Source organism: Pseudomonas karstica (genome assembly GCF_009707515.1).
Lineage (GTDB): Bacteria > Pseudomonadota > Gammaproteobacteria > Pseudomonadales > Pseudomonadaceae > Aquipseudomonas > Aquipseudomonas karstica.
In genome coordinates, this window is sequence record NZ_WLYI01000014.1 from 1 (window position 1) to 113,557 (window position 113,557).

Here is a 113,557-nt window from a genome sequence, read left to right on the forward strand (position 1 = left end):
GATCTTAGGCGCCCCGTTAAACCACGATGGCCGGAGTCCGGCATTGATTCGGGGGGTAAACCGGCAGGACGCCGGTTTAGCCGCACTGGGCCAGGGATGGCCCATTGCGGCGGCCCCCCGAAGCAATGTCGGACTGCGGGCATGCCGAGCCACAGCGAGGCACCAAGTGGTGGGGCAAGAGCCCTTTTGGTTACTTTTGGGGCTCTTTTCCAAAAGTGACTCGCTGTAAAAGCGAAACCATACGCAGCCATGACCGCAGCAACGGATATACACCCCAAACACCCTGCAACCTGGTCGGCTACCAGGCCGCCACGGTCACAGCCAAACACTCAGACCAACGCCTGGCGAACCTGCTTCTCAAGCTCAACCTTCAACCCCGGCTCCAACTTGAGCTGGCGAGCCAACTCGTCAAGGTAGGACTTCTCCATGAAGCTCTCCTCATCCACCAACATCACGCTGGCGATATACATCTCAGCCGCCATTTCCGGCGTACTGGCAGCACGCGCAACGTCGGCCGGATCCAAAGGTTTGTTGAGTTCGGCATGGAGCCAATGTTGCAACTCCTGATCGTTATCCAACTTGGTGAACTCACCTTCGATCAACGCCCTCTCGCGCTCATCCACATGCCCATCGGCCTTGGCCGCTGCCACCAACGCCTTGAGAATCGCCTGGCTATGTTGCTCAACCTGGGCCGGCGGCAGACGATCAAGGGTTTGCGGCTCGCCTTGTGGCGCATTGGCCTGCTGCGCCTGCCAGTTGCCATAAGCCTTGTAGGCAATTACCCCCAACGCTGCCAGACCGCCATAGGTGAGGGCCTTGCCGCCAAAGTTGCGGGCTTTCTTGTTGCCCAGCAACAAGCCCATCGCGCCGGCCGCCAAGGCACCACCGCCAGCACCACCCAGCAAGCTGCCCAGCCCACCACTGCCGAGCAAACCGCCCAGGGCACCTTTGTCCTCGCTTTTACGCTGACCACCAGCTTTGTTTTGCAACATGCCCTGGCCGGACTTGAGCAACTGATCAAGCAATCCACGGGTATTCATCGCAGCCTCCAGAGACTTGGGTCACAGAACCTATAAGGCCTCCAGCGTAAAACTAAGTGCCAAAAATCCCGCAGCCTAGAGTACTTCCAGATGTAACACCGCGTTTGTAGCTTGTAGCCTGTTTTGCGCCGACACATCTTGTCTTACATGCAAGCTATTACTCTGCTATCAAGCATTTTTCCTACATCACCGAACTGCTTAAGCTATTGGGCATCTGTTTAATGTCCGTTGCGTTTGGCCGAAGGCATGTCCGAACCGTTATCTCTGATCCAGCACGTGCCAGGAACGGCGCGGGATTGCTCATGACAGGTTGTACTTATGCACCGCAGGAATTTACTCAAAGCATCCATGGCCATTGCGGCTTATACCGGCTTGTCGGCCAGCGGCCTGCTGGCCGCCCAGGCCTGGGCGGGCAATCGTGCAGCAGATGGCGACGCCCAGGCCTTCGATTTCGAAACGCTGAAAACCCAGGCCAAACAATTGGCCGGCAAACTGTACCAAGACACCAGGCAGGTACTGCCACCGACCCTGGCGAGCATGACGCCGCAGAATTTCAATGCCATTGGCTACGACGGCAATCATTCACTATGGAAAGAATTGAACGGCCAACTGGACGTGCAGTTTTTCCATGTCGGCATGGGTTTCAAGACGCCGGTACGCATGCACAGCGTCAACCCGAAGACCCGGATGTCCCGCGAAGTACATTTCCGTCCGTCGCTGTTCAACTACGAAAAAACCACGGTCGACACTAAACAGCTCCAGGGTGACCTGGGCTTCTCCGGGTTCAAGCTGTTCAAGGCACCGGAGCTGGATCGGCACGATGTGCTGTCCTTCCTCGGTGCCAGCTATTTCCGTGCTGTGGACTCTACCGGCCAGTACGGGCTTTCCGCCCGCGGCCTGGCCATCGACACCTATGCGAAAAAGCGCGAGGAATTCCCCGACTTCACCCAGTTCTGGTTCGAAACCCCGGACAAGGACAGCACTCGCTTCGTGGTCTACGCCCTGCTGGACTCGCCAAGTGCCACCGGTGCCTATCGCTTCGATATCGACTGCCAGGCCAATCAGGTGGTCATGGCCATCGATGCCCACATCAACGCCCGCTCCACCATCGAGCAACTGGGCATCGCGCCGATGACCAGCATGTTCAGTTGCGGCACCCATGAACGCCGAATGTGCGACACCATCCACCCGCAGATTCACGACTCGGATCGCCTGGCAATGTGGCGTGGCAACGGCGAGTGGATCTGTCGCCCGCTGAACAACCCGGCCACCCTGCAATTCAACACGTTCGCCGACAACGACCCGAAAGGTTTCGGCCTGGTGCAGACCGATCATGAGTTCGCCAGCTATCAGGACACCGTCGACTGGTACAGCAAGCGCCCGAGCCTATGGGTCGAACCGACAACAGCGTGGGGCGAAGGCTCTATCGACCTGTTGGAAATTCCTACCACTGGCGAAACCCTGGATAACATCGTCGCCTTCTGGACCCCGAAAAAGCCCGTGGCCGCCGGCGACTCCCTGAATTACGGTTATAAGCTGTACTGGAGTGCCCTGCCGCCGGTCAGCACCCCGTTGGCGCAGGTCAACGCCACCCGTTCGGGCATGGGCGGTTTCACTGAAGGCTGGGCACCGGGGGAGCATTACCCTGAGGTGTGGGCGCGGCGTTTTGCCGTGGACTTCAACGGCGGGGGCCTGGACCGTTTGCCCGAAGGCACCGGGATCGAGCCGGTGGTCACCTGCTCCCATGGCGAGGTCAAGGACTTCAGCGTGCTTGTGCTTGATGCCATCAAGGGCTATCGAATTCTCTTCGACTGGTACCCAACCAGCGACAGCGTAGAGCCGGTTGAACTGCGACTGTTCATCCGCACCCATGATCGAACCTTGAGTGAAACCTGGTTGTACCAGTACTTCCCTCCGGCGCCAGACAAGCGCAAATACACCTGATGTAAACCGTTCCCACGCTCTGGCCCGCGTGGGAACCCTCCCAAGGTTCTCAGAAGCGCGACATGCTCTTCATTGCGCCAATCAGGTACCGCATTGCGACTTGGTCACTCTCGGTCAGGGCACGGTATTGCTCCAGCAGCTCAGCTTCATCCGTACTCAGTCTTCGTCCCCGCGAGCGCATTTTGCGGGCCAGGAAAGACGACAAAACACCCGACAGACCACTGGACTTGACCATGAACTGCTTCTCCTCGTAGCAATCAACCCTTCCCCAGGAAGCGCAATGCTTCATGGACGAACAGGCTGACATCCTGAACCCGACATCAGGCTTACCATAAGCGTAGAAACTATCTCGCCCCGTGTGAGATTTTTTTAGAGCATTCACTTAAAAAAAATGATTAAGGAACCGCATCCTACAGGCTTCTCCCACAACGCTTATGCAAGTATCCGGTACAAGGCTTGATAGGGTTTCCAGCGATTCCTCCTGACAACAGGCAAGAAAAAACCCACCGCTGCCAGGGGTGGGCCTTGGTCAAACAAACAGCCCATCAGTCCCGCAAGTCGGACTCATGAATCGGCTGGTCCCGGTGCGTTGCCCGTTGGTACTGCGCCGGCCAGATCGCCTTGCGCCCACCCAGGTCGTCGTCGGCGTGCAGCGGCCAGTAAGGATCACGCAGCAGTTCACGGGCGAGAAAGATGATATCGGCCTGACAGGTACGCAAGATATGCTCGGCCTGGGCAGGTTCGGTGATCATGCCCACGGTGCCGGTGGCCATCCCCGACTCTTTGCGCACACGCTCGGCGAAACGGGTTTGGTAACCTGGGCCGGTGGGGATTTCCGCATTGGCGGCGGTGCCACCGGACGACACGTCGATCAGGTCTACACCCGCGTCTTTCAGGCGGCGCGCCAACTCCACGGTTTCATCCGGGTTCCAGCCGTCTTCCACCCAGTCGGTGGCCGACACCCGCACAAACAGCGGCAGTTCTTGCGGCCAGACCTTGCGCACCGCCTCGGTTACTTGCAGCACCAGCCGAATGCGGTTTTCGAACGAGCCGCCGTATTGGTCCTGGCGCTGATTGCTCAGGGGCGAGAGAAATTGATGCAACAGGTAACCATGGGCGGCGTGGATTTCCACTACTTTGAAACCGGCGGCCAATGCACGTTTGGCGGCGCTGACAAAGGCTTCAATCACGGCCTGTATTTGCCCTTCATCCAGTTGCGTCGGTGAGGTGTGTTGCGGGTCGAAGGCAATCGCTGATGGACCGACCGGGACCCAGCCACCGTCTTCAGGCTTGACGCTGCCATGCTTGCCAATCCACGGCCGGTGGGTGCTGGCCTTACGCCCGGCATGGGCCAGTTGAATCCCAGCTACCGCGCCCTGGGCACTGATAAAGCGGGTGATGCGCTGCAAGGGTTCGATCTGTTCGTCGCTCCATAGCCCCAGATCCTGGGCAGTGATACGACCATCGGCGGTGACAGCGGTGGCTTCGGTAAAGATTAACCCGGCACCGCCAACGGCACGGCTGCCGAGGTGCACCAGGTGCCAGTCATTGGCCAGGCCATCGGTGCTGGAATACTGGCACATTGGCGACACCGCAATGCGGTTGAGCAGGGTCAGTTGGCGCAAGGTATAGGGTTCAAGCAGCAGACTCATGGGGCACCTCTTCTCGTATCCGGTGGGCTGGCTCCAGGGTTCTGTTTGAAAGGTCGACGAAAATACCCATCCCCCGATGGGCTGAAACAAGACAAGGTCACAAGACCAATCACACAGTGCTTAGAGACTAGTCGACAACGGGGGGTCTTGGAGGGTTCAGCGCGGTTCGATATGCGCGATCATCAACTGCACGGTTTCCTGGCCACGGAACTCATTCACATCGAGCTTATAGGCCAGTTCCACCCAGCCAATGGTCGGGTTGGGCCAGATTTCCCGGTCGATGCCAAAGGCGATGCCATCAAGCTTCACCGAGCCACATTCGCTCTTGAGCACGACTTTGAGGTGCCGCTCACCGACCACCCGCTGTTCCACCAACTGGAACACGCCGTGGAACAACGGCTCCGGGAAGTGTTGGCCCCACGGTCCAGCGTTGCGCAGGGCGCGGGCCAATTCCAGATGAAACTCCTCAACCGCCAGGGTGCCATCGGACAACAAGCGCCCGGTGAGGTCTTCCTCGCGTAACTGTCGGCGCACTTCAGCGTCGAACGCTTCGGCGAACAGCGCAAAGTTGGCCTCGGGCAAGGTCAGCCCCGCCGCCATGGCGTGGCCGCCGTACTTGGCAATCAGGTTGGGGTGCTGGCTCGCCACCACCGCCAAAGCATCACGAATATGAAAGCCTGGTACCGAACGCCCCGACCCCTTGAGCAGGCCATCACCCGCATCGGCAAAGGCGATGGTCGGGCGGAAATAACGCTCTTTCATCCGCGAGGCCAGAATCCCGATAACGCCCTGATGCCATTCCGGATCGAACAAACACAAGCCATAGGGCATCGACTCCACTGGCAAGTCCTTGAGCTGGGCCAGAGCTTCGCGCTGCATGCCTTGCTCGATGGACTTGCGATCCTGGTTCATGCCGTCCAACTGTGCAGCCATGTCCTTTGCTGCGGCCACATCACGGGTGAGCAGGCATTCGATGCCCAGGCTCATGTCGTCCAGGCGCCCGGCAGCGTTCAGCCGTGGCCCGAGGATAAAACCCAGGTCTGTGGAGGTGATGCGGGCATGGTCACGCTTGGCCACTTCGAGAATCGCCTTGATCCCCGGCCGAGCGCGACCGGCACGAATACGCTCCAGGCCTTGATGGACCAGGATGCGGTTGTTGGCATCCAGCGGTACCACGTCGGCGACACTGCCCAAGGCCACCAGGTCCAGCAGTTCGCCGATGTTCGGTTGCGGTTGGCTGTCGTACCAGCCCAGGCTACGCAAGCGGGCGCGCAAAGCCATCAACACGTAAAAAATCACCCCGACGCCCGCCAGGGCCTTGCTGGGAAACTCACAGCCGGGCTGGTTCGGGTTGACGATCGCATCGGCTGCCGGCAATTCGTCGCCAGGCAAGTGATGGTCGGTGACCAGCACCTTGAGCCCCGCCGCTTTCGCCGCCGCCACGCCTTCGACGCTGGAGATGCCGTTGTCCACAGTGATAAGCAACTGCGGCTCGCGCTGCAAGGCCACGGCGACAATTTCCGGAGTCAGGCCGTAGCCGTATTCGAAGCGGTTGGGCACCAGATAGTCGACGTGGGCCGCACCCAGCAAACGCAGGCCCAGCATGCCCACGGTGCTGGCGGTAGCGCCGTCGGCATCAAAGTCGCCGACAATGAGGATCCGCTGGCGTTGCTCCAGGGCCGTCACCAACAAGTCCACGGCGGCATCAATGCCCTTGAGCTGCTGATACGGAATCAACCGCGCCAGGCTTTTATCCAGCTCGGCTTCCGACTGCACACCGCGTGCGGCATAAAGACGGGTCAACAGCGGTGGCAATTCACCAAGAAATGGCAGGACGGCAGGCAACGGGCGAGGATCGATACGCATGGGATGATGGGGGGCTCTGTAGGAGGGGTTGTTGTTAGCTACAAGCTCTAAGCTTCAAGCCGCAAGTTTAAAGCGAGTGATGCCTTATGGCTTGTAGCTTGCAGCTCAACGCTCACCGACCAACCACTGCAGCTGGACTTCATGCTGGCCACGATCATCAGTCACAAAAATCGTGCCTTCACTGATCATCACGTCCCACTTGATCACCCGTGGCATGTCCTTGGCCAGGGTTTCCAGGATTTCCTGGGGCACCGCCGCAATGTGGACATTTTTCAGATTATTCGCCACAGGCAGCACTTTGCCTTCCCACACCCGCAGGCTGCCATAGGCCAGCAGACTGGTGCGTTCTGTGCGGCGCGAGCACCAGGTCAGGCGATCCGCATCGGGCTGGCCGACTTCGATCCAATGCAACACGCGATCATCCAGGCTTTTTTCCCACAACGCTGGTTCGTCTACATCTGACAGGCCACGACCAAACGATAACTGCTCGTTGTACCAAAGGGCGTAGGCCAGCAGACGCACGGTCATGCGCTCTTCGGTTTCCGAAGGGTGGCGAGCGATGGTCTGCTTGACGCTCTCGTACACCGAGCGGTCAAGATCGGTAAGGTTGAGTTCAAATTTGTAGGTCGTGGACGGCTGGGCCATGAACGGACTTCTAAAGACAGGGAAAGGCGGCAAGTCTAACCGATGGCGAGCTCATTCAACGAATCCTGCGGTGCATCATCCTTAACCCTGTGCTATTGCCTATGTTAAAAGGCATCACGAATCCGCCTTGCGTCTTGAAAGGATCCCCATGTCGTTTACTGCCAAACCGCTTGCTGGCCTGAAAGTCATCGAACTCGGCACCCTGATTGCCGGCCCTTTTGCCTCGCGTATCTGTGCCGAGTTCGGCGCCGAGGTGATCAAGGTCGAATCCCCGGACGGCGGCGACCCGCTGCGCAAGTGGCGCAAGCTCTATGAGGGCACGTCACTATGGTGGTTTGTCCAGGCGCGTAACAAAAAGTCCCTGACCCTGAACCTGAAACACCCCGATGGCTTGGCGATCCTCAAGCAACTGCTGGCAGACGCAGATATCCTGATCGAAAATTTTCGCCCTGGCGTCCTGGAGAAACTCGGCCTGAGCTGGGAAACCCTGCACGCCCTGAACCCGAAACTGGTAATGGTGCGCCTTTCAGGCTTTGGCCAAACGGGGCCGATGAAGGATCAACCGGGCTTTGGTGCGGTGGGCGAGTCCATGGGGGGCCTGCGCTATATCACCGGTTTCGAGGACCGTCCGCCGGTGCGCACCGGGATTTCCATCGGCGACTCCATTGCCGCATTGTGGGCCGTGATTGGTGCGCTGATGGCTCTGCGTCATCGCGAGGTCAATGGCGGCCTGGGCCAGATGGTGGATGTGGCGCTGTATGAAGCCATCTTCGCCATGATGGAAAGCATGATCCCCGAATTCGATGTGTTCGGGTTTATCCGCGAACGCACCGGCAACATCATGCCCGGGATTACACCGTCATCGATCCATACCACCCTGGATGGCAAGCATGTGCAGATTGGCGCCAATGGGGATGCGATCTTCAAGCGCTTCATGTCAGCCATCGGCCGCGAGGACCTGGCCAACGATCCTGCACTGGCCAGCAATGACGGCCGGGACAGCCGCCGCGACGAGCTATACGGGGTGATCGATCGCTGGGTCAACTCCCTGCCGCTGGAACAGGTGGTCGAGCAACTGAATAAAGCCCAAGTGCCCGCCAGCAGGATCTACAGTGCCGAAGACATGCTCGGCGACCCACAGTTTCTCGCCCGGGAGATGTTCCTCAAGGCCCAACTGCCCGGAGGCAAGGATTTCAAGATGCCGGGCATTGTGCCCAAGCTTTCGGATACCCCCGGCAGCTGCGAGTGGGTGGGCCCGCAACTGGGGGAACATAACAGCGCAGTGCTCAGTGAACTGGGCTACGACGCCGCCGCCATTACCCACCTGCGTGAAAATGGCGCGATTTGATGGGACTTTCAGGAGAACACTCAAGCTAATGGCTGGCTGTTTCAAGCCCCGGTTCATTCGGCTGTGTTTAATGACCTCGCTGCTGGGAGGCCTGCCGCTATCGGGCCACGCCGAAGAACCCCTGACCTGGCTGGTCCGTGACCTGCCACCGATGACTATTTTCAACGGTCCGCAAAAGGGCCTGGGCGCCGTGGACCAATTGCTGCCCCTGTTGATCGAGCGGCTACCGGAGTACCGTCACCAGATCCTGCACGTCAACCGCGCTCGCGGCATGCAGATGCTACTGGCGCCCTCCTTCACTTGCGATCCGTCCTTGGTGTGGACCCCGGCGCGGGCGAAATCGATTGTCTTTTCCATCCCGGCGTTCGCAGTAGTGGCCAATGGGGTGACGATCCGTCAGAGCCAACGGCAGGTACTGGCACCGTTCATCGTCGACGGGCAGTTTGATCTGAAGGCGTTTCTGGAGACCCGGAAGGCGCGATTGGGGGTCATTGCCGAACGCAGCTACGGCCCCGTCATTGATGAACGGCTGCAGCATGCCGATCCGCAGAACCTGGCCGCGCACTATGGTAATGACGCCCTCGGCAGCCTGTTACAAATGCAGCGGCGGGGGCGGCTGGAGGGGGTATTGGGTTACTGGCCGGAAGTGCGTTACCAAGCGCTGCAACAGGGCATCGATCCACAGGATCTGATTTTCTACCCAGTCATCGGGAGCGCGCCTTACCAGCGACTCCGTATCGGTTGCACAGACACCAGCCAAGGTCGCAAAGCCATGACGCGCATCAACCAAGTGCTGCGCCGCATCCCCCAGGACAGCTTGTTGCAGTCCTATGCCTCATGGCTCGACCCGGTACTGAGGGAGCGCTACTTGAAAGACAACGCGCAGTTTTTCCAGGACGCCCCTGATCAATGACAAATCGCGGACAAAAAGAAACCCCGAGCAGTGGGGAAACAGCTCGGGGTTAAACATGGCCTACAAAGACCAGTAACAACAAGCTACAAGCACCGGAGCACAATGCTTGATCTCGCTGTTACAAATTCTGACTCGCCGTGACGTAGGAAGGTTCCCAACAAAAATAAATGTTCATGCGCAGACGTCGGCCCGCGTCAGGGCGACATTGCGCAAGGCCGTAATCATCGAAGGTTCCAGTCGTCCTTCGGCAATCATCAGGTCGCGATGCAGACAGTCCACCACATCCACCAGCGTGCGTTTATCGTTCAGTTGGGCCTGATCGACTTCACGCTCGACAAGAATGGCTCCGCTTGGGCTTTTCACCGTCACCAGCCATTCGCCCTGCACACCTGAGGAGGTCAACGTAACCTGATTAGGGCTCAACGCTTCACCGAGCATTAGGCTGATACTTTCCATCTCGATCACCACTCAATCATTCGAAAAAGGTTCGAAAACAAAAATGCCGCCAGGAAGCAGACATACAAATGACCTTCGCTCAAGGCCGAAAGTTCGACCGGTAACGGGACGCCAGCCTGAGTCAACCGAGCATGCACGGCAAATATGACAGAAAGAAAACAACCGCTGACAAGCTAGAACCCGAAAGGCCAGCTTGAGAACAGCGCATCGTTAGTGAAGCCCGTCACGAGGACGCAATACTGTTCAATCAAGGTTTTTTGTAGGAGCGAGCTTGCTCGCGAAGAACTCATAGGCAACGCGTTTATCCAGGATGCACGCGTTATCGTTGACGTTTTTCGCGAGCACGCTCGCTCCTACAATGGTCGATATTCACTTAACTGAACCAAAAGCCCTGAATCAGAGCGGCTTGCCGCGATTGCCGTGCTGGCTGACGAAGGCCTGTACGGTTTTCAGGTCATTGGCCAGGACGGTGCAACGCTCTTCACGCTCGAACAGGTCTGCCAGGTGCGGCGGCAGCTCCAGGGCCTTGCCGACACCAGCCTTCTCCACCGCTTCCGGGAATTTGACCGGATGGGCGGTGCCCAGAATCACCATTGGGATGTCCAGGCTACGGCGACATTCCCGTGCAGCCTTGACGCCAATGGCGGTGTGCGGGTCCAGCAACTCACCGGTCTGGGCGTAGACTTCGGCAATGGTTTCACAGGTCTGGGCATCGTCCACTGCCAGGGAGTCGAACAACTTGCGGGTTTCTGTCCAGCGCTCTTGTTCAACGCTGAAACCGCCACCTTGCTTGAAGTTGTCCATCAAGTCGGCCAACGCCGCGCCATTACGACCGTGCATGTCGAACAGCAGGCGTTCGAAGTTCGACGAAACCATAATGTCCATCGACGGCGACAGGGTGGCGTGCAGGGTTTCCTTGACGTACTGGTTACCGCTCATGAAGCGGTGCAGGATGTCGTTGCGGTTGGTGGCGACGATCAGTTGGTTGATCGGCAGGCCCATGTTGCGTGCCAGGTAACCGGCGAAGATGTCACCGAAGTTGCCGGTCGGTACCGAGAACGACACCGAACGAGCCGGGCCGCCGAGCTGCAGGGCTGCGTGAAAGTAGTAGACGATCTGGGCCATGATCCGCGCCCAGTTGATCGAATTTACCGCCACCAGGCGGGTGCCCTTGAGGAAGCTCTGGTCGGCAAAGCTGGCCTTGACCATTTCCTGGCAGTCGTCGAAATTGCCTTCGATGGCGATGTTGTGGATATTGTCGCCAAAAAGAGTGGTCATCTGCCGACGCTGTACTTCCGACACACGGTTGTGCGGGTGCAGGATGAAGATGTCGACGTTTTCGCAATGCTTGCAACCTTCAATGGCCGCCGAGCCGGTATCACCGGAGGTGGCACCGATGATCACCACGCGCTCTCCGCGTTTTTCCAGCACGTAGTCCAGCAGGCGACCCAACAGTTGCAGGGCAAAATCCTTGAACGCCAGGGTCGGGCCGTGGAACAGTTCCAGAACCCATTCGTTACCGTTCAGTTGACGCAAAGGCGCGATGGCGCTGTGGGAAAACACGCCGTACGTTTCTTCCAGGATCTTCTTGAAGTCGGCATCCGGAATACTGCCGGTGACAAACGGGCGCATGACCCGAAAGGCCAGCTCGTGATACGGCAGGCCGGCCCAGGAGGCGATCTCTTCCTGGGTAAAGCGTGGCAGGTTTTCCGGCACGTACAGGCCGCCGTCGGTGGCAAGGCCCGCCAGCAGGACGTCTTCGAAATTCAGGGCCGGTGCCTGGCCGCGGGTGCTGATGTAGCGCATAGGGGCAAACCTTTGGTTTGGGCTTCAAGCCACAAGCCACAAGCGGCAAGTGAAAAGCGGCGTTGCTTTTACTTGCCGTGTGCGGTTTGAAGCTTGCCGCTGAGTTAATTCAAATGTTCGACGCGAATCCGGACTACCGGCCCAACCACACCCTGGAGAGCTTCCAGTGCATGGATGGCATCGTTCATGTGCTGCTCCAGCACTCGGTGGGTCAGCAAGATCATTGGCACCAGACCATCGTGCTCCTCGACTTCCTTCTGCATGATCGACTCGATGTTGATACCGCGTTCCGAAAGGATGCTGGCCACCTGAGCCAGAACGCCCGGGTGATCCTTGGCCTGGATGCGCAGATAGTAAGAGCTTTCGCAGGCCTCGATCGGCAGGATCGGGTGAGCCGACAGCGAGTCCGGTTGGAACGCCAGGTGCGGCACGCGGTTTTCCGGATCGCTGGTCATGGCGCGAACCACGTCCACCAGATCGGCGATCACCGACGAAGCGGTCGGTTCCATGCCGGCGCCAGCACCGTAGAACAGGGTCGAACCGGCAGCGTCACCGTTGACCATCACCGCGTTCATCACGCCATTCACATTGGCGATCAGGCGGTCGGCCGGGATCAGCGTCGGGTGTACGCGCAGTTCGATACCGGCGGCGGTGCTACGGGCCATGCCCAAATGCTTGATGCGGTAGCCCAGGGCTTCGGCGTAGTCCACGTCAGCGGTGGTCAGCTTGGTGATGCCTTCGGTGTAGGCCTTATCGAACTGCAGCGGAATACCAAAGGCAATGGACGCCAGGATGGTCAGCTTGTGTGCGGCGTCGATGCCTTCGACGTCGAACGTCGGATCAGCTTCGGCGTAGCCCAGGGCCTGGGCTTCGACCAGCACGTCTTCGAAGGTACGGCCCTTCTCGCGCATCTCGGTGAGGATAAAGTTGCCGGTGCCGTTGATGATCCCGGCGACCCAGTTGATGCGGTTGGCCGACAGGCCTTCGCGAATGGCCTTGATCACAGGAATACCACCGGCCACGGCCGCTTCGAAGGCGACGATAACGCCCTTCTCCCGGGCCTTGGCGAAGATTTCATTGCCATGTACAGCAATCAGCGCCTTGTTGGCAGTGACTACGTGCTTGCCGTTTTCGATGGCCTTGAGTACCAGCTCACGGGCAACGGTGTAGCCGCCCATCAATTCGATGACGATATCGATTTCAGGGTTGGTAGCAATGTCGAAGACATCCTGGGTAATCGCAATACCGGTCGTTTGAAACTGAGGCTTTGGCGTACGCATGGCAATTTGTGCCACTTCTATCCCACGTCCCGCACGGCGTGAAATTTCCTCGGCGTTACGCTGAAGCACGTTGAAGGTGCCGCCACCAACGGTCCCTAACCCACAGATGCCTACTTTGACCGGTTTCACTGAAGAACTCCCATGAAACGGCCGACTCGAGGGTCGGCCGTGGAAAACAACCGCACACTGCGGTTCTCTATTAATGACCCGGCCACGACTGTCGTCGGGTCATGATCGCCAAAGGCTCGACGATACTGTTTATTTGGCGCCCAGTGCCAGTTTGGCGACTTGTGGCGCAGGCTGGTAGCCCGGGATGACCTGACCGTCCGCCAGAACAATGGCCGGCGTACCGTTCACACCGATCGACTGGCCAAGGGCATACTGCCTGGACACCGGGTTTGCGCACTTGGCGGCCTTGATCTCCTTACCGTCAACCATCTTGTCCATCGCCGCTTTCTTGTCAGCCGAACACCAGACCGCTTGCAACTGCTCATCACCCGGCGAGCCCAGGCCCTGGCGCGGGAACGCGACATAACGGACTTCAACGCCCATCTTGTTCAGCTCGGGCACTTCGGCGTGCAGCTTGTGGCAATACGGGCAAGTGGTGTCGGTAAATACGGTGATGTGGGTCTTGGTCTCGCCAATCGCCGGGTAGACCACGGTTTCGGCTACCGGGATACCGTTGATCAACTTGGACACGCCCAGGCGCTCGGCTTTCTCGGTCAGGTTGACCGGTTTGCCGTCTTTCAACTGGAACAGGTAGCCCTGGACAATGTACTGGCCATCGGCACTGGCATATAGCACACGACTGCCCTTGAGTTTGACTTCATACAGGCCGGCCATGGGGCTGGCGCTGATGCTTTCCACCGGAGTATCAAGCTTGAGATTTTGCAGGCTCTGGCGGATTGCCTTCTCGGCGGCATCATCGGCAATGGCAAAGGTTGAGACCAACGCAATAGCTGCGGCGGCAAAAATCCGGGTCAAGCGCATGGGAACTCCTGAAGGCAGATACAGGGACGGGAGCAGGTACACCGAACTGAAAATACGGGTTTTGGCCGTCCCCTTTGTAAACCGGCAAAGCCTACCACAGTTGGGTGCAAGGGCAGACTGTGGCAGGTAAATTGGAGCGTCTCAGCCCCGTGGGTGATGCTTGGCATGCATATCCTGCAATCGCGCCCGGGCCACATGGGTATAGATTTGGGTAGTGGACAGATCGCTGTGCCCCAGCAGCATCTGCACCACCCGCAAATCCGCGCCATGATTGAGCAGATGCGTGGCAAAGGCATGGCGCAAGGTATGAGGCGAGAGCGACTTGCCTATCCCGGCGACCTTTGCCTGGTGCTTGATACGATGCCAGAAGGTCTGGCGGGTCATCTGCTCGCCACGCTGGCTGGGAAACAGCACGTCACTGGGCCGCCCGCCCAGCAGTTCGCTGCGGGCATCGCGCATGTAGCGCTCGACCCAGACAATCGCTTCCTCTCCCATTGGCACCAGCCGCTCCTTGCTGCCCTTCCCCATCACCCGCAACACGCCCTGGCGCAGGTTGACCTGTTCCAGGGTCAGGCTGATCAGCTCAGTCACCCGCAAGCCACAGGCATATAACACTTCGAGCATGGCACGGTCGCGCTGGCCGATGGCTTCGCTCAAGTCGGGCGCTGCCAGCAAGGCCTCGACGTCGGCCTCTGACAAGGATTTGGGCAATGGCCTACCTAACTGCGGCATGTCGACTTGTAGAGTGGGGTCTAAGGCAATCAGTTTTTCACGCAGCAAATAGCGATAAAAGCCACGTACACCAGAGAGAAAACGCGCCGTGGAACGGGGCTTGTAGTTCTGTTCCAGGCGCCAGGACAGGTGATCCAGGATCAGCTCGCGACCGGCGTTGATCAGCTCCAGGTTTTTCTCCTGCAGCCAGCCATTGAACAGGGCCAGGTCACTGCGATAGGCCTGGCGAGTGTTGTCCGACAGGCCTTTTTCCAGCCAGAGGGCATCGAGGAAGCGGTCAATCAGCGGGTCGTCAATAGCGGGCATGGGCAGTTCGAACTCGCCGAATAGAAGAATGAGTTTAATTAAGAAGGCTAGGCTGGGGCACGGTCATTTTTTCAAATCTCTCCTTAGGCGCGCTGCAACGTATTGGAACCATATCGAGACTTCGGACGACGTAGTTAGCAGACACACCATTCAATAACCAGCAATCACTTGAAGCCTCGGAGGCCTCATGGACATTAACACTCAGCTCAAAACTGCACCTGCGCAATATCCCTCGACCGATAATCCTTACGCGAACTACAGCGACAGCGCGCTCATCAAACATCTGGAGAACAACTTCGAACACTTTGCTGACCCAAGGCACAACAATCAGTTTGTCACGAAACACTCTCTTACAGACGTCGCAGAGCGTGACAAGAACAGTCCAGACTACAACAAAGAAAACTCTGATTTCGCGCGCAAACTTTTGGCCTCAAAGCAACTGCTAACCGACATCACCGACTACAAACGCCCAGCCGAGAATGACGATGGTGTATTCATCAGCAAGTCAGATTCCAGGCTGTTCAACTCATATAAAGACCAGACCTCAGTTTCGTATTAAATGGTTGAGTTTTGCATGACGCCGAACGGTCGGTGGAAACGGTTACCAGTGGCAACCGGCAAAAACGAGTGGCGGCGATGACGAGACCTCATCCATCCACGTCAGGGCAGTGCCGCCGAACAGGGTGTTGTGATGATTCGTGGTCGACGGGAATACAGCCCAGGTCACATGCGTGACGGACAAGTCGGTACGGCGCTGGATTTCTTCGAGGCGGGTGGTCTGGACACACATCGAAAAACAGACAAATTACAGGCAACAAAAAAGCAGCCCGTAGGCTGCTTTTTTCTGCATCGGGAAGCTGGACTTAAGCCAGTTTTTCCTTAATGCGAGCTGCTTTACCGGACAGGTCACGCAGGTAGTACAGCTTGGCTTTACGTACGTCACCGCGACGCTTAACGGCCATGCTGTCGATTTGCGGGCTGTAGGTCTGGAAAGTACGCTCTACGCCAACACCGTTGGAGATTTTACGAACGGTGAAAGCACTGTTTACGCCGCGGTTACGCTTGGCGATAACAACACCTTCGAACGCTTGCAGACGCGAACGGTCGCCTTCCTTCACTTTCACCTGAACGACAATGGTGTCGCCCGGGGCAAAGGTAGGGATCTCTTTGGTCATCTGCTCTGCTTCGAGTGCAAGGATGATTTTGTTAGTCATGCTGTGCTCCTAAGGTAAGTCGTCGGACCTACCATCGATACGTTGTTAACTATCGTCCCGCTCGTGGATATATTCCTCGAGCAGCTTCTTCTCTTCTCCAGAAAGCGAGCGGCTTTCCAGAAGATCGGCGCGTCGTTCATAGGTCCGACCAAGGGACTGCTGTAAACGCCAACGCCGGATGTGTGCGTGATTGCCACTTAGCAATACGTCGGGAACACGCTGATCCGCATACACCTCCGGTCGGGTGTAGTGCGGGCAATCCAGCAAACCATCCGTGAAGGAATCTTCCTCCGCGGAGTCCGCATGCCCTAAAGCTCCAGGCAGCAGTCGTGTAACCGCATCTATCAGGACCATCGCCGGCAGCTCGCCGCCAGACAGGACATAGTCCCCAATCGACCACTCTTCATCGACATGAGCGTCAATAAAACGCTCGTCAATGCCTTCATAGCGACCGGCAATCAGGATTAAACTTTCCTCATTCGCCAACCCGCGTACCGCCGACTGATTCAGTTGACGGCCTTGAGGGGACAGGTAAATTACCTTCGCCTTCTCCCCGGCTGCTGCCTTGGCCTGAACCAGAGCATCTTCCAGGGGCTTGATCTTCATCACCATGCCCGGGCCACCGCCAAATGGGCGATCGTCCACAGTGTGATGTCGATCCGTCGTGTAGTCTCGCGGATTCCAACAGGTGAGCTGCAAGAGCCCCTGTTTCACCGCCCGACTGGTGATGCCGTACTCGCTGATGGCGGAAAACATCTCGGGAAACAAACTGATCACTTCTACGCGCAAATTAGCCACGCTTAGAAGTCCGCGTCCCATTCCACCTTCATCTCGCCCGCGGCCAGGTCGACGGCCAACACGCATTGCTCGGTATACGGCAACAGGCGTTCGCGATCATCCAGGCTGCCAGCGCAAGGCTTGACCACCATTACATCATTGGCGCCGGTTTCCAGAAGATGATCGATTTTCCCGAGCAATTGCCCAAGTTGATCAATGACCTTCAGACCTTCCAGCTGGTACCAGTAGTACTCGCCGTCGGTCAATTCAGGGAACAGGTTGCGTGGCACGCAGATCTCATAACCGGCCAGAAGGCGTGCTTCTTCACGATCATCAAGACCCTTGAGCTTTGCGACCAGGAACTTGTCGTTCCCGCGTCCACTGACCAGCTCGACCTGTTTCACATTACCTTCGCGCTTGAGCGTCCAGGTTTTGTACTGCAACAGGTTTTCAGTCGGATCAGTAAAGGAATACACCTTCACTTCGCCGCGAACGCCATGAACAGAATAAATCTTGCCGATAACGATCAAATCATCAGCAACAGCTGGCGTCGCGTTCATATTGCTCAGGCCGCGGCCTTAGCCGAATCCTTCAGCAACTGAGCAACACGCTCAGAAGGCTGTGCACCAACGCTCAGCCAGTAGGCTACGCGCTCTTGGTTCACGGACAGACGGACTTCTTGACCACGAGCAACAGGGTTGAAGAAACCAACCTGTTCCTTGTGCGAACCGTCGCGCGGGTTGCGGCTGTCGGTTACGGTCAAGTGGTAAAACGGGCGCTTTTTGGAGCCGCCAAGGGCAAGACGGATTGTTAGCATGTGAACATCGTTCCTGTAGTCGGTGCTGCAAATCTAAATGCACAGCGGGCATAGGTGCCCGAAAGGCCGCATATTCTAAGGAATATCCGGACTTTTGCAAATGTCTTTTTCTGGCGCCTATCAGCGTGCCATTCAGATCTGCTATAGAGCCGTCGGTTAAAACGGCGAGTCAGCTCCCGCCAACCGCGGGTTTGCTGGAGATCCCACGTCCCCGTGGGAGACGTCGACATGACTGCCGACGTGGATTCTTTACATCTTAGGCATGCCGCCGCCGGGCAACATTCCGCCCATGCCGCGCATCATTTTCGCCATTCCGCCTTTTGCGGAGAATTTCTTCATCATCTTCTGCATCTGCTTGTGCTGCTTGATCAAGCGGCCGATGTCCTGCACCTGGGTGCCGGAACCCATGGCGATCCGGCGCTTGCGCGAACCACTGATCAGTTCAGGGTCGCGGCGCTCGGCCGGGGTCATGGAGTTGATGATGGCTTCCATCTGCTTGAATTGTTTCTCTGCCGCACCTTGGGCATTGCCCATTTGCGCCAGGTTCACACCGCCCATGTTCGGCAGCTTGTCCATGAGGCCGCCCAGACCGCCCATGCTCTTCATCTGTTGCAACTGGTCGCGGAAGTCTTCGAGGTCGAAGCCCTTGCCCTTCTTTAGTTTCTTCGCAAGCTTGTCGGCCTTGTCCTTGTCGAGCGTGGCTTCAGCCTGCTCGATCAGGCTGAGCACATCGCCCATGCCGAGGATTCGCGAGGCGATCCGCTCAGGGTGGAACGGCTCAAGCGCTTCGCTCTTCTCGCCCATACCGATGAACTTGATCGGCTTGCCGGTAATGGCTCGCACCGACAAGGCGGCACCGCCACGGGCATCACCGTCGACCTTGGTCAGGATTACACCGGTCAGTGGTAGCGCATCACCAAAGGCCTTGGCGGTATTGGCCGCGTCCTGACCGGTCATGGCATCGACCACGAACAGGGTTTCCACCGGGTTGATCGCGGCATGCAGCGCCTTGATCTCGCCCATCATCTCTTCATCGATGTGCAGGCGACCGGCGGTATCGACGATGACCACGTCGATGAATTTCAGCGTGGCTTCTTTAATAGCCGCCTGGGCGATGTCAACCGGCTTCTGGCTTAGGTCGGACGGGAAGAAGGTCACGCCGACTTCGCCTGCGAGCATCTCCAACTGCTTGATGGCCGCCGGGCGATAAACGTCGGCCGACACCACCATCACGGATTTTTTCTTGCGCTCTTTAAGGAAGCGCGCGAGCTTGCCGGCGGTGGTGGTTTTACCCGCACCTTGCAAACCAGCCATCAGCACCACGGCCGGAGGCACGGCACTGAGGTTCAAGTCTTCGTTGGCCGCGCCCATCAGGCTTTCGAGTTCGGCCTGGACGATCTTCACGAAGGCCTGGCCCGGGGTCAGGCTGCGGGACACTTCGGTGCCGACCGCACGCTCCTTGACCGCGTTGACGAAGTCCTTGACCACAGGCAAGGCGACGTCGGCTTCCAGCAACGCCATGCGCACTTCACGCAGGGTGTCTTTAATATTGTCCTCGGTCAGCTTGGCCTTGCCGGTAACATGGCGCAGCGTCTGCGAGAGACGGTCAGTCAAGTTTTCAAACATGCGCGATCCTTTCAGGCCCTATTCATCGAAATGCATTGGTAGACCGAGGTAATGGCGGCCCAGGCTGTGGTAAATCGCTATTAAAAACAGCGCTCGGCGAGCCTGCGGCGTGGGCAGGTCGCGGATTATAGCGAAGACTGCCGCTATGCACACCCGCTGTCTGGCCCGGTGGTCTTTCGTGGAACGCAGGTGTATGCCAAACTCAGCGGCTTTCGGGCTTGCCTAACAGGATTTATGCTCCCTTTGTCACCCAGTTTGCTCACCAGCCTCGCCGCCGCCGTGCTGTATGCCGCTGCGACTCTCTACCAGGGCACTCGCCTGGCCCAATGCGCCAAGGCGGACAAGCGCCTGCTGGCAGGCCTTGGCGCCCTCGCCGTGCTGGCCCACGCTGCCAGCCTGTTTACCCACCTGATGACACCGGTGGGCCTGGGCCTGGACTTTTTCAGCGCTGCCAGCCTCATTGCCGCGGCAGTCATCACCCTGACGCTACTGGCCTGTTCGCGGATTCCGGTGGAAAACCTGCTGGTGCTGCTATTCCCGCTGGGCATGCTAACGGTGCTGCTGGCGCAATTCGCGCCGTCGGGCACCGTACAGGTAATAGATGAAGAACCGGGCATCCTGGCGCACATTCTACTGTCGATCCTCGCCTACGGCATGTTCACCATTGCGGTGTTCCAGGCCTTGCTGCTGCTGGTGCAGGATCACCAGCTCAAGCACAAGCACCCGTCCGGGCTGATCAAGAATTTTCCGCCGCTGCAAACCATGGAAAGCCTGCTGTTCGGCTTCCTTTGGGCCGGCTGGACCCTGCTGTCGCTGTCGCTGATCTCCGGCTGGCTGTTTGTCGAAAACCTGTTCGCCCAACACCTGGTGCACAAAACCCTGCTGGCGTGCCTGGCCTGGGTGGTGTTCAGCGTGCTGCTGTGGGGGCGTAATCGCCTCGGTTGGCGCGGGCATAAGGCAATCCGCTGGACCCTGGCCGGCTTCTGCCTGCTGATGCTGGCGTATTTTGGCAGCAAGCTGGTTCGCGAATTCATCCTGCATATCTGACGGGCAGCGATCATGGACAACTTGCCCTTGGGGCCGATGCTCGCGGTAGTGGCCTTGCTGATTTTATGGTCGGGGCTGTTTACCGCTATCGAAGCCGCCCAACACCATTTGCTGGCCCTGCGCCCTGGCACCCGCCAGGGAGACAAGGCCGCCGCCCGCCTGAACTTCCCGCGTAACAGCCTGATCCTTTGCAATACCTTGTGCCGCGCCGTGGTCGTGATTCTCTGCACCTTGCTGGCGATCTACGCCTGGGCCGAGAACGGCCCCTGGCTCGGCTGGCTGATCTCTTGCGCCGTGCTGCTCGTGCTGGCCGACTACCTACCCCGTATCCTGGCTACCCGTCACCCCCACGCCGTGCTGGGCTTTGGCAATACGCTCCTGGGTGTACCGCTGAAAATCCTTTATCCCCTGGCCTGGCTGCTCAATGGCATCAGCCTGTTGCTACTGCGCCCATTTGCCCGCAAGGCCGGCGTCGTCAAGAAAAACGACGAGCCACAACCCGACTACAACGATGAGCCGCACCCCGAAACGCCCAATGGCCGGGAGCCAGGCATCCATGCTTTGGACAACATCACGGTCAATGACATCCTGCTGCCCCGCAGCGAAGTGGACGGCATCAATCTGGATGACTCCATCGAAGAAATCATCGAGCAACTGCGCACTTCCCAGCGTACCCGACTGCCCGTCTTCCACAGCGACATAAACCAGGTCGAAGCCGTACTCAACACCCGCCAGGTCCAGCACCTGCTGCCGGATGCCCGCCTGACCAAGGACACATTGCTTGCGGCCTGCCACGAACCTTACTTCGTCCCGGAAAGCACGCCCCTGCAACTGCAGCTGCTGAACTTCCACAAGCAGCAGCGGCGCCTGGGCATGGTGGTAGACGAATACGGCGAAGTGCTGGGCATCGTGACCCTGGAAGACATCCTCGAAGAAATCGTCGGCGAATTCGAAAGCGAGCACAGTGTGGATAACCCGCACATTCATCTGCAATCGGACGGCCGCTACGTGATCGACGGCGCCGCTTCCATTCGCGAGTTGAACAAGAGCCTGGGCTGGCACTTGCCCAGCGACGGCCCCAAGACTCTCAACGGCTTGGTAACCGAAGCCCTGGAGACCATTCCGGATTGCGCGGTGTGCCTGAAAATTGGCCGCTATCGCCTGCAAACTCTCGAGACCGAGGATAATCGGGTGAGCAAGGTGCTGGTCTGGCATACCAACACCGTGCCGATAGCTGTTTAGATCCCTCCTTGAATACACTCGGTCAATGTGGGAGCGGGCTCCCCCCAAAGATCCGTGCTCGCCCACTTGTCTGATCCCTAAGCCCCTTCCTATAATCCCCACGGCTTACAGCCCCGCCCGACCGTGTGCTACCCGCACTGAACGCGTCCAGGCACCGCTTTATCGTGTCTGACCGGTACGCGCTCCTATCCCGAGCCGGCCCGCGCACTACCCTGATCAATGGGTGTTCGACCAATAATAATCCGCGTCCAAACGCGCAATGACCGTCAGGGATACCTCAATGAGCACCACCTATAACGAGGCCGCGAGCGCCGCGCCGACCAACTCGACAGCCCGGGTTGCCACCGCGAGCATCGTCGGCACCGCCATCGAGTTCTACGACTTCTATATCTACGCCACGGCCGCCGCATTGGTGATCGGCCCGGTGTTCTTCCCCCAGACCTCAGGCACGGCGCAGATGCTGGCGTCGTTCCTGACCTTCGGCATTGCCTTTATCGCCCGGCCTTTGGGTTCGGCGCTGTTTGGCCACTTCGGTGACCGGATTGGCCGCAAGTCGACCCTGGTGGCGTCCTTGCTGCTGATGGGTATCTGTACCACGCTGATCGGCTTGCTGCCCGGTTACGACACCATCGGCGCCTGGGCGCCGATCCTGCTCTGCGTGCTGCGCTTCGGCCAGGGCCTAGGTCTTGGCGGGGAATGGGGCGGCGCGGCGCTGTTGGCCACCGAAAACGCGCCAAAGGGCAAGCGCGCCTGGTTCGGCATGTTTCCGCAGTTGGGCCCATCGATTGGCTTCCTCGCGGCCAACGGTTTGTTCCTGATCCTGGCGATGAGCCTGAACGACGAGCAGTTCCGCAGTTGGGGCTGGCGCATCCCGTTCATCCTCAGCGCAGCGCTGGTGATGGTTGGTTTATATGCGCGGCTGAAGCTGCATGAAACCCCGGTGTTCGCGAATGCCGTGGCCAAAGAAGCGCCAGTGAAGGTGCCGCTGGTGGAACTGTTCAGCCAGCACTGGTTGCCGGTGTTGCTCGGCGCAGCTTCGATGGTGGTGTGCTACGCACTGTTCTACATCACCACGGCGTTTTCCCTGAGTTACGGCGTTTCCACCCTGGGCTACAGCCGCGAAACTTTCCTCGGGCTGCTGTGTTTTGCCGTGCTGTTCATGGGCGCCGCGACCCCCTTGGCCGCTTGGGCCAGCGACCGTTATGGGCGCAGGCCGGTGCTGATTGTGGGCGCGATCCTGACCATCCTGTCGGGCTTCACCATGGAGCCGTTGCTGACTCACGGTTCAACCTGGGCCGTAGCACTGTTCCTGTGCCTGGAACTGTTCCTGATGGGCGTGACCTTCGCACCGATGGGGGCGATGTTGCCAGAGTTGTTCCCGACCCGCGTGCGTTATACCGGCGCTTCGGCGGCGTATAACCTGGGTGGGATCGTGGGCGCGTCGGCGGCACCCTTCTTCGCGACCAAGTTGGTGGCGATGGGTGGCTTGAGCTATGTCGGCGGGTATGTGTCAGCGGCAGCAGTGATCAGCCTGATAGCTGTGCTGTGCCTGAAAGAGACGCGGGACAATGATTTGAATCGGATCGGCTGATACATGATCGTTCCCACGCGGAGCATGGGAACGATCAAATGTTCAAGAGCGCGTTTAGAGCTCTACGACAACCGCCTGAGAAGCACGGGTCGCCTTGGCCCGCGCCGCTTCAATCGACTCATCCCGTGCCAACGCCACGCCCATGCGGCGCTGGCCATTGATTTCTGGCTTACCAAATAGACGCAACGCGGTATCCGGCTCACTCAGTGCAGCCCCCAGGTTGGCGAACGCGGCCTGGGTCGACTGCCCTTCCACCAGGATCACCGCCGAAGCCGATGGACCGAACTGACGGATCAATGGGATCGGCAGGCCCAGAATTGCCCGCGCATGCAGGGCAAACTGCGACAAGTCTTGGGAAATCAGGGTCACCAGGCCGGTATCATGCGGCCGTGGCGATACCTCGCTGAACCACACCTGATCACCCTTGATGAACAATTCGACACCAAACATGCCACGGCCGCCCAGCGCTTCAGTCACAGCCTTGGCAACACGCTCGGATTCGGCCAGGGCAACCGGGCTCATGGCCTGAGGCTGCCAGGACTCCTGATAGTCGCCCTTCTCCTGACGATGCCCAACCGGTGCACAGAAGGTGGTGCCACCGACGTGGCGCACGGTCAGTAGGGTGATCTCGTAATCGAAGTCGATAAAGCCTTCGATGATTACCCTGCCCTTGCCAGCGCGACCGCCTTCCTGAGCGTAGTCCCAGGCTTTGTGCACGTCATCGGCACTGCGCAGCAGGCTTTGGCCCTTGCCCGAGGAGCTCATCACCGGCTTGACCACGCAGGGGAAACCCAAATCGTCGATAGCCTTGCGGTAGTCTTCGAAGGTGTCGGCGAAGTGGTACGGCGAGGTCGGCAAATCCAGCTCTTCAGCGGCCAGGCGGCGAATACCTTCGCGGTTCATGGTCAACTGCGCAGCGCGGGCGGTAGGGATCACGGTGAAGCCTTCGGCCTCCAGCTCCACCAGGGTGGCAGTGGCGATGGCTTCGATTTCCGGGACAATGTAGTGCGGCTTCTCCGCCTCGATCACCGCGCGCAGGGCCGCGCCGTCGAGCATGTTGATCACGTGGCTGCGATGGGCAACCTGCATGGCCGGCGCGTTGGCGTAACGATCCACGGCAATCACTTCAACGCCCAGGCGTTGCAGTTCGATTACCACTTCCTTGCCCAGCTCACCGCAGCCACACAGCAAAACGCGGGTCGCGGTTGGCGACAATGGAGTTCCGATTCGGGTCATCTCAGGTCCTCAGGGGAGCGGGTCGTAGGGAGAAAGGCCGGCATTTTACATGAACTGTAAGAATTGGCCTCAGTTGGCGACACGCTGCTTGCGTAAACGCCAGGCCATGGCCAGCCAGACCACGGTCACTCCGGCAAATTTCGAGGCCAGCGCGGTGCCCACCACTGCCGGTGTGAGCGCGCCGATCAGGCCGAAGAAGATGAAGGTATCCAGAGGAATACTCAGCGCCGAACTGATCCACAACCGATCATGGAGCGGGCGCTTGGTGATGCTGAACACCAACCAGTCGATGCACTCGGAAACCGCGAAAGCCGTGGCGCTGGCCAGGGCGATGGATGGGTCGGAGGTCACATAGGACAGTACCAGCGCCGCCAGCATGGCGATGATCGCACCGTGACCGAAGCGGATTTGCACCATGTCGCGCAATATGAACACCAATCCACCCCAGGCAGACCAGATGACATCCAGGTGCGGGGCCGTGGAAAAGGCGAAGTTGATCAGCACGACACTGCTGATATAGGCAATCAGGAAGAGCATAAGAACGAAGAAACCTGTACCTGTAGGAGCGAGCTTGCTCGCGAAAAACATCAACGATTATGCGGGGTTCCAGACTATACGCGGTGTTCTTGCGTTTTTCGCCGGAACGCCGCCCGCAGACAAGCTCGCGCCTACAGGGGTAACGATCATTTTGCAGGCGTCATCCATATCATCCCACTCGCCACCGCCCGCTCATGGCACAAGCCCAGCACTGCCCGGCGCTCGGCATTGTCCATGCGGCCCCAACGGGTGATTTCAGCGGCGGTGCGCTGGCATCCAGTACAAATATCATCGTCATCCAGCGCACAAATACTCACGCAAGGTGAGCCGACTGGACGTTCCGCAACAGTCATTCTTCCTGCTCGACCAGATCTCGCGCATAGCGCTGTGAGTTATGCACATAGTGCGCGGCACTGGCCTCCAGCATGTTCTTCTGGGCCTCGGTCAGTTCCCGCACGACCTTGCCCGGCGACCCCACCACCAGCGAACCATCGGGTATTACCTTGCCTTCGCCAATCAGCGAGTTGGCGCCGATGATGCAATGCTTACCGATCTTCGCGCCGTTGAGGACTACCGCATTGATGCCGATCAGGCTGTAGTCATCAACCGTACAGCCATGCAACATGGCGTTATGGCCGATGGTTACGCCGGTGCCCAGGGTCAGCGGGAAGCCCATGTCGGTGTGCATCACGCTGCCGTCCTGCACGTTGCTGTTCTTGCCAATCAGGATCAGTTCGTTATCGCCACGCAATACCGCATTGAACCAGACGCTGGCGCCCTCCTCCAGTTTGACCTTGCCCACCAGCGTGGCATTGGGTGCCACCCAGCTTTGTGGATGGGTCTCGACTTGGGCGTCGCCCAGGCGGTATTTCATGGTGTGGTCCTCACGGCTTGCCATACGACACGATGGCTCAAGTGTTGATAAAACCTTTCGGCGGACGATGCAGGCTGATATTGGCATCGTCATAGAGCAGGTTGATCAGTTCGACAATCATGATCGCCGTCAGGCCCCAGATCTTGTACTCGCCAAACCGATAGCTGGGCACGTACCAACTGTGGCCCTGATAATCGATTCGGTGGGTGTGTTCGCGGGGATCCTGGCGAAAAAAATCCAGGGGCACACTGAAGACGGCGGCGATTTCGGCGTCATTGGCCAGGTATTCAACGTAATCGGGAATAATGCCGACATAAGGAGTGACCCGAATGCCATGCAGGGAGATCAAGGGACTCAAGGGGCCGATCACTTCCACCAGCCCCGGCGGCAGGCCGATTTCCTCTTCGGCCTCACGCAAGGCGGTGAACACCAGGTCTGGGTCTCCCGGGTCGCGCCGGCCGCCAGGAAACGCCACTTCGCCCCCATGGGTCGACAGGCCGCTGGCGCGCAGGGTCAGGATCATCTCAGGTTCGTCACTGCGGGTAATCGGTACCAGAACAGCGGCTTCAGGGAAACGGGCGTCAGTTTCCAGCGTGCGTGGTGTGTGATTGCTTACCCGGCGAAGTAGCTCGTCCAGCATGAGTCATCTCGATCTGTTGGCTACCTTGCATCATGCACCAAAGCGGGCGGGCGCCCAACCCCAAAACCCGGACGTGGCACTAAACGACAACTTGCAGGGCTAACCCTGCCACGCCAAGATAGGCGCACTCGTCAGGAACTCCAGCATGAACTTCTGCAGCCAGTGCGGTAAATCGGTCACCCAGCGTATTCCCGAAGGCGACGCTCGCCTGCGTTTTGTCTGCGATCACTGTCAGACCATTCACTATCAGAACCCCAATATCGTCGCCGGTACCGTGCCAGTCTGGGGCAACCAAGTGCTGCTGTGCCGCCGCGCCATCGAGCCACGCCTGGGTTTCTGGACACTGCCCGCAGGTTTCATGGAAAACGGCGAGACCGTGGAACAGGCCGCCATGCGTGAAACCATGGAGGAAGCCTGTGCCCGGGTGCGCAACCTGAGCATCTATACCCTGATCAATGTGCCGCACATCAGCCAGGTGCATATTTTCTACCGCGCCGAGCTGATTGATCTGGATTTTTCCGCAGGTATAGAGAGCCTGGAAGTCCGGTTGTTTGATGAAGCCGACATCCCTTGGTCCGAGCTGGCTTTCCGCACGGTCGGGCGTACCTTAGAATGCTTTTTCGCTGATCGTCGGCAGCAGTCATACCCGGTGCGCAGCGAATCGGTACCACCATTGACTGCATTGGCAACCTAACAATCCAGGCAATACGTAGTCTTTCAAGGGATATCGTTTGATGCGTTGGTTGCTTGCTCTGATCTGTCTGTCGTTCGCTACACTGTCGCCAGCCTCCATCCTGGAAACCCTGGGCGGTAAACCTGTCGAAAAGATCCTGGTCCTCAAGTCCGCCCATCAGTTGCAACTGATCAACGACGGCAAGCCCCTCAAGACCTACCGTATTTCCCTGGGCAAGAATCCCAAGGGACCCAAGCTCCTGGAAGGCGACCGCAAAACCCCTGAAGGCCTCTACTGGATCGACTGGCGCAAGACCAGTGACCGCTTCAACCTGTCCATGCACATTTCCTACCCCAATATCAGCGATGCAGCCCGCGCGCGCCGCGAAGGCGTCAGGCCGGGCGGCATGATCATGATTCACGGCACCCCTGACGCCGAGGACTACCCGGAGGCATGGTTCCACACCCTGGACTGGACCGACGGCTGCATTGGCATGCGCAATGTCGACATGCGTGAAGTCTGGAACCTGGTCAAGGACGGCACGATGATCGAGATTCGGCCGTAACCCTCTACCGTTGGTAAAAAACTTAAAAAAAATCCCAGCCTTCGGCATTGCCTGCCGGTGAATACCAGTTCACCTGGCATGCACCGCCCAAGGCGGCGCGCCCCTGTCGTAAAAAATACCTCTCTAATACCACTTTCGCCCGCCCCCCATAAAACCATCAGTAAATGCGCACCTGATCAATTTGAGTGGCATTGACATGGTATTTAAGTGGTATTAATTTTCGATCACCACCGGGCGACAACACTCCAATAACCGCATCGGAACCCTACAGATGAACCCGATCCAGGCCTTGCGCCCCGACGACAAACAATCCACGCCGCTGTACCTGCAACTGGCCCGTAACCTGGAAGCCGCGATTCATGCTGGCCAATGGAAGTCCGAGCAGGCCCTGCCATCGGAACGAACCCTCAGTGAGCAGTTGAGTATTTCGCGAGTCACCGCCCGCAAGGCGCTGGAAGTGTTGTTCGGCCAAGGCCTGATCCGTCGCAGCCAGGGTTCCGGCACGTTTATAACGCCGCGCCTGGAACAACCGCTGTCGCGCCTCTCGGGTTTCAGCGAGATGCTGCGGCTCAAGGGGTTTGTGCCCAGTTCCCAATGGCTGGAACGGGACATCACCGCGCCGACCCATGAAGAACTGATCCGCCTGTGCCTGTCGCCCACCGACAAAGTGGCGCGGCTCAAACGCCTGCGCAAGGCCGATGACACGGTCATGGCCATCGAAATGACCGCCATGCCAGCCTCGGTCCTCCCACACCCGCAAGCCATCGGCAGTTCGCTCTACGAATATCTGGAAGGCGTCGGCAAACCCATCGTACGCGCCTTGCAGCACATCCAGGCGATCAACGCTTCGGATGAATTCGCAGCGCTCGTCGGTATCGCGCCAGGCACCGCCATGCTGTTGATGACCCGGGTGGGTTATACCGCCGACAACATGCCCATAGAAATCACCGACACCTACTGCCGCAACGACTACTACGACTTCGTCGCAGAGCTTCGACGTTAGAAAACCGCGCTGTCATGACTTTGCCGCCCCATTGCGAGACTTAGAGAACTGCCCATGTCCGAAGACAACATCCTCACGCCTCAAGGCTGGATTCGCGGCCGCCTGGTGCACCTGCACGGCAAGGTCACTGCCATTGAAGGCAGCCCTTGCGAGCCGTCCGACAATGAACTGCCCTACCTGCTACCGGGTTTTATCGACCTGCACGTTCACGGCGGTGGCGGCAAAGACATCATGGAGGGCGCACAAGCCTTCGAAACCATCACCCGCACTCACGTGCGGTTTGGTACCACCTCGCTGCTAGCCACCACCATGACCGCGCCGGCAGACGAAATTTCCAGCGTACTGGACGCCCTCGGCCGCTTCTGCGAAAACCGCCCGACAGGCAGCGCCCGTGTACTAGGTGTGCACCTGGAGGGCCCCTACATCAACCCAGGTAAACTTGGCGCACAGCCGAATTTCGCCCACACCGCGTTGATGGCCGAAGTTGAAGAATACCTGCGCCTGGCACCGATCAGGGTGATCACCATCGCCCCGGAAATCGCCGGCCATGACGCGTTGATCCGCGCCCTCAGCGAACGGGGCGTACGTATGCAGATCGGCCACACCCTGGGCAGCTACGAAGAAGGCGTTGCCGCTCTTGCAGCCGGCGCCACCAGCTTCACCCACTTGTACAACGCCATGAGCCCGCTGCATCACCGCGAGCCGGGCATCGTCGGCGCGGCGCTAGCCCACGCGCAGTACGCCGAGCTGATCCCGGATTTGTTGCACGTTCACCCAGGTGCCATGCGCGTGGCCCTGCGCTCGATTCCGTGCCTGTACTGCGTCACCGATTCCACCGCCGCCGCCGGCATGCCCGACGGTGAGTACAAGTTGGGCAGCCACACCGTGACCAAGTGCCTGGGCGGCGTGCGCCTGGCCGACGGCACCCTGGCCGGCAGCACCCTGACCATGGATCAGGCCCTGCGCAATCTGGTGAAGATCGGCCTGCCCATCAGCGAAGCCTCACAACGACTGTCGCAATTTCCCGCCGACTATCTGGGCCTGACAGAGCGCGGCCGCCTGCAACCCGGCAGTTTTGCCGACTGCGTGCGCCTGGACCGCTCCCTGAACCTCACCGACGTAATGGTCGAAGGAGAAACCATTGACTTCAAAAATGCTTGAAGAGGCCCTGTCCTCCTGTGAAGCCGTCGAGGCCCAATTGCAACACCTGTCCCCGCTGCTGGAGGAGGTCGCCGGCCGCCTGCGCCGCCAGCCGCCGCAGGTGGCAATGACCATCGCCCGCGGCAGTTCGGACCACGCGGCCAGTTACTTTGCCTACCTGACCATGCAGCACTTGGGCATTCCGGTGGCGTCGTTGCCGATGTCGGTGGTGACCATGCTGCAATCGCCGCTCAAGGTCAGCGGCCAGGTGGCCTTCGGTTTTTCCCAGTCGGGGCAAAGCCCGGACCTGGTCAACAGCCTGCGCCTGTTGCGCAAGCGTGGAGCCTTGAGCATTTCCATGGTCAACGCCGAGGATTCGCCGCTGCAAGCCGCGTGCGAGTTCCATATGCCGCTGTGCGCCGGGCCAGAAAAAAGCGTCGCGGCCACCAAGAGTTTTATCGCTACCCTGAGCGCCAGCGCCCAACTGATCGGGCACTGGAATCAGGAAGATGAGCTGCTGCAAGCCTGCCAAGCCCTACCCGATGGTTTACGCGAGGCCGCCAAACAAGATTGGCACATGGCTATCGACGCCCTGCGGGACTGCCAGCGCCTGATGGTCATTGGTCGTGGCGCCGGCTTTGCGATTGCCCAGGAAGCTGCGCTCAAACTCAAGGAAACTTCGGCGATCCAGGCCGAAGCCTTCAGCAGCGCCGAAGTACGCCATGGGCCGATGGCCTTGATTGACGAGAACTACCCACTTCTGGTGTTCGCTCCCCGAGGTGCCGAACAGGCCGGGCTATTGAGCCTGGCGTTGGAAATGCGCCAACGCGGCGCTCGCGTGCTACTTGCGGCACCGGACGATATCGCCGAACGCGACCTGACCCTGAGCCGCGCCGAACATCCGGCCCTTGATCCAATCCTGGCTATCCAGAGCTTCTACGTGATGGCCGCTGGCCTGGCCGAGGCCCGGGGCATGGACCCGGACCAACCCCGACACCTGAGCAAAGTCACCCGTACCCACTGAGTTGATTTCTGCGTTTTCCTGATGAGTACCGTGCCCATGTCCTACAACAATAATGACCTCACCCTCAGCGCCCCCCTTAGCGGGCCGGTACTGACCCTGGGCAACGTTCCCGACGAAGTGTTCGCCAGTGGCGCCATGGGCGATGGCATTGCCATCGACCCGCTCAACGATTGCCTGCATGCGCCGTGCGACGGCGTGGTGGCTCATGTCGCCCGTACCGGCCACGCCCTGACAATTCGGGCCGACAACGGTGCCGAAGTGCTGCTGCACGTGGGCATCGACACCGTCGAACTGAAAGGCGAAGGTTTTACCATGCTAGTGAAGGAAGGCGCGCGGGTCAGTAATGGCCAGGCGTTGGTGCGCTTCGACCTGGACCGTATCGCCCGTCAGTGTAAAAGCCTGGTCAGCCTGATCATCCTCACCAATGGCGAACAGTTTGAGTTACGGCCCGTCGCCTTGAACACGGTCAAGGTCGGCGAAGCACTGTTGCGGGTGGTTTCGCGCCAGGCATCCACGGCACAGGTTTTGGCGAGCGAGGAGACCCTCGCCGAAGCCAGCGCCAGCATCCGTGTCACCCACCGAGGCGGACTGCATGCGCGCCCTGCCGCGCTGATCCGCAAGACAGCCCAGGGCTTCAGCAGCCAGGCACAGCTGCATTTCGCCGGCAAATCGGCGTCGTGCGACAGTTTGATTGGCTTGATGGGCCTGGGCATCGGTGAACGGGATGAAGTGCAGGTCACATGCCGAGGCCTGGATTGCGAAGCGGCGGTGCAGGCGCTGATCGCCGCTTTGTCGGTAGCGGTCAGCGAAGCGCCTCACACCCCTGAGGCTGTCATCCCGCGCCTGGCCAATACCGAAGCCGGAGTATTGCAAGGCGTGTGTGCCGCGCCCGGACTCGTCTGTGGTCCGCTGTTTCGGCTGAATGGGGTCGAGTTGCCGCAAGACCCGGGCAACCACTCGGCCCATGAGCAATTGCAGCACCTCGAGAGCGCCCTGGAACAGATCCGCAGTGAAATCCACAACACCCTGAATCACGCCCGTCAGCGTAAGGCCGTGGAGGAAGAAGACATCTTCGCCGCCCACCTGGCGCTGCTGGAAGACCCAGCCCTGTTGGAAGCCGCCACCAACACCATCAAGCAGGGCAGCGCCGCCGCCCATGCCTGGCGCGATGCGATCCAGGCCCAGTGCGCAGTATTACTGGCCTTGGGCAAACCCTTGTTCGCCGAACGTGCCAACGACCTGCGGGACTTGCAGCAACGAGTGCTGCGGGCGTTGCTGGGCGAGGCTTGGCATTTCGACTTGCCCGCTGGCGCCATTGTCGTCGCCCATGAATTGACCCCCTCGGACCTGCTGCAACTGAGCGAGCAAAACGCCGCCGGCATCTGCATGGCTGAAGGTGGCGCAACCTCCCACGTAGCGATTCTGGCCCGGGGCAAAGGCTTGCCCTGTGTGGTCGCACTGGGCGCGCAAGTACTTGATGTACCGCAAGGCCAGCGCGTCGTGCTGGACGCCTGCAATGGCCGCCTGGAACTGACACCGGACGAAGCCCGCCACGTCCAGGTGCACCAGATCCGCGACGCGCAGAAACTACGGTGCCAGCAGCAACAAGCCGAGGCTCAAGCGCCGGCCAACACCCTCGACGGCGTGACCATTGAAGTGGCCGCCAATGTGGCCTCCAGCACCGAAGCCCAGGTGGCTCATGAAAACGGCGCCGACGGTGTCGGCCTGCTGCGCACCGAGTTCCTGTTCGTCGACCGCCGCACCGCTCCCGACGAGCAGGAACAGCGCCAGGCCTACCAGGCAGTGATGGATGCCATGGGCGACAAGTCCGTGATCATCCGCACCATCGATGTCGGCGGTGACAAACAACTCGACTACCTGCCGCTGCCCTTTGAGACCAACCCGGTGCTCGGCCTGCGCGGCATTCGCATGGCCCAGGTGCGCCCGCAGTTGCTCGACCAGCAACTGCGCGCCCTGCTCCAGGTCAGCCCGCTGCAACGCTGCCGAATCCTGCTGCCGATGGTCAGCGAAGTCGACGAGTTACTGCATATCCGCCAGCGCCTAAATGAACTGTGCGCCGAACTGGGAGTGACCCAACGCCCGGAACTGGGAGTGATGATCGAAGTGCCGGCTGCCGCGCTGATGGCCGAACAACTGGCCGAACATGCCGACTTCTTGTCCATCGGCACCAACGACCTGTCCCAGTACACCCTGGCCATGGACCGTGACCACGCGGGCCTTGCCGCACGGGTCGATGCGTTGCACCCGGCACTGTTGCGGCTGATCGCCCAGACCTGTATCGGCGCGGCCAGGCATGGGCGTTGGGTCGGTGTGTGCGGCGCCCTGGCGTCTGACCCGTTGGCCACGCCGGTGCTGGTTGGCCTGGGGGTCAGCGAGCTGTCTGTCAGCCCGCCGCAAATTGCCGAAATCAAGGACCGCGTCCGCCACCTGGACGCGGCGCAATGCCGGCAACTGAGTCAAGGCCTGCTCAACCTGAGCAGCGCCAAGGCCGTTCGCCAAGCCTGTCAACACCACTGGCCGCTGAGCTGACAACAACAAGAAAAAGGAGATCCGCCATGTACCAATACTTTATCGAAGGGCTACAACGCCTGGGTCGCGCACTGATGCTGCCCATCGCCATCCTGCCGATTGCCGGCCTGCTGTTGCGCCTGGGCGACACCGACCTGCTGAACATCGCGGTGATGCACGACGCAGGCCAGGCGATCTTCGCCAACCTGGCGCTGATCTTCGCCATCGGTATCGCGGTCGGTTTCGCCCGGGACAATAACGGCACCGCAGGGTTAGCGGGCGCCATCGGTTACCTGGTGATGGTCTCCACCCTCAAGGTGATGGACGCCAGCATCAACATGGGCATGCTCGCCGGTATCGTCAGCGGCCTGATGGCTGGCGCGCTGTATAACCGCTTCAAGGACATCAAGCTGCCGGAGTATCTGGCATTCTTTGGTGGGCGGCGATTTGTACCGATTGTCACCGGGTTTACCGCAGTCGGCCTGGGGGTGATCTTTGGCTTGATCTGGCCACCGATCCAACACGGCATCAACAGCTTTGGCGCATTGCTGATGGAAAGCGGCAGCTTGGGCGCGTTCGTGTTTGGCGTGTTCAACCGCCTGCTGATCGTCACAGGCCTGCACCATATCCTCAATAACATGGCGTGGTTTGTGTTCGGCAGCTTCACCGACCCGGTGACCGGGGCAGTGGTGACAGGCGACCTGACCCGTTACTTTGCTGGCGACCCGAAAGGTGGCCAGTTCATGACCGGAATGTTCCCGGTGATGCTGTTCGGCCTGCCCGCAGCTTGCCTGGCGATGTACCGTAACGCCCTGCCGGAGCGGCGCAAGATCATGGGCGGGATTTTCCTGTCGATGGCCCTGACCTCATTCCTTACGGGGGTGACCGAGCCTATCGAATTCGCCTTCATGTTCCTCGCGCCGCTCCTGTACTTGCTGCATGCATTGCTGACCGGCTTGTCGATGGCCATTACCAACCTGCTGAACATCCACTTGGGCTTTACCTTCTCCGGTGGTTTCATCGACATGATCCTCGGCTGGGGCAAGTCTACCAATGGTTGGCTGGTGGTACCGGTAGGCTTGGCTTACGCGGTGGTCTACTACACCGTGTTTGATTTCTGTATCCGCCGGTTCAACTTGAAGACGCCGGGGCGCGAAGACATCCAGGTGGTACAAACTGAAGTCATGACCGACAACCAACGCGCCTCTGCCTATATTCGTGCGCTGGGCGGTGCGGACAATCTACTGAGTGTCGGCGCCTGCACCACACGTCTGCGGCTGGACATGGTGGATCGCAACAAAGCGGTGGATGCCGAGCTGAAAGCGCTGGGCGCCATGGCAGTGGTTCGGCCGGGCAATGGCGGGAGCCTGCAGGTGGTGGTTGGACCGCTGGCGGACAGTATTGCCGACGAGATTCGCTTGGCAATGCCGTCGTTTGTTGCGGCGGCTGCGGCGACAGTTGCGCCTGTGGATAAGCCGGTTTTGGTCAATGAACAGGACGCGCAAAAATGGCTGGATGCCTTGGGCGGCCGAGGTAATGTGCGCCAGTTGGAAGCGCTGGCGATGACCCGATTGCGGGTGGAACTGGGGGATGGTTCAGTGCTGTCCGAGGCGCGACTGACGGCGCTCGGTTGCCAGGGTGTCAGCCAGCTCGACAGTGGCGCTTGGCACTTGCTGATTGGTGACAAGGCCGCGGGATTGGGTGAGGCATTGGAGCGGTTGATTACCCGCCCGATCAACGCCTGACTGATCGTTCCCACGCTCTGCGTCCCGCCGCTGCGCATGACTCAAGCCCTGCGCGATGGCGACGCGGAGCGTCACGGGATGCATTCCCACACGGAGCGTGGGAACGATCTTCACGTGGTGGCCGCTGGCACCTCGTGAAGATCCAATACCCGAGCAAGGTTTCGCTGTTAAAATTGGGTAATACGGTGACCAGCATCACTTGCAGATGATGGGTGGCAGCTGTGCGCGGGCCTGCAAGACCGAGTCACCAGAAAACCTCGGTAGACCCGAAGGTCTCCCGCACACAACCACCATAAATGGCGACCATGAAAAAGCACTGCCATGATAAAGGCGCTTATCTATCACTGGTGAGGTTTCGGCGGGCTTGCAGTCCCGGTCGCTGAATTGGCAACGACTGGCGAAGGTTAGTGGCACGAGTTCCGAGGGACAACCTGAAAGATTTGTCGGAAATCTCCGAGAACTGAAGATATCGCAGACAACAAAAAACCCGCTGACCATCCAGGCCCAGCGGGTTTCTTGCTTTCACAGTTGCCGAATCAAATATCCGCCAACTGCCACACCTCATAAGCCGGTGTCTCGTAGGGGTGGCTCAGCTTCAACGCAGCCACTACGGCGACGATCAACTCATCCGCCACCACCAACTCAACCTTCCACTCTTCAACCACTTCAACTTGGCCCACCTGCCCGATAAACGGCTGGCTGCCGTCCAACGCGCGGAATTGGCCCTGGCCCAGCACTTGCCAGGCGCAGCTGTCGTAGTCGCCGATGCGCCCGCCGCCGGCTTCGAAGACAGCGGCTTTCACTGTCTCTACATGGCTGTCGGGCACAAAGAAGGCAAGCTTGTACACCACCGCCTTAGTTCACCCAAACGCGAGCATTACGGAACATGCGCATCCACGCGCCATCTTCGTTCCACTCTTCCGGGCGCCAGGAGTTCTGCACGGCACGGAATACCCGCTCAGGGTGCGGCATCATGATGGTGACGCGACCGTCACGGCTGGTCAGCCCCGTGATCCCCCGCGGCGAACCGTTCGGGTTGGCCGGGTAGCTCTCGGTAACCTTGCCGTGGTTGTCGACGAAACGCAGGGCCACGGTGCCGGACAGGTCGGCTTCCAACAGCGCTTCTTCGTTGGCGAACTCGGCATGGCCTTCACCGTGGGCGATGGCGATCGGCATGCGCGAACCCGCCATGCCTTGCAGGAAGATCGAGTTGGATTCCTGCACTTGAACCATCGCAACGCGGGCTTCGAACTGCTCGGAACGGTTGCGCACAAAGTGCGGCCAGAACTCGCTGCCCGGGATCAGTTCGCTGAGGTTGGACATCATCTGGCAACCGTTGCACACACCGAGGGTGAAGCTGTCGTTGCGCTCGAAGAAGCCCTGGAATGCGTCACGGGCACGGCTGTTGAACAGGGCCGACTTGGCCCAGCCTTCACCGGCACCCAGCACGTCACCATAGGAGAAGCCGCCGCAAGCTACCAGGCCCTTGAACTCGTTGAGGTCGACGCGACCGGCGAGGATGTCGCTCATGTGCACGTCGATCGCATTGAAGCCGGCGCGGTCAAAGGCGGCCGCCATTTCCACCTGGCCGTTGACGCCCTGCTCACGCAGTACGGCAACCTGTGGGCGGATACCTTTCTTGATGTAGGGCGCAGTAATGTCCTGGTTGACGTCAAAGCTGAGCTTGGTGCTCAGGCCCGGATTGTCTTCTTCCAGGATTACGTCGAACTCCTGCTCGGCGCAGTCGACGTTGTCCCGCAGGCGCTGGATCTGGTAGCTGGTTTCAGCCCACTGGCGCTGCAGCAGACGGCGTTGACCTTCAAACACGGTTTCGCCGTTGAAGACGATGTTGATCTGGCCGTTGTTGATCGGCTGGCCGACCACCGCTACGCAGTCGCCCAGGCCCGCGGCGCTGAACTGTGCCAGCACGTCCGGGGTTGCGTCCTGGCGAACCTGGATCACTGCACCCAACTCTTCGTTGAACAGAATGGCGGCGATATCCGCAGATGTTTCCGCCAAACCGTCGAGGTTCAGGTTCAGGCCACAGTGACCGGCGAAGGCCATCTCGACCACGCTGGTCAGCAGACCACCGTCGGAACGGTCGTGGTAAGCCAGCAGGTGACCGTCGGCGTTAAGGCCTTGGATCACGGCGAAGAACGCCTTGAGGTCTTCGGCGTCATCGACGTCCGGTGCCTGCTTGCCGAGCTTGCCATGCACCTGGGCGAGAATCGATGCACCCATGCGGTTCTGGCCACGACCGAGGTCGATCAGGATCAGGTCGGTGGTGCCCTTGTCCATGCGCAGTTGTGGAGTCAGGGTCTGGCGGATGTCGGTGACCGGTGCGAAACCGGTGACGATCAGCGACAGCGGCGAAGTGACGCTCTTGTCCACGCCTTCATCGTTCCAGCGGGTGGCCATGGACATGGAGTCCTTGCCCACCGGAATGGTGATACCCAACTCAGGGCACAGCTCCATGCCGACCGCTTTTACGGTGTCGTACAGGCGCGCATCTTCGCCCGGGTGACCGGCAGCGGACATCCAGTTGGCCGACAGCTTGATGTCGGAGATCTTGCCGATCCGCGAAGCCGCGATGTTGGTCAGGGTTTCACCAATAGCCATGCGGCCCGACGCCGGGGCGTCCAGCAGGGCCAGCGGCGTACGCTCGCCCATGGCCATGGCTTCACCGGTATAGACGTCGAAGCTGGTGGCGGTAACGGCAACGTCAGCCACCGGAACCTGCCACGGGCCAACCATCTGGTCACGGGCAACCAGGCCAGTGATGGTGCGGTCGCCGATGGTGATCAAAAAGCTTTTGCTGGCAACGGCCGGGTGGTGCAGGACGCGCTCCACACTATCGGCAATGGCCAGGGTAGAGGGGTCGAAATCGTCGCCCAGTTCGTTTTCACGGACCGCCGAACGGTGCATGCGCGGGGCCTTGCCCAGCAGCACTTCCAGCGGCATGTCCACCGGGCTGTTGCCGAAGTGGCTATCCGTAACAGTGAGCTGCGGTTCGGCTGTGGCTTCGCCGACAACGGCAAACGGGCAGCGCTCGCGCTCGCAGATCGCCTGGAAGCGTTCGAAGTCCGCAGGACCGACCGCCATCACGTAGCGTTCCTGGGATTCGTTGCTCCAGATTTCGTGCGGGGCCATGCCCGGCTCGTCGTTTGGAATGTTGCGCAGTTCGAAGCGGCCGCCACGGTCGCCATCGTTGACCAGTTCCGGGAAGGCATTGGACAAACCGCCGGCGCCGACGTCGTGGATGAAGCTGATTGGGTTTTTGTCACCCAACTGCCAGCAACGGTCGATCACTTCCTGGCAGCGGCGTTCCATCTCAGGGTTTTCGCGCTGTACGGAAGCAAAGTCCAGGTCTGCCGAGCTGGTGCCGGTGGCCATGGAGGAAGCGGCGCCGCCACCCAGGCCAATCAGCATGGCCGGGCCGCCGAGGACGATCAGCTTGGAACCAACGAGGATTTCGCCTTTCTGCACGTGTTCGGCGCGGATGTTGCCCATGCCACCGGCCAGCATGATCGGCTTGTGGTAACCACGCACTTCATCACCGCGCGGGGTGGTGATGGACTGTTCGAAAGTACGGAAATAGCCGGTCAGGGCCGGACGGCCGAACTCGTTGTTGAACGCGGCGCCGCCCAGCGGGCCTTCGATCATGATGTCCAGCGCAGTGACGATGCGCTCAGGCTTGCCGTACGGCACTTCCCACGGCTGTTCGAAACCCGGGATCTGCAGGTTGGACACGGTAAAACCGGTCAGGCCGGCTTTCGGCTTGGCGCCGCGACCGGTGGCACCTTCGTCGCGGATCTCACCGCCGGAACCGGTGGCTGCGCCCGGGAATGGGGCAATCGCGGTCGGGTGGTTGTGCGTCTCGACTTTCATCAGGATGTGCACCGGCTCCTGCACCGCGCCGTACTGGCGGGTTTCTGGGTCCGGGAAGAAACGGCCGGCAACGCTGCCGACGATTACCGAGGCGTTGTCCTTGTAAGCCGACAGAACGCCTTCGCTGTGCATCACGTAGGTGTTCTTGATCATGCCGAACAGGCTTTTTTCCTGGCTCTGGCCATCGATGTCCCAACTGGCGTTGAAGATCTTGTGACGGCAGTGCTCGGAGTTGGCCTGGGCGAACATCATCAGTTCGATGTCGTGGGGGTTACGCGCAAGACCGATGAAAGCGTTGACCAGGTAGTCAATCTCATCTTCGGCCAGGGCCAGGCCCAGTTCGGTATTGGCTGTCTCCAGGGCGGCGCGACCGCCACCGAGCACGTCAATGGCCGTCAACGGCTTGGGCTCGGCGTGGCTGAACAGACCGGCGGCCTGCTCCAACTGGCTGACGATGATCTGGGTCATGCGGTCATGCAGGCTGCTGGCAATCAGCTCGGCCTCGGCCTCGCTGAACTGGCCCGCAACGTAGAAGGCAATTCCGCGTTCCAGGCGCTGGATTTTTTCCAGGCCGCAGTTACGGGCGATATCGCTGGCCTTGCTCGACCAGGGCGAGATGGTGCCGAACCGTGGCAGGACCAGGAACAAGCGGCCGGCAGGCTCTTGGACTGGAACGCTGGGACCGTACTTCAGAAGGCGCGCCAGCACTTGCTGTTCGTCGGCGGACAAAACGCCGTTAACGTCGGCGAAGTGAGCAAATTCGGCATATAAGCCACTGACAGCCGGGACTTTCTGGCTCAGTTGCTCAAGGAGTTTGCTGTGGCGAAAGGCAGAAAGGGCAGGAGCGCCGCGCAGGATCAACATCTTCGGGACAGCCTCGGGAAGGGGTGTGCTTTGAGGCCGTGCATTCTAGCGTAAACCGCCGCCAACGGCACCCGAAACGGCACCGGTGGCCGCTGCCAGACGTCAGGTGGCATAAATTGCATGGTGTCAGAGGGCCATGCAGGGCATTCCCGGCAGTTATTTTAACCGTCACAATAGCTCGCCAGGCCCCGTTTTTGCGGCCTGCAGCACAGTTTCAAGGGCACTAGCAGACAAGACCCGTGCTGTCGAGATATGGCGCCGAGGGCCGTTTGCGTATACTGCGCAGATGTTTTCCCCAACTGCTTTGCGCCCGCGATGCGCCAAATGGCTCATCGCCACCGGACTTTTCCTGATGCTCAGCGCCTGTGTTGATAAACCCAGCACGCTCGAGCGAATCAAGGAGGATGGCGTATTGCGGGTGATTACCCGAAACAGTCCGGCCACCTATTTCCAGGACCGCAACGGTGAAACCGGTTTCGAATACGAACTGGTCAAGCGCTTTGCCGAAGACCTGGGGGTTACGCTTAAAATCGAGACCGCCGATAACCTCGACGACCTGTTCACCCGGCTGGGCAAACCCAATGGCCCGGTACTGGCCGCCGCGGGCCTGGTCAGCAGCGAGCAGCGTCGCCAGCAGGTGCGTTTCTCCCACCCGTATCTGGAAGTCACTCCGCAGATCATCTACCGCAACGGCCAGTCCCGCCCCACCACGGCGGCGAACCTGGCAGGCAAGTCGATCATGGTGCTCAAGGGCAGCACCCACGCCGAACAGCTGGCGGCACTGAAAAAGCAATTTCCCGCCATTGAATACGAAGAGTCCGACGCAATTGAGGTGGTCGACCTGCTGCGCATGGTCGACGAAGGGCAAATCGACCTGACCCTGGTGGACTCCAACGAAGTGGCGATGAACCAGGTCTACTTCCCCAACGTGCGGGTCGCCTTTGACCTGGGAGATGCCAGCAACCAGAGCTGGGCCGTGGCGCCAGGTGAAGACAATAGCCTGCTCAACGAGGTCAACAGCTACCTGGACAAGGTAGAAAAGAACGGCACCTTGCAGCGCCTGAAAGATCGCTATTACGGACACGTCGATGTACTCGGCTATGTTGGCGCCTATACCTTCGCCCAGCACTTGCAACAACGCCTGCCCAAGTACGAAAAGCACTTCAAGGCCTACGCCAAGATAGAAAAAGTCGATTGGCGATTGTTGGCGGCCATTGGTTATCAGGAGTCTCTGTGGCAACCGACGGTCACCTCCAAGACCGGCGTGCGCGGCCTGATGATGCTGACCCAGAACACCGCCCAGGCTATGGGTGTGTCAAACCGCCTGGATGCCAGGCAAAGCATCATGGGCGGCGCCAAATACCTGGCCATGATCAAGAGCGAATTGGACGACAAGATTCAGGAACCCGACCGTACCTGGTTTGCCCTCGCCGCCTATAACGTGGGCGGCGGTCACCTGGATGACGCACGCAAACTCGCCAGCAAAGAAGGCCTGAACCCAAACAAGTGGCTGGATGTGAAAAAGATGCTGCCGCGCCTGTCGCAGAAACAGTGGTACAGCAAGACCCGCTACGGTTATGCCCGGGGCGGTGAGCCCGTGCATTTCGTGGCGAACATCCGGCGCTATTACGACATCCTGACGTGGGTGACACAGCCGCAACTGGAGGGTAACCAGGTGGTGGAAGGTAACCTGCATGTGCCGGGAGTGGACAAGACCAAACCGGCACAAGAGACTCCACAACCCTGATCGTTCCCACGCTCTGCGTGGAAATGATCGATTATAGGCCGGTGATCAGGTGTACGATCCCACCCGCCAATACCATCACCGCCGGCACACCCGCCGCCTTCAGCGCCACCTCATCCAACCGCCCCGCATCCTGCAGTTGCACCCGCACTCGGGTCAGCGCCACGCGCTGTTGCGATTTGAGATTGTCTGCGCCACCCAATGCATTCAGCACACCTGGCGCCAACGGCGCTTCACCCACGGCGGCCGTCAGCGTTGTTTCAACAACCAGGTCCGGGGTCAGGGCTTTCCAGAACGCCTGCTGCAATTTCTCGAACATGCTCAGTTCTCCACAACCAAAGAGGTTTCGACAGTAGCCGCGTGATACAGGCGCAGGGCTTCACGTACCTGTGTGGCCTCTTCCAGGCCCAATACCTGATGGGCGATCAACCGGCAGTCCGCCCAGTCCAGTTCACGCACCGTGGCCTTGATGGTCGGAATCAACGGCACGCTGACCGACAACTCATCCACCCCCAGCCCGATCAACATCGGCACCGCCAGCACCTCAGAGGCCAGTGCGCCGCAGACACCCACCCACTTGCCATGAGCATGGGCTGCCTTGACGGTGCTGGCGATCAGGCGCAACACGGCCGGGTGAAAGCTGTCGGCCTGGCCGGCCAGGCGCGGGTGATCACGGTCCATGGCCAGGGTGTATTGGGTCAGGTCGTTGGTACCGATGGAGAAGAAGTCCACCTCTGGTGCAAACAGATCCGCCATCAATGCGGCAGATGGCACCTCAATCATGATCCCAAGTTTCGGCATTTGCGTAAGCCCCAGGGCTTGCACTTCCTCTTCGAGCATCTTGCGCGCCAGGCGCAACTCCGACAGCCGGCTGACCATCGGCAACATGATATGCAGCCGCGCCAGGCCGGCGCTGGCGAGGATCGCCCGGAACTGCTCACGCAACAACTCGGGACGCTCCAGGCATAGGCGAATCCCGCGCAGCCCGAGGAATGGGTTGGTCTCGCTGTCCATCGGCACATAGGCCAATGGTTTGTCGCCACCAACGTCCAGGGTGCGCACCACCAGGTTGCGCTCAGGTCCCAATGCGCGGGCGATGGCATTGTAGGTACCGGCCTGCTCTTCGGGGCTTGGCGCACGGTTACGGCCCAGGTAGAGAAATTCCGAACGCAACAGACCAACGCCCTCGCCGCCCATAGACAGTGACTGTTCGACCTCTTGCAGCGAGGCAACGTTGGCGGTCACATCCACGTGATGACCGTCGCGCGTGGTGGCGGACAATGAGGCCTGCTCCATTTCTCGCTGACGGCGCAACATCTGCTGTTGACGGGTAGCTTGCAGTTGCTGGACCTCGGCCGGGTTCGGGTCCAGATGCAACTCGCCCTTGTCGGCATCCAACAGCACCTGGCTGCCGTTGGCCAGGCTCAAGACTTGCGCCGGCGCACCGCAAATCGCAGGCAGGCCCAAGGCGCGAGCGAGAATCGCCACATGGCTGGTTGCACCGCCACCCACCGTGACAAAACCCAGCACTTTGCAGGCATCGAGGCTGGCAGTTTGCGAGGGGGTAAGTTGTTCGGCAATCAGGATCGCCTGTTCCGGCAAATCCCAGGCACTGTCCGCGATCCCGAGGATCAGTTTCAGTACCCGTTGGCCGACATCCGTCAGGTCTGCAGCGCGCTCGGCCAGCAGCGCATTGCCCAACCCCTGGAACAGCGTGGCGGTGGCAACCGTGGCGCTGTTCCAGGCGAACGCAGCGCTTTTGCCTTGGGCCAGCAACGCGTAGGCCTGCTCCAGCAACGTAGGGTCTTCAAGCAACTCTTGATGGGCACGGAAGATCTCCACCTGAGCGCTGTTGCCGGCCTTGGCCTGCAAGGCTTGCAGGGCTTCGGCTGCCTGCAACAGGCCACGATCCAGCACGAGGCGTTCGATGGTTTCACCAGCGCCCGACTCAGTGATGTTCCATTGCGGCTCAGCCACCTGGGCCACTTGGCCAAATGCCGAACCGGGCGAAGCACACACGCCTCGCAACAAGGTCGTCGATGAAACCGGTACGACCGGCTCGACGAGTTCGACCGGCTTGGCCACCGTTTCCCCGCAACCTTCTGCCAGCAACGCCACCAACGCCTTGATGGCCGCTTCAGCATCGCTTCCCGCCGCACTCACTTGCAAGACATCGCCCTGCACCGTCTGCAACGCCATGATCGCCACCAGCGACTTGGCGTTGGCGCTATGGGTCTGCTTGTGCAAACAAATGCTCGCCTTGAAGCCTTTCGCCGCCTGGGCAAAGACCGCCGCCGGGCGAGCATGCAGGCCGTTGACGTTAGGCAGCGTCAAGGGCTTGGAAAACACTGCATCGCCTTCTTCTTGCACCACCTCATTTGCAGCGGCCCCAGGCATCACCTGCAACAGCGCTTGCCCCACGTCGATCAATCCAGTCGCCGGTGCCAGCAGTACAAACGGCTCGCCGCTGACCACCAGCATCAGGGTCAACAAGCTACGGGCATTCAGGGCGACGAAATCGGCATCGAATTCGATCAGCGGCTGGCCGGCCTCCACCCGCTGGCCTTCCTCGACCAACCGAGTGAAACCCTTGCCGGCCAGGTTCACGGTGTCCAGGCCAATATGCATCAGCACCTGGATGCCATTATCGCCAGTGACACTCACCGCATGGCCGCTGTCCTGAATATTGCTGATCACCCCGGCCAGGGGCGCGCAGAGGGTCTGTGAAGTCGGATCGATGCACAGGCCATCGCCAATCAGGCGGCTTGAGAATACCGGGTCCGGCACCTGTTCCAGGGGTAGCAGCACCCCAGCCAGGGGCGCCAGCAGTTCCAGGGGTTGAGTTGTGGTCATGACTTCACCTGCTGTTTTGTTCTTCAAGAATCATTGAACGGAGGTACATTACGGCCTGACGAAGCACTCATGTAGGAGCTTGCTTGCGAAAAGCTCAAGAGCGCTGCGTTCACCAACAGACCCGCTTTATCGTTGACGATCTTCGCGAGCAAGCTCGCTCCTACAGGGAGCGATTACTTCCACCAATATTCGACTTGTACCCCGAAATTGGAGCCATGCCGTGCGCTGCCGTAGGAACCTGCGTCGGACAAAGCCGAGCCCGCCGCCAACAAATTCGCCGCACGCTTGGCTGCTTCGTTCCAGGTCGCATAGGTGTAGTACAAACGTACTTCCGGTCGCGCCCAGAAATCCGGGCCTTTAGGCGACCAGGTCGGGGCGAAGGTAAACTTGCTCAGCTTGCGCGTTCCGCCAGTGGCGTCGACCTGATCGTGGCCAAGCTCGGCGACCAGTTTGAACTGCTCGGTGAGGGCATAAGCTGGACGTACACCGATGGACATCCAGGTCTGGTCCTGGCTGCCGGGGCGAATGTCCTTCTGGTACACCGCTTCGACCTGGCCGCCAAAACGCGGCGTCACTTGCCAGTCGAAAAACTCTACGGCGCGGTAGCTTTTGCTGCTGTTGTCCAGCGCGGTATTACCGGTGTAGCCGAGGCCCGTGCCCGGTCCTTCACCGTACTGCAGGGCGAACTTGTTCTTGCCGCCAAGGAAAGGCGTCTGCACGTGTTGAGCGGTGAGCGCCCAGCCGCTGTTGGCTTCGCGACCGCCAGCTTTTTCGATATAGCTCAAGCCCAACTCCAACTCGCCGCCAGGGTTGGTCTTGAAGCCGGCCACGTTAAAGTCGTGACGGGTGGCGTATTCCTTCTGGTACAGGTTGTCTTTGCGGGAAAGGGCGTAGCTGTATTTCAGGCCACCAATCAGCACATCTTCGATACCGCCGCCCGTGGCGCTCTGATTCCAGTAGTAGAAGTCGGAAATATGGATGTCATTACGTTTGTAGTAACGCCGGCCGGCCCACAGCGAGCCTCCGTTGAGGCTGGGCAGGTTCGACCACTGGGCGTACATCTGCGGCATGCGCGCCGTACCGTTGTTCTCCCCCTGGAACTTCAACTCGCGGTCGTACTTGTTGTACAGCGATGCCATGGCATCGACGCTGAGCACCGAACCGTCATCGAAGGTCAACAGGTCTTGGCGCAACTCCAGCTCGGCGTATTGTTCGCATTCATTACCCAGGCGGTATTTCGATTGCGCCCCCGGCAGTTGGAAACACTGTTGCGGACCGTTGCCCGTCGAAGTCCCCGCGCCGCTACGCAAGTAACCGCCAAACTCCAAGGCCTGGGACGCAAACGGCCAACCTAGACAAGACGCAACGAGGCCCAACTTTATTGTTGTTTTCATGAAACGCTCCGATATTTTTATTATGTTTTTTGCTCATCTTTTTGTACCGCTGTAGCCGCTGCCGAGGCGCAGCCGGCTACAGGTTTTTCTTCAGTCCTTGAGGTGCAGCACGAACGATTCATAAGGGCGCAGAGAAACCGTGCCCGTACGCATCGGGCAGTCGGGGTAGTTACTGATCAGCAGGCGTTGTTCGGTCGCCTCGCCGATCACCTCGCGGGGCAGTTGGACCTGGCACGGCGCGGCGTAGAAATTGTTCAGCACCAACAGACGCTCGCCCTGCCCTTCGCGCAGGTACGCCCAGACCTGGGTGTGATCAGCCAGCAATGGGCGGTACACACCTTCCTGGATCAGCGGCTCATGCCGGCGCAAGGCGATCAAGGCACGGTAGTGATGCAGTACCGATTCAGGGTCATCGAGTTGGCGTTCGACGTTGATCTGCGCCGCATTCGCCGGGATGCCGATCCACGGTTCGCCACGACTGAAACCAGCGTTAGCGTCGGTATTCCATTGCATCGGTGTGCGGCCGTTGTCCCGGGACTTCTGCATGATCGCGGCCATGCTTTGGGCCTCGGACTCGCCGGCATCGCGCTTGAGGCGATAGATGTTCAAGGTCTCGACATCACGGTACTGCTCGATTCTGTCGAAGCCCGGATTGGTCATGCCCAGCTCTTCGCCCTGATAGACAAAAGGCGTGCCTTGCAGGAAGTGCAGCGCCGTGGCGAGCATCTTGGCCGAGGCCACGCGGTGCTCACCGTCGTCGCCAAAACGCGAGACCACCCGCGGCTGATCGTGGTTACACCAGAACAACGCGTTCCAGCCACCACCGGCCTGCATGCCCAGTTGCCAGTCGGAAAAAATCTGCTTGAGTTGCAAGAAGTCGAAGTCCGCCCGAATCCACTTTTGCAGGTTCGGGTAATCGACTTTCAGATGATGAAAGTTGAAGGTCATCGACAGTTCTTTCGACTCAGGCCGCGAGTAGCGAATGCAATGTTCCAGGCTGGTGGACGACATCTCGCCGACGTTGATCAGGTCGTGGCCATCAAACACTTCTCGGTGCATTTCCTGCAGATATTCGTGCACGTTCGGGCCATCGGTGTAGAAGCGTCGGCCGTCGCTGCTGTCTTGCGGGAAGTCCGCCGGTTTGGAGATCAGGTTGATCACATCCAGGCGGAAGCCGCCAACGCCCTTGTCACGCCAGAAACACATCAACTTGAACACTTCGGCGCGGACCTGGGGGTTGTCCCAGTTGAGGTCGGCCTGGGTGTGGTCGAACAGGTGCAGGAAGTACTGGCCGGTTTGTGCTTCGTACTCCCAGGCCGAACCGCCGAACTTGGACTCCCAGTTATTTGGCTGGTCGCGCCAGATGTAGAAGTCGCGGTAAGGGTTATCGAGGCTGCTGCGGGCCTGCTGGAACCATTCGTGCTCGATGGAGGTGTGGTTGACCACTATGTCGAGCATCAGCTTGATCCCGCGCTTGGCGGCTTCGCTGATCAGCAGATCGCAATCGGCCATGGTCCCGTAGCTGGGGTCGATGGCGTAGTAGTCGCTGATGTCGTAACCGTTGTCGCGCTGGGGCGAACGCAGGAACGGGGTGATCCAGAGGCAATCGACCCCCAGCCATTTCAGGTAATCGAGTTTGTCTACAACACCCAGCAGGTCACCGGTGGCGTTACCCGCGTGGCTGTGGAAGCTTTTTGGGTAGATCTGGTAGATCACCGAGTGTTGCCAGCCTTGCATGGTGGGCTCCTTCAATTTGTTGTGTGTTGGCGTTGCTCGCGACAGCGATAGATCAGGCGACCCGATAGCCCGGCCGAATAATCTTCATGCTCAGCCCACAGGTCAGAACAAACGGCACGACAATCGCGATAACCATGCCGATGACAAAGCTTGAGATGTACTGCGGAATGATCGAGATAAAACCAGGCAAGCCGCCGACCCCGATGGCCGAGGCCTGGACCTTGTTCAGCGCGAGGAAAATGCTGCCCAGCGCCGAGCCCAGCAGCGCGGCATAGAACGGAAACTTGAAGCGCAGGTTGACGCCAAACATCGCCGGTTCAGTGATGCCGAAATAAGCGGAAATCGCCGAGGTCGAAGCCATGCTTTTGTCCCGCGCATTGCGACTCATGTAGAACACCGCGAGCGCCGCACTGCCCTGGGCCAGGTTGGACATGACGATCATTGGCCAGATAAAAGTGCCGCCTTGGGTGGAGATCAGTTGCAGGTCGACGGCGAGGAACATGTGGTGCATGCCGGTGATCACCAACGGCGCATACAGCAGGCCGAAAATCGCCCCGCCAAGCATGGGTGCCAGGTCGAACAACGTGACCACGCCTTCGGTGATCAGGATGCCCAGGTGGCGCGTTACCGGGCCGATGATCGCCAGGGCCAGCACACCGGTGACGACGATGGTGGTAATCGGCACCACCAGCAATTGAATGGCATTCGGCACTCGTGCCCGCAGCCATTTTTCAATCACGCTCATGACATAGGCAGCCATCAGGATCGGCAGGATTTGCCCCTGGTAGCCGACCTTTTCGATCTGGAACCAGCCGAAGATATCGAAGTACGGCAGGCTCTGGCCGTCGAGACCGGCGACCGCCTTGCCGTAGTTCCAGGCGTTGAGCAAGTCCGGGTGCACCAGCATCAGGCCGAGGACAATGCCAAGGATTTCACTGCCGCCAAACCGCTTGGCCGCCGACCACCCCACCAACGCTGGCAGGAACACGAACGAGGTGTTGGCCATCAGGTTGATCAGGCTCCACAGGCCATCCAGGTTCGGATAGGCCTCCAGCAGCGTCTGGCCTTCGATGAACATGCCCTTGGCGCCCATCAGGTTGTTCACACCCATCAACAGGCCGGCAATGATCAGGGCCGGCAGGATCGGCATGAACACATCGGAGAACACCCGCACCAGTTGTTGCATGGGGTTGGTTTTGTCACCGCCGGCTTTTTTCACGTCAGCAATGGTAGAAGCGGCAAGGCCTGTCTGTTCGCGCAAGGCGGCATAGACCTTTTCCACTTCTCCCGGGCCGATCACGATCTGGAACAGGCCGCCGGTAAAAAACGAGCCCTTGACCAGGTCGATCTGACTCAGCTCAGCATTCTTGACCAGGCTCGGGTCCTTGAGAGCCAGGCGCAGACGGGTCACGCAGTGGGCTGCTTGCTCAAGGTTGTCGCTGCCGCCGAGGCTCTGGAGAATCTCGCGGGCAATGTTCGGGTAGTCGTGGCTCATGCTTGTTCTTCCACTTTAGATTCTTGTTATTGGCAGCACGCCGAGGGCAAAAGTACTCGTACAGACGAGTTAAAGCAACAACTCGTCTGTACGACTTACAATTTGTTTGTTTCCTGTAGGAGCAAGCTTGCTCGCGAAGAACCTGATGGCACTGCCGGGCATCAGGTTTTCCGCATCATCGTTAACAACCTTCGCGAGCAAGCTCGCTCCTACAGAAGGCACGAATATCCAAGGGTCCAATGGACAAACCCTACCGCTGCCACTAAGGTTCCTGCCTTGATCGCAACCGTGGCACAGAGCCCTTCCCCATGAGCAAATACAACCAGATCTATACCGATCTGCTTGCCAGCATCACCACTGAACGGCTGCAACGCGGCACGCGCCTTCCCTCCGAAACCGAACTGATGGACGCCTACCAAGCCAGCCGTGGCACCGTGCGCCGTGCCATCGAACAGTTGCAGGAGCGCGGTTTTGCGCAAAAGATCCATGGCAAGGGCACCTTTGTGCTGTCGCCCAACCCCATCGAATTCCAGTTGGGCGGGATCGTCAGCTTTCTCGAGACCCATGGCGATCTTGGGGATGACGTGCGCACCGAAGTGGTGGAGTTCAGCCAGTTCCCCCTTGGAGGTTCACTGCTGGAACATATCGAAGCCGAGCCCGGCAGCCTGATTACCCGGATCAAGCGGGTAAGGCGCATTGGTGGCAAACGGGTAATCCTCGACATCAACCACTTCGTCGCCGACCTGATCCCGGGGCTGGACCAGGCTATTGCCGAGCAGTCGATCTACGCGTTTATCGAGCAGACCCTGCAACTGCAAATCAGCTACGCCCAACGCACCATCGAGGCCCTGCCCCGAGGCAAGGACGACCAGGCACACCTGGACCTCGACGGCCAGAGCCATGTGATCGTGGTGAGCAACCAGACGTTTTTGCAGGATGGGCGGCAGTTCGAGTACACCGAGTCGCGGCATACGCTGGATAAGTTTTACTTTTCGGATATTGCGCGGCGGTGAGGGCGAGGGCATGTTTGCAGGCAATACTCCTGAACTGCCAGACCAAAAAACCAAAAAGCCCGCAATTACGCGGGCTCCAGGGCATTTCTTGCTAGATCGTGCCGGACAATGCCGGACGCCCGATCATTCCCACTCTATTATCAATAATGGCCAGATATTCCTGTATTATTGAGCTCTAACGGCACTATATTTTAAAATACCATAGAGAATACCATCACAGACACCGCCATATCGGTTAAAGCAGCGTATACCTAGCACCCAAGCCAGCAAGCCCAGGAAATGCAGTTCTCCGTCCGGCCTCAAGAAATGCAATCCAGGCGCGGTTGGGCTTATGACACCTTCGCCACATTTGCGTGCTGAGCAGTGCTGATCCTTTCGGCCAAATGTGAAGGAATAAACAGTCCGATGCTGGACTCAAGGTGACTACGAGATTGGATGGGAGCCAGTTATATGCGTCATCCGACGCCGGGGCACCAGCGCTTCGACAATTAGACCGAGCTGAACCGCCCTGCATCATTTGGAGTCTCGTAACGCGGACGGGCACAGCGTGTACCGCAATGAAGAAATCACCCGTGTACGAGCTATCAAAGCGGTGATGTTCGACTAGGTCTCAATCCGCAGCGCCTTTCCCACACGCCTGCGGAAAACCAACGAAAAAATCACCATCTACGTCATTCCGCAGCCCGAAAATCGAGTGGCCCGAGGAATATTAAGGTGCGATCGTCCACACTCTCAAGGCTATTCGTTGGTACCCAAACCTCCCGAGAGCATGATGCTGAAGCGCATCAGCACTGATCCGTTCCTGATGGATTTACGATTCCACGACTTACGCCATGAAGCCACCTCGCGCCTGGCGGAAATATTCCCACTGCATGAGCTCACAAAGATCACGGGGCACCAGGACACTCGGATGCTGATTCGCTACTACCACCCAAAAATAGAAGACCTTGCAAGGAAGCTGAGCTGAAACCATTCAAAGCAAAAGCCCAAATCCCTTCCATTCAGCCGAAACGCACCCTAGTATCGAGATATAGACCGCTGCGCGAACCTCAAGAAAAATTCGTGCCATACCGAATCAGATAACGGACTCTTCAGTACTCAAATGCTCAAGTCATTTTCAGTTGAAAACTACCGATCCTTTTCGCGACGACAAGATATTGAATTGCGTCCATTAACGCTTTTCTTTGGCTGGAATAGTGGAGGAAAAAGCGCATTACTCCGATTTTTACCGCTAGTCGCGGAGTCGCTTAGAACTGGTAGCTCACCCATCTGGCTAGGGGGGGAGGTCGGACGCCAAGCGACATGGCCATCCCTAGTGTCCAAAGCAACGGGTCGAGACGCTCTATCTTTTTCGCTTAGCTGGGCAGAACCTCAAGAACTCACTGCGGAATGGAAGATCAAAGGTGATCTCCAAGGCCGCTGGCAGGAAATAGAATCCCTAGTAATTGACGGGGAAATAAATGATCCATCAGCTCGTAAATGGCTAGGGCTTCTGCCTGAGAAAAAAAATGGAGTACCACTTCCTGATGGCCTAACAAAAGTCCGCGACAATCTGCTTGAGATCAGAGATCAAGTACAGTGGATAGGTGGAGTTCGTAGTCGAATTCCCAGAGCTACAATTTCCAGTGGTGATGCACAGCCTCTTATAAACCCGAATGGGTCTGACGCGGTTGAACATCTAGTGTCAGCACAATTGAAAAGCACCGCAAACCCAGTTCTAGAGGCGACAAATAGTTTCTTTAATGAATTAAATGAACAACTTATTCTAGATAACCCGGCTGACGGCATATGGCGCGTCATTGTTCAACCAACTGGCAGCCCACATGTCCGAGTAGACTTGTGCGATACAGGCGAGGGCTACTCACAAGTTCTGCCAGTTCTAGTCGCACTTGCCCGCGCACGCACGGGCGGCCCAAAAATATTATGCTTAGAACAACCTGAACTACACTTACATACGCGCGCTCAGGCGGAGCTAGCAAGACAACTAATAACCACGGTGAAAAGTTCTAACAGACCACAAATTCTCGTCGAGACTCACTCCGAAGTACTACTAACAAGCATACAACTAGCAATTGCCAAAGGAGAAATCGCTCCAGAGCTTGTTCGCGTTTATTGGATTGAGTCTCTCCAAGATGGAACCAGCGACGCAATTCCTGTAGACTTTAACGAAAAAGGTCAAGCAGAAAACTCGACTTTGAGCGGAGCCTTTGCAGAGGCCGTACAACTCGGTCAAGACCTTATCACTATGCAACTTTCTGCAGTTAAATCATGATAGTCATATTATCAGATGGTGTAATCGATACCGCATCAAAAACAGCGGATGTTATCAAACTACATAAATTATTTGGATTTGCAGCAGAGGGAAGGCACGTTCTCATTGCAGCCTCTACCGACGAGGCTTCTCGTTGGCTAGATACTCTTGACTCTCCAACATGCGCCATCTACCAAAAGGCTCTACAGCTGTCGATTAGGTCATCTTCAACTCTTTCTACAAATACCGCCACGGTTCGCATAACACTTGCTGATACCCCTGCTAACTGGGATATATTTTCAGCAACTTTAAACATAAACGACGCGCTAAATCTACTTCAAGAACCACTTGGCATTCTGCTGGAAAATGCTAACAACGATTGGCATTTTTTGAGACGTATCATTCGCAGTTCAGAAAGGGTAAAGCTACAACGCGCCATAGACGCTCGCTGGGCGGAACCACTTCACGGTGGAGGTAGTGACTTAACCCAGCGCATCGCCGAGAGAGCGGGGTTAGTTACAAAAAGACTTAGAACTTTTGTGCTCTTTGATAGTGACCGTCGTCATCCAGACGAATTAAGTCCTGATTGGGCGCCTCAAGCTCCAGAGGCGTGTCAAGGATTTACTACCGAAAAAGTTGTAAACGAAGCTGCAATTGGTGGTTACTGGAGACTCAACAGACGGTTTATAGAGTCTTATATGCCAAAGCAAGAGATGACTCAAGTAGCGGCATTAAATATTGAAACTGTAGAAGCATTTTTTCGCCTAAGCAGGCAAGAACAATCGCATTTCAATATTAAAAAAGGATTCAAAGATGATGCGAAAGTTGAGAACGCGCATCGCGCAAAAAATCTATATGCCAACGTGAGCCCAGAGGACAAAGAACTACTTCATAATGGTCTCGGCAGAAAGGTAGCAGATCGGTACAGTGCCTCAGAGGCAATAGAGTTTGACTGGGATCACGATGCACGACAAGAAGCATTACGCGCCGTGCCACAGCTAATGCGTTTGCTATAAGTGAGATATTTATGTCAGAAGGCTTAACCGCTCTCGCATCAGAGAACTTGAACCCTAGCCTGCGCAGCTTGCTAGAAGATGTTCAAAAAGGGCACATCCGGGTGCCGCGCTTTCAACGACCATTCGTATGGATGGATTCGCAACGCTTAGATCTTCTTCGATCTATTCGCGACAACATGCCCATTGGGAGCCTACTCGTTTGGCGAACAGTAAAATTCAAACTAGCCTCCTTTGGGAATGTAGGCCCTCACATCATCCCCTCTATTATTGACATTGCACCCGCAACAGGATGGCAGTACCTCTTAGATGGTCACCAGCGGGTTTCAACATTATTAGGCCTTCTACTTCAGCCACTCCAGCCAAGCGAGTTTAGCGACAATCAGGATGGTGAAAGCATTGATTGGGATATTCAATATAACTTACTAGAAAACGACTTTGTTTTCCGACGCAAAGCAGACCGAGGCAGAACCAAACAGCCCCTGCTCCCCCTATGGACGTTGCTAGATGGACGGTTGGTAAACAAACACATGCGGGACCTTCGAAAGCGAGCCGAACATGAAGGGTGGACAGATCAAGACTTAGATGAATGGGAAGAGCGTGCGGATCAACTTTCATATCGTTTTCAGCAGTGCCGCGTTCCCATCGTAGTAATGGTTTCCGACGATCTCGAACTTGCTGCGAGAACGTTTCAACGCATTAACAGCCTCGGAACTCCGATGGGTGAAGCACATCTTGTTGCTGCCCTAACCTGGAGAGATGATTTTGACTTGAGAGACCAAATCTCCCAGAGACGTCGCGATCTACCTGCAGGGTGGCGACATATCGATGAGGGGCTATATCTACAAGTCTGCAAAGGGCTTACAGGCTTAGACGTCACGAAAGCAGGACAAACCGAGCTCGTAAAAAAACTATCCGAAGATGCATCACTTCTCGATAGAGCAAGCAACTCTATCAAGCAAATAATAGACTGGTTGGCTAATGATATCGGTGTATCGCATGACGACCTTCAACCATACATACTCCAAATTGTAATTCTTGCGAGCATACTTGATAAATTAGCACTAGCCAACATACCTAAACCCCAGTTCGAATTATGGCTTTGGAGAACAAGCTGGTCGGAAGTATTCGCAACCGCAGCGTATCGAGATGTGCGCTTCGAAACAGAAGCTCTCGAAAACTTGGTAAAGAACAATACAAACATGTCATGGACTAGAGAGTCCAAGCTACCAGACCGATTCGACTTTAGGTCTGCTCGAGTCCGCCTTTTCACACTTAGACTTGCAAATCAAAAAAACCTCACCGACGCATCAGGCCAAATCACATCTGGAAGAAAGCTTTTAACGGAACATGGTCGAGATGCACTAGTGCGAATATTTACAACACCTAAGGGGGCAACACCCTCCTTGAAAAAATTGATTCAAGGACCAGGAAATCGCTTCTTGCTAGCCCCCGAAACCGACGCTTTTTTTCGAGAAAGGCTTAAATATGGGCCGGACTACTCTGAGGATGCATTAGCCGCTCACTTTATTGACTACCACAGCCTTCAATCACTCCGCTCAGGTGATTTGGAAAGCTTTCTAAAACATAGGGCTACCGCAATGGAAAATTGGGATCATGATGAATGGGCTTCTTACGTTGCCCGGTCTGAGGACTAACCCAATGGTTCGGGTATAAATGTAATTATATTTACTTCACCGGCCCTACTGCAGATGTATCGCTTTTGAGAAAATCACTCATGCGATTCATTCTACGGGGGGCCTTCTGAAATCCCCCATAATACCCATATTGCAATACTACAAGAGGTGGAAAATTTAAACCCATTCAGCACCTGAGGAGTGCTCGCCGGACATGACGAAAACAATACGCAATTCCCCCAGTTGCCCACCATCAAACAGTCCAGCATGGAACATAGTCGCCGCTTATATCGGTCGCTCACGGTAACGGTTCACCATGATTTCGTCATGAGATTTGTCGCGCAAAAACCCTCCAGGGACGAATCCAACTCCGCATACAATAAACCCTTTAACGCTAATAATTAACTCGACCCGTAAACAACCTTGCTCATAAGCAACCTCACTTCTCCTTGTAGCTCACGAAACTCCACCATCATGGCGTCAACGTCTATCGGGCGTGCGCCTTGTCCGCGCTTTTCTGCGAGCCACAATTTCAGCAGCCCCGCGACCCGCCCAAGGTCGCCATTCACCTTGGCCAAATCCCCTACAGCGGTGAGGTCTACGACAGACCTTATTGGCGTGTTCATACCAACGGCCAACAGATAGGCCGATAGCGACAGGCCCGTTTGATCGGCGCGCTCTTGGATGGCGGCGCGTTCCTCTACAGACACCCAAACTTTTATGGGTGGCAGCTCCCGGCGGGGCCGAGCTTTTTGCTCTGGTTCCATGCTGTTTCCTTTCTGCTTTTGAGTCGCGGCAGCGACGGTATGCCTCGCAGAGCAAGACTGTCCGTTGAGCCGAAGGCGAATAAGGCAGGTGGTGGAGGTCCTAGCTGCGTAGCAGCGTAGGCCTACAACACACATCTTGCCATACTGTTGTAAGCGATTTAATGCGATTTAAAACTAAAAACTCATCAATCGCTTTGAATTTCGCTAAATCGCATACAGTCGCATTGAATTGCCTAGAGTTGCCTTAAACTTCCTTGAGCTGCATACAATCGCGCTAAATTTCATTAATTTTAGCTGCGCAGTTATTGTATGTTTCCCTAGGCTTTTATCCGTGCTAAAACCAATAGGAACAAACGGAGAAAGTCGATGCAAAGTAATAGTCTAAAGCCTATCAAAAGAAGAGCTGGCCGTGCTGAGTTCTTCTCGATCAGGAAGGAGTTAGAAACGAAAATACTGCTCGGCCACCCCCTTACTCGGCTCTACACCGAATACGCTGATCGATTTAGCTTTGGATATGTGCAGTTCACACGTTACGTCGCTCGCTATTGCAAGCAATCGCGTTCATTTATCATGACAGGCTCGCATTGGAGACAAAAATGATAAATGGATGGAGATTATTAATAACAGTTTTTACTTTGCTTTTTACATGGCAGAACGCCTTTGCTATCTACTGCACAAACTGCTCTACATTCTATCAACAGATGTTCGAGTACGCAGAAGCAGTCAATACGGCGTTGAACACTGCAGAGCAGCTTTCGACACAAGTTCAGCAATACAACAATATGGTCACGCAGGGGACTCCGTTGCCAAACAGCATGTTTGGCCGGATCACCCAAGACATGCAGCGTGTAACAAGCATCTACAACAGGGCGCAGTCATTAGGCCGCAATGTGGCGAATCTCGATTCGCAATTCAATACACAGTTTCCCGGGTATGAGGCGTATTTGCAGAAATTTCTCCAGTCGAGCAGTAAGGCGACTGACGTAATGCCGGATCGCTACGAAAAATGGTCGGCGCAAGGCTTTGATAACGCAAAAAGAGCTATGCAGGCAGCAGGCATGAATACCAGCACATTTGAGACGGAAGATGCACACTTGGAACAACTGGTGAACCGTTCGCAGTCATCATCGGGTCGGATGCAGGCCATCCAAGCTGGGAACGAGATTGCCGCTTCAAACGTGCAGCAGCTTCAGAAACTGCGCGACTTGGTGGCGACTCAAATTACCCTGCAGGGCAATTACATAGCCCAAGAAACCGCGCGTCAGTCGGTCGGCGACGCCGCCTCCGAGCAATTCAACAAGCGCCCAAATACTCGCGGCGGCGCGAAGGGGTACTGACTATGAGGTTCTCTAAATGGCTTCTTATTGTGCTGTGTGTAGCATCTGGACTTGGAGGGGCAGCTCTGGTCGGCATCATATGTTCCATCTCTAATGACCGCATAGTGGTTACCGAAAAGATCAACCAGTCTGATGCCGCCGACAAACAATTCAATGAGCGCCCGAACAGTCGCGGTGGCGCCAAGGGGTACTGACATGCGCGTACCTATGATTGCTGGCTGCAGCGGACTATTTCTCATGCTGCTTGCAGGGAGTGCAGCTGCAGGAGTCGATCTAGCCCAAAGCGACACCTCAATGCAGGGCTTGCTGGACATGATTCTTGAGGCTTCTAACGAATGGGCCCCTCGCCTTCATGGCTATGCGGTGAACCTATTTTGGAGTCTGGCACTCATCCAGTTTGTGTGGACATTCTTCCCGATGGTATTCAAACAAGTCGACTTCGGCGAGCTAGTTGGCGAGCTAATCCGCTTCATCATGGTCATCGGTTTTTTCCTGATCCTGCTCGATCACTCAACGGAGTGGGCAAGCGCGGTTGTGAACAGTTTCCGACAAGCTGGGGCACATGCAGCAGGCTTGCCAAGCCCTGAGCTAATGCCAGGAGATATGTTTGCGACGGCGGTCGAGTTTTCTCGTGCCATCCTGACCGGAGTGAGCGTTTTCAACCCTTCGCAGAGTATCGTCGTTGCCTTGGCTGCCATCCTCGTTCTGATGGCTTTTGCTTTCATCGCGGCATTCATTTTTGTGACATTGGTCGAGGCTTATGTCGTTATCAACGCCTCTGTTCTATTCATGGCTTTCGGCGCATCGCAGTGGACACGGGAATACACGATGGCTGTTATTCGCTACGCAGTTTCCGTGGGTGCCAAGCTATTTATGGTGACGTTGATAGTCGGCTTGATTCTGACTGTCGCGAAGAAGTGGCAGGTTGCTTATACCAATGACGAAGCCTCTCTGATGACCTTGGTGGGGTTATCGCTGGTATGCGCCTACCTGACCAAGACCATTCCCGAACTGATCGCGGGCATGATTAGCGGCGTTTCTTCGGGTGGCGGCGGTGCGATTGGCGGCATGGCCGCGGCTGGTGTAGCTGGTGCAGCAGCCGCGGCGGCTACCATTGCCACGGCAGGCGCAGCAGCTCCGGCAGCGGCCAGAGCAATCGGTGCGAGTGGTAGTGGTAGTGGTAGTGGCGCAGGTGTAGCGGCCGCGCCCGGGGGTATTGGCACCGGAGGTCTGGCCAGCGCAATCAACTCTAGCTTTGCCGGTGGTGGTGGTACAGCCAGCACTGGCGCTAGTACCTCGGGCCTCGGGTCCAGCACTGGCGGTAGTTCTGCCGCTAAATCAGCCGGAGCTAAAGTCGGCGGTAGCGCCTCTAGTGGCCCTAGCGGCGGCAGCCCACTGCCGCAGCCAAGCCAAGGCGTGCAGCAGGCAGCCAAAAAGGTGGCGAAAGCTGCGCTAGGCAACGGCGACGATTCCAAGGGCAAAGCCGCCGCGCAGCCGCAGACGAATCCACAAGAGGATCAGGGCGGCAGTAGTTTGCAATCGACCTTGCAAGCCTCTCAGCAGTACGCAGGAGGTGCGCAAGACAATAGTGGAGGGTTGTCTGCCCATAACGTGGCATCAGCCGCAACCCGAGCAGTTGGACTCATGGCCGCTATGTCTGTGCCCGGTATGGAGGGGACCGCAGGAATTTCGCTGGGCGCCGGTACTCCACAAGCTGTTCCTAGCTCAGGTGGTGACAACGTGGACCACGGAGAAGGAAGGGAGCCTGCAAACGTAATACATGGAGCTGACTTGGCCACAGCTGCAGAAACTGAAAGCGGCACCAAAGAAGCGGCTCCGTCGCCTAAGACTCAATCACCGGGTGAACAATCATGATTGCAGACATTCTGTTTGGCTTTTTCATGCTGGGTAGCTTCTTCGTTCTTGGTGTAGGTTTCTGGGCGCTTGGACGACTTCTGCGAGCCAAAGGGCATGGCCCTTTACTAGATACGCTTGACGGACGTTACATCCGCCTACACGCGGAGGTGCAGCTGGGGATGGTACCTGTGGGGATAAAGACATTTTCCGACTTGGGCGATCTTCATCTGTTGCCATTCTTTGGTTCCAGACGTCAACGCAAGCACCTCGACGAAATCCGGCTGGACCTGCTTGCTGAACAGCAGAGGCTCAACGAATCCAAGCATTGATGACATGCCCCGCTTTGCGGGGCTTTTTATTCCCGTCTATTACACACCACCAAGACTCTCTAGACCATCTTATGCGAAGCCCGAGCCAGAAAGTGCGCCCTTGCATTGCCAATGAAATCACTGAATAGATCGAGAGCTCGTCCAGTGTGTTACGTAATAGTCGGTGCTGGCTGCTTGGCTGCTTGGCTGCTTGGCTGCTTGGCTGCCAAATTACCTGAAATCGCTCACATGCTCTCTTTTTGGTGTCCGTCGTTGCTCTCTACGATCTGTCTGGTGGCAGACCTGCCGGAATCTGGTTCGATGATATGGATGTGCGCTACGACGGCCGCAGTCGATCTCAAGCAACAGTTTGTGAGCGTAGGGAACGCTTTTTCATATCAGAGAGGGCAGGTGCTTAGAGGACGGACACTGCCAAAGCAAAATAGGCTTTAAGAGATTTAATAGATTTAAATAAAGATTTAGGAAGAAAAACGGTTTTATTACCCATTGATTTCAATCACTTACAACAATATGCAGTCCCTGATAGACGGTGATGCGCCCCCTAATAGACGGTGGATCAGCCCCTAATGGACGGTGAATGGCCCCCAATAGACGGTCTATCCACAGGAGTACACATTCAAACGGAAAAATGGCCATATCCGGGCCTTTAGTGTTCTGGAGTACCGTCTATTAGGGACCTTATTTCAGTATTTTCTTATCTGATCGACGCATCATTACAAGCTGCGGCCCACTCAGGCCAACTTCTTCCACCAAGCCGTACTCGGGTAAATCATCTGTTGCGATGACCTTGCGCAGGTTCTCCGAGAACTTTTTGAGCGTCCCGGTGCTGCCGCTACGCGCATATAGAGTTTTAAATGCCCACTTTGCATCGTCTTTACCTGCGGCACGGCGCGCCAATCGGTAGACAAAACGCCCTATTCCCGATTCGATCAGGAAATAATCAGGGTGCACTGTCAGAATGTCCGGCTTTGCCCCCGAAGTGACTTCCCGATATATCCAGTTAGGTGCCTCAATCTCGACACTGGCCACCTTGCCGGTGTCGGTACGCGAAATTACGCGATAGTGGCTAATCAATCCCTCGGACTCTACCTCCCGCATGCTGCGCTTACCGTTTCGTGGGGAGCTTTCCCGCACGCTTTTGATAGTCGTACCTTTGAGGCGATCTAGAGCACCCTCGACTTCTTTAAATTGGCGGCTTCCGTCGCCCTTCCGGCAGAATTTCAAAATGTCAGACACGTGCGATTTGAACACACGACACGGCTTCTCACCCTTCCCTTCTCGGTAGCGATTCATAGCCTCTGTTAGATAAGAAATCAGCATTAGCACGATGTCATAATCCCAAATTGACGCCATGCCATATGGGCCAGCTGTGACCTCGACGTAACCGTCTGAAAGGTTGTAGCGGCTGATTTCTCCCGCCCTTTTTTTCTGCTTGGATATTCGGAACACAGCCACATCCATCATGCTGCGGCTATCGCGGGCGCTTACTTTGTACCGCGAAGGTACAACGGAATCAGCCTGCCTTTCGTGTTCACGCGGGCAAGGTATCGCCTTTTTAGCTGCAACTGGCGACCTCGGCGTTGGCAGATCCTGGCGTGGAGGCCTCTTTTTTTCTTCGGTACGCAGTCGCTCCTCTATTTCCCTAATCGACTCGCCCGGAAGTGCTGCGGCCTCCAGCTTCTTGCGGTACGCGGCGTGATTTTCTTCGATCCGTGACAACAGACTGCCAACTAGAAGTTGCCCATGGCCGCCGCTAGTCAAGGGATTGGCCCAGCATATGACGCGATGCATGCCAACAGCTCATCCCGCAATCAAGTTCAGATCCATCTACAACCGGCAGCAGAAAACTCAGCACAAGCGGTTCATTCCCGGACACCGCCAGTACATCAATCGCCACGGCTAAACCCCCATTCCTGGGCGAATAGCGTGAGTGCCCGACGATTTGCGCGCGTCAATCCATTCTTCGATTTCAGTCAGATCCCACGCAACGTTCCGACTGGTTAGTGCGATACGGCGCGGGAACTCGCCCCGCTGCTCCATGTTGTAGATGGTGCGCTCAGCAAGCGGGATCATCGCGTGCAATTTCTTGCGGTTGATGAGCGTCTTACTCTTTGGCTTGTTCTCCATGAGGTCACTTTCCTTCAGAGTTATCAGATGCTTGACAATGCCTTCTAACGCCAGAATCAGGACGCAAAAAAGTTAGAATTTAGTTGTCATCCAGAGCTATCATCGGGCGATGGGAAAATATGAAAAAGCGTCGAGCACATACGATCCGCTTCTGAAAGTGCTGGTTAGAGAAAGCGATACATCGTCTGATCGCATCCGTGCGAAGTTGAGCAACCACTACGAGTGGTGCTTCTGCGAGCTATGCTGGCGATCTACCGAATATGCGATCAGCATGGCGGCGCCAAAGGTCTTCAAGCGTCTAAAACGCGGAAATATCAAAGCAGTGCCGCTAACAGAATCTATTCGTACAGAAGCCCGGAAAAAAACCGATACCTTGGTGGCTCGCTATGAACGAGCATTGAAGGGAGAGTTCGGCAAGTACGAACCCCCGCGCATGCTGGGGAGATACTGCGACATGCAGGAGTTGCGCGGGGACTTTTCGGTCGCAGCATTCCGTGAGCATGTGGAGCGCCGAATGCTGGTTTCTACTTGGGCACGCCACGGCGAATTACTGCGGCCTTCAGCCCTACCGGCCCATCCCGAGGGCGCAGCGAGACCGAGTAAACTCTACTGTGAAGTTCACAATCCGCGGCGCAGCGATGAAGCTCGCCGCGCTTACCAGCGCGACCGGAGGTTCACACTAGAGTATGAGGATTTAATTGAAAAAATCTGGTCCCAAGGAGCTGCCGTCCTCCCTAGGTGGGATATCGAGACATGGGCAGAAGTCAGGAAAAATGCCTATAACCAGCTCCAGGCACTCAAGTCACCAACAAGCTCAATGGATGATTTGTTAAACCAAGGCATTACGAATCAAGCTGAAATCGCCCGCCAACTTGGCGTATCACGCCAAGCAGTTTCTGCCGCCATCAAGCGACGGGGGCGAAAACAGGCAATGAGATAAAAACGACCGAAGCTCTAACTTGATTATCTGTAACCGTCGCCCGAACGGGGCCGATTGGCTGTCCACTCATCAATCATATCGGCCCAGTCCTGTAACATCGCAGTACGCTGCTCTCGATACTCGGCCTTGTTATAGACAGCCCTAACACCCTTCTGCTCGTGTGCAAGACATTTCTCAATCCAGTCTGAGTTGTAGCCCGCCTCGTGCAGCAGCGTGCTAGCTGTCCGTCTCAAATCATGCGGTCCGAACTTACTCAGCGGCTTCCCTTCTTTCTGCGCGAGCCGATAGCTCAGCGTCAGTACCTGATTGATGGTTGCGGTACTCATTGGCAGATCAGAATCGTACCGGGAAGGAAAGACGTATTCTGAACCACCGGCAAACGTCTTCAACGCAATGAAGAAGTCCAGCACCTGCCGAGACAAGAACACCAAATGGGGGTTGCGTCGCTTCATCCGCTCTTTCGGAATGGTCCAGAGGGCTTCACTAAAATTGATCTCATCCCAGGTGGCGTTGGTCAGCTCACTTTTTCGAACCATGGTGAGCAACAGCAGTTTAGCCGCCGCTCTCACGGAGGAGGCGGTGCCGATACGGTCCAAGTACTGGTACATCAACGCGATTTCGTCTGGACCCAAAGCGCGGTCACGAGGCTCAAATTTAGCGATGCTCGCAGAACGTACCAGATCGGCCGGGTTCTCGACCTTCTGGCCACGCTCAATCGCCCATCGGAAAACCTGCATTACGATCTCACGGGAGTGCACCGCCGTTGCTGGGGCACCTCGCTCCACGATTGCATCGGTCAGCGCTCGCAGGTCCTCATGGTTGATTTCCACCAGCTTCTGATTACCAAACTTCGGTTTCAGCTCACGCTCATAAACAGAGCGCCGCATATCACGGGTCGAGTCAGCCATCTGATACCCGCGTAGCCATTTCTCGGCCCAGGCATCAAACGTTTCTGCTCCCTTGCTACGTGCCTTGTCACGGGCTTTCTCCTTGGCAGGTGACTTGCCAGCTGCAACCATCTTTTTGGCTTCACCAAGCCGCTCTCGCGCTTCTGCAAGCGTGATTCCACCTACACCATAGCGACCAAACGTGATCGTCTCCTGTCGTCCATTGATGGAGTAGTTGTAGCGAAACGAGATTGCGCCCGCAGCCGTGACAGCTACGTAAAGTCCATCACGGTCGTTCACTTTGTAGAGTTTTTCTTTCGGTTTGAGATTACGTAGCTTGGTATCGGTCAGCATGAGGCTCGCGAATTCCGTTCAAAAAATACCATGCTCAGAAACACACCCAAAACCGCGAGAAAACCCAATAAAACCCGGTGGATTATGAGTCTTGATACCATGCCCTTACCCACAAAGGCGACATGGTATCGAACACCGAGCATGGCATTTGGCTCAGTCAATGCCCCGTACCATGCCACATAAACACGGTGCTTGGCGATGCACAAAGCTGCCAGAACTTGCCAGACCCAAAAAACCAAAAGCCCGCAATTACGCGGGCTTCAGGGTGTTTCTTGCTAGTTGGTGCCGGTCAGTGCCGGACGTCCAATCATTCCCACTCAATCGTCGCCGGCGGCTTGCTCGACACGTCATACGTAACGCGCGAAATGCCTTCGATTTCATTGATGATACGGCCGCTGACGGTTTCCAGCAGTTCGTACGGCAGGTGCGCCCAGCGGGCGGTCATGAAGTCGATGGTCTCTACGGCACGCAGGGCCACGACCCAGGCGTAGCGACGGCCATCGCCGACAACGCCCACCGATTTCACCGGTTGGAACACCACGAAGGCCTGGCTGACCTTGTGGTACCAGTCGGCCTTGCGCAGTTCTTCGATGAAGATGTGATCGGCGCGACGTAACAGGTCGGCGTATTCCTTCTTCACTTCACCGAGGATCCGCACGCCCAGGCCCGGGCCCGGGAATGGGTGACGGTAGACCATGTCGTACGGCAGGCCCAACTCCAGGCCCAGACGACGGACTTCGTCCTTGAACAACTCGCGCAGTGGCTCCACCAGCTTGAGGTTCATTTCCTCAGGCAGGCCACCCACGTTGTGGTGGGACTTGATTACATGGGCCTTGCCGCTCTTGGCGCCGGCCGACTCGATCACGTCAGGGTAGATGGTGCCCTGGGCGAGGTACTTGATGTTGTCCAGGCTGTTGGACTGGGCATCGAATACGTCGATGAAGGTGCGGCCTATGATCTTGCGCTTCTTCTCCGGGTCGGACTCGCCGGCCAGGTTGTTGAGGAACTGCTCTTCAGCATTGGCGCGGATCACTTTGACGCCCATGTTTTCGGCGAACATGGCCATCACTTGCTCACCTTCATGCAGGCGCAGCAGGCCGTTGTCGACGAACACACACGTCAACTGGTCGCCGATGGCCTTGTGCAGCAGCGCAGCAACCACCGAGGAATCCACGCCGCCGGACAGGCCCAGCAGGACGTTGTCGGTGCCGACCTGGGCACGAATGTTGGCGATAGCATCTTCAGCGATTTTCGACGGAGTCCACAGCGCTTCACACTCGCAGATATCGAGGATGAAACGCGACAGGATGCGACCGCCCTGTTTGGTGTGGGTCACTTCCGGGTGGAATTGCACGCCGTAGTAGCCGCGTTCGTCGTTGAACATGCCGGCGATCGGGCAGCTTGGGGTACTGGCCAGGATGTGGAAGTCTTCCGGCATCCTGGTGACCTTGTCACCGTGGCTCATCCACACGTCGAGGCCGAACAGGCCGTCGGCGTCGATATGGTCTTCGATGCCGTCCAGCAGGCGGCTCTTGCCGACTACATCAACACGGGCGTAACCGAACTCACGCAGCTCGGAACCTTCAACCTTGCCGCCCAGTTGCTCGGCCATGGTCTGCATGCCGTAGCAGATACCGAAGACCGGTACGCCCAGGTCAAACACGGCTTGCGGGCAACGAGGGCTGTTGGCTTCGTGCACAGACTCGGGGCCACCGGCGAGGATGACGCCTTTTGGAGCGAATTCGCGAATCGCTTCGTCATCCATGTCGAACGGGTGCAGTTCGCAGTACACGCCGATTTCACGCACGCGGCGAGCAATCAGTTGGGTGTACTGGGAACCGAAGTCGAGGATCAGGATGCGGTGGGCGTGAATGTCGAGGGCCATGAGATCAGTCTCGTCTAATGAATCAGAAACAACTCGGGGCTGAATAAGACAGCCCCGGTTACTTAACTATTTGCTGGAAGCATCAACCTACGCGGTAGTTCGGCGCTTCTTTAGTGATTTGCACGTCGTGAACGTGGGATTCGGCCATGCCGGCACCGGTGATCCGCACGAATTCAGGCTTGGTGCGCATTTCTTCGATATCGGCGCTGCCGGTGTAGCCCATCGAGGAACGCAGGCCGCCCATCAACTGATGGATGATGGCGCTCAGGGTGCCCTTGTAAGGGACACGACCTTCGATACCTTCCGGAACCAGCTTCTCGGCACCTGCCGAGGAGTCCTGGAAGTAACGGTCGGAAGAACCTTGAGCCTGGGACATGGCGCCCAGCGAACCCATGCCACGGTAAGCCTTGTAGGAACGACCCTGGAACAGTTCGATCTCGCCCGGTGCTTCTTCGGTACCGGCGAACATCGAGCCCATCATCACGCAGGAGGCACCGGCCACGATAGCCTTGGACAGGTCACCGGAGAACCGGATACCACCGTCGGCAATCAAAGGTACGCCAGTGCCTTCAAGGGCAGCGGCGACGTTGGCGATGGCGCTGATTTGCGGCACGCCAACACCAGCAACGATGCGAGTGGTGCAGATCGAGCCTGGGCCGATACCGACCTTGACCGCATCTGCGCCGGCTTCGGCCAAAGCCTTGGCGGCAGCGCCGGTGGCAATGTTGCCGCCGATCACTTGCACGTCAGGGAAATTCTGTTTGACCCAACGAACGCGGTCGATCACGCCTTTGGAGTGACCGTGGGCAGTGTCGACCACCACCACGTCAACGCCAGCGGCTACCAGAGCCGAAACGCGGTCACCGGTGTCTTTACCGGTACCGACCGCAGCACCCACGCGCAGACGACCTTGATCATCCTTGCTGGCCAGCGGGTAGGCTTTGGCTTTTTCGATGTCGTTGACGGTCATCATGCCTTTGAGGGCAAATTTGTCGTCGACGATCAGTACGCGTTCGATGCGGTGCTTGTGCAGTAATTCACGCGCGTCGTTCTTGTCTGCGCCTTCCTTGACAGTGACCAGCCGCTCTTTGGGCGTCATCACTTCACGGACGGTGACCTCAAGGCGGTTTTCGAACCGCACGTCACGGGAAGTGACGATGCCGACCAGGTCGCCATCATGCAGCACAGGAACACCGGAGATGTTATGCATGCGGGTCAGTTCGAACAGGTCACGCACCGTGGCGTCGGCCTCGATGGTGATCGGGTCCTTGACCACACCGGCTTCGTAACGCTTGACCTTGCGCACTTCGGCAGCTTGCTGCTCGATGGTCATGTTCTTGTGGATGATGCCAATCCCACCTTCCTGAGCCATGGCAATCGCCAGACGGGCTTCAGTGACGGTGTCCATGGCAGCGGAAACCAGGGGAATATTCAGCTCGATGCCACGGGTTAGGCGGGTCTTGAGACTGACTTCGTTAGGAAGCACCTCGGAATAACCGGGCACTAGGAGAATGTCGTCGAATGTCAGAGCTTCTTGGCTGATACGCAGCATCGCGGGGGCTCCCGAGCGGGAAAATGGAAGCGCGTCATTATACTCAGACACCCCACCGGGCTCAACGTAAAACTCTGACAAACTTGGTAATACTGATAGAAGGAGGATCTCAGTGCCCCGATCGTTCCCTCGCTCTGCGTGGGAACGATCACATAGGCCTACAACTCGACTTTGACCCAACTGATCTTCTGGTCCAGCCAATCGGCAAATTCATCGATAAAACTCTGCTTGAACCCCGCCTCCGCCCAGTTATTGAAAATAAAGCCCAGGTTGGAGAAGGCACATGCCTGAAGAAACAGGAAGCCATTGATGTCATCTTCATGTCCGCACAGGGGGCAGATGAAGTTGTCGGTGTGGCCGGGCATCCAGTCTTCCAGGCTCTCGAACAGCGCCTCGCCGACTTCCTTGCGACATCCCGGGCAGCCGGCTTCTTCCAGGAAGCCTTTGGCCGGCGTGTAGATGCAGCGTTTGTAGATGATCTCCAGGCCGTTGACCGGCTCGTTGAACGGCAGCGCTTCGGGGTGCAGCACCACCGCGCGAGCACCGTCGGCCAAGGCGTAGGCCATACGGTTGCCCATGCGGCCGCAGGTGGTCAGCTCCTCCTTGATAATGTTCTTGCGCACCAGCCAGCGCACAATCGCCCGAGCCCGGGGTTCGTGGACGGGCAACGTGGAGATTTTCGGAACGAGGATGCTTTGGGAATTCATGGGGATCAGCTGAGCCAAGTAGATTTCTGCGCCCGGCAGCTTAATCCCTGACACTCACAGGTCAAGTACTCAAATAGCGAGCAATCAAGGCGATGCCGCTGGCAAGCACCAGCCAGGTCACCAATTGCACGAAGGCTTCACGAGACATGCGCAGAGTCAGCCGCCGACTGATCCACAGCCCCACGGCCATCGCCGGCAACATGCACACCGCCAGCACCAGCAAGGGTAACTCGGCATATACACCCGCGAACAAAAACAGGCTCAGGCGCACCACCGTGCTGCAACTGATCAAGGCGCTCTGGGTCGCGCGCGCCGGGTCTTTGGGCAGACGACTGTTCAAATAGATCGCATATAAAAAGCCGCCGCTGCCAAATAACGCACCAAACAAACCACCGACCGTGCCCATCGGAATCGACCAACCCGCTGCCAACTGCTTGGGCCGGGCTTTTACCGACAGGCTATAGATCGCGTAGGCACTGATAAACAGTCCCATCAGCAGCAGTAAAAGATCCGAGTGCAGATTGAGCAGAAAGATCACCCCCAGGGTGCAGCCAATTGCCATGCAGGGCAGCAGCCTTAACAGTTCCGGCTTATCGACGTCCCGCCGCGACTGCAGGAGGTTGCCAAAAGCGGCGACAAAATCCAGCAGCACCAGCAACGGAATGATCTTCGACAACGGCATGAACAGAATCAGGATCGGTCCTGCCACCAGCGCCGTACCAAACCCGGCAATGCCGAACACGATATAGGCCAAGGTAATCCCGCCCCCAATCACCAGCCAATCGACACCACTGAAAGCCCAATGGTTAAGCAGTTCGCCCCAGTTCATCTGGTATTCCTTAAAAGTGATGACAGTCACTTTAGCCATCATGGTGTGTTGCGACTAATATCTTCAAAGCCCTCCACCTATCTCGAAAAGGCATGGCCTGTGATTTCCACCCGGCAACTGCGTTACTTCGTAGAAATAGCCGAAAGCGGCAGCTTCAGCGCCGCCGCCGAGCGGCTGTTTGTCGCGCAATCGGCCCTCAGTCGACAGATCAAGGAGCTGGAAAACCTCCTGCAAACGCCACTGTTCGAGCGCACCGCCCGCCAACCACGACTGACGGCAGCCGGTGAAGCCTTTTACCCGCGAGCGCGCAACCTGTTGAGCGAGCTGCACAAGGCCAGCGAAATGGCCACTCAAGTCGGTCATGGACAGCTCGGTACGCTACGCCTGAGCCATTCCAGCACAGTGCCGATGAGTGGTCGCCTGCTGCGCGGCATCGGTACGTGGCTTGCGCAGTGTCCCGGCGTGTCGTTGGACATCGTCAAGCTGTCCTCCGAAGTGCAACTGGAGGAAATTTCCGATGGTCGACTGGAGGTCGGGCTGCTGCGTCTGCCAGTACTGCGCCAGCGCGAAGGCGTACGCATCGTGCCTTTATATAAGGAGCGACTGTTGCTGGCAGTGCCACCACGCCATTCTTTGACCCTGCATTCATCCGCCATCGAACTGGCACAGCTGAAGAACGAAGCCTTTATCTCGATCCCGCATCCCCAACGCGGTGGCCTGAGCTATCTGTCAGCCGAGTTGTGCATGCGCGCCGGTTTTTTCCCCAAGGCCGCACGGGTGATGTCACGCAAGACCACCCAGTTGCAGTTGATCCAGGCCGGGTTTGGCATCGCCTTGCTTCCAGAGTCGATGCAGGACATCGCCCCGGCCAATATTCACTTTCTGCCCCTGGCCGACCCGGACTGCCACACCACCGTAGCTTTCGCCTGCAGCCAAGCACCAAGCGCCCTCGTGGAGCAATTCTGTCAAAGCCTGCACGAATGCCTATAAACTGCCGCCCATGATTAAAGATCCCTTTGCCCGTCTGGGCCTGGACCGCGAAGTCCTGACTGTCAGCCAGCTCAACGGCCGCGCGCGGGTGTTGCTGGAGGACGTGTTCACCAATATCTGGGTCGAAGGCGAGATCTCCAACCTCGCCCGCCCGGCTTCCGGCCATGTGTATTTCACCCTCAAGGACAGTGGCGCCCAGGTGCGCTGCGCGCTGTTTCGGCAGAACGCCGCACGGGTGCGCCAGGCGCTGAAAGACGGCCTGGCAGTCAAGGTGCGGGGCAAGGTCTCGTTGTTTGAAGGGCGTGGCGACTATCAACTGATTCTCGACACCGTGGAACCCGCCGGCGATGGCGCCCTGCGCCTGGCCTTCGATGCCCTGAAAGAAAAACTCAGCGTCGAAGGGTTGTTCAGTGCCGAACGCAAGGTGCCATTGCCGGCGCACCCACGGCGCATCGGTATTATCAGCTCGCCTACCGGCGCGGTGATTCGCGACATCATCAGCGTGTTCCGCCGCCGTGCGCCACAGGTGCAGTTGACGTTGATTCCTACAGCAGTCCAGGGCCGTGAAGCGGTATCGCAGATCGTCCGCGCCCTGAAGCTGGCCGACGCCCGAGGCTTCGACGCACTGATCCTGGCCCGTGGCGGCGGCTCGCTGGAAGACCTCTGGTGCTTCAATGAAGAAGCCGTGGCCCGTGCCGTGGATGCCTGTACCACCCCCATTGTCAGTGCCGTCGGCCATGAAACCGACGTATCCATCAGCGACTTTGTAGCTGACGTACGCGCGCCTACGCCCTCCGCCGCCGCCGAATTACTGGCCCCGGACGCCAGCGACCTGGTGCGCCAGGTGGAAAGCCTGCACCGACGCCTGGTGATGCGCATGCGCAATCGCCTGGTGCACGACCGCCTGCGCCTGGAAGGTATGACTCGGCGGCTGCGTCATCCCGGCGAACGCCTGCGTCAGCAAGCCCAGCGCCTGGATGACCTGGACATGCGTCTGCGCCGCGCATTCGAGCGCAGCCTCAATACCCGGCGCGAACGATTGATTCGCCTGGAAACCCGCCTTGCCGGCCAGCACCCGGGGCGCCAACTGGCATTGTTGCGCCAGCGCCTGGACAGTCTTGCCGAGCGCCTGCCCCGCGCCATGCGCGAAGGCCTCAAGGCACGGCGCCTGCAGTTGCAAAGCCAGGTACAGACGTTGCAAGTGGTCAGCCCGCTGGCCACTCTAGGCCGTGGCTACAGCATCCTGCTGGACGAACGCGGCCAGGCGATTCGCAATGCCGCGCAGACCCATACCGGCCAACGCCTGACGGCGCGTCTCGGTGATGGCCAATTGCAGGTTCGGGTGGAAGACAACCACCTCACGCCCGTCACCCTCTCTTTACTGGATTGATTCATGCCACGTATTTTCGGTTTATTGATACTGCTGTGCCTGACCTTCAACGCTCATGCCGATAGCTACATCACTCGGACGCTGAGCAAGCCGGTTCCTGGCGGCGTGGCGGTAGTCGACCTGGGGCCTTCGGCGACAGCACCGAAAGCCACTTATCAGGGCAAGCGGGTACTGGTGGTCAAGGAGCAGGACAACTGGCTGGCTATTGTTGGCATCCCGCTGACGGTCAAGCCGGGTAACGAACAGATCAGCAGCGGCGGACGTAACTTGCCGTTCATCGTTGGCCTCAAGAAATACCCGGAACAGCACATCACCCTGAAGAACAAAAGCCAGGTAAACCCCAACCCGGCGCAGCTCAAGCGCATCGAGGGCGAGCTGACCGTGCAGCTCAAGGCGTACAGCAGCTTCAGCCCCAACATTCCGAGCAATCTGGTGCTGGACAAACCGGTCAACGGGCCGCTGTCGAGCAAGTTTGGCGTGCGCCGATTCTTTAACGGCGAGGAGCGAAACCCGCATTCGGGCCTGGACTTTGCAGTTCCGGCCGGCACGCCGATCAAGACCCCTGCGGCCGGCAAGGTGATCCTCACCGGTAACTACTTCTTCAATGGCAATACCGTGTTCGTCGACCATGGCCAGGGGTTTATCAGCATGTTCTGCCATATGTCGAAGATCGACGTGACCGTCGGCCAGCAACTGGCGCGCGGCACGGTGGTGGGCAAGGTAGGCTCGACCGGCCGTGCGACCGGGCCGCATATGCACTGGAATATCAGCTTGAATGAAGTGCGAGTGGATCCGGCAATTTTTATTGGGGCGTTTCAGCCTTGAGATAAGCGCTGGGCTTGATGGTCTTGTCGCGAGAAAACCCGCCACCCTCAATTGCGCGAACTTCAACACTCGCGCAAAAAACCCAAACACCTACTGACTTAACGAGCAGAAAATCTCGTTTATGCTGGAAATAGCAGAACTTATCTCAATTTTTTCCAACAGCTTGCCATCTTTCATCCCCGCGGTTAGGGTTGAGCCTATGAAAACCTCTCACACCCTTATTCAGCTTCGTCAGCACCGCAGCTTGTGCCTTGTCAGCGCACGACTACCAGGCTGAATCGAACTGCCTCGCCCCCGCTTATCCCCAATAACAGTTTTACGGCAGGCCGCCTCTTCTCGGCCCTACAACAAGGACTCTCCCGATGAGCATGCTCAAAGACCCGTCTTCGAAATACCGCGCGTTCCCGACCATTGATATTCCGGACCGCACCTGGCCGTCGAAAACCATCACCGCCGCGCCGATCTGGTGCAGCTCCGACTTGCGCGACGGCAACCAATCGCTGATCGAACCGATGGACGCGGTGAAAAAGCTGCGCTTCTGGAAAACCCTGGTGAGCGTGGGCGTGAAGGAAATCGAGGCCTCGTTCCCGGCCGCGTCGCAAACCGATTTCGATTTCGTGCGTACTCTGATCGAAGACAAGCATATCCCCGAGGACACCACCATCCAGGTGCTGACCCAGGGCCGTGAAGACTTGATCGCCCGCACCTTCGAATCTCTGCGCGGGGCGAAAAAGGCCATCGTTCACTTGTACAACGCTACTTCGCCTTCCTTCCGCCGTATTGTTTTCAACCAGGACAAAGACGGAATCAAGGCTATCGCGGTCAATGCCGCCAAGCTGTTCGTCAAGTACGCCGCCCAGCAGCCGGATACACAGTGGACGTTCGAATACTCGCCAGAGACGTTCAGCGCCACCGAGCTTACGTTCGCCAAGGAAGTCTGTGACGCCGTAATCGAGGTGTGGAACCCGACGCCTGAGCACAAGGTAATCCTCAACCTGCCGGCTACCGTTGAGTGTGCCACCCCGAACATCTATGCCGACCAGATCGAGTGGTTCGGCCGCCACATCAACCGTCGTGATAGCGTGATCATCAGCCTGCACACCCACAACGACCGTGGCACCGGGGTCGCCGCTACCGAACTGGGCCTGATGGCTGGCGCCGACCGTGTCGAAGGCTGCCTGTTCGGCAATGGTGAGCGTACCGGTAACGTCGACCTGGTGACCGTGGCGTTGAACCTCTACACCCAGGGCGTAAACCCTGAGCTGGATTTCTCCGACATCGACGGCGTACGAAAGGTCGTCGAAGAATGCAACCAGATCCCCGTGCACCCGCGTCACCCCTATGTGGGCGACCTGGTTCACACCGCCTTCTCCGGCTCCCACCAGGACGCGATTCGCAAGGGCTTCACCCAGCAGAAAGCCGACGCGCTGTGGGAAGTACCGTACTTGCCGATCGACCCGGCCGACATTGGCCGCAGCTACGAGGCGGTGATTCGCGTCAACAGCCAGTCGGGCAAAGGCGGCATCGCCTACCTGCTGGAACAGGAATACGGCATCAGCTTGCCGCGCCGCATGCAGATCGAGTTCAGCCAGGTGGTACAAGCGGAAACCGACCGCGTGGGCCTGGAGATGACCGCATCGCAGATTCATGCACTGTTGCAGCGTGAATACCTGCAAGCCAACACCCCATACGCGCTGGTCAGCCATCGCTTGCAGGAAGAAAACGGCAACAGCTCGGTGGAAGTGGAAGTCTCCGGCAAGGGTCAGGGCGAAACCAACCTGCGCTGGCACGGCAAGGGCAACGGCGCCCTGGAAGCCCTGGTGGCAGGTCTGCCGATTGGTGTCGAGATCATGGACTACAACGAACATGCCATTGGTGCGGGTACCAATGCCAAGGCGGCGGCGTATATCGAGCTGCGGGTCAACGGTGAACGACCAGTGCACGGCGTGGGCATTGATGAAAACATCACCACGGCCAGCTTCAAGGCCGTGTTCAGTGCGCTGAACCGCTCCCTGAGCCAGTTGGAAGCTAAAGCGGCGTAAGTAGTCGCTGAAGTGAAAAAGGCCCCTGGGTGAGAACCCAGGGGCCTTTTTGCTGCCCGTTGTAGGAGCGAGGGGACGCCTACAAAACCTCGAAGGTATCGGCATCCAGGTTCGCCGGAAACCGCTCCCGGTACGCTGCCAGTTCCTCGGCGTCCAGACACACCTGAAACACTCCATCCGCCTCCCCTGCACTCAGCAAACTCTCACCCTGAAAGTCCAGTACCTGGCTGTCACCGGTGTAGGCAAAGCCTTTGCCGTCCACTCCCACTCGATTCACCGCTGCCACATAGCAGAGGTTTTCAATCGCCCGCGCCGGCAGCAAGCGGTTCCAGTGCTGGCGGCGTGCGCCCGGCCAGTTGGCGGTGTACAGCAGCAGGTCGGTATCCTGGGCATCGCGGCTCCACACCGGGAAGCGCAGGTCGTAACAGATCAACGGGCGAATCCGCCAGCCCTTGAGTTCAAACTGCACCTGGCGTTCACCTGGGGTGTAGTGATCGTGCTCACCAGCCATGCGGAACAGATGGCGCTTGTCGTAGTGCAGCACCTCGCCGTCCGGCCGCGCCCACAACAGGCGGTTGCGATGGCTGCCGTCGCTGGCCTGGATGATCACGCTGCCAGTAATGACCGCGTTGTATTTCTTGGCCTGAGCCTGGAGCCACTGATGGGTTGGGCCTTTTTCCTGTTCGGCAAGTGCTTCTGAATCCATGGAAAACCCGGTGGTGAACATTTCTGGCAGGACGATCAGGTCAACACCTTGAGCCTGCTCCAGTAACAGTTCGAAATGCTCAAGGTTGGCCTGACGGTCATGCCATACCAGGGTGGTCTGCACCAGGGCGATGTTCAAGTTGGGCAGTGCATTCAGATCACGCATAGTTTCTCTGCTGCTTGGCGCAGCGTCTCCTCGCGCTTGGCAAAACACAGGCGCACCAGGCGCTGGCCTTGGGGTGGGTTCTGGTAGAACACCGAGACCGGGATCGTTGCCACGCCGTGTTCGCGGGTCATCCACAGTGACATGGCGACGTCATTCAGGTCCGGGCGAACCTGAGAGTAATCTACCAGTTGGAAGTAAGTACCGGTCACCCGGGTAAAGCTTAAGCGCGACGACGCCAGCAGGTCGCAGAACAGGTCGCGCTTGGCCTGATAGAACGCCGGTAACTCTTCGACATGCTCCGGATGTTCGGCCATATAGTCCGCCAAAGCGTACTGCAACGGGGTAACCCCACAAAAGCTGACATATTGATGCACCTTGCGCAGTTCGGCACTGAGAGCTGCTGGCGCCACCACGTAGCCGGTTTTCCAGCCGGTGACGTGGTAGGTCTTGCCAAAAGAGCTGACCACGAATGCACGCTGGTATAACTCCTCATGGGCCAGCACGCTGACGTGGGGCACACCGTCGAACACCAGATGTTCGTAAACCTCGTCGCTGACCAGATAGATATCGCGGTCGCGGATCAACTCGGCCAGTTGGTCCAGTTCGGCGCGACTGATCAGGGCGCCAGTGGGGTTGTGCGGACTGTTGAGGATGATCATGCGGGTGCGCGGTGACAGTGCGGCCTTAATCTGTTCGAAATCGAGGGCGAAGTCATGCAGGCCCAATTGCACATGCACGCAGCGCCCCCCGGCCAGCACCACCGAGGGTTCATAGCTGTCATAGGAAGGATCGAAAACAATGACCTCGTCCCCCCTTTGGATCACCGCCTGGATCGCGCAGAAGATCGCCTCTGTCGCACCCGGGGTGATGGTCACTTCGCTGTCGGCATTGACGGTGACGCCATAGCTACGGGCGATTTTGGCCGCTACTTGCTGGCGCAGGGCTGGCAGCCCGGTCATCGGGGCGTATTGGTTATGGCCACTGGCAACGTGCTTACCCACCGCGTCGAGCAAGGCCTGGGGGCCATTGAAATCCGGGAAGCCCTGGGACAGGTTGAGCGCCCCGGTTTCGGCGGCGAGCTGTGACATGGTAGTGAAAATAGTGGTGCCGACATTCGGCAACTTGCTGGTGATCATGGGGTGCCCCCTGCGGGTGAGCGACAAGTTTTAAGCGCCAAGCTGCAAGGGGTCAACCGCCAGGCACAAAAAAGGGTCCTTGTGGGGACCCTGCTTTGTGCCTGATGCCTGATGCCTGAGCTACAAGCGAACAGCTTTACTTGAAGCTTGCCGCTTACCGCTGCTTCACCTCTTATCCCGACGCTTCTTGTCGGCCTTTTTGTGGTGAGTCATCATCCGGCGCTTTTTGTTTACCTGGCGGTCGGTGAGGCTGTTCTTGTTGCCCTCGTACGGGTTCTCGCCACCCTTGAATTCGATCCGGATCGGCGTACCGACCAGCTTCAAGACACGGCGGTAGGTATTTTCCAGGTAGCGGACGTAAGACTTGGGCACTTTCTCGATCTGGTTACCGTGGATCACGATAATCGGCGGGTTGGCACCACCCAAGTGCGCGTAACGCAGTTTGATCCGACGGTTATTGACCATCGGTGGCGCGTGCTCGCCCACGGCATCTTCGAGGATCTGGGTCAGACGGTTGGTCGGCCAGCGGGTAACCGCGGACTTGAACGAGTTCTGCACCGAGGCGTAGAGGTTACCCACGCCAGTGCCGTGCAGCGCCGAGATAAAGTGAATATCGGCAAACTCGACGAAGAACAAGCGACGCTGCAACTCGATCTTGACGAAGTCGCGCTCACTCGGCGTCATGCCGTCCCACTTGTTGATCGCGATCACCAGTGCCCGTCCGGCCTCCAGGGCAAAGCCCAGCAGGTTGAGGTCGTGGTCGACCACGCCTTCGCGGGCGTCCATGACGAAGATCACCACGTTGGCGTCCTTGATCGCCTGCAGGGTTTTCACCACCGAGAACTTTTCAACTTCCTCGTGGATCTTGCCGCGCTTGCGCACACCGGCGGTGTCGATCAGCGTGTACTTCTCGTCGTTACGTTCAAACGGGATGTAGATACTGTCGCGGGTAGTACCCGGCTCGTCATAGACGATTACCCGGTCTTCACCAAGCATGCGGTTGACCAGGGTCGACTTGCCAACGTTCGGCCGGCCGATGATTGCGATCTTGATACCGTCTTTTTCGCTTGGGCCAGGAATGCGCTTGGCTTCTTCACCCTCGGCAACAATCTCGCCTTCGCCCTCTTCTTCCTCGATGTCATCGCGAGGGAAGTCACGCAGGCAGATTTCCAGCATCTGGGTGATGCCGCGACCATGGGCACCGGCGATCGGGATTGCGTCGCCCAGGCCCATCGGGCTGAATTCGGCGCGGGCCAGTTCAGGATCGATGTTGTCGATCTTGTTGGCTACCACGTAGGAGCGTTTGTTGCGCTTGCGCAGGTGCTCGCCAATCATCTGGTCAGCAGCGGTGTAGCCCGCACGGGCATCTACCAGGAACAACACGACATCGGCTTCTTCGATGGCCAGCAGCGACTGCTCAGCCATCTTTTCATCCATGCCATGCTCGTCACCGGAGATACCGCCGGTGTCGACAAGAATGTAGGAGCGCCCTTGCCACTTTGCCTCACCGTATTGGCGATCACGGGTCAGACCGGACAAGTCGCCAACAATGGCGTCGCGAGTCCTGGTCAGGCGGTTGAACAAGGTGGACTTGCCGACGTTAGGTCGACCCACCAGGGCGATTACGGGAACCATGCGGCTCTCCACTTCGTTATTTCAGAAAATACAAAAGCCGCTGCAAGGCAGCGGCTGGTGCTCGACTGTAGGAGCGAGCTTGCTCGCGAAAAACGCAAAGGCACCGCGTTTACTCAGGCTGCACGCGTCATCGTTAACGATTTTCGCGAGCAAGCTCGCTCCTACAGGTGAAGCTGCCTGGGAGTTGCCCCCCCAAGCATAGTTGCTTACTTGATGGTCAGGGCTTCCAGCTTGCCACTGTTGCCAAACACGTAAAGCATATTACCTACTACCAACGGACGAGCGCGCAGGCCGTCACTGTCGATACGTTCGCGGCCGACAAAACGACCATCCACCTGGCTCAGCAGATGCAGGTAACCTTCCAGGTCACCTACCGCTACATAGCTGGAGAATACTTCCGGTGCCGACAGCTGACGGCGGGCCAGGGAGTCATTGCTCCACAGTGCTGTGGTGGAACGCTCATCGACACTTTCAACGGTGCCGGATGCCAGGCTGACGTAGACGCTGCCAAACCCCTGGGCGACACCGGCGTAGCTGGAAGCATCACGCTGCCAGTTAACCCGGCCGCTCTGCAGGTCCAGCGCCGCTACACGGCCCTGGTAAGTGGCTACGTAAAGGGTTTCACCCGACAGCAGCAAGCCGCCATCAATGTCCACTACGCGGTCCAGCTCCGAACGACCTTGAGGGATCGCAACGCGGGCTTCCCAGGCCGGCACGCCGTTCTGGACATCCAGGGCGACCACTTTACCGGTCGACAAGCCTGCTACAGCGAAGTTGTTGGTCACAACCGGACCACTGGTACCGCGCAATGTCAGGACTGCCGGAGTGCTGTCGTACAACCAGCGCTGCTCGCCGGTGCTGGCATCAAGGCCAATCACGCGATCATCCTGGGTCTGCACGACCACGATGTCGCCATTGGTGGCAGGCGGTGCGAGGACTTCACTGGTCACGCGCGCGCGCCATCTCTCTTCACCGCTGCTCGAGTCCAGTGCTACGACTTCGCCCTTGAGCGTGCCGATCATCACCAGGCCATAACCCACGCCAACGGCGCCGGACACCGGCAACTCAAGATCTTTCTTCCACTTGATGTCACCGTTCATGCGATCCATGGAGATCACCACGCCGGTCACGTCAGCAGCCACAATGTTGTCACCGTCGATTGCCGGGACCAACATGTTGTAAGTGTCGCCCTGACCGTCACCGATGGAGCGGCTCCACTGCTTTTGCAGGACCACTTCTTCCGTAAAGCTGGTCAGCTCGGCAGGAGGAAGTTCTTTTTTGCTGTTGCTGCTGCAACCCGCGGCCAAAACGGCCAGAGCCAGCAATGCTGCATGTTTCCAACGGATCACGTCACGCATCCCCTTTGGCCAGGTCGTCCAGCTTGGTTTGTAAGCCACCGACTGCCGCTTCATCAGACAGCGCCGCCTTGGCCTTTTGGTACGCAGCATTGGCTTCGTCGGTACGACCCAATTGGACCAGCAGGTCGCCCTTGAGCTCTTCACGCGTAGCCAGGAATGCCTTGTCAGCATCGCCGTCGAGCAGTTTGAGTGCGTCGTCGGCCTTGTTTTGTGCAGCCAGAACCTGAGCCAGGCGCTGACGTGCGATTTCACCCAGGGCCGGGTTGGCCGGCTTGTCAGTGATAGCCTTCAGCTCGGCAGCGGCGTCATCCAGCTTGCCGGTATCAACCGCAACCTTCGCGACAAACAGGCTACCGTACTGGGCATAGGGGCTACCGCCAAATTCGCTTTTCAGTTTGCTGGCCAGGTCTGCCACTTGGGCAGGATCAGGCTTGCCGTCCGGCGTCAGCGTGGTTTCCAGCAGTTGCTGATAAAGCACCGAGGCACCTTGGGACTGGTTAGCCTGATACTTGTGCCAGGCTTGCCAGCCAAACACCACTACTAAAGCCAGCAACCCGCCAGTGACCAGGGGTTTGCCGTTACGCTGCCACCAGTCTTTGAACTCGGCCAACTGATCATCATCAGAACTCGACACCCCAATACTCCTTTAATCGCTAAATTCGGCTGTTTGACAGCTTCAACCCTGCACGATGCAGGTGGCCAGGTGCGCTGCAAGCGCATCAAAGGTAATGCTTTGTTGTTCGCCCTGGCCACGCAGGGGTTTGAAACCTACCACTTGCTGGGCCAACTCGTCATCGCCCAGGATCAGTGCGTATAACGCACCACTCTTGTCGGCTTTCTTGAACTGGCTCTTGAAGCTGCCGGCACCGGCATTGATCTGCAGGCGCAGGTTGGGCAACTGGTCCCGGACCTGCTCGCTCAAAGCCAGGGCTGCCAGCTCGGCGGCCTCGCCAAAGGCACACAGGTACACATCCACCTGGCGGGAAATCTCTTCGGGGACCTGTTCCAGGGTTTCCAACAGCAGGATCAGGCGCTCGATCCCCATGGCGAAACCGACGCCAGTGGTCGGCTTGCCGCCCATCTGCTCGACCAGGCCATCATAGCGACCACCGGCACAGACGGTGCCCTGGGCACCAAGCTTGTCGGTGACCCACTCGAACACGGTCTTGCTGTAGTAGTCGAGGCCGCGTACCAATTTCGGGTTGATTACATAAGGAATGCCAGCCACATCCAGGCGCGCCTTGAGACCCTCGAAGTGAGCACGGGATTCGTCGTCCAGGTAGTCGGCCATTTTCGGCGCGTCCACCAGTACGGCCTGGGTCTCGGCATTCTTGGTATCCAATACCCGCAACGGATTGGTTTTCAAACGGCGCTGACTGTCTTCGTCCAGCTTGTCCAAATGCGCGGACAGGAATTCAACCAGGGCTTCGCGGTAGCGACCACGGGATTCGCTGGTGCCCAGGCTGTTGAGTTCAAGCTTGACCGCGTCGCGGATGCCCAACAGGCCCCACAGGCGCCAGGTCAGTACGATCAGCTCGGCGTCGATATCCGGACCGTCGAGGTTGAACACTTCGCAACCGATCTGGTGGAACTGGCGATAACGGCCTTTCTGAGGGCGCTCGTGGCGAAACATCGGGCCGATGTACCACAATTTCTGGGTCTGGCCACCACCGCTGATGCCATGCTCCAGAACAGCGCGTACGCACGCGGCGGTGCCTTCCGGACGCAGGGTCAGGGAGTCACCGTTACGGTCTTCAAAGGTGTACATCTCTTTTTCGACGATGTCGGTCACTTCACCGATGGAGCGCTTGAACAGCTCGGTGAATTCGACGATCGGCATGCGGATTTGCTTGTAACCGTAGTTATCCAGCAGACGCGCGACAGTAGCCTCGAAATAACGCCACAGGGGCGTCTGCTCAGGCAGGATGTCGTTCATGCCACGAATGGCTTGCAGAGACTTGCTCACATCTTTTCCTTAAATTCGCTCGATCAGCCGCGCGCGATCAGCGCTGCGTCAGCTTCGACCTTCTCGGCCGCTTTCTGGCGAATCAGCCTTTCCAGCTCATCCACCAGATTATCATTCGTCAATTTCTGCGACGGCTTGCCGTCGATGTAAATCAGGTTGGGCGTGCCACCGGTCAGGCCCACATGCGCCTCTTTGGCCTCACCCGGCCCATTGACCACACAACCGATCACCGCGACATCCAGCGGCACCAGCAGGTCTTCAAGGCGTACTTCCAGTTCGTTCATGGTTTTCACCACGTCGAAATTCTGCCGCGAGCAACTCGGGCAGGCAATGAAATTGATGCCACGGGAGCGCAAATGCAGGGATTTGAGAATGTCGTAGCCGACTTTCACTTCCTCTACCGGGTCTGCCGCCAGGGAGATACGAATAGTATCGCCAATCCCTTCGGCCAGCAGCATACCGAGACCCACCGCAGATTTCACTGTGCCTGAACGCAAACCACCGGCTTCGGTGATGCCCAAGTGCAACGGCTGGACAATCTCCTTGGCCAGCAAGCGGTAGGCTTCTACCGCCATAAAGACGTCGGAGGCCTTTACGCTGACCTTGAAGTCCTGGAAGTTCAAGCGTTCGAGGTGCTCAACATGACGCAGCGCGGACTCGACCAGTGCGGCCGGGGTCGGCTCGCCGTATTTCTTTTGCAGGTCTTTTTCCAGGGAACCGGCATTGACGCCAATACGAATCGGGATCCCGCGGTCACGGGCGGCATCCACCACAGCGCGCACCCGGTCTTCGCGACCGATGTTGCCCGGGTTGATCCGCAGGCAATCGACGCCCAATTCGGCCACGCGCAGGGCAATCTTGTAGTCGAAGTGGATATCGGCGACCAAAGGTACCTTGACCAGTTGCTTGATGCGGCCGAAAGCCTCGGCAGCGTCCATGTCTGGAACGGAAACCCGCACGATATCGACACCGGCAGCTTCCAGGCGGTTGATCTGGGCGACGGTCGCCGCGACGTCATTGGTGTCGCTGTTGGTCATGCTCTGTACCGCGATGGGGGCATCGCCACCCACCGGCACCGAGCCGACCCAAATTTTGCGCGATACGCGACGTTTGATTGGAGATTCGCCGTGCATGACTATTGTCCCAACTTCAAGCGAGCAGTCTCGCCACTGGTGAACGGCGCCACGTCCACAGGCTGGCCGTTGTAGGCCACTTGCGCGCCACGGGCAAAGCCCAGACGCAGCGTCAAAGGAGCCTTGCCGCCCTGATCAAGAGTATCTCCCTTACGCTTCAGGCCGCTAAACAGTACCTTGCCATTGCCATCGGTGACTTGCGTCCAGCAGTCAGCGACATAGGTAATCTGTACTCGCCCATCGCCTGCCACCAACGCAGGCGCTGTAGGCGCTGTAACCGGCGGCGCAACAGGTGCGACCGGAGCAGGAGCAGGCGCCGTTGGAGTGGCGGGTACAACCGGGGCTGGTACAGCAGCGGTAACAGCCGGGTCGGCGCTGGTTTCGGCAGCCGGCTCTCCAGCCTGCAGTTCCAGATTGGCCTGACCTTCAGGCGCCGTCTGCCCCTGAACCACTGCCTGGTCTTCCGGCTCGTCCAGAGGGTGAATCTGGGTGGTGCCGTCGGCGCTTTCGACTTCGACGTGCTCCATCGCGTTGCTGGCTAGGTCCTTGGAACGCAAGGTCGTCTGGTCCTGCCACCAGATAAAACCACCACCGATCACGGCTATCAGCAACAACAGGCTGACAATTCGTAAAATCGTGTGGGAAACCCGTACCGGCTCTTCAATATGGCCCAGGCCATGGACATTGCTACCCTGGGAATCGGTACCGGTGAATTGGTCGAACTTCTGAACCAGCTCGGTCTGGTCAATGCCCAGCAACTTGGCGTAGGCACGAATATAACCCCGGGCAAACGTATGCCCTGGCAGTTTGCCGAACTCGCCAGCCTCCAGGTTGCTCAATGAACTCACGGTCAGATTGAGCTTGAGGGCCACTTCTGCCAGCGACCAGCCATTGCTTTCACGAGCCTGACGCAAAGTCTCGCCTGGGTTTACGCGATTAGCTGCTTCAACTTCCGGGTGCGCCGCTTTCATTATTGCTCCGACAGGTATTGCTGATATTCCGGCGTACCGGGATAGAGTCGTTCTAATTGCTGGCCAAAACGTGCGGCCTTGTCGCGTTCTTCATGAACCGTCGCCAAGCGCACACCGAGTAATAGACTACGTGCATTTTGCCCGCTGAGCAGGCTAAAACGCTCGTAATAGTCACGTGCCGGCACATAATGCCTATCTTCGAAGGACAACTCAGCCATTTCGAGTAGAGCCCGTGGCTGGCGTTGGTTCAGGTGCAAGGCTTTTTCCAACTGTTGACGTGCGCTGACGCGCTGGCCCAGAAGCAGTGAGGTCACCCCAAGGTTCTCGAAAACCCGCGAACGCTCAGGGTAAAGGGCATCGGCTGCCGCTTGCTGGAAATAACGGGATGCCTGGTCATAACGTTTCTGCTCGAACAGGAAGCTGCCGTAATTATTCAGCAGCCGAGGGTCGGCAGGACGAGAGGCCAGGGCCTTGTTGAAGTAATTATCGGCCAGTTCGGGCTCAGCCTGAGCCTGGAATACCATAGCCAATGCAGCATTGGCATCGGCATCGCTGTCATCCAGTTCAAGGGCCTTCTTCAATGGCACCTTCGCCTGCTCGCTCATCCCCTGGCGCAAATAGCCCAAGCCCAACTGAACGTAAGCGGCACGCGCCTCGTCACGACCCTTGCTGGTTTGCAAAGGGCTCTCATGGCCCGATGAAACACAACCAGTCACAAGACTGGCAACCAGCAACAGCAGCGCAAGGCGCAAGGGCATAGAGTTCCTCTCTCAGGTTCGAGTCACGGCGTTTTGCGGCATATCGCTGTCGGCGCTCAATTCACGCACGGCGATATAACGTTCGCTGCGACGGGTGCGATCCAGCACCTGTCCTACCAATTGGCCACAAGCAGCATCGATGTCTTCACCACGGGTGGTGCGAACGGTGACATTGAAACCTGCTTGGTGCAGTTGATCCTGGAAACGGCGAATGGCGTTGTTGCTCGGCCGCTCGTAGCCAGAATGGGGAAACGGGTTAAACGGAATCAGGTTGATCTTGCACGGGATGTTCTTGAGCAACTCGATCATCTCGACCGCGTGCTCGACCTTGTCGTTGATGTCCTTGAGCAAGGTGTACTCGATGGTCAGCACGCGCTTTTCGCCCAGGGACGACATGTAGCGCTGGCAAGACTCGAGCAGCATCTTAAGCGGATATTTTTTGTTGATCGGCACCAATTGGTTACGCAATGCGTCATTAGGTGCGTGCAGGGACAACGCCAGGGAGACGTCGATGTGCTTGGACAGCTCATCGATCATCGGCACCACGCCGGAGGTCGACAGGGTCACACGGCGCTTGGAGATGCCGTAGCCCAGGTCGTCCATCATCAGGTGCATGGCGGCAACGACGTTGTCGAAGTTCAGCAGCGGCTCACCCATGCCCATCATCACCACGTTGGTGATGGCACGGTCGACGGTTGCCGGGACGCTGCCAAAGGATTTGTTGGCAATCCACACCTGGCCGATGACTTCGGCGGCGGTGAGGTTGCTATTGAAGCCTTGCTTGCCGGTGGAGCAGAAGCTGCAGTCCAGGGCACAGCCTGCCTGGGACGAAACGCACAACGTGCCGCGTTTGCCCTGGGGAATGTAGACCGTCTCGACGCAACTGCCGGACGCCACGCGCACCACCCATTTACGGGTACCGTCGGTAGAGATGTCCTCACTGACGACTTCAGGGCCGCGAACTTCGGCAATGGCCTTGAGTTTGTCGCGCAGGACCTTGCTGACATTCGTCATGGCGTCGAAATCATCGACGCCAAAGTGGTGAATCCACTTCATTACCTGACCGGCACGGAAACGCTTCTCCCCGATTGAGTCGAAGAATTTTTCCATTTCCTGTTGAGTCAGACCCAGCAGGTTGGTTTTTACAGTCGATGTAGTCATGGATTCACCTTCGCTCTTTAAGCCAATGCTTAGCGAGCGGTTACTTCAGTAGCAGCGAAAAAGTAAGCGATTTCGCGAGCAGCAGCGGCTTCGGAATCCGAACCGTGAACAGCGTTGGCGTCGATGGATTCAGCGAAGTCAGCACGGATGGTGCCGGCAGCAGCTTCTTTAGGGTTGGTAGCACCCATCAGCTCACGGTTCAGAGCGATAGCGTTTTCGCCTTCCAGGACCTGAACAACAACAGGACCGGAGATCATGAAGGCAACCAGGTCGCCGAAGAAACCACGAGCGCTGTGCTCAGCGTAGAAGCCTTCAGCTTCGGCTTTGGACAGTTGCTTGAGTTTCGAAGCTACAACCTTCAGGCCGGCTTTTTCGAAACGAGTGGTGATCTCGCCGATGACGTTTTTTGCAACAGCGTCAGGCTTGATGATAGAGAAAGTACGTTGAACAGCCATGGTGTAACTCCAGAAGCGGTAATTTACGAAAAATTAAACCCGCGAATTATACGCGGGTTCTTGGGTATTGCCTAACCTGCGGGGATGATCAGTCGATTTCTTCGATCCAGAGAGCCTGGACCGCTTCCAATACCTTCTCGCCGCAACGGCCGCTGGTATTGTCGAAATCAGGCAGCTCCATGATCCATCGCTGCAGGTCGACGAAATTGACAGACATCGGATCCACATCCGGCTTGGCCTCGGCCAATTCCTCCGCAATGCGTTGTACATCATTCCAGCCATAACTCATGACAGTCCTACCAGTCAGTGCGGTGCTTCGGCCGCATGGTTGAGCGAATATTTCGGAATTTCGACGGTAAGGTCTTCCAGACCCACTTTCGCCTGACAGCTCAGGCGCGATGTCGGCTCCAGCCCCCATGCCCTATCAAGATAGTCCTCTTCCAGCTCATCAGCCTCTTCAAGGCTATTGAAACCTTCACGAATGATGCAGTGACAGGTGGTACAGGCGTTGACCCCACCACAGGCACTTTCGATCTCGATGTGGTGGTCATGTGCGACTTCGAGAAGGGACTTGCCGGTCTCAGCCTCCACGACCATACCGTCCGGACAATGCTCGGCGTGTGGCAGAAAAATGACCTGCGGCATCAGTTATTCCTCAATTTCATTCAGGTTGCGTCCCGCCAGGGCGGCTTTTACCGTCTGGTCCATACGGCGGGCGGCAAAGGCATCGGTTACTTGCGAAAGGCGCTTGGTCTGTTGTTCGATGGCATAACCATCGGTGCCTTTCATCAACTCGGCCAATTCCTGCATCTGCAGGTCGATGACCATACGCTCTTCGGCATCCAGCAGGCGCTCGCCGTCGGCATCAAGCGCACCCTGCACCGCTTCGAGCAGGCGCTGGGCGTCGACTTGTTGCTCACGCAGTACGCGGGCGACCTTGTCATCACCGGCATACTGGAACGAATCCTTGAGCATCCTGGCGATTTCGCCGTCGGTCAGGCCATAGGAAGGCTTGACCTGGATGCTGGCTTCAACGCCCGAACCCAGCTCACGAGCAGCCACGCTGAGCAGGCCGTCGGCGTCGACCTGGAAGGTCACGCGAATCTTCGCCGCACCGGCGACCATGGCCGGAATACCGCGCAGCTCAAAACGCGCCAGGGAGCGGCAATCGCTGATCAGCTCGCGCTCACCTTGCAGTACGTGGATCATCATGGCCGACTGGCCATCTTTGTAGGTCGTGAAGTCCTGGGCGCGGGCAACGGGGATGGTGGTGTTGCGCGGAATCACCTTCTCCATCAGCCCGCCCATGGTTTCCAGCCCCAGGGACAACGGAATCACGTCGAGCAGAAGCAATTCGCCACCATCACGCTTATTGCCTGCGAGCGTATCGGCCTGGATCGCAGCCCCAATGGCCACCACTTGATCCGGGTCGATTTCGGTCAATGGCTGGCGACCAAAGGCTTCGGCAACGGCTTCGCGAACACGGGGAACGCGGGTCGAACCACCGACCATGACCACCGCACCGACATCTTCCAGCTCGATACCGGAGTCACGAACGGCGCGGCGGCAGGCTTTCAGGCTGCGGGCAACCATCGGCTCGATCAACGAATCGAAGGCTTCGCGCGTCAGCTGGGCCGACCAAGTGCCGTAGGAGACTTCAACGGATGCAGCGTCACTCAGCGCCTCTTTAGCGGCACAGGCGGTTTGCAGCAGGTTGCGCTGTGCGCCTGGGTCCAGGTCAGCAGACAAACCGGCGCTGGTGATGATCCAGCCCGCGATGGCGTGGTCGAAGTCATCACCGCCCAGGGCACTGTCGCCGCCGGTAGCCAATACCTCAAAGACACCGCCAGTCAGGCGCAGGATCGAAATATCAAAAGTGCCGCCGCCCAGGTCATAGATGGCGACCAAGCCTTCAGCGTGCTGGTCCAGGCCATAAGCCACAGCCGCTGCAGTCGGCTCATTGAGCAGGCGCAGCACATTAAGGCCGGCGAGTTTCGCCGCGTCCTTGGTGGCTTGGCGCTGAGCATCGTCGAAATAAGCCGGAACGGTGATCACCGCACCCACCAGTTCGCCGCCCAAGGTCGTCTCTGCACGCTGGCGCAGGACCTTGAGGATATCCGCCGACACCTCCACCGGGCTTTTGGGCCCCTGGACAGTGTCGATGAACGGCATATGGGATTCGCCACCGATAAAGCGGTACGGCAGTTGTTCGCCCAATTGCTTGACGTCGGACAACCCACGACCCATCAAGCGCTTGACCGACAACACCGTATTCAGCGGATCGGTAGACGCCGCGAGCTTCGCTGACTCGCCCACTTCGGTGCGATCGGCGTGATAGCGCACGGCGGACGGCAGGATGACTTGGCCATCTGCGTCAGGCAGCGGCTCGGAGAGGCCGCTGCGCAACGCAGCAACCAGTGAATTGGTGGTACCCAAGTCAATACCAACCGCCAGGCGACGCTGGTGCGGTTGAGGACTTTGGCCGGGTTCGGCGATCTGCAGTAGGGCCATGGTAATCAGGTCTTATCTGTCTATCAGGCGTGCAACATGGGCAGCACTGGGTTAATCGTCGAGGCGCTCTTCTAGCTGGCGCACTTCGTAGGTGAGCTTGTCGAGGAACTGCATGCGCCGCATCAGGCGTTCGGCCTGCTCGCGTTGCGCTGCATCATCCCAACAGGCTGCGAAGCTTTCGTTGAGTTCATCCTGGGCCACTTTCAGACGGTGCTTGAAGACTGCGACACCAGCCAGATCGGCTGCGTCTTGCAGATCTTCGAGCTCTTCGCGCCACTGCATCTGCTGCAACAGGAAATCAGGGTCATGCACCGTGACCTCAAGCGGCAACTCGCGACCACCCATGGCGAGCAGGTAACGCGCGCGCTTGGGAGGGTTTTTGAGCGTCTGATAAGCCTCATTGAGGCTGGCTGATTGCTCCAACGCCAAGCGCTGCTCGCGTTCGGAAGCGTCAGCAAAGCGGTCCGGATGCACCCCACGCGCCAATTCACGGTAGCGCGTGGCAAGCTGCTCAAGGTCCAGCCGGAAACTCGGCTGCAGCTCGAATAAAGCGAAATGACAAGGAGTACCCACAATCAGCCTCAGATATTGAAGCTTTCGCCGCAGCCACATTCACCGCGCACGTTAGGGTTGTTGAACTTGAAACCTTCGTTCAACCCTTCCTTGACGAAATCGAGTTCGGTACCGTCCAGGTAAGACAGGCTTTTCGGGTCGATGATCACTTTCTCACCATGACTTTCGAACACCTGATCTTCCGCAACCACCTCGTCGACAAACTCCAGCACATAGGCAAGGCCGGAGCAGCCTGTAGTGCGAACACCCAGACGAATCCCCTCACCTTTGCCGCGCCCATCCAGGGAGCGTCGCACGTGCCGCGCAGCCGCTTCTGTCATGCTGATAGCCATCGTTGACTCCTTACTCGTCGCCAAATGCTTAGATCAAGCCTTTCTTCTGCTTGTAGTCGCGAACGGCCGCCTTGATGGCGTCTTCCGCGAGTACCGAGCAGTGGATTTTCACTGGCGGCAGAGCCAATTCTTCGGCCAACTGAGTGTTCTTGATGGTCTCCGCTTCATCCAGAGTCTTGCCTTTCATCCACTCGGTCGCCAGGGAGCTGGAGGCGATAGCCGAACCGCAGCCGTAGGTCTTGAACTTGGCGTCTTCGATGATGCCCTGCTCGTTGACCTTGATCTGCAGGCGCATGACATCGCCGCACGCCGGAGCGCCGACCATGCCGGTGCCGACATCAGGGTCTTCCGCGTTCATCTTGCCGACGTTGCGCGGGTTTTCGTAATGGTCGATGACCTTTTCGCTGTAAGCCATGGTACTGAATCCTCACTCATCAGGGCCGCTCTGAACCCTGTAGAAACGTCTGCGTTTACGCCACGTTCCTACAAAGCCTGGTGGTGGCGGCTTCTTTGTTTAGTGTGCCGCCCACTCGATCTTGGAAATATCGATACCGTCTTTGAACATGTCCCATAGCGGCGACAAGGTGCGCAACTTGGTAACGGCCTCGCAGACTTTCTGCGCGGCGTAGTCAACTTCTTCTTCGGTAGTGAAACGGCCGAACGTAAAGCGGATCGAGCTGTGTGCCAGTTCGTCGTTGCGACCCAAGGCGCGCAACACGTAGGACGGCTCAAGGGAGGCCGAAGTACAGGCCGAGCCGGACGAAACCGCCAGGTCCTTGAGTGCCATGATCAGCGACTCGCCTTCGACGTAGTTGAAGCTCAAATTCAGGTTGTGCGGTACACGGGCAGTCATGCTGCCATTGATGTACAGCTCTTCAAGGTTCTCGACCTGCTTGTAGAAGCGATCGCTCAGGGCCTTGATGCGCACGTTTTCGGCAGCCATGTCTTCCTTGGCTACACGAAAGGCTTCGCCCATGCCGACGATCTGGTGGGTCGCCAGGGTGCCGGAACGCATGCCGCGCTCGTGACCACCGCCGTGCATGGTGGCTTCGATCCGTACACGAGGCTTGCGGCTCACGTAGAGGGCACCGATACCTTTAGGACCGTAGGTCTTGTGGGCAGAGAACGACATCAGGTCGACTTTAAGCTTCGACAGATCGATATCAACTTTACCGGTGGACTGAGCAGCATCGACGTGCAGCAGAACGCCTTTGGAGCGGGTCAGCTCGCCAATGGCTGCGATATCGTTGACGGTGCCGATTTCGTTGTTCACGTGGATGACGGAAACCAGGATGGTGTCTTCACGCATCGCGGCTTCGATCATCGCAGGGGTCACAATGCCATCAGTCGTCGGCTCAAGGTAGGTGATCTCAAACCCTTCACGCTCCAGTTGGCGCATGGTGTCAAGGACAGCCTTGTGCTCGATCTTGGTGGTGATCAGGTGCTTGCCCTTGGTCGCGTAGAAATGCGCCGCGCCCTTGATTGCCAGGTTGTCGGACTCGGTGGCACCGGAGGTCCAGACGATTTCACGCGGATCGGCGTTGACCAGGTCGGCGACCTGGCGACGAGCGTTTTCCACGGACTCTTCAGCTTTCCAGCCGAAGACGTGGGAACGGGACGCCGGGTTGCCGAAGTTTCCGTCAACCAGAAGGCATTCGCTCATCTTTTGCGCGACACGCGGATCAACCGGGGTGGTCGCTGAATAATCAAGGTAAATCGGCAACTTCATGGACTTTCTCCTAAATCAGGCTGGCTGGCGTACCGTTAGCTCTTCGGCTGTCACTCGACGGCGGACGCTTCAATCTTGTCCAGACGCGGCGCCTTTGTGCTATTGCAACGGCGCTGGTCCTGACGCTGGGCTACTTCTTGTACCTCACGGCGAGTCACAAGGTCAGCCAAGCTGATACCACTCAAAAATTCATGGATCTGCAGGCTCAGATCACACCACAGGTGATGGGTCAGGCAGGTGTCGCCGCCATGACAGTCACCCTGGCCCTGGCATTTGGTGGCGTCGACGGACTCATTGACCGCGTCAATCACCTGGGCTACTTGGATACCCTGCATATCGCGGGACAGTTGATAGCCACCCCCTGGGCCACGAACACTGGAAACCAGGTTGCTGCGACGTAATTTGGCGAACAACTGCTCGAGGTACGACAAGGAAATACCTTGGCGCTCGGAAATATCAGCCAGGGACACCGGCCCATTTTGCGCGTGCAGGGCCAAGTCAAGCATGGCGGTCACCGCGTATCGGCCTTTTGTAGTCAGTCTCATGGACAAGTACCAAGGTGTTTCAGAATGGGGACAAGTATGCGATTCCCGAGTATTTAAGTCAACTATAAGACCTAGTACTTTAGTCAGGAATACCCATAAAAAGGGCGCGCGAATCATAGCAGGAAGGGGTGGGGTCGAACAGCGCAACCGAGCTTGCATCGATCAACCGCAGGAGCGAGCTTGCTCGCGAAGATCATCAACGATAACGCCGCGCACCTGGTTTAACGCGGCGCTCCCAGGCTCTTCGCGAGCAAGCTCGCGCCTACAGAGGTGGATCAGCCCGTCTTTGTGGCGGTTTCGTCCTTGATCTCGGCGAAGTCTTCGTCGCGCAACTCCGGCAGGTCCTTGGCGCAGTAGCTGCTCCCCAGGTCCTTCAGCGCGCCGCACATGCCATCAAGCTTGCCGTCCACCGCCTGCAGGTGATCGAGCAACTGACCAATGGCGCGCGCCACCGGATCAGGCATGTCTTCACTGACACCATAAGCGTCGAAGCCGATTTTCTCGGCCATGGCCTTGCGCTTGGCTTCCTGCTCACCAGTAGCATCCGGCTTGACGATGATCCGCCCCGGAATACCAACGACAGTCGCGCCAGGCGGCACAGCCTTGGTGACCACGGCATTGGAACCAACCTTGGCACCCGCACCCACCGTAAACGGGCCAAGCACCTTGGCGCCCGCCCCCACCACCACACCATTTTCCAGTGTCGGGTGGCGCTTACCCTTGTTCCAGGTGGTGCCGCCCAAGGTCACACCCTGGTACAAGGTCACGTCGTCACCAATCTCGGCGGTTTCACCGATAACAATGCCCATGCCATGGTCGATAAAGAATCGACGCCCCACCTTGGCCCCCGGGTGAATCTCGATCCCGGTCAACCAACGACCAAAGTTCGATACCAATCGCGCCAGCCATTTCCAACCCATGCCCCACAGGGCACCGGACAGGCGATGGATCCAGATCGCATGCATGCCCGGGTAGCAGGTCAGCACCTCAAAGGCGTTGCGCGCCGCCGGATCACGATGAAACACGCTCTGGATATCTTCTCGCAAACGCTCGAACATTTTTAATCCTTCCGCTTAAGAAGCTCGCCACGGGCCGCTTTCTGGGTTTCCGTGAGGATGCCACGCAATATATTCATTTCTGCCCGGCTGACCGAGCTGCGTCCGTATAACCGGCGCAGGCGCGCCATCAAGTGCCGTGGTTTTTCCGGATCGAGAAACTCAATGGCTACCAGGGTTTGCTCCAGGTGCTCATAGAATCGCTCCAGCTCGTCCATGGTGGCCAACTCGCCACTTTTGCTCGACGCAACCTCATCCTTTTCTACCTTGCTCGGCTGACCCTCTGCCGCCAGCCAGGCCATGCGCACTTCGTAGCTCAACACCTGCACCGCCGCCCCGAGGTTCAGCGAGCTGAATTCGGGGTCTGAGGGGATATGCACGTGATAATGACATCGCTGCAGCTCGTCATTGGTCAGTCCAGAGTCTTCACGGCCGAATACCAAGGCAATTTCAGCACCACCAGCAGCCTCCTCGACCACCTTGGTGCCGCACTCACGGGGATCAAGCAGCGGCCAGGGGATACGCCGGTCGCGAGCACTGGTACCGAGCACCAGATTGCAGCCCACGAGAGCATCCTCCAGAGTGGCAACGACTTGCGCACTGGCAAGAAGGTCATTGGCGCCGGAAGCACGAGCATCGGCCTCATGGTGCGGAAACAGGCGCGGTTCGACCAGCACCAGGCGCGTCAGCCCCATGTTTTTCATGGCCCGCGCCACCCCGCCGATATTGCCGGGATGACTGGTATTGACGAGGACGACACGAATGTTTTGCAGCAAGGGAGGCGCTCTCGGACAAGGGAAAGGGGAGCAAATCTTACAGAACAGCCTAAGGTTATGCCATGAAAGCGAACGTCGTCCTTCACCTGAAGAAAGTTTCTGCTAGAATGCCCGGCTTTCTTTAACAACCTTAGGTGACACATCCATGCAGCCCATGCTGAATATCGCGCTGCGCGCCGCCCGCAGCGCCAGTGAATTGATCTTCCGCTCCATCGAGCGCCTGGATACCATCAAGGTCGACGAAAAAGACGCCAAGGATTATGTATCCGAGGTGGATCGCGCTGCCGAACAGAAAATCATCGACGCACTGCGCAAGGCCTACCCTACCCACGGCATCCTCGGCGAAGAAACCGGCCTGCACAAAGGTAGCGGCGAAGGCGAAGACTACCTGTGGATCATCGACCCACTGGACGGTACCACCAACTTCCTGCGTGGCATCCCGCACTTTGCCGTGAGCATTGCCTGCAAATACCGCGGCCGCCTGGAACATGCTGTTGTGCTGGATCCGGTTCGCCAGGAAGAATTCACCGCCAGCCGTGGCCGTGGCGCCCAGCTGAATGGTCGCCGCCTGCGTGTCAGCGGTCGTACCAGCCTGGACGGCGCCCTGCTGGGTACCGGCTTCCCCTTCCGCGACGACCAGATGGACAACCTGGAAAACTACCTGGGCATGTTCCGCGCCCTGGTAGGCCAGACCGCCGGCATCCGTCGCGCGGGCGCAGCAAGCCTGGACCTGGCTTACGTTGCCGCCGGTCGTTTTGATGCGTTCTGGGAATCGGGCCTGTCTGAATGGGACATGGCGGCAGGCGCGCTGCTGATTCAAGAAGCGGGCGGCCTGGTGAGCGACTTCACCGGCGGTCATGACTTCCTGGAAAAAGGCCACGTGGTTGCTGGCAACACCAAATGCTTCAAGGCAGTACTGACGGCGATCCAGCCGCACCTGCCGGCCTCGCTGAAGCGCTAAGCGAGCGAGCACAAAAAAAGCACCTTTAGGGGTGCTTTTTTATGCCTGGGATTTGTGATCGCTCCCATACGAAGTGGGAACGATCAACCGCAGTTACTGCTGGTTCTGGCTCAGGACAAGACGCCCTTCCTTATCGACCGGAATCTCGCCGCCTGGATCTCGATCCATACGCACCGAGCCTTCCTTGCCGTCCAGGGTGTAACGCACGTCATACCCGACAACCTTGTCACTGATGTCATTCACAGTGTTACAACGGGTCTGGGTCGTGGTGTAGGTATCCCGGTTCTGCATGCCTTCCTGAACCTTGTTACCAGCATAACCACCACCGACCGCACCCGCCACGGTAGCCAATTTCTTACCATTACCGCCACCGATCTGGTTACCCAGCAGACCACCCGCCAGGGCACCCACCACCGTACCGGCAATTTGATGCTGATCTTGCACCGCACGCTGCCGGGTCACAGTGACATCCTTGCAGACCTCACGAGGGGTTTTGATCTGGGTTTTCACCGGCTGTACCGCCAGCACTTGCGCATACTCAGGGCCGCTATTTACCAGGCTGTAGGTGGCAACAGCACCCCCGGCAGTCACACCGACAGCACCCAATACCGCACCAACCAGCAACGACTTGTTCACATGAACCTCCTGACCATCACAAGCGGACCGAAACGTCCGCGCTATACCCAGCCTTGGAGCAAAAAAAAAGGCGCGAGTTCAATATTCGCGCCTTCTTTGTAACAAACAGATCAACAAGCGCCCATCAAGGACGGTCGTCGACCTCCTTGTCCGTCACGGCCGGGGGGATCAAATCCTCACTGCTGAGGTTCAGCCAGATCAGCACCACGTTAGCGATGTAGATCGACGAGTAGGTACCCGCCAGCACGCCGATAAACAGCGCCAGGGAGAAGCCCCACAGGTTGTCGCCACCGAACACCATCAGCGCGGCAATCGCCAGCAAGGTGGAGATCGATGTCGCCATGGTTCGCAGCAAGGTCTGGGTGGTGGAGATGTTGATATTCTCGATCAACGTCGCCTTGCGCAGCACCCGAAAGTTCTCACGAACCCGGTCGAATACCACAATGGTGTCGTTGAGGGAGTAACCAATAATTGCCAGCACCGCCGCCAATACCGTCAGGTCGAAGGTAATCTGGAAATAGGCCAGGATACCCACGGTTACGATCACGTCGTGGATCAGCGAGACAATGGCGCCTACCCCGAACTTCCACTGAAAGCGGAAAGCCAGGTAGATCATGATGCCAACCAGCGCCATCAGCATGCCGAGGCCGCCCTGGTCACGCAGTTCTTCACCGACTTGCGGGCCGACGAACTCGACGCGCTTGACCGACGCCGGGTTGTCGCCGCCGACCTTCTGCAAGGCCTCGGCTACCTGATGCCCCAGTTGCGGGTCTTCGCCCGGCATGCGCACCAGCAGGTCGGTGGTCGCACCAAAGCTCTGCACGATGGCGTCGTTATAGCCAGCCTTGCTCAGCTCGTTGCGCACCTGGGTAACATCGGCCGGCTTCTCGTAGGTCAGCTCGATGAGCGTACCGCCGGTGAAGTCCAGACCATAGTTCAACCCCTTATGAAACCAACTGAACAACGCCAGAACGGTAAGGAGCACAGTGACGCCGAACGCTACGTTGCGAACGCCCATGAAGTTGATTGTACGTAACATGGCAGCCCCTTAAATCCACAACTTCTTGAAGTCACGCCCGCCAAAGATCAGGTTGACCATTGCGCGGGTCACCATGATGGCCGTGAACATCGAGGTAAAGATACCGAGGGACATGGTCACCGCAAAACCTTTGACCGGGCCGGTGCCCATGGCAAAGAGAATCCCGCCGACCAGCAATGTGGTCAGGTTGGAGTCGAGAATCGCAGTAAATGCCCGGCCGAAGCCTTCATTGATAGCCCGTTGCACGCTCATGCCCCCCGCAATTTCTTCACGAATACGCGAGAAGATCAGCACGTTGGCATCCACCGCCATCCCCATGGTGAGCACGATACCGGCGATACCTGGCAGGGTCAGTGTAGCGCCCAGCAGCGACATCAGCGCCAGCAGCAGCACCATGTTCACCCCCAGCGCAACCGTGGCGATCACGCCGAAGAAGCGATAGATGGCGATGATGAACAGCGACACGAACAGCATGCCCCACAAGGAAGCATCGATACCCTTGGTGATGTTGTCGGCACCCAGGCTCGGGCCAATGGTGCGCTCTTCAGCAAAGTACATTGGCGCCGCCAGGCCACCAGCACGCAGCAACAGCGCCAGCTCGGACGATTCGCCCTGGCCGTTCAGGCCGGTGATGCGAAATTGAGCACCCAGCGGCGACTGGATAGTCGCCAGGCTGATGATCTTTTTCTCTTCCTTGAAGGTCTGTACCGGCACGTCTTTCTCGACACCGTTGACCATTTGCTTGGTGTAAGTCGTGACCGGGCGCTGCTCGATGAAGATCACCGCCATGCTGCGACCGACATTGTTGCGGGTTGCACGGCTCATCAGCTCGCCACCATGACCATCCAGGCGGATGTTCACTTCAGGCGTGCCTTGCTCGCCGAAACCGGCCTTGGCATCGGTCACCTGATCACCGGTGATGATCAGGCCACGCTCGATCTGGGCTGTAGGACGGTTACCTTCGCGAAACTCGAAGGTTTCGGAAGTGGCTTTCGAAGCGCCAGGCTCTGCAGCCAGACGAAACTCGAGGTTGGCTGTTTTACCCAGGATCCGCTTGGCTTCAGCGGTGTCCTGCACACCTGGCAGCTCAACCACGATGCGGTTGGCACCCTGGCGCTGAACCAGCGGCTCGGCCACGCCCAGCTCGTTGACGCGATTACGTACCGTGGTCAAGTTCTGCTTGATGGAGTATTCGCGGATTTCCGCCAGCTTGGCCGGGGTCATCGCCAGACGCAGAACCGCCTGACCATTGAGGTCGGCCGGCACAATGTCGAAATCGGTGAAATTCTTGCGGATCAGCGCACGGGCCTGTTCACGAAGCGCTTCGTCAGCAAAACCCAACTGGATGGCGCCGTTGAGCTGCGGCAGGCTGCGATAACGCAGACGCTCTTTACGCAGCAGGCTCTTCACATCGCCTTCGTAGACTTTCAGGCGTGCGTCGAGGGCCTTGTCCATGTCCACTTCCAGCAGGAAGTGCACACCACCGGACAAATCCAGGCCCAGCTTCATCGGGTGCGCGCCAATATTGCGCAACCAGGCTGGGGTGGTTTGTGCCAGGTTCAGCGCGACGACGTAGTCATCACCCATGACCTTGCGCACAACATCCTTGGCCGGCAATTGGTCTTCTTGCTTGGTCAGGCGCAACAAGCCGCCTTTCGCATCAGCAGCCAATGTTGCCGCTTTAACCTGGATACCCGCGTCGGTGAGCGCTTTGCTCGTGCGGTCCAGGTCAGCCTGAGTGACCTGCAACGCCGTACTGGCACCACTGATCTGGATCGCCGGATCATCAGGATAGAGATTGGGAGCGGAATAAATAAAACCGATCGCCAGCACCGCCAGGATCAGTACGTATTTCCACAGAGGGTATTTGTTCAGCATCACGCCGCCCGCTTATAACGCGGGGCGCCTTGCGCGCCCCGTCGATTGGTAAAAGTTGGTACTTAGATCGCCTTGAGCGTGCCTTTTGGCAGCGTGGCGGCGATGGCGCCTTTCTGGAACTTCATTTCTACGGTGTCAGAGACTTCCAGTACCACGAAAGCGTCGGAAACCTTGGTGATCTTGCCCGCGATACCGCCGGTGGTCACCACTTCGTCACCTTTCTGCAAGCTGCCCAGCAGGTTCTTCTGCTCTTTGGCGCGCTTGGCCTGTGGACGCCAGATCATCAGGTAGAAGATGACCAGGAAGCCGACAAGGAAAATCCACTCAAAACCACCACCCATAGGGCCGGCAGCGGCCGGTGCAGCGGCATCAGCCATGGCATTAGAGATAAAAAAGCTCATTTAGCACTCCAGTTGCGAATAGTGAATCTTAGGGTCGGAAAACTCAGTCCAAGGGCGGCACAGGGAGCCCGCGCTTGGCATAGAAGGCATCGACGAAGGCGGCCAATGTACCCTGTTGAATAGCCTCGCGCAAACCAGCCATCAGGACTTGGTAGTGACGCAAATTGTGGATGGTATTCAACATGCTACCCAGCATTTCCCCGCATTTGTCCAGATGGTGCAGATAAGCACGGGAGAAGTTCTGGCAGGTGTAGCAATCACAGGTGGGATCCAGCGGCGAATCATCATGGCGATGGAACGCGTTACGGATCTTCAACACGCCGGTATCGATGAACAGATGCCCATTGCGGGCATTACGGGTTGGCATCACGCAATCGAACATGTCCACACCGCGGCGCACACCCTCTACGAGATCTTCCGGTTTGCCAACGCCCATAAGGTAACGAGGTTTGTCAGCCGGCATCAGGCCCGGCAGGTAATCCAGCACCTTGATCATTTCGTGCTTGGGCTCGCCCACCGACAAACCACCAATGGCCAGGCCGTCAAAACCGATCTTGTCGAGGCCTTCCAGGGAGCGTTTACGCAAGTTTTCGTGCATGCCGCCCTGAACAATTCCGAACAACGCGGCGGTGTTGTCGCCATGGGCATTCTTCGAGCGTTGGGCCCAGCGCAACGATAGCTCCATCGACACCCGCGCCACCTCTTCATCGGCCGGGTACGGCGTGCACTCGTCGAAAATCATCACGACGTCGGAGCCCAGGTCGCGCTGGACCTGCATCGACTCTTCCGGCCCCATGAACACCTTGGAACCGTCCACCGGCGAGGCGAAGGTCACGCCCTCCTCCTTGATCTTGCGCATGGCGCCAAGGCTGAACACCTGGAAACCACCGGAATCGGTGAGGATCGGGCCTTGCCACTTCATGAAGTCATGCAGGTCGCCGTGCTTTTTGATCACCTCAGTGCCCGGGCGCAGCCACAGGTGGAAGGTGTTGCCCAGGATCATCTCGGCGCCGGTGGCAACGATATCCCGGGGCAGCATGCCTTTGACCGTGCCGTAAGTACCGACCGGCATGAACGCCGGGGTTTCGACGGTACCACGCGGGAAGGTCAGGCGACCGCGACGGGCCTTGCCGTCGGTGGCCAGCAGTTCAAACGACATACGACTCATACTTGTTCCTCTGGGCCCGATTCTTTAGGGGCAGTCGGCGCCGGATTGCGGGTGATAAACATCGCATCACCGTAGCTGAAAAAACGGTATCCGTTATCGATGGCGGCTTGGTATGCGGCCATGGTTTCCGGGTAACCGGCAAATGCCGACACCAGCATCAACAGCGTGGATTCCGGCAAATGGAAATTGGTCACCAGGGCATCGACCACATGAAACGGCCGACCTGGGAAAATAAAGATATCGGTGTCGCCACTGAACGGCTTGAGTACGCCATTGCGGGCCGCGCTTTCCAGCGAACGCACGCTGGTGGTACCGACCGCCACCACTCGCCCACCGCGCGCCTTGCACGCGTTGACCGCATCGACAACCTCCTGGCTGACTTCCAGCCATTCGCTGTGCATATGATGGTCTTCGATGTTATCCACACGCACCGGCTGAAACGTCCCGGCCCCCACGTGCAGGGTCACATAGGCAGACTCGACACCCTTGGCAGCAATCGCATCCAGCAGCGGCTGATCAAAATGCAGCCCCGCCGTCGGCGCGGCTACGGCACCGAGGCGCTCGGAGTAAACCGTCTGATAGCGCTCGCGGTCCGAGTCTTCGTCCGGGCGGTCTATATAAGGAGGCAACGGCATATGGCCGACGCGCTCCAGCAGCGGCAACACTTCCTCGGCGAACTTGAGTTCGAACAACGCGTCATGGCGCGCAACCATCTCGGCTTCGCCACCACCGTCGATAAGGATGCTCGAACCCGGTTTCGGCGACTTGCTGGAGCGCACATGGGCCAGCACGCGATGACTGTCCAGCACCCGCTCCACCAGGATTTCCAGCTTGCCGCCGGAAGCCTTCTGGCCAAACAGCCGCGCCGGAATCACCCGGGTATTGTTGAAAACCATCAAATCGCCTGGGCGCAAATGCTCAAGCAAATCAGTGAATTGACGGTGTGCAAGGGCACCGCTGACCCCATCCAGGGTCAACAGTCGACTGGCGCGACGCTCGGCCAAAGGGTGGCGAGCGATCAGCGAATCCGGGAGTTCAAAAGTAAAGTCAGCAACGCGCATGATGGGGTTCGTCTAGCAGGGGCGGGAAGTCTAGCGGAAATAGTGAAAATAGACCATGAAACGTGATTGACCAACGGTAATCTCATCTCTATACTTCGCCGCCATTGAGCCCTGATGGCGGAATTGGTAGACGCGGCGGATTCAAAATCCGTTTTCGAAAGGAGTGGGAGTTCGAGTCTCCCTCGGGGCACCATCTTAAAGAAAGACCTTGAAATTCAAGGTCTTTTTTTTCGCCTGTAGAAAAGTGCTTATTGGCGGGCGCGTACCGAAAGCAGAGGAACCTGGACCATGGAATTGACGCTGGAAGCTGTTGCGCTTTTTGCTCTCAAGCTAGTGTATGAGACCGAAGGCGCGAGCCCGATTCTGCGGGATGACCTGGTCATGGATGGGTATGAGCGGGAGGTGTTTGGGTTGTTAGTGCGCCAGGGGGATTTGGCTGGGATTCAACTGAAGCTCGATGAGTGCCTGGCGTTGGCGCTCAAATCCTTGGGCAGCGCCAATACCGTGATGGGGCGCGAGCTGCAACGACTTACGGTGGACGTGTGCCAAGCGTCGACACTGGAGGAACTCAATGCCCCGCTCGACGCACTCAAGGACTACCTGAAAGCTATCCTGTAGCGCGCAACCTACCTCCGCCCTTCCACCGCCATCCGCACCGCCAGCCCCATCAACACCGACCCCATCAACCAGCGCTGCACCACCTGCCAACCGGGCCGGGTGACGAAAAACACCGCGATGGAGCCAGCCATGAGAGCAATCATCGAATTAACGCTCACGCTGATTAAAATCTGCGTAAAGCCCAGCACCAGGGATTGCGTCAGCACACTGCCGTGGCCGTTAAGGTCGATGAACTGGGGCAGCAACGACAAATACATCACCGCTACCTTGGGATTCAGCAGGCTGGTCAAAAAACCCATCATGAGCAGCTTGCGCGGACTGTCCTTGGGCAGGTCCCGGACCTGGAAGGGTGAACGGCCACCCGGCTTGAGCGCCTGCCAGGCCAGATAAACCAGATACAACGCGCCACCGAGTCGCAGCGCGTCGTATGCAAAAGGAACCGCCATCACTAACGCAGTGATACCCAATGCCGCGCATAGCATGTAAACGACAAAACCCAACGCAACACCGCCCAGGGAGATCAAACCGGCCGTACGTCCCTGGCAAATCGAGCGCGAAATGAGGTAAATCATGTTCGGACCAGGCGTCAGCACCATACCGAGTGAGATCAGGCCATAGGCAAGCAAACTGGACATATCGGGCATTGTTTAGCTCCTGGTTTTTTGTTGTGTCGGCGTGAAACCCTTGGCCAATGTTGTAGTGTTCGCCGCCATGGTAGGGTGTTGAAAAGGCGGGTGTTAGATACAGATTCGCGAGCAAAACGTCATACACAAGCGCGGGCGTTGACCGCCCCCTCACCCAAGGACAGGTACATGATCGACTTCAACAACAAAGGCTTCTTCAAGCTCAAACAAAACAACGAATACGCCGAACGTGTTGCTTCCCTGTTGCTGGATGACGAGCATGTAGTGGACGCCTACAAAGCCATGCGCGACGGTGTGGTCTTCACCACCAAGCGCATCATCGCGGTGAACGTGCAAGGGATTACCGGCAGCAAGAAGGACTTCACCTCGCTGCCGTATAAAAATATCGTGGCGTATTCGGTGGAAACGTCCGGGACGTTTGATCTGGATTCGGAGTTGGAAATTTATTTTTCGTCGCTGGGGAAGGTAAAGTTTGAGTTCACAGGGAAGACGTCGATTGTCGAGATCTCACGGCTCATTTCCAAACACCTGCTCACCTGACCCCACAATACTCGACACTACAGCCACAGAACTCATGCCCGTGATGGGCGAAAATGGTGAAACCATGGCCAGGTCGCCCCTGGTAAAAATTGACTTGAGCCACGTAAGCGCTCCCAACCAACTCCATGCCATCTTGAGCGCCGCACTCGGTTTCCCCGATTGGTACGGCCAAAACTGGGATGCGTTCTGGGATGCCATCACCAGTCTGGTGGAGATGCCGATCACACTGGAACTCGCAGGCTGGAGTGGTTTCTCGCAGCGTTTGCCCCGCGAAGCAACGCTCATGCAGCAGTGCCTCGCACAGATGACGGCCGAATACCCGGACCTGGCGCCTGAGGTTTATTACATCGATTAAAAACATGTGGGGTTAACTTAACTCCAATTACCCTACCCATTATTAGCCCCGCTAATTTCGCATTAGCTGAAATCATTAGAGCTAATCATCCTCAGACGCTAGAAATACCTCCACACTTCAAGTGCTTCGCTGCTCAAACGAAGCATTAGCGAGGCCCCATCCTCCCCAAGGAACCACCGATGTCGTCCGTCCGCCCCTTGATTACCCCGCAAATCGCCACCCAGGCCCCAGGTTTCAGGGCGTTGAGCATTTGTGTCAAAGCCGCGCCCCTCATCAATCCGGGCTTCGCCGAGAAAGCCTTGGCCGATGCGTGCCAAGTAGTGATGAGCAATGAACCGGCCTGGGCAAAGGTGCACTTAGGGGCTTGGGCCGAGGTGTTTCGTCGATTTGGGGCCAAACCCCAACGTACACCATGTTCTGCCGAGGCCTTGCGCAAACGGGTGCTGCGGGACGCCGGGCTACCGAGCATCGATCCCATCGTTGATCTCTACAATGCGATCAGCCTTGAGTATGCGGTTCCGGTCGGCGGCGAGAACCTTGCGACCTATGTGGGCACACCAAGGCTGGTGATCGCCGATGGCAGTGAGCTGTTCGATACTGTCAAGGAAGGGCAAACCGTCAATGAATCCCCTGAGCCGGGAGAGGTTGTCTGGCGCGATGATGTGGGCGTGACCTGCCGACGCTGGAACTGGCGCCAGGGCATCAGGACCCGCTTGAGTTCAGACGCCACCCGAATGTGGTTCATCCTGGAAAGCCTTCCGCAAATGCCGCTCGATGCGTTGCAGGAGGCTGGCGGGCGCTTGGTTGAGGGGCTTGGGATCATGATGCCAGGGGCACTTGTGGAGCAGGAACTCATCGGTGCGAAGGTGGGGTAGGCAGCCAGGAGACAAAAGACGCCATGTCCCGAGAGACACCCACAACATCACCTCATAAGGCCCAAGCACCTTACTCGTCTGCACCCATCCCTGCCGCATCAACATTTCAAGATAATTCCCTGCCTCCATCGGAGGCCGCTTCAAGGACCGCCTCTGTTTCTGCGCTGCAGCCAACACCGCTGCCTGATCCAAATCCCAAGAGTCCGTAAAAAAGGGACAGACCTTTACTTAGCAGGCTGCCCCTCTTTTTGCTAGTTGAACTCCTGCACCACTGTACTGGCCCATCATCCCCGCCCCCTTCGCAAATACCTGCAAAACAAAACGCTCCCACCCATCGCAGAAACCAAAACCACCACCCCATTCCCCACCAACCAAATCCCAAAATTCCGACTCTGATCCGCATCCCCCTCATAAAACGGTCCAAAGTAAGCAGACACTGCCATCACCACCCCGTTAAACACCCCAACCGCCACCGCCACCACCAAAGCCACAAACACCACGCCCTTGAAAACATTCATATAACCTTCCAAAACCAAATCTCCCTGGACTCGTGATAATCCGAGAACGTCCCCTCAATAGAAAACCCCAACTGAATACGCGGGTAGCTCAGCCAATCCGTCAACCGCCGCCCATTCCACAAGTCGATGTGGTCACCACTACGATTGCCGAACGTCTCGTTCCCCCGGCGCCAAAAGTCTTTGAAGAAGATAATGCCTTGCTGCCCGGCCAATTCATCCTCGAAATCTTCGGACTTTACCTTCTTTACACGCTACAAACCGGGGATGTTCGCGCTACTTAAAGCCTTGGCCATTTCCTCTGCCGCCAGCACATGCCCGTCACTCTTGGGGTGTTGCCAACAATAGCGCACGCCACTTAGGCTGCTCAGGTCGGCGCCTGATCTGCGCAGTGCCACGCCAAGGTTGATTGCACATTGGTCGCTGAAGTTCTTGGCGCCGCTGGTTCTACATGGGGCGGCGTCTCCGAAGATTTCCGGGTGGTTTTTCCATAGGGTGTTGAAGTTCAGCATTCGGCGTTTCCATCGCGTATTTTCACGCGACCGTAGCAAACGCTCATGTAGTGGTCAATTCAACGCTCTCCCGGAAAAAAACGGGAAAAAGTGACAGATTTACTTCTCCAACGAAGATCTGACTTTTCCCACACCCACCATCGAACAAAGCCAATTTCCGGTACCGATTCCCCCTCGTAGGCTTACTTCCTCGCACAAGGAAGTGAGCCAGTCATGCCAGAGCGCGCGTACCCCATCACCGAAGAAGAACAGCTGAGACGACGAATACTGACCCCGCAACCTTCGCGGGCGCCCTATTTACCGTTTATTGATTTGCCCGACGCTGTTCCCGCGTCCACGCCTGAGCCCGCCAAGATTCCCGGCTACGTATTCGCCAAATCCAGCCAACTGCCCAACGGCATCGTCCGCTACAGCAACCCCACCGGTTACGTACCGCTGGAACTGATCAAAGACTACGGCCACTTCAGCCTGTTGGGTGGGCGCGAGGTGGACAGCCAAGGCGCGGTTGCCCTTAGCAAAATCAGCGGTAGCGCCCTGCCCGTTGGCTTGGGGCAGTTGGCGTTGCGCTCAGTGGTTTTGGAGTCGGCAGCCACCGCTGCTGGCACATTGAGCAGCGCGAAGACGGCACGCTCAAGGGCTATGGCTTTTACACGGGCAACAATGCCGATTGGCAGATGATTGATGTGGTGCAATTCCAGAACCGTGGTGATCAGTTTGTGGCGGATTTAGGTGAGGGCGTGGAGCTGATCTGGACGCCTGCAATTGATCCGGGTGACACCTTTGGCATCCCTGCATTGGAGGCTGCGCCGCAAGCTCCTGTGATGTGGATCTACCCGCCGACGGAGAAGGCCGCACGAACAACGGGGCCCAGCAAAAGATAACCGGCGTATAGAGAAATAAGAGGAGAGTTCGTTATGGCGATGAAAGTACGGCTGGAATGGTTCAACAAGCAAACGGACAACTTGGAGGCCGATGAATATTCAGCAGATTTTGAAGATGGCGACGGCATTCTTAACGAACTCGATCTGCACGAGGAACCTCAAATTTTTGCCGGAGGATTCAACATTCTCCCGAGCTGGATAAGCACCCTCCAGCCGTATTTCCGGCATGTGATAGAGCCCAGCCTTTTCGACTATCAAATTTCATTCCGCTACCAAGGCGCTTGGCCCCCACCTCCAAAACAGCCCAAGAAGGAGTCTTGATGCAATGAGGCCCACAATGAAAAAGCCCCTCCTCTACCGGAAAAAGTGACAGGTTTACTTCTCCAACGAAGATCTGACGCCCCTGGCCATCTCATATCGGCCCAACCAATCCATCCCCCTAATCTCTCGATTTGAGCTCTCCCCCACCCTCCCCGACTATGGCGTCACTTCCAACAACAAAAACCCGGAGCCCGCCATGACCGCCCGATTCCATAACCCGGTAGACACCCGCTTCGGCTGGGGTTGCCTGCAAGACCTGGCCAACATCACCGAGCACCAGACGGTCGCCCTTGTGACGTTCCCCGAAGCCCGTGGATTGGGATTGGTGGATCGGATCCAGGCGCTGCTGGGTGATCGCCTGGTGTATGTGATCGAGGACGTGCAACCCAACCCGGATGTTGCGCAATTGCGTGAAACCTACGAACGTTTTTGGCGGCAGGCCGGGGAGTGTGAGGTAGTGCTGGCGGTCGGTGGCGGCAGTGCGATTGATACGGCCAAGGCGTTGATTGTGGGTACCGCGTCTGGGCAGTTCGATGAGTTGCTGGCATTGCTGGCGACCGGCCAACCTTTTGTACCGGCGCACTGCAAGACGTTGATCGCCGCGCCTACCACGGCGGGTACCGGTAGTGAGGTGACGCCTTGGGCGACGATCTGGGATTCAGGCAACCACAAGAAGTATTCGCTGCACCTGGATTGCACCTGGCCAAAGGTGGCGATTGTCGACCCGCAGTTGATGCTGACGGTGCCGGCCGGGGTCACGGTTTCGACGGGGCTGGATGCCTTGTCCCATGCGCTGGAGTCGATCTGGAACATCAACGCCAACCCGATCTCGGATACCTTCGCCATTTCGGCCATCGAGGACATTCTGGAGTGCCTGCCACAGCTGCGGCGTGACCTGGGTAATCAGGAGTTACGCTCGCGGATGGCGTTGGCTGCACTAAAAGCTGGCCTGGCGTTTTCCAATACCAAGACGGCACTGGCCCACTCCATTTCCTACGAGATGACCCTGCACCACGGCCTGCCCCACGGCATCGCCTGCTCCTTTACCTTGCCACTGGTGCTCGGGTTGGCGTGGGGGCATGACGCAGCGCGCGATTGCACCTTGCAACGGGTGTTCGGCACCGACTTGCCCACGGCCCAGGCGCTACTGCGCGATTTCCTCCACAGCCTGGAGGTGAAAACCGAGTTTGCCGACTACGGCGTGACCAGCACAGAGGCCGAGACGATGATCCGCCTCGCCATGCAGGGTGCGCGCGGCAAAAACTTTATCGGATCAAAAGTTGCGTAGGCTCAACGCCATTCAGTCTTTCCTCTTGCACCTGTAAAGCGTGCCACCCCGAAACTGCGGTTCCGGGGGCGAATAACAATAAGGAAAACACCATGAATCGTGCACATACCCTGTCTGTTCCTGCCGCTCGCTCGGCGTCGTTTCGTGTTGCCCAGTGGCGCATGCTGTTGGCGGCAATGTTCTGTTATTTGTTCTTCTATACCGGGCGGCAGACCTTTGGTTTCGCCATTCCAGGGATCCAGGCCGAGTTCGGCCTGAGCAAGGAAACCCTCGGCTGGATCTCGGCCGCCATGCTCTGGGCCTATGCCATCGGCCAGGCAATCAACGGCAACCTCGCCGACAAGTTCGGTGGCCGACGCATCATGACCCTCGGCGCAGTGCTGTCCTGTGGCGCCAACTGGGTGACCAGTTTCGCCAGCGGATTTGCCGGGTTGATCCTGCCATGGGGCATCAACGGTTACTTCCAGGCCCTGGGCTGGGCGCCCGGCAGCCGTTTGATCTCCAACTGGTGGAGCGCCGGCGAACGCGGCAAGGTCTATGGCTTCTACGTATTCGCCGCTGGGTGTGCCTCGGTGCTGTCCTATGTCACCTCCATCGTGGTGCTGGAAGTACTGCAACTGGAATGGCGCTGGATCTTCCGCTTGCCGGTGTTGCTGATGCTGGCTGGTGGCATTCTGTTTTACCTGGTGGCCCGTGAACGCCCACAAGACCTGGGCTTTGAACCGCTGGCCGATACCGGCGTGGCCAACGCCGACGACAAAGGCCATGAAGTGGCCCAGGGCGAAGATGAAACCTCGGCCCAACGCTACAAGGCAGTGCTGAAAAACCCGCGGTTGATCATTGCCGCCGTGGCCCTGGGTTTTCAGAACGCGGCGCGCTACGGGCTAATCGTTTGGGTACCGGTGCATTTTCTGGGGGCCAACTGGAAAAGCGGCGACAGCATGATCGATCCGAAATGGATCACTGTCGCCCTGCCGGTGGGCATGGCCATCGGCGCCCTGAGCAACGGTTGGGTGTCGGACAAGCTGTTCGGCTCCAAGCGCTACCTGGCGATCATGCTCTATATGTTCCTCGGCGCCGCGACCAGCCTGTGGATGTGGAGCCTGCCGCCCCATAGCGCGATCGGTGTGGTGGCGCTGTTCTTGTGCGGTTTCTTCGTGTATGGCCCGGCCTCGAGTTTCTGGGCGCTGTGCCCGGATCTGGTGGGGGCCAAACGCGCCGGCACGGCAACCGGTGTGATGAACTTCTCGTCTTATCTGTTCGCCGGCCTGGCGGAACCGCTGATCGGCAGTATGCTCGACAGTACCGGCAATACGTCGTTGATCTTCATCGTCGTCACCTCGGCCTGCCTGTGCAGTATGGTGGTGGCCATGTTTATCCGCCGTTGATGGCTCAGCTCGAGCTGACCTCGCAACAGGACTCGTTATGTACCAGTACCACAAGTGGCTGCGTTCCTTTCATGCGGTGGCGAAGACCGGCAGTTTCACCCTCGCCGCCGATTACTTGAGCATCGGTCAGCCGACTGTCAGTGAACAGGTCAATGCGCTGGAAAGGCAGTTCTCGGTGGAGTTGTTCCATCGCCGTGGACGCTTTATCGAAATGAGTTCGGCGGGGCACGCGCTTTACGGGATCACCCAGGGCCTGTTCGGCCAGGAGGATGAAGCGATGCAACTGCTACAGAGTTTCAAGCAGAGAAAAACCGGGATGCTGCGGCTGGGGGCAGTCTCTCCGCCCATCGCCATGAACCTGACGTACGAACTGATGCAGCGCCACCCGGACATCGAGCTGGAAACCTCGTTTTCCCCGGAGAAAGAAACCCTCGGCCGCCTGTTCAACTTCGATATCGACGTGGCGATCCTGGCCCTCTCCGAATTCGACCAACGCTTCGATACGCAGTTGTATCGGCGCTATCCGATCATCGCCGTGGTACGCGACGATCATCCCTGGGCCCGGCAGAAAGAGGTCCACGTCGAGCAGATCAGCCACGAGCGTTGGGTGCTGCGCGAACGCAGCTCGCGCACCCGACAACTGGTGGAAGAAAGCTGCAAGCGCCTGGGGGTCGACCTGAACTGCGTGATGCAGTTGAACAGCCGCGAAGCAATCGTGCATGCGATCGCCAAAGGCATCGGTATTGGCTTCGTGTCAGCGGTGGAGTACGCCCAAACCCCGGGTACCACACCGATCACCTTTGTCGATCACCCGTTTTCCATCGACTACCACCTGTGTTGCCTGGGGATCCGGCGCAACCGGCCGATGATCGCCGAGCTGTTCGAGGCCAGTCCGATCCCGGCTACCTGATTCGCTTCACACCTTCAAGCACTCAACCGGCTTAGCTCTTTGCTGAAAGAGCGACGGCCTGTTCACACTCGAAAATGGAGATCAACCATGCATTACCAACCACCTTCCAAGCTGCAAGCCGTGGTCCTGGACTGGGCCGGCACCGTCGTCGACTTCGGCTCGTTCGCCCCCACGCAGATTTTCGTCGAGGCCTTCGGCGAGTTTGGTGTCGCGGTTTCCCTGGAGGAGGCACGCGGCCCGATGGGCATGGGCAAGTGGGATCACATCCGCACCTTGTGCAATCAACCGCAGATTGCCGAGCGTTACCGCGCAGTGTTCGACCGCCTGCCGACCGACGATGACGTCACCGCCTTGTATGAACGTTTTATGCCGTTGCAGATCGAGAAGATCGCCCTGCATTCGGCGGTCATTCCCGGCGCGCTGCAAGCCATCGAAACCTTGCGCGCCAAGGGTTTGAAAATCGGCTCCTGTTCCGGTTACCCGGCGGTAGTCATGGCCAAGGTGGTCGAGTTGGCGCGGCAGAACGGCTATGTGGCCGACCATGTGGTAGCCACCGACGAAGTGCCCAACGGCCGCCCGCACCCGGCCCAGGCCTTGGCCAACGTCATCGCGCTGGGGATCAGCGACGTCGCGGCTTGCGTGAAGGTCGACGACACCTGGCCGGGGATTCTGGAAGGCCGCAGCGCTGGTATGTGGACCGTCGCCCTAACCTGCTCCGGCAATGCGCTGGGCCTGACCTACGAGCAATACAAGGCGCTGCCCGCCGAAGAACTGGCGAAGGAACGCGAGCGCATCACCCGGATGTTTGAAGGTTCACGCCCGCATTACTTGATCGATACCATTGTGGAGTTGCCGGCAGTGATCGACGACATCAATGCACGGCTGGCACGTGGGGAAACACCGCAGGGCTCCTGACAAGCGCAGAGTAACCCCGGTGGGAGATTCTATGGTCGCAGCCCCCCTCAACCATAGAATCGCCCTCACTCGAACTGCGCCGTCATGGAATACCGGGCCGATTATTGAGATTGAAACGTCTCAAGATAGGCCAGCAGGTTTTCAATCTTCTCCTGATCACTGATACCCCAGAAAATCATGCGGGTGCCGCTCACGACTTTTTTCGGGTTCTCGATATAGGCCGCCAGCTTTTCCCGCGTCCACACCACGCCCGAGTTTTTCATCGCCTCAGAGTATTGATAATCGGTGGTGGTACCCGCCGGCCGGTCAATGATCCCATTGAGTTGCGGCCCAAAACCGCCGCGTGCGTTAGCGCCAACGCTATGGCAACCACCACAGGTCTTGCTGAACAGTTTTGCGCCAGCTTCAGCATCGCCGGCCGCAGCCACCTGAAGGCTGAATGGCCCGATAGCTAGCGCCAACGCGCAGGTCAGTAGGGTGGCGTGTTTCATCGATGGCTCTCGGTCAGATAAGGCTGGCAACAAAGTACGGGCAATTCTATCCCGATACGCGCCACACCATGGCTGTACTCATCAAGCAGTCTCTCTGCCAAACGCGGATCAGGCGTCAACGAGTCCCGCTCAACCCTCAGTCGCCGGTAGCCGCAAGCGCTACACCGGCAACACTACTATCGCCACCAGCCCGCCGCCGGGGCGGTCCATCAGGGTCAGCGTGCCGCCATGTTCCAGGACAATCGCCCGGGCGCTGGAAAGCCCCAGCCCGACGCCGCCGGTGCTTTTGTTGCGCGAGCCTTCCAGGCGGAAAAACGGCAGGAATACCTGTTCGCGAAACTCGGCGGGAATCCCCGGCCCGCGGTCCAGTACACGAATGACCACCTGCGCCTCACGCTGTTGCAGCTCAATCTGCGGCGCATGCCCATAGTGGATGGCGTTTTCCATCAAGTTGCTCATGACCCGCTTGAGGCCCAGGGGCCGACCTAAGTACACCAAGCGCGGCGGACCACTGAAGGTGATGTCGATGGACTGGTCGCGGTAGTCGTCCACCAAGGTTTGCAGCAGCTCGGCCAGGTCCAGTTGAGTGGCCTGTTCCAGGCGCGCATCATCGCGAAAGAACTCCAGGGCGGTGTTGATCATCGCCTGCATCTCATCGACATCGCGGAACAGCTTCTGCTGCTGATCGCTGTCTTCAATAAATTCGCCCCGCAGCCGCAGGCGGGTCAAGGGTGCCCGCAGGTCATGGGAGATGGCCGCGAGCATCTGGATGCGGTCCTGGATGAAGTGCTGCAACTGGGCCTGCATGCCGTTGAACGCCAGGATCGCCTGACGGATTTCGTGAGGACCTACCGGTTCGATGGGTGGAGCCCGGAAGTCGGTGCCGAAATGCCGGACGCCCTGGGCGAAATGTTGCAAGGGCCTGGCCAGGCGCCGGGTGGCAATCAGCGTGACCAGAGCAGTGGAAATCAGCACCAGGATCAGTACGATCGCACTGCGCGGCCCCTCGGCCAGGCCCCAACTGCGGGACGTGGCGCTGAACATCAACCAGGAGTGATCGGTCAGCTCCACCAGCAATGCGTAATGCCCGCCGGGGCCGGCCCAGTCGGAGGGTTCGAAGCCCTCGACTCGGCGTTGTGGCCATGCCAGCAAATCCACAAATGTTTCTTGTCCCGAGTAGAAGTCGTCGTCCTTGACCACGGGCAAGCCGAAGCGCCCGGGATTGACCGACCAATGCACACTGAAACTGCTATCGCCGGCTGACCGGGCCAGGCTGGAACGTTGGGCGGGGTCCGCCGCCTCGATCATCCGGACAGCGACCGCCACCCTGTCCAAAAGACCGGTTTCACCCAGGGGCGGCCGGGCCCAGACGCCGGCAAGTTGCGCAAACAGTGCATTGAGCGCCAGGGCGGTAAGCATGGCGATCAGGATGGTCAGGGCGATCCAGCGGGCCACTGTGTCTCGGAGGCGACGGCCAATCATGAACGGGTCACGCTGACAGTGAACTGATAGCCACCATTGCGCACGGTGCGAATCATCGCCGGGCGCTTGGTGTCGAACTCCAGCTTGCGCCGCAAACGGCTGACCTGCACGTCGATGCTACGATCGAAGGCCTCATGGCGATTGCCTCGCGCCAGGGTCAACAATTGCTCGCGGGTCAGTACTCGCTGGGGGTTTTCGACAAACACCAGCAGCAGGTCGAATTCGCCGGAGGACAGAGCAATCATCACCTGCTCCGGCGAGCGCAGTTCACGGCGGGTCAGGTCCAGTTGCCAGCCGTCGAAACGAATCAACGGTCGCGTGGCCTCGCCCATGGTGGGCCGGCTTTCGCCAGCGCGGCGCAGCACAGCGCGTACCCGGGCCAGCAACTCACGGGCGTCGAAGGGCTTGCTGAGGTAATCATCGGCGCCCATTTCCAGGCCCACTACCCGGTCACTGAGTTCGCCCATGGCCGTCAACATGGGCAGACCTCTGCGACATCCATGAACAAACGCTCTGCGGTTTCTGGCCTCATCATTTGACGCAAAACGTTTATAGTTCAGCCCTCACTCCCCGCTGTAAGTTCGCTCGCGTCCTGATAACCAGACCAGGAACGGCGTTGGCGCGCAGCTCCCGGCCTTGCTTTCAAGCGCCGCTTAACAAAACACTGACATCCGCTGCGCTATCCTCGCCGGCCAAACTTTGCATGGAGCCACGTTCCGTATGTCTCGACCCGACACATTGCCCGCGGTACTTGCCGGCCCGCTGCTACGTCGCCTGGAACCCAGGCGCCTGGTGTTGTGGCTGGTGGGAAGTCGCGCATTGGCGTTGACCCTGAGGCTGCAACTGCCCGGCCAGACTCTCGATATCGAGCTGGACACGGAACACTGCCAAGTCATCTCCGTCGGGCACCAGGCTTTTATCCACCTGATAGACGTGTCGCTGGCCGACGCACTGCCCCTGGATGAAACCATCGGCTATGACCTGCTGATCAACGAAACCCACGGCCACCCCTGCGGTATTGCCCAATGGGCGCCACACCTGTTGTACGCGAACACGCAAAACCCGAATTTTGTGCTGCACAGCCATATTCACCAACTGATGCACGGCTCCTGCCGCAAACCACACCACCCCGCCGATGAAGGTTTGTTATGCGTTGACCGCTTGCTGGCTGACGCTCCCACGCTGGCGGAGCGTCCGGCCTTATTGATGATGAGCGGCGATCAGGTTTACGCCGATGACGTCGCGGGGCCAATGTTGCGCGCCATCCACCAACTGATCGACCGCCTCGGCCTGTTCGACGAACACTTGGACGGTGCCGTCGTGGACGACAGCGCGAAGCTCTACGAACATCCCGCCAGCTACTATCATCGCGCCGACTTGCTGCCCGCCTTGAAACAGAACGAAACCTTGCGCGAGCGTTTTTTCGGTGGTGTGAAAAAGCCGATTTTCACCAGCAGTACCGCCGACAACCACCTGGTGACCTTTGCCGAAGTGATCGCCATGTATTTACTGGCCTGGTCACCGACGCCCTGGACCCTGATCACACCGCAAGCGCCGCAACTGACCACAGAAGAACAAGCACGTTATGCTCGCGAGCAGGTGCAAATAGACAATTTTCGCAATGGCCTGGGCGGCGTAGCCAGGGTGTTTTCCCACCTGTCCTGCTTGATGATCTTCGACGATCACGACATCACCGACGACTGGAACCTCAGCGCCCAATGGGAAGAAACTGCCTACGGCCATGCCTT

General features: G+C 58.1%; 106 protein-coding genes, 1 tRNA gene and 5 pseudogenes (1 of these 112 cut by a window edge). 42 read left to right on the forward strand and 70 right to left on the reverse strand.

Annotation, left to right across the window (positions count from 1 at the left end; all coding sequences use genetic code 11):
- Positions 1–329: 329 nt before the first annotated feature.
- Positions 330–1,040 carry a tellurite resistance TerB family protein gene (locus GIR22_RS11705; RefSeq protein WP_154743485.1) on the reverse strand — a complete coding sequence of 237 codons (711 nt, stop codon included), beginning with the start codon at positions 1,038–1,040 and terminating at the stop codon, positions 330–332.
- A 318-nt stretch (positions 1,041–1,358) separates the two neighbouring features.
- Between GIR22_RS11705 and GIR22_RS11710 the strand changes: the two genes are divergently transcribed.
- Positions 1,359–2,984, forward strand: a complete 1,626-nt coding sequence (locus tag GIR22_RS11710) for a glucan biosynthesis protein D (RefSeq protein ID WP_154743486.1) — start codon at positions 1,359–1,361, stop codon at positions 2,982–2,984.
- A gap of 49 nt (positions 2,985–3,033) precedes the next feature.
- On the opposite strand, the gene GIR22_RS11715 is transcribed toward GIR22_RS11710, so the two are convergent.
- The 4 genes from GIR22_RS11715 to GIR22_RS11730 form a co-directional block, all read right to left on the reverse strand.
- On the reverse strand, positions 3,034–3,219 hold the full coding sequence (locus tag GIR22_RS11715; protein ID WP_154743487.1) for a hypothetical protein: 186 nt from the start codon (positions 3,217–3,219) through the stop codon (positions 3,034–3,036).
- 310 nt (positions 3,220–3,529) lie between these two features.
- Complete coding sequence (locus tag GIR22_RS11720; protein ID WP_154743488.1) at positions 3,530–4,636, reverse strand: NADH:flavin oxidoreductase/NADH oxidase; 1,107 nt, start codon at positions 4,634–4,636, stop codon at positions 3,530–3,532.
- A 156-nt stretch (positions 4,637–4,792) separates the two neighbouring features.
- Positions 4,793–6,502 (reverse strand): single-stranded-DNA-specific exonuclease RecJ, encoded by a 1,710-nt coding sequence (gene recJ, locus GIR22_RS11725; RefSeq protein ID WP_154743489.1) that lies wholly within the window; start codon positions 6,500–6,502, stop codon positions 4,793–4,795.
- A gap of 105 nt (positions 6,503–6,607) precedes the next feature.
- Positions 6,608–7,147: a YaeQ family protein gene (locus GIR22_RS11730; RefSeq protein ID WP_154743490.1), complete on the reverse strand. Its 540-nt coding sequence runs from the start codon at positions 7,145–7,147 to the stop codon at positions 6,608–6,610.
- Positions 7,148–7,295: 148 nt separating this feature from the next.
- Between GIR22_RS11730 and GIR22_RS11735 the strand changes: the two genes are divergently transcribed.
- Both GIR22_RS11735 and GIR22_RS11740 read left to right on the forward strand, forming a co-directional pair.
- Positions 7,296–8,495, forward strand: coding sequence for a CaiB/BaiF CoA transferase family protein (locus GIR22_RS11735; protein WP_154743491.1), 1,200 nt, complete (start codon positions 7,296–7,298; stop codon positions 8,493–8,495).
- Positions 8,496–8,565: 70 nt separating this feature from the next.
- The gene (locus GIR22_RS11740) at positions 8,566–9,408 is read left to right on the forward strand and encodes a TIGR02285 family protein (RefSeq protein WP_246208257.1); all 843 of its coding nucleotides are present in this window, start codon (positions 8,566–8,568) and stop codon (positions 9,406–9,408) included.
- Between the two features lie 171 nt (positions 9,409–9,579).
- Here the strand turns inward: GIR22_RS11740 and GIR22_RS11745 are convergent, their stop codons facing one another.
- From GIR22_RS11745 to xerD, 5 genes are all read right to left on the reverse strand, one after another.
- The gene (locus GIR22_RS11745) at positions 9,580–9,864 is read right to left on the reverse strand and encodes a DUF3509 domain-containing protein (RefSeq protein WP_154743493.1); all 285 of its coding nucleotides are present in this window, start codon (positions 9,862–9,864) and stop codon (positions 9,580–9,582) included.
- A gap of 396 nt (positions 9,865–10,260) precedes the next feature.
- On the reverse strand, positions 10,261–11,670 hold the full coding sequence (gene thrC / locus GIR22_RS11750) for a threonine synthase (RefSeq protein WP_154743494.1): 1,410 nt from the start codon (positions 11,668–11,670) through the stop codon (positions 10,261–10,263).
- Positions 11,671–11,774: 104 nt separating this feature from the next.
- Entirely contained in the window at positions 11,775–13,079 is a 1,305-nt protein-coding gene (locus GIR22_RS11755) for a homoserine dehydrogenase (protein ID WP_178122214.1), read from the reverse strand.
- Between the two features lie 129 nt (positions 13,080–13,208).
- Positions 13,209–13,940: a bifunctional protein-disulfide isomerase/oxidoreductase DsbC gene (gene dsbC / locus GIR22_RS11760; RefSeq protein WP_154743495.1), complete on the reverse strand. Its 732-nt coding sequence runs from the start codon at positions 13,938–13,940 to the stop codon at positions 13,209–13,211.
- A gap of 141 nt (positions 13,941–14,081) precedes the next feature.
- Complete coding sequence (gene xerD, locus GIR22_RS11765) at positions 14,082–14,978, reverse strand: site-specific tyrosine recombinase XerD (protein WP_154743496.1); 897 nt, start codon at positions 14,976–14,978, stop codon at positions 14,082–14,084.
- 187 nt (positions 14,979–15,165) lie between these two features.
- On the opposite strand from xerD, the gene GIR22_RS11770 reads away from it, so the two are divergent.
- Entirely contained in the window at positions 15,166–15,537 is a 372-nt protein-coding gene (locus tag GIR22_RS11770; RefSeq protein ID WP_154743497.1) for a hypothetical protein, read from the forward strand.
- 25 nt (positions 15,538–15,562) lie between these two features.
- On the opposite strand, the pseudogene GIR22_RS11775 reads toward GIR22_RS11770, so the two are convergent.
- From GIR22_RS11775 to ffh, 6 genes and pseudogenes are all read right to left on the reverse strand, one after another.
- Positions 15,563–15,768, reverse strand: a pseudogene (locus GIR22_RS11775) (hotdog domain-containing protein); the annotation flags it as partial.
- A 73-nt stretch (positions 15,769–15,841) separates the two neighbouring features.
- A complete protein-coding gene (rplS, locus tag GIR22_RS11780) occupies positions 15,842–16,192 on the reverse strand; it encodes a 50S ribosomal protein L19 (protein WP_003175895.1) in 351 nt (116 codons plus the stop codon).
- Between the two features lie 45 nt (positions 16,193–16,237).
- Positions 16,238–17,011, reverse strand: a complete 774-nt coding sequence (gene trmD / locus GIR22_RS11785; RefSeq protein ID WP_154743498.1) for a tRNA (guanosine(37)-N1)-methyltransferase TrmD — start codon at positions 17,009–17,011, stop codon at positions 16,238–16,240.
- The gene (gene rimM, locus GIR22_RS11790; protein WP_008014731.1) at positions 16,993–17,529 is read right to left on the reverse strand and encodes a ribosome maturation factor RimM; all 537 of its coding nucleotides are present in this window, start codon (positions 17,527–17,529) and stop codon (positions 16,993–16,995) included. The genes trmD and rimM overlap by 19 nt, the downstream gene beginning before the upstream one ends.
- Before the next feature lie 5 nt (positions 17,530–17,534).
- Positions 17,535–17,786, reverse strand: a complete 252-nt coding sequence (gene rpsP / locus GIR22_RS11795) for a 30S ribosomal protein S16 (RefSeq protein WP_045059142.1) — start codon at positions 17,784–17,786, stop codon at positions 17,535–17,537.
- Between the two features lie 249 nt (positions 17,787–18,035).
- Entirely contained in the window at positions 18,036–19,412 is a 1,377-nt protein-coding gene (ffh, locus tag GIR22_RS11800) for a signal recognition particle protein (RefSeq protein ID WP_154743499.1), read from the reverse strand.
- Between the two features lie 234 nt (positions 19,413–19,646).
- Between ffh and GIR22_RS11805 the strand changes: the two genes are divergently transcribed.
- The 3 genes from GIR22_RS11805 (at position 19,647) to GIR22_RS11815 (ending at position 23,292) form a co-directional block, all read left to right on the forward strand.
- On the forward strand, positions 19,647–20,459 hold the full coding sequence (locus GIR22_RS11805; RefSeq protein ID WP_154743500.1) for a cytochrome C assembly family protein: 813 nt from the start codon (positions 19,647–19,649) through the stop codon (positions 20,457–20,459).
- Between the two features lie 12 nt (positions 20,460–20,471).
- On the forward strand, positions 20,472–21,701 hold the full coding sequence (locus GIR22_RS11810) for a transporter associated domain-containing protein (protein ID WP_154743501.1): 1,230 nt from the start codon (positions 20,472–20,474) through the stop codon (positions 21,699–21,701).
- A gap of 280 nt (positions 21,702–21,981) precedes the next feature.
- Positions 21,982–23,292, forward strand: coding sequence for an MFS transporter (locus tag GIR22_RS11815; RefSeq protein ID WP_154743502.1), 1,311 nt, complete (start codon positions 21,982–21,984; stop codon positions 23,290–23,292).
- A 54-nt stretch (positions 23,293–23,346) separates the two neighbouring features.
- Here GIR22_RS11815 and purT read toward each other — a convergent pair whose 3' ends face one another.
- From purT to GIR22_RS11840, 5 genes are all read right to left on the reverse strand, one after another.
- A complete protein-coding gene (gene purT / locus GIR22_RS11820) occupies positions 23,347–24,528 on the reverse strand; it encodes a formate-dependent phosphoribosylglycinamide formyltransferase (protein WP_154743503.1) in 1,182 nt (393 codons plus the stop codon).
- 69 nt (positions 24,529–24,597) lie between these two features.
- Positions 24,598–25,065: a VUT family protein gene (locus GIR22_RS11825; protein WP_154743504.1), complete on the reverse strand. Its 468-nt coding sequence runs from the start codon at positions 25,063–25,065 to the stop codon at positions 24,598–24,600.
- Between the two features lie 146 nt (positions 25,066–25,211).
- Positions 25,212–25,418, reverse strand: coding sequence for a DUF1289 domain-containing protein (locus GIR22_RS11830; RefSeq protein WP_154743505.1), 207 nt, complete (start codon positions 25,416–25,418; stop codon positions 25,212–25,214).
- Positions 25,415–25,939, reverse strand: coding sequence for a gamma carbonic anhydrase family protein (locus tag GIR22_RS11835; protein WP_154743506.1), 525 nt, complete (start codon positions 25,937–25,939; stop codon positions 25,415–25,417). Before GIR22_RS11835 ends, GIR22_RS11830 begins: the two co-directional genes overlap by 4 nt.
- 37 nt (positions 25,940–25,976) lie before the next feature.
- Complete coding sequence (locus GIR22_RS11840) at positions 25,977–26,579, reverse strand: CoA pyrophosphatase (RefSeq protein ID WP_154743507.1); 603 nt, start codon at positions 26,577–26,579, stop codon at positions 25,977–25,979.
- A gap of 145 nt (positions 26,580–26,724) precedes the next feature.
- Between GIR22_RS11840 and GIR22_RS11845 the strand changes: the two genes are divergently transcribed.
- The 7 genes from GIR22_RS11845 (at position 26,725) to nagE (ending at position 35,258) form a co-directional block, all read left to right on the forward strand.
- Positions 26,725–27,273, forward strand: a complete 549-nt coding sequence (locus tag GIR22_RS11845; protein ID WP_154743508.1) for an NUDIX hydrolase — start codon at positions 26,725–26,727, stop codon at positions 27,271–27,273.
- Between the two features lie 40 nt (positions 27,274–27,313).
- Positions 27,314–27,817, forward strand: coding sequence for a L,D-transpeptidase family protein (locus tag GIR22_RS11850; protein WP_154743509.1), 504 nt, complete (start codon positions 27,314–27,316; stop codon positions 27,815–27,817).
- 271 nt (positions 27,818–28,088) lie between these two features.
- Positions 28,089–28,820, forward strand: coding sequence for a GntR family transcriptional regulator (locus tag GIR22_RS11855; RefSeq protein ID WP_154743510.1), 732 nt, complete (start codon positions 28,089–28,091; stop codon positions 28,818–28,820).
- Positions 28,821–28,874: 54 nt separating this feature from the next.
- Complete coding sequence (gene nagA, locus GIR22_RS11860) at positions 28,875–29,981, forward strand: N-acetylglucosamine-6-phosphate deacetylase (RefSeq protein ID WP_154743511.1); 1,107 nt, start codon at positions 28,875–28,877, stop codon at positions 29,979–29,981.
- Positions 29,974–30,984, forward strand: coding sequence for an SIS domain-containing protein (locus GIR22_RS11865; RefSeq protein WP_377664837.1), 1,011 nt, complete (start codon positions 29,974–29,976; stop codon positions 30,982–30,984). The genes nagA and GIR22_RS11865 overlap by 8 nt, the downstream gene beginning before the upstream one ends.
- A gap of 36 nt (positions 30,985–31,020) precedes the next feature.
- On the forward strand, positions 31,021–33,534 hold the full coding sequence (ptsP, locus tag GIR22_RS11870; protein WP_154743513.1) for a phosphoenolpyruvate--protein phosphotransferase: 2,514 nt from the start codon (positions 31,021–31,023) through the stop codon (positions 33,532–33,534).
- Positions 33,535–33,560: 26 nt separating this feature from the next.
- The gene (gene nagE, locus GIR22_RS11875; protein WP_154743514.1) at positions 33,561–35,258 is read left to right on the forward strand and encodes an N-acetylglucosamine-specific PTS transporter subunit IIBC; all 1,698 of its coding nucleotides are present in this window, start codon (positions 33,561–33,563) and stop codon (positions 35,256–35,258) included.
- Positions 35,259–35,794: 536 nt separating this feature from the next.
- On the opposite strand, the gene GIR22_RS11880 is transcribed toward nagE, so the two are convergent.
- Together GIR22_RS11880 and purL are read right to left on the reverse strand one after the other, a co-directional pair.
- Positions 35,795–36,106 (reverse strand): YqfO family protein, encoded by a 312-nt coding sequence (locus GIR22_RS11880; RefSeq protein WP_178122215.1) that lies wholly within the window; start codon positions 36,104–36,106, stop codon positions 35,795–35,797.
- Between the two features lie 7 nt (positions 36,107–36,113).
- Positions 36,114–40,010, reverse strand: coding sequence for a phosphoribosylformylglycinamidine synthase (gene purL / locus GIR22_RS11885; RefSeq protein WP_154743515.1), 3,897 nt, complete (start codon positions 40,008–40,010; stop codon positions 36,114–36,116).
- 286 nt (positions 40,011–40,296) lie between these two features.
- Between purL and mltF the strand changes: the two genes are divergently transcribed.
- On the forward strand, positions 40,297–41,757 hold the full coding sequence (gene mltF, locus GIR22_RS11890; protein ID WP_154743516.1) for a membrane-bound lytic murein transglycosylase MltF: 1,461 nt from the start codon (positions 40,297–40,299) through the stop codon (positions 41,755–41,757).
- A gap of 31 nt (positions 41,758–41,788) precedes the next feature.
- Here the strand turns inward: mltF and GIR22_RS11895 are convergent, their stop codons facing one another.
- The 5 genes from GIR22_RS11895 to treP all read right to left on the reverse strand — a co-directional run bounded on the left by GIR22_RS11895 (position 41,789) and on the right by treP (position 49,233).
- Positions 41,789–42,073, reverse strand: a complete 285-nt coding sequence (locus GIR22_RS11895; RefSeq protein ID WP_154743517.1) for a PTS sugar transporter subunit IIB — start codon at positions 42,071–42,073, stop codon at positions 41,789–41,791.
- A gap of 2 nt (positions 42,074–42,075) precedes the next feature.
- Entirely contained in the window at positions 42,076–44,607 is a 2,532-nt protein-coding gene (ptsP, locus tag GIR22_RS11900) for a phosphoenolpyruvate--protein phosphotransferase (protein ID WP_154743518.1), read from the reverse strand.
- Positions 44,608–44,780: 173 nt separating this feature from the next.
- On the reverse strand, positions 44,781–46,001 hold the full coding sequence (locus GIR22_RS11905) for a maltoporin (protein WP_154743519.1): 1,221 nt from the start codon (positions 45,999–46,001) through the stop codon (positions 44,781–44,783).
- A 90-nt stretch (positions 46,002–46,091) separates the two neighbouring features.
- Positions 46,092–47,738, reverse strand: a complete 1,647-nt coding sequence (gene treC / locus GIR22_RS11910) for an alpha,alpha-phosphotrehalase (protein WP_154743520.1) — start codon at positions 47,736–47,738, stop codon at positions 46,092–46,094.
- 52 nt (positions 47,739–47,790) lie between these two features.
- A complete protein-coding gene (gene treP / locus GIR22_RS11915; RefSeq protein WP_154743521.1) occupies positions 47,791–49,233 on the reverse strand; it encodes a PTS system trehalose-specific EIIBC component in 1,443 nt (480 codons plus the stop codon).
- A 308-nt stretch (positions 49,234–49,541) separates the two neighbouring features.
- On the opposite strand from treP, the gene treR reads away from it, so the two are divergent.
- The 5 genes from treR to GIR22_RS11940 all read left to right on the forward strand — a co-directional run bounded on the left by treR (position 49,542) and on the right by GIR22_RS11940 (position 55,168).
- Positions 49,542–50,246: a trehalose operon repressor gene (treR, locus tag GIR22_RS11920; RefSeq protein ID WP_154743522.1), complete on the forward strand. Its 705-nt coding sequence runs from the start codon at positions 49,542–49,544 to the stop codon at positions 50,244–50,246.
- A gap of 772 nt (positions 50,247–51,018) precedes the next feature.
- Positions 51,019–51,213 carry a tyrosine-type recombinase/integrase gene (locus tag GIR22_RS11925; RefSeq protein WP_246208263.1) on the forward strand — a complete coding sequence of 65 codons (195 nt, stop codon included), beginning with the start codon at positions 51,019–51,021 and terminating at the stop codon, positions 51,211–51,213.
- A 135-nt stretch (positions 51,214–51,348) separates the two neighbouring features.
- Positions 51,349–52,518: an AAA family ATPase gene (locus GIR22_RS11930; RefSeq protein WP_154743523.1), complete on the forward strand. Its 1,170-nt coding sequence runs from the start codon at positions 51,349–51,351 to the stop codon at positions 52,516–52,518.
- The gene (locus GIR22_RS11935; protein WP_154743524.1) at positions 52,515–53,513 is read left to right on the forward strand and encodes a hypothetical protein; all 999 of its coding nucleotides are present in this window, start codon (positions 52,515–52,517) and stop codon (positions 53,511–53,513) included. Before GIR22_RS11930 ends, GIR22_RS11935 begins: the two co-directional genes overlap by 4 nt.
- Positions 53,514–53,524: 11 nt before the next feature.
- Complete coding sequence (locus tag GIR22_RS11940) at positions 53,525–55,168, forward strand: DUF262 domain-containing protein (RefSeq protein ID WP_154743525.1); 1,644 nt, start codon at positions 53,525–53,527, stop codon at positions 55,166–55,168.
- Between the two features lie 380 nt (positions 55,169–55,548).
- Here the strand turns inward: GIR22_RS11940 and GIR22_RS11945 are convergent, their stop codons facing one another.
- Positions 55,549–55,914, reverse strand: coding sequence for a plasmid mobilization protein (locus GIR22_RS11945; protein WP_154743526.1), 366 nt, complete (start codon positions 55,912–55,914; stop codon positions 55,549–55,551).
- A gap of 366 nt (positions 55,915–56,280) precedes the next feature.
- Here GIR22_RS11945 and GIR22_RS26760 point away from each other — a divergent pair, with 366 nt between their 5' ends.
- The 4 genes from GIR22_RS26760 to GIR22_RS11960 all read left to right on the forward strand — a co-directional run bounded on the left by GIR22_RS26760 (position 56,281) and on the right by GIR22_RS11960 (position 59,437).
- Positions 56,281–56,514, forward strand: a complete 234-nt coding sequence (locus tag GIR22_RS26760) for a TraK family protein (RefSeq protein ID WP_003443306.1) — start codon at positions 56,281–56,283, stop codon at positions 56,512–56,514.
- A complete protein-coding gene (gene trbJ / locus GIR22_RS11950; protein ID WP_003443308.1) occupies positions 56,511–57,251 on the forward strand; it encodes a P-type conjugative transfer protein TrbJ in 741 nt (246 codons plus the stop codon). The genes GIR22_RS26760 and trbJ overlap by 4 nt, the downstream gene beginning before the upstream one ends.
- Positions 57,252–57,446: 195 nt before the next feature.
- Positions 57,447–59,126 (forward strand): P-type conjugative transfer protein TrbL, encoded by a 1,680-nt coding sequence (gene trbL, locus GIR22_RS11955; RefSeq protein WP_154743527.1) that lies wholly within the window; start codon positions 57,447–57,449, stop codon positions 59,124–59,126.
- Positions 59,123–59,437, forward strand: a complete 315-nt coding sequence (locus GIR22_RS11960; RefSeq protein ID WP_047282256.1) for a hypothetical protein — start codon at positions 59,123–59,125, stop codon at positions 59,435–59,437. The genes trbL and GIR22_RS11960 overlap by 4 nt, the downstream gene beginning before the upstream one ends.
- 678 nt (positions 59,438–60,115) lie before the next feature.
- Here the strand turns inward: GIR22_RS11960 and GIR22_RS11965 are convergent.
- Together GIR22_RS11965 and GIR22_RS11970 are read right to left on the reverse strand one after the other, a co-directional pair.
- Positions 60,116–61,228 (reverse strand): replication initiator protein A, encoded by a 1,113-nt coding sequence (locus GIR22_RS11965; protein WP_154743528.1) that lies wholly within the window; start codon positions 61,226–61,228, stop codon positions 60,116–60,118.
- A 108-nt stretch (positions 61,229–61,336) separates the two neighbouring features.
- A complete protein-coding gene (locus tag GIR22_RS11970; RefSeq protein WP_003443325.1) occupies positions 61,337–61,564 on the reverse strand; it encodes a helix-turn-helix transcriptional regulator in 228 nt (75 codons plus the stop codon).
- Between the two features lie 109 nt (positions 61,565–61,673).
- Here GIR22_RS11970 and GIR22_RS11975 point away from each other — a divergent pair, with 109 nt between their 5' ends.
- Positions 61,674–62,504 carry a helix-turn-helix domain-containing protein gene (locus GIR22_RS11975; protein WP_003443326.1) on the forward strand — a complete coding sequence of 277 codons (831 nt, stop codon included), beginning with the start codon at positions 61,674–61,676 and terminating at the stop codon, positions 62,502–62,504.
- 23 nt (positions 62,505–62,527) lie between these two features.
- Here the strand turns inward: GIR22_RS11975 and GIR22_RS11980 are convergent, their stop codons facing one another.
- The 5 genes from GIR22_RS11980 to GIR22_RS12000 form a co-directional block, all read right to left on the reverse strand.
- The gene (locus GIR22_RS11980) at positions 62,528–63,745 is read right to left on the reverse strand and encodes a tyrosine-type recombinase/integrase (RefSeq protein WP_003443327.1); all 1,218 of its coding nucleotides are present in this window, start codon (positions 63,743–63,745) and stop codon (positions 62,528–62,530) included.
- Positions 63,746–64,052: 307 nt separating this feature from the next.
- Positions 64,053–65,630 (reverse strand): glutamine-hydrolyzing GMP synthase, encoded by a 1,578-nt coding sequence (gene guaA / locus GIR22_RS11985; protein ID WP_154743529.1) that lies wholly within the window; start codon positions 65,628–65,630, stop codon positions 64,053–64,055.
- An 82-nt stretch (positions 65,631–65,712) separates the two neighbouring features.
- Positions 65,713–67,182, reverse strand: a complete 1,470-nt coding sequence (guaB, locus tag GIR22_RS11990) for an IMP dehydrogenase (RefSeq protein WP_154743530.1) — start codon at positions 67,180–67,182, stop codon at positions 65,713–65,715.
- 158 nt (positions 67,183–67,340) lie between these two features.
- Positions 67,341–67,889, reverse strand: a complete 549-nt coding sequence (locus tag GIR22_RS11995; RefSeq protein ID WP_154743531.1) for a sugar ABC transporter ATPase — start codon at positions 67,887–67,889, stop codon at positions 67,341–67,343.
- 61 nt (positions 67,890–67,950) lie between these two features.
- Positions 67,951–68,718 (reverse strand): sulfite exporter TauE/SafE family protein, encoded by a 768-nt coding sequence (locus GIR22_RS12000; protein ID WP_154743532.1) that lies wholly within the window; start codon positions 68,716–68,718, stop codon positions 67,951–67,953.
- Between the two features lie 99 nt (positions 68,719–68,817).
- Between GIR22_RS12000 and GIR22_RS12005 the strand changes: the two genes are divergently transcribed.
- The 4 genes from GIR22_RS12005 to leuA all read left to right on the forward strand — a co-directional run bounded on the left by GIR22_RS12005 (position 68,818) and on the right by leuA (position 73,965).
- Positions 68,818–69,708: a LysR substrate-binding domain-containing protein gene (locus GIR22_RS12005; protein WP_178122216.1), complete on the forward strand. Its 891-nt coding sequence runs from the start codon at positions 68,818–68,820 to the stop codon at positions 69,706–69,708.
- Between the two features lie 10 nt (positions 69,709–69,718).
- Positions 69,719–71,098, forward strand: a complete 1,380-nt coding sequence (gene xseA / locus GIR22_RS12010; RefSeq protein WP_154743534.1) for an exodeoxyribonuclease VII large subunit — start codon at positions 69,719–69,721, stop codon at positions 71,096–71,098.
- A gap of 3 nt (positions 71,099–71,101) precedes the next feature.
- A complete protein-coding gene (locus GIR22_RS12015) occupies positions 71,102–71,923 on the forward strand; it encodes a peptidoglycan DD-metalloendopeptidase family protein (protein WP_154743535.1) in 822 nt (273 codons plus the stop codon).
- 362 nt (positions 71,924–72,285) lie between these two features.
- Positions 72,286–73,965: a 2-isopropylmalate synthase gene (gene leuA / locus GIR22_RS12020; protein ID WP_154743536.1), complete on the forward strand. Its 1,680-nt coding sequence runs from the start codon at positions 72,286–72,288 to the stop codon at positions 73,963–73,965.
- Positions 73,966–74,044: 79 nt separating this feature from the next.
- Here the strand turns inward: leuA and GIR22_RS12025 are convergent, their stop codons facing one another.
- The 21 genes from GIR22_RS12025 to trmJ form a co-directional block, all read right to left on the reverse strand.
- Positions 74,045–74,836 (reverse strand): amidohydrolase, encoded by a 792-nt coding sequence (locus GIR22_RS12025; protein WP_154743537.1) that lies wholly within the window; start codon positions 74,834–74,836, stop codon positions 74,045–74,047.
- Positions 74,824–75,972: a pyridoxal phosphate-dependent aminotransferase gene (locus GIR22_RS12030; protein ID WP_154743538.1), complete on the reverse strand. Its 1,149-nt coding sequence runs from the start codon at positions 75,970–75,972 to the stop codon at positions 74,824–74,826. Before GIR22_RS12030 ends, GIR22_RS12025 begins: the two co-directional genes overlap by 13 nt.
- Positions 75,973–76,137: 165 nt before the next feature.
- Positions 76,138–77,607, reverse strand: a complete 1,470-nt coding sequence (gene der, locus GIR22_RS12035) for a ribosome biogenesis GTPase Der (protein ID WP_154743539.1) — start codon at positions 77,605–77,607, stop codon at positions 76,138–76,140.
- Positions 77,608–77,813: 206 nt separating this feature from the next.
- Complete coding sequence (bamB, locus tag GIR22_RS12040; RefSeq protein ID WP_154743540.1) at positions 77,814–78,965, reverse strand: outer membrane protein assembly factor BamB; 1,152 nt, start codon at positions 78,963–78,965, stop codon at positions 77,814–77,816.
- Positions 78,958–79,599, reverse strand: coding sequence for a tetratricopeptide repeat protein (locus GIR22_RS12045; protein WP_178122217.1), 642 nt, complete (start codon positions 79,597–79,599; stop codon positions 78,958–78,960). The genes bamB and GIR22_RS12045 overlap by 8 nt, the downstream gene beginning before the upstream one ends.
- A gap of 42 nt (positions 79,600–79,641) precedes the next feature.
- On the reverse strand, positions 79,642–80,931 hold the full coding sequence (gene hisS, locus GIR22_RS12050) for a histidine--tRNA ligase (RefSeq protein ID WP_178122218.1): 1,290 nt from the start codon (positions 80,929–80,931) through the stop codon (positions 79,642–79,644).
- A 23-nt stretch (positions 80,932–80,954) separates the two neighbouring features.
- Positions 80,955–82,064 carry a flavodoxin-dependent (E)-4-hydroxy-3-methylbut-2-enyl-diphosphate synthase gene (gene ispG / locus GIR22_RS12055; protein ID WP_154743541.1) on the reverse strand — a complete coding sequence of 370 codons (1,110 nt, stop codon included), beginning with the start codon at positions 82,062–82,064 and terminating at the stop codon, positions 80,955–80,957.
- A 2-nt stretch (positions 82,065–82,066) separates the two neighbouring features.
- Entirely contained in the window at positions 82,067–83,035 is a 969-nt protein-coding gene (locus GIR22_RS12060; RefSeq protein ID WP_154743542.1) for a RodZ domain-containing protein, read from the reverse strand.
- Positions 83,035–83,793 carry a type IV pilus biogenesis/stability protein PilW gene (gene pilW / locus GIR22_RS12065; protein ID WP_154743543.1) on the reverse strand — a complete coding sequence of 253 codons (759 nt, stop codon included), beginning with the start codon at positions 83,791–83,793 and terminating at the stop codon, positions 83,035–83,037. The genes GIR22_RS12060 and pilW overlap by 1 nt, the downstream gene beginning before the upstream one ends.
- A gap of 12 nt (positions 83,794–83,805) precedes the next feature.
- Positions 83,806–84,954 carry a dual-specificity RNA methyltransferase RlmN gene (rlmN, locus tag GIR22_RS12070; protein ID WP_154743544.1) on the reverse strand — a complete coding sequence of 383 codons (1,149 nt, stop codon included), beginning with the start codon at positions 84,952–84,954 and terminating at the stop codon, positions 83,806–83,808.
- Positions 84,955–84,983: 29 nt separating this feature from the next.
- Positions 84,984–85,409, reverse strand: coding sequence for a nucleoside-diphosphate kinase (gene ndk, locus GIR22_RS12075; RefSeq protein ID WP_060754319.1), 426 nt, complete (start codon positions 85,407–85,409; stop codon positions 84,984–84,986).
- A gap of 88 nt (positions 85,410–85,497) precedes the next feature.
- Complete coding sequence (gene iscX / locus GIR22_RS12080; protein WP_154743545.1) at positions 85,498–85,698, reverse strand: Fe-S cluster assembly protein IscX; 201 nt, start codon at positions 85,696–85,698, stop codon at positions 85,498–85,500.
- Positions 85,699–85,712: 14 nt separating this feature from the next.
- Positions 85,713–86,054 carry an ISC system 2Fe-2S type ferredoxin gene (fdx, locus tag GIR22_RS12085; protein ID WP_154743546.1) on the reverse strand — a complete coding sequence of 114 codons (342 nt, stop codon included), beginning with the start codon at positions 86,052–86,054 and terminating at the stop codon, positions 85,713–85,715.
- A 3-nt stretch (positions 86,055–86,057) separates the two neighbouring features.
- On the reverse strand, positions 86,058–87,920 hold the full coding sequence (gene hscA, locus GIR22_RS12090; RefSeq protein ID WP_154743547.1) for a Fe-S protein assembly chaperone HscA: 1,863 nt from the start codon (positions 87,918–87,920) through the stop codon (positions 86,058–86,060).
- A 51-nt stretch (positions 87,921–87,971) separates the two neighbouring features.
- Complete coding sequence (hscB, locus tag GIR22_RS12095; RefSeq protein WP_178122219.1) at positions 87,972–88,493, reverse strand: co-chaperone HscB; 522 nt, start codon at positions 88,491–88,493, stop codon at positions 87,972–87,974.
- A gap of 8 nt (positions 88,494–88,501) precedes the next feature.
- Positions 88,502–88,825, reverse strand: a complete 324-nt coding sequence (gene iscA, locus GIR22_RS12100) for an iron-sulfur cluster assembly protein IscA (RefSeq protein ID WP_028620147.1) — start codon at positions 88,823–88,825, stop codon at positions 88,502–88,504.
- Positions 88,826–88,853: 28 nt separating this feature from the next.
- Positions 88,854–89,240 (reverse strand): Fe-S cluster assembly scaffold IscU, encoded by a 387-nt coding sequence (iscU, locus tag GIR22_RS12105; protein ID WP_007929523.1) that lies wholly within the window; start codon positions 89,238–89,240, stop codon positions 88,854–88,856.
- 99 nt (positions 89,241–89,339) lie between these two features.
- The gene (locus GIR22_RS12110) at positions 89,340–90,554 is read right to left on the reverse strand and encodes an IscS subfamily cysteine desulfurase (protein WP_154743549.1); all 1,215 of its coding nucleotides are present in this window, start codon (positions 90,552–90,554) and stop codon (positions 89,340–89,342) included.
- Between the two features lie 50 nt (positions 90,555–90,604).
- The gene (gene iscR, locus GIR22_RS12115; RefSeq protein WP_154743550.1) at positions 90,605–91,099 is read right to left on the reverse strand and encodes a Fe-S cluster assembly transcriptional regulator IscR; all 495 of its coding nucleotides are present in this window, start codon (positions 91,097–91,099) and stop codon (positions 90,605–90,607) included.
- A 275-nt stretch (positions 91,100–91,374) separates the two neighbouring features.
- Positions 91,375–92,157: a serine O-acetyltransferase gene (cysE, locus tag GIR22_RS12120; protein ID WP_154743551.1), complete on the reverse strand. Its 783-nt coding sequence runs from the start codon at positions 92,155–92,157 to the stop codon at positions 91,375–91,377.
- 2 nt (positions 92,158–92,159) lie between these two features.
- On the reverse strand, positions 92,160–92,930 hold the full coding sequence (trmJ, locus tag GIR22_RS12125) for a tRNA (cytosine(32)/uridine(32)-2'-O)-methyltransferase TrmJ (RefSeq protein ID WP_154743552.1): 771 nt from the start codon (positions 92,928–92,930) through the stop codon (positions 92,160–92,162).
- Between the two features lie 145 nt (positions 92,931–93,075).
- Here trmJ and suhB point away from each other — a divergent pair, with 145 nt between their 5' ends.
- Positions 93,076–93,891, forward strand: a complete 816-nt coding sequence (suhB, locus tag GIR22_RS12130; protein WP_003175971.1) for a type III secretion system regulator SuhB — start codon at positions 93,076–93,078, stop codon at positions 93,889–93,891.
- A 93-nt stretch (positions 93,892–93,984) separates the two neighbouring features.
- Here the strand turns inward: suhB and GIR22_RS12135 are convergent, their stop codons facing one another.
- The 6 genes from GIR22_RS12135 to queA form a co-directional block, all read right to left on the reverse strand.
- Positions 93,985–94,527 carry a glycine zipper 2TM domain-containing protein gene (locus tag GIR22_RS12135; protein WP_178122220.1) on the reverse strand — a complete coding sequence of 181 codons (543 nt, stop codon included), beginning with the start codon at positions 94,525–94,527 and terminating at the stop codon, positions 93,985–93,987.
- Positions 94,528–94,651: 124 nt separating this feature from the next.
- On the reverse strand, positions 94,652–95,566 hold the full coding sequence (secF, locus tag GIR22_RS12140) for a protein translocase subunit SecF (protein ID WP_154743554.1): 915 nt from the start codon (positions 95,564–95,566) through the stop codon (positions 94,652–94,654).
- A gap of 9 nt (positions 95,567–95,575) precedes the next feature.
- Positions 95,576–97,444: a protein translocase subunit SecD gene (secD, locus tag GIR22_RS12145; protein WP_154743555.1), complete on the reverse strand. Its 1,869-nt coding sequence runs from the start codon at positions 97,442–97,444 to the stop codon at positions 95,576–95,578.
- Between the two features lie 62 nt (positions 97,445–97,506).
- Positions 97,507–97,845, reverse strand: a complete 339-nt coding sequence (gene yajC / locus GIR22_RS12150) for a preprotein translocase subunit YajC (RefSeq protein WP_003175975.1) — start codon at positions 97,843–97,845, stop codon at positions 97,507–97,509.
- 43 nt (positions 97,846–97,888) lie between these two features.
- Positions 97,889–99,004 carry a tRNA guanosine(34) transglycosylase Tgt gene (tgt, locus tag GIR22_RS12155; protein ID WP_178122221.1) on the reverse strand — a complete coding sequence of 372 codons (1,116 nt, stop codon included), beginning with the start codon at positions 99,002–99,004 and terminating at the stop codon, positions 97,889–97,891.
- A 5-nt stretch (positions 99,005–99,009) separates the two neighbouring features.
- The gene (queA, locus tag GIR22_RS12160; RefSeq protein WP_154743557.1) at positions 99,010–100,074 is read right to left on the reverse strand and encodes a tRNA preQ1(34) S-adenosylmethionine ribosyltransferase-isomerase QueA; all 1,065 of its coding nucleotides are present in this window, start codon (positions 100,072–100,074) and stop codon (positions 99,010–99,012) included.
- A gap of 108 nt (positions 100,075–100,182) precedes the next feature.
- Between queA and GIR22_RS12165 the strand changes: the two genes are divergently transcribed.
- Positions 100,183–100,267, forward strand: a tRNA-Leu gene (locus GIR22_RS12165).
- A 95-nt stretch (positions 100,268–100,362) separates the two neighbouring features.
- Complete coding sequence (locus GIR22_RS12170; protein ID WP_154743558.1) at positions 100,363–100,692, forward strand: hypothetical protein; 330 nt, start codon at positions 100,363–100,365, stop codon at positions 100,690–100,692.
- Positions 100,693–100,700: 8 nt separating this feature from the next.
- Here the strand turns inward: GIR22_RS12170 and GIR22_RS12175 are convergent, their stop codons facing one another.
- Positions 100,701–101,336, reverse strand: coding sequence for a LysE family translocator (locus tag GIR22_RS12175; protein WP_154743559.1), 636 nt, complete (start codon positions 101,334–101,336; stop codon positions 100,701–100,703).
- Between the two features lie 168 nt (positions 101,337–101,504).
- Here GIR22_RS12175 and GIR22_RS12180 point away from each other — a divergent pair, with 168 nt between their 5' ends.
- The 3 genes from GIR22_RS12180 (at position 101,505) to GIR22_RS12190 (ending at position 103,106) form a co-directional block, all read left to right on the forward strand.
- Positions 101,505–101,876 carry a PH domain-containing protein gene (locus GIR22_RS12180; RefSeq protein WP_154743560.1) on the forward strand — a complete coding sequence of 124 codons (372 nt, stop codon included), beginning with the start codon at positions 101,505–101,507 and terminating at the stop codon, positions 101,874–101,876.
- A 64-nt stretch (positions 101,877–101,940) separates the two neighbouring features.
- Complete coding sequence (locus GIR22_RS12185; protein ID WP_154743561.1) at positions 101,941–102,231, forward strand: barstar family protein; 291 nt, start codon at positions 101,941–101,943, stop codon at positions 102,229–102,231.
- A gap of 179 nt (positions 102,232–102,410) precedes the next feature.
- Positions 102,411–103,106 (forward strand): B3/B4 domain-containing protein, encoded by a 696-nt coding sequence (locus tag GIR22_RS12190; RefSeq protein WP_154743562.1) that lies wholly within the window; start codon positions 102,411–102,413, stop codon positions 103,104–103,106.
- A 42-nt stretch (positions 103,107–103,148) separates the two neighbouring features.
- On the opposite strand, the pseudogene GIR22_RS26665 reads toward GIR22_RS12190, so the two are convergent.
- The 3 genes and pseudogenes from GIR22_RS26665 to GIR22_RS12200 form a co-directional block, all read right to left on the reverse strand.
- Positions 103,149–103,319 (reverse strand): annotated as a pseudogene (locus GIR22_RS26665) (VapC50 family PIN domain-containing toxin); the annotation flags it as partial.
- 71 nt (positions 103,320–103,390) lie between these two features.
- On the reverse strand, positions 103,391–103,624 hold the full coding sequence (locus GIR22_RS12195; RefSeq protein ID WP_154743563.1) for a hypothetical protein: 234 nt from the start codon (positions 103,622–103,624) through the stop codon (positions 103,391–103,393).
- A pseudogene (locus tag GIR22_RS12200) lies at positions 103,621–104,133 on the reverse strand (type VI secretion system amidase effector protein Tae4). Before GIR22_RS12200 ends, GIR22_RS12195 begins: the two are co-directional and overlap by 4 nt.
- Positions 104,134–104,346: 213 nt before the next feature.
- Between GIR22_RS12200 and GIR22_RS12205 the strand changes: the two are divergent.
- The 6 genes and pseudogenes from GIR22_RS12205 to phnX form a co-directional block, all read left to right on the forward strand.
- A pseudogene (locus tag GIR22_RS12205) lies at positions 104,347–104,990 on the forward strand (S-type pyocin domain-containing protein); the annotation flags it as partial.
- A gap of 57 nt (positions 104,991–105,047) precedes the next feature.
- Positions 105,048–105,335, forward strand: a complete 288-nt coding sequence (locus GIR22_RS12210; protein WP_154743564.1) for a colicin E3-like toxin immunity protein — start codon at positions 105,048–105,050, stop codon at positions 105,333–105,335.
- A gap of 196 nt (positions 105,336–105,531) precedes the next feature.
- Complete coding sequence (psrA, locus tag GIR22_RS12215) at positions 105,532–106,623, forward strand: iron-containing alcohol dehydrogenase PsrA (protein ID WP_154743565.1); 1,092 nt, start codon at positions 105,532–105,534, stop codon at positions 106,621–106,623.
- A gap of 92 nt (positions 106,624–106,715) precedes the next feature.
- Positions 106,716–108,011, forward strand: a complete 1,296-nt coding sequence (locus GIR22_RS12220) for an MFS transporter (RefSeq protein WP_154743566.1) — start codon at positions 106,716–106,718, stop codon at positions 108,009–108,011.
- Between the two features lie 37 nt (positions 108,012–108,048).
- Positions 108,049–108,921, forward strand: coding sequence for a LysR substrate-binding domain-containing protein (locus tag GIR22_RS12225; protein ID WP_154743567.1), 873 nt, complete (start codon positions 108,049–108,051; stop codon positions 108,919–108,921).
- An 87-nt stretch (positions 108,922–109,008) separates the two neighbouring features.
- Positions 109,009–109,836: a phosphonoacetaldehyde hydrolase gene (gene phnX / locus GIR22_RS12230; RefSeq protein WP_154743568.1), complete on the forward strand. Its 828-nt coding sequence runs from the start codon at positions 109,009–109,011 to the stop codon at positions 109,834–109,836.
- Between the two features lie 101 nt (positions 109,837–109,937).
- Here phnX and GIR22_RS12235 read toward each other — a convergent pair whose 3' ends face one another.
- The 3 genes and pseudogenes from GIR22_RS12235 to GIR22_RS12245 all read right to left on the reverse strand — a co-directional run.
- Positions 109,938–110,327: a c-type cytochrome gene (locus tag GIR22_RS12235; RefSeq protein WP_154743569.1), complete on the reverse strand. Its 390-nt coding sequence runs from the start codon at positions 110,325–110,327 to the stop codon at positions 109,938–109,940.
- A 159-nt stretch (positions 110,328–110,486) separates the two neighbouring features.
- Positions 110,487–111,809, reverse strand: coding sequence for an ATP-binding protein (locus GIR22_RS12240; RefSeq protein WP_154743570.1), 1,323 nt, complete (start codon positions 111,807–111,809; stop codon positions 110,487–110,489).
- A pseudogene (locus tag GIR22_RS12245) lies at positions 111,806–112,291 on the reverse strand (winged helix-turn-helix domain-containing protein); the annotation flags it as partial. The pseudogene GIR22_RS12245 and the gene GIR22_RS12240, both read right to left, overlap by 4 nt.
- 238 nt (positions 112,292–112,529) lie before the next feature.
- On the opposite strand from GIR22_RS12245, the gene GIR22_RS12250 reads away from it, so the two are divergent.
- Positions 112,530–113,557 carry the 5' portion of a metallophosphoesterase family protein gene (locus tag GIR22_RS12250; RefSeq protein ID WP_154743571.1) on the forward strand. Its footprint extends 883 nt past the window's final position, so the window shows 1,028 of its 1,911 coding nt (coding positions 1–1,028); it begins with the start codon at positions 112,530–112,532; its stop codon lies beyond the right edge, outside the window.

Excerpts from the sequence above, each read along its gene's own strand:
- iscU (WP_007929523.1), bottom strand. The coding sequence starts at position 89,240 with ATGGCTTACAGCGAAAAGGTCATCGACCATTACGAAAACCCGCGCAAC.
- dsbC (WP_154743495.1), bottom strand. The coding sequence starts at position 13,940 with ATGCGCTTGACCCGGATTTTTGCCGCCGCAGCTATTGCGTTGGTCTCA.
- psrA (WP_154743565.1), top strand. The coding sequence starts at position 105,532 with ATGACCGCCCGATTCCATAACCCGGTAGACACCCGCTTCGGCTGGGGT.
- phnX (WP_154743568.1), top strand. The coding sequence starts at position 109,009 with ATGCATTACCAACCACCTTCCAAGCTGCAAGCCGTGGTCCTGGACTGG.
- GIR22_RS11965 (WP_154743528.1), bottom strand. The coding sequence starts at position 61,228 with ATGCATCGCGTCATATGCTGGGCCAATCCCTTGACTAGCGGCGGCCAT.
- nagA (WP_154743511.1), top strand. The coding sequence starts at position 28,875 with ATGTCCGAAGACAACATCCTCACGCCTCAAGGCTGGATTCGCGGCCGC.
- GIR22_RS11945 (WP_154743526.1), bottom strand. The coding sequence starts at position 55,914 with ATGGAACCAGAGCAAAAAGCTCGGCCCCGCCGGGAGCTGCCACCCATA.
- ptsP (WP_154743513.1), top strand. The coding sequence starts at position 31,021 with ATGTCCTACAACAATAATGACCTCACCCTCAGCGCCCCCCTTAGCGGG.
- GIR22_RS12240 (WP_154743570.1), bottom strand. The coding sequence starts at position 111,809 with ATGATTGGCCGTCGCCTCCGAGACACAGTGGCCCGCTGGATCGCCCTG.
- GIR22_RS11715 (WP_154743487.1), bottom strand. The coding sequence starts at position 3,219 with ATGGTCAAGTCCAGTGGTCTGTCGGGTGTTTTGTCGTCTTTCCTGGCC.
- der (WP_154743539.1), bottom strand. The coding sequence starts at position 77,607 with ATGGTTCCCGTAATCGCCCTGGTGGGTCGACCTAACGTCGGCAAGTCC.
- GIR22_RS11905 (WP_154743519.1), bottom strand. The coding sequence starts at position 46,001 with ATGAAAACAACAATAAAGTTGGGCCTCGTTGCGTCTTGTCTAGGTTGG.
- GIR22_RS11940 (WP_154743525.1), top strand. The coding sequence starts at position 53,525 with ATGTCAGAAGGCTTAACCGCTCTCGCATCAGAGAACTTGAACCCTAGC.
- GIR22_RS12195 (WP_154743563.1), bottom strand. The coding sequence starts at position 103,624 with ATGAATGTTTTCAAGGGCGTGGTGTTTGTGGCTTTGGTGGTGGCGGTG.
- GIR22_RS11855 (WP_154743510.1), top strand. The coding sequence starts at position 28,089 with ATGAACCCGATCCAGGCCTTGCGCCCCGACGACAAACAATCCACGCCG.
- recJ (WP_154743489.1), bottom strand. The coding sequence starts at position 6,502 with ATGCGTATCGATCCTCGCCCGTTGCCTGCCGTCCTGCCATTTCTTGGT.
- queA (WP_154743557.1), bottom strand. The coding sequence starts at position 100,074 with ATGCGCGTTGCTGACTTTACTTTTGAACTCCCGGATTCGCTGATCGCT.
- purL (WP_154743515.1), bottom strand. The coding sequence starts at position 40,010 with ATGTTGATCCTGCGCGGCGCTCCTGCCCTTTCTGCCTTTCGCCACAGC.
- ndk (WP_060754319.1), bottom strand. The coding sequence starts at position 85,409 with ATGGCTGTTCAACGTACTTTCTCTATCATCAAGCCTGACGCTGTTGCA.
- GIR22_RS11930 (WP_154743523.1), top strand. The coding sequence starts at position 51,349 with ATGCTCAAGTCATTTTCAGTTGAAAACTACCGATCCTTTTCGCGACGA.
- GIR22_RS11835 (WP_154743506.1), bottom strand. The coding sequence starts at position 25,939 with ATGAAATACCGCCTGGGCGACGCCCAAGTCGAGACCCATCCACAAAGC.
- secD (WP_154743555.1), bottom strand. The coding sequence starts at position 97,444 with ATGCTGAACAAATACCCTCTGTGGAAATACGTACTGATCCTGGCGGTG.
- GIR22_RS12170 (WP_154743558.1), top strand. The coding sequence starts at position 100,363 with ATGGAATTGACGCTGGAAGCTGTTGCGCTTTTTGCTCTCAAGCTAGTG.
- trbJ (WP_003443308.1), top strand. The coding sequence starts at position 56,511 with ATGATAAATGGATGGAGATTATTAATAACAGTTTTTACTTTGCTTTTT.
- treP (WP_154743521.1), bottom strand. The coding sequence starts at position 49,233 with ATGAGCCACGACTACCCGAACATTGCCCGCGAGATTCTCCAGAGCCTC.
- GIR22_RS12000 (WP_154743532.1), bottom strand. The coding sequence starts at position 68,718 with ATGAACTGGGGCGAACTGCTTAACCATTGGGCTTTCAGTGGTGTCGAT.
- guaB (WP_154743530.1), bottom strand. The coding sequence starts at position 67,182 with ATGCTGCGTATCAGCCAAGAAGCTCTGACATTCGACGACATTCTCCTA.
- iscX (WP_154743545.1), bottom strand. The coding sequence starts at position 85,698 with ATGAGTTATGGCTGGAATGATGTACAACGCATTGCGGAGGAATTGGCC.
- GIR22_RS11830 (WP_154743505.1), bottom strand. The coding sequence starts at position 25,418 with ATGACTGTTGCGGAACGTCCAGTCGGCTCACCTTGCGTGAGTATTTGT.
- nagE (WP_154743514.1), top strand. The coding sequence starts at position 33,561 with ATGTACCAATACTTTATCGAAGGGCTACAACGCCTGGGTCGCGCACTG.
- GIR22_RS12025 (WP_154743537.1), bottom strand. The coding sequence starts at position 74,836 with ATGCGTGATCTGAATGCACTGCCCAACTTGAACATCGCCCTGGTGCAG.
- yajC (WP_003175975.1), bottom strand. The coding sequence starts at position 97,845 with ATGAGCTTTTTTATCTCTAATGCCATGGCTGATGCCGCTGCACCGGCC.
- fdx (WP_154743546.1), bottom strand. The coding sequence starts at position 86,054 with ATGCCGCAGGTCATTTTTCTGCCACACGCCGAGCATTGTCCGGACGGT.
- GIR22_RS11960 (WP_047282256.1), top strand. The coding sequence starts at position 59,123 with ATGATTGCAGACATTCTGTTTGGCTTTTTCATGCTGGGTAGCTTCTTC.
- GIR22_RS12225 (WP_154743567.1), top strand. The coding sequence starts at position 108,049 with ATGTACCAGTACCACAAGTGGCTGCGTTCCTTTCATGCGGTGGCGAAG.
- GIR22_RS11850 (WP_154743509.1), top strand. The coding sequence starts at position 27,314 with ATGCGTTGGTTGCTTGCTCTGATCTGTCTGTCGTTCGCTACACTGTCG.
- GIR22_RS11770 (WP_154743497.1), top strand. The coding sequence starts at position 15,166 with ATGGACATTAACACTCAGCTCAAAACTGCACCTGCGCAATATCCCTCG.
- purT (WP_154743503.1), bottom strand. The coding sequence starts at position 24,528 with ATGACCCGAATCGGAACTCCATTGTCGCCAACCGCGACCCGCGTTTTG.
- mltF (WP_154743516.1), top strand. The coding sequence starts at position 40,297 with ATGTTTTCCCCAACTGCTTTGCGCCCGCGATGCGCCAAATGGCTCATC.
- GIR22_RS12185 (WP_154743561.1), top strand. The coding sequence starts at position 101,941 with ATGGCCAGGTCGCCCCTGGTAAAAATTGACTTGAGCCACGTAAGCGCT.
- iscA (WP_028620147.1), bottom strand. The coding sequence starts at position 88,825 with ATGGCTATCAGCATGACAGAAGCGGCTGCGCGGCACGTGCGACGCTCC.
- GIR22_RS12235 (WP_154743569.1), bottom strand. The coding sequence starts at position 110,327 with ATGAAACACGCCACCCTACTGACCTGCGCGTTGGCGCTAGCTATCGGG.
- treC (WP_154743520.1), bottom strand. The coding sequence starts at position 47,738 with ATGCAAGGCTGGCAACACTCGGTGATCTACCAGATCTACCCAAAAAGC.
- secF (WP_154743554.1), bottom strand. The coding sequence starts at position 95,566 with ATGTTACGTACAATCAACTTCATGGGCGTTCGCAACGTAGCGTTCGGC.
- GIR22_RS12175 (WP_154743559.1), bottom strand. The coding sequence starts at position 101,336 with ATGCCCGATATGTCCAGTTTGCTTGCCTATGGCCTGATCTCACTCGGT.
- rimM (WP_008014731.1), bottom strand. The coding sequence starts at position 17,529 with ATGAACGCGACGCCAGCTGTTGCTGATGATTTGATCGTTATCGGCAAG.
- GIR22_RS11810 (WP_154743501.1), top strand. The coding sequence starts at position 20,472 with ATGGACAACTTGCCCTTGGGGCCGATGCTCGCGGTAGTGGCCTTGCTG.
- treR (WP_154743522.1), top strand. The coding sequence starts at position 49,542 with ATGAGCAAATACAACCAGATCTATACCGATCTGCTTGCCAGCATCACC.
- GIR22_RS11895 (WP_154743517.1), bottom strand. The coding sequence starts at position 42,073 with ATGTTCGAGAAATTGCAGCAGGCGTTCTGGAAAGCCCTGACCCCGGAC.
- GIR22_RS12030 (WP_154743538.1), bottom strand. The coding sequence starts at position 75,972 with ATGATCACCAGCAAGTTGCCGAATGTCGGCACCACTATTTTCACTACC.
- thrC (WP_154743494.1), bottom strand. The coding sequence starts at position 11,670 with ATGCGCTACATCAGCACCCGCGGCCAGGCACCGGCCCTGAATTTCGAA.
- iscR (WP_154743550.1), bottom strand. The coding sequence starts at position 91,099 with ATGAGACTGACTACAAAAGGCCGATACGCGGTGACCGCCATGCTTGAC.
- cysE (WP_154743551.1), bottom strand. The coding sequence starts at position 92,157 with ATGTTCGAGCGTTTGCGAGAAGATATCCAGAGCGTGTTTCATCGTGAT.
- rpsP (WP_045059142.1), bottom strand. The coding sequence starts at position 17,786 with ATGCTAACAATCCGTCTTGCCCTTGGCGGCTCCAAAAAGCGCCCGTTT.
- ptsP (WP_154743518.1), bottom strand. The coding sequence starts at position 44,607 with ATGACCACAACTCAACCCCTGGAACTGCTGGCGCCCCTGGCTGGGGTG.
- GIR22_RS11720 (WP_154743488.1), bottom strand. The coding sequence starts at position 4,636 with ATGAGTCTGCTGCTTGAACCCTATACCTTGCGCCAACTGACCCTGCTC.
- GIR22_RS11705 (WP_154743485.1), bottom strand. The coding sequence starts at position 1,040 with ATGAATACCCGTGGATTGCTTGATCAGTTGCTCAAGTCCGGCCAGGGC.
- GIR22_RS11970 (WP_003443325.1), bottom strand. The coding sequence starts at position 61,564 with ATGGAGAACAAGCCAAAGAGTAAGACGCTCATCAACCGCAAGAAATTG.
- tgt (WP_178122221.1), bottom strand. The coding sequence starts at position 99,004 with ATGTCGTTTGAACTGCTGGCCACCGACGGCAAGGCCCGTCGCGGTCGC.
- GIR22_RS26760 (WP_003443306.1), top strand. The coding sequence starts at position 56,281 with ATGCAAAGTAATAGTCTAAAGCCTATCAAAAGAAGAGCTGGCCGTGCT.
- GIR22_RS12190 (WP_154743562.1), top strand. The coding sequence starts at position 102,411 with ATGTCGTCCGTCCGCCCCTTGATTACCCCGCAAATCGCCACCCAGGCC.
- leuA (WP_154743536.1), top strand. The coding sequence starts at position 72,286 with ATGAGCATGCTCAAAGACCCGTCTTCGAAATACCGCGCGTTCCCGACC.
- GIR22_RS11865 (WP_377664837.1), top strand. The coding sequence starts at position 29,974 with ATGCTTGAAGAGGCCCTGTCCTCCTGTGAAGCCGTCGAGGCCCAATTG.
- GIR22_RS11745 (WP_154743493.1), bottom strand. The coding sequence starts at position 9,864 with ATGGAAAGTATCAGCCTAATGCTCGGTGAAGCGTTGAGCCCTAATCAG.
- GIR22_RS11845 (WP_154743508.1), top strand. The coding sequence starts at position 26,725 with ATGAACTTCTGCAGCCAGTGCGGTAAATCGGTCACCCAGCGTATTCCC.
- trbL (WP_154743527.1), top strand. The coding sequence starts at position 57,447 with ATGCGCGTACCTATGATTGCTGGCTGCAGCGGACTATTTCTCATGCTG.
- GIR22_RS11825 (WP_154743504.1), bottom strand. The coding sequence starts at position 25,065 with ATGCTCTTCCTGATTGCCTATATCAGCAGTGTCGTGCTGATCAACTTC.
- GIR22_RS11815 (WP_154743502.1), top strand. The coding sequence starts at position 21,982 with ATGAGCACCACCTATAACGAGGCCGCGAGCGCCGCGCCGACCAACTCG.
- GIR22_RS11995 (WP_154743531.1), bottom strand. The coding sequence starts at position 67,889 with ATGAATTCCCAAAGCATCCTCGTTCCGAAAATCTCCACGTTGCCCGTC.
- GIR22_RS12210 (WP_154743564.1), top strand. The coding sequence starts at position 105,048 with ATGGCGATGAAAGTACGGCTGGAATGGTTCAACAAGCAAACGGACAAC.
- ffh (WP_154743499.1), bottom strand. The coding sequence starts at position 19,412 with ATGTTTGAAAACTTGACTGACCGTCTCTCGCAGACGCTGCGCCATGTT.
- GIR22_RS12110 (WP_154743549.1), bottom strand. The coding sequence starts at position 90,554 with ATGAAGTTGCCGATTTACCTTGATTATTCAGCGACCACCCCGGTTGAT.
- GIR22_RS11975 (WP_003443326.1), top strand. The coding sequence starts at position 61,674 with ATGGGAAAATATGAAAAAGCGTCGAGCACATACGATCCGCTTCTGAAA.
- GIR22_RS11740 (WP_246208257.1), top strand. The coding sequence starts at position 8,566 with ATGACCTCGCTGCTGGGAGGCCTGCCGCTATCGGGCCACGCCGAAGAA.
- ispG (WP_154743541.1), bottom strand. The coding sequence starts at position 82,064 with ATGCACGGCGAATCTCCAATCAAACGTCGCGTATCGCGCAAAATTTGG.
- GIR22_RS12060 (WP_154743542.1), bottom strand. The coding sequence starts at position 83,035 with ATGAAAGCGGCGCACCCGGAAGTTGAAGCAGCTAATCGCGTAAACCCA.
- GIR22_RS12015 (WP_154743535.1), top strand. The coding sequence starts at position 71,102 with ATGCCACGTATTTTCGGTTTATTGATACTGCTGTGCCTGACCTTCAAC.
- GIR22_RS11730 (WP_154743490.1), bottom strand. The coding sequence starts at position 7,147 with ATGGCCCAGCCGTCCACGACCTACAAATTTGAACTCAACCTTACCGAT.
- GIR22_RS11925 (WP_246208263.1), top strand. The coding sequence starts at position 51,019 with ATGCTGAAGCGCATCAGCACTGATCCGTTCCTGATGGATTTACGATTC.
- rlmN (WP_154743544.1), bottom strand. The coding sequence starts at position 84,954 with ATGACTACATCGACTGTAAAAACCAACCTGCTGGGTCTGACTCAACAG.
- GIR22_RS12180 (WP_154743560.1), top strand. The coding sequence starts at position 101,505 with ATGATCGACTTCAACAACAAAGGCTTCTTCAAGCTCAAACAAAACAAC.
- pilW (WP_154743543.1), bottom strand. The coding sequence starts at position 83,793 with ATGCCCTTGCGCCTTGCGCTGCTGTTGCTGGTTGCCAGTCTTGTGACT.
- GIR22_RS11980 (WP_003443327.1), bottom strand. The coding sequence starts at position 63,745 with ATGCTGACCGATACCAAGCTACGTAATCTCAAACCGAAAGAAAAACTC.
- GIR22_RS11710 (WP_154743486.1), top strand. The coding sequence starts at position 1,359 with ATGCACCGCAGGAATTTACTCAAAGCATCCATGGCCATTGCGGCTTAT.
- GIR22_RS11735 (WP_154743491.1), top strand. The coding sequence starts at position 7,296 with ATGTCGTTTACTGCCAAACCGCTTGCTGGCCTGAAAGTCATCGAACTC.
- guaA (WP_154743529.1), bottom strand. The coding sequence starts at position 65,630 with ATGGCCCTCGACATTCACGCCCACCGCATCCTGATCCTCGACTTCGGT.
- GIR22_RS12220 (WP_154743566.1), top strand. The coding sequence starts at position 106,716 with ATGAATCGTGCACATACCCTGTCTGTTCCTGCCGCTCGCTCGGCGTCG.
- hscA (WP_154743547.1), bottom strand. The coding sequence starts at position 87,920 with ATGGCCCTACTGCAGATCGCCGAACCCGGCCAAAGTCCTCAACCGCAC.
- GIR22_RS11805 (WP_154743500.1), top strand. The coding sequence starts at position 19,647 with ATGCTCCCTTTGTCACCCAGTTTGCTCACCAGCCTCGCCGCCGCCGTG.
- trmD (WP_154743498.1), bottom strand. The coding sequence starts at position 17,011 with ATGGGACGCGGACTTCTAAGCGTGGCTAATTTGCGCGTAGAAGTGATC.
- xseA (WP_154743534.1), top strand. The coding sequence starts at position 69,719 with ATGATTAAAGATCCCTTTGCCCGTCTGGGCCTGGACCGCGAAGTCCTG.
- GIR22_RS11840 (WP_154743507.1), bottom strand. The coding sequence starts at position 26,579 with ATGCTGGACGAGCTACTTCGCCGGGTAAGCAATCACACACCACGCACG.
- suhB (WP_003175971.1), top strand. The coding sequence starts at position 93,076 with ATGCAGCCCATGCTGAATATCGCGCTGCGCGCCGCCCGCAGCGCCAGT.
- GIR22_RS11935 (WP_154743524.1), top strand. The coding sequence starts at position 52,515 with ATGATAGTCATATTATCAGATGGTGTAATCGATACCGCATCAAAAACA.
- rplS (WP_003175895.1), bottom strand. The coding sequence starts at position 16,192 with ATGACTAACAAAATCATCCTTGCACTCGAAGCAGAGCAGATGACCAAA.
- bamB (WP_154743540.1), bottom strand. The coding sequence starts at position 78,965 with ATGCGTGACGTGATCCGTTGGAAACATGCAGCATTGCTGGCTCTGGCC.
- xerD (WP_154743496.1), bottom strand. The coding sequence starts at position 14,978 with ATGCCCGCTATTGACGACCCGCTGATTGACCGCTTCCTCGATGCCCTC.